Origin of the sequence: Microcystis panniformis FACHB-1757 (assembly GCF_001264245.1) — a bacterium.
GTDB lineage: Bacteria > Cyanobacteriota > Cyanobacteriia > Cyanobacteriales > Microcystaceae > Microcystis > Microcystis panniformis.
The window spans coordinates 173,015-288,357 of the sequence record NZ_CP011339.1; the positions used below are offsets into that span (position 1 = coordinate 173,015).

Annotated in this window: 97 protein-coding genes, 2 tRNA genes and 14 pseudogenes (1 of these 113 cut by a window edge); 73 read left to right on the plus strand and 40 right to left on the minus strand. The window is 42.1% G+C overall.

The window, feature by feature from the left end; genetic code table 11:
• Positions 1–311: the 3' end of a heat-inducible transcriptional repressor HrcA gene (gene hrcA / locus VL20_RS00885; RefSeq protein WP_008207188.1), read on the plus strand. 766 nt of this gene lie to the left of the window's left edge; the window shows 311 of its 1,077 coding nt (coding positions 767–1,077); its start codon lies off the left edge, out of view; the stop codon is at positions 309–311.
• Here hrcA and VL20_RS00890 read toward each other — a convergent pair.
• Complete coding sequence (locus tag VL20_RS00890; protein WP_002760270.1) at positions 298–591, minus strand: hypothetical protein; 294 nt, start codon at positions 589–591, stop codon at positions 298–300. The two genes, hrcA and VL20_RS00890, sit on opposite strands and share 14 nt — an antisense overlap.
• 295 nt (positions 592–886) lie before the next feature.
• Here VL20_RS00890 and VL20_RS00895 point away from each other — a divergent pair, with 295 nt between their 5' ends.
• Positions 887–1,282 carry a helix-turn-helix domain-containing protein gene (locus VL20_RS00895; RefSeq protein WP_052275326.1) on the plus strand — a complete coding sequence of 132 codons (396 nt, stop codon included), beginning with the start codon at positions 887–889 and terminating at the stop codon, positions 1,280–1,282.
• A 209-nt stretch (positions 1,283–1,491) separates the two neighbouring features.
• On the opposite strand, the gene VL20_RS00900 is transcribed toward VL20_RS00895, so the two are convergent.
• Together VL20_RS00900 and VL20_RS00905 are read right to left on the minus strand one after the other, a co-directional pair.
• A complete protein-coding gene (locus VL20_RS00900; RefSeq protein ID WP_052275327.1) occupies positions 1,492–4,482 on the minus strand; it encodes a type ISP restriction/modification enzyme in 2,991 nt (996 codons plus the stop codon).
• Positions 4,483–4,950: 468 nt separating this feature from the next.
• Positions 4,951–5,024 (minus strand) — tRNA-Pro (locus VL20_RS00905).
• A gap of 101 nt (positions 5,025–5,125) precedes the next feature.
• Here VL20_RS00905 and lipA point away from each other — a divergent pair.
• On the plus strand, positions 5,126–6,001 hold the full coding sequence (gene lipA / locus VL20_RS00910; RefSeq protein WP_052275328.1) for a lipoyl synthase: 876 nt from the start codon (positions 5,126–5,128) through the stop codon (positions 5,999–6,001).
• Here the strand turns inward: lipA and rdgB are convergent.
• Both rdgB and VL20_RS32070 read right to left on the minus strand, forming a co-directional pair.
• Positions 5,964–6,557 carry an RdgB/HAM1 family non-canonical purine NTP pyrophosphatase gene (gene rdgB, locus VL20_RS00915; protein WP_052275329.1) on the minus strand — a complete coding sequence of 198 codons (594 nt, stop codon included), beginning with the start codon at positions 6,555–6,557 and terminating at the stop codon, positions 5,964–5,966. The two genes, lipA and rdgB, sit on opposite strands and share 38 nt — an antisense overlap.
• A 277-nt stretch (positions 6,558–6,834) precedes the next feature.
• Positions 6,835–6,960 carry a hypothetical protein gene (locus tag VL20_RS32070; protein ID WP_260441302.1) on the minus strand — a complete coding sequence of 42 codons (126 nt, stop codon included), beginning with the start codon at positions 6,958–6,960 and terminating at the stop codon, positions 6,835–6,837.
• Between the two features lie 72 nt (positions 6,961–7,032).
• Between VL20_RS32070 and VL20_RS00925 the strand changes: the two genes are divergently transcribed.
• Positions 7,033–7,476 carry a molybdenum cofactor biosynthesis protein MoaE gene (locus VL20_RS00925; protein WP_052275331.1) on the plus strand — a complete coding sequence of 148 codons (444 nt, stop codon included), beginning with the start codon at positions 7,033–7,035 and terminating at the stop codon, positions 7,474–7,476.
• Positions 7,477–7,478: 2 nt separating this feature from the next.
• Here the strand turns inward: VL20_RS00925 and VL20_RS00930 are convergent, their stop codons facing one another.
• Together VL20_RS00930 and VL20_RS00935 are read right to left on the minus strand one after the other, a co-directional pair.
• The gene (locus tag VL20_RS00930) at positions 7,479–8,552 is read right to left on the minus strand and encodes an AOC03_06830 family ribosome hibernation factor (RefSeq protein WP_052275332.1); all 1,074 of its coding nucleotides are present in this window, start codon (positions 8,550–8,552) and stop codon (positions 7,479–7,481) included.
• A 259-nt stretch (positions 8,553–8,811) separates the two neighbouring features.
• On the minus strand, positions 8,812–10,374 hold the full coding sequence (locus VL20_RS00935; protein ID WP_052275333.1) for a B12-binding domain-containing radical SAM protein: 1,563 nt from the start codon (positions 10,372–10,374) through the stop codon (positions 8,812–8,814).
• A 276-nt stretch (positions 10,375–10,650) separates the two neighbouring features.
• Between VL20_RS00935 and VL20_RS00940 the strand changes: the two genes are divergently transcribed.
• From VL20_RS00940 to VL20_RS00950, 3 genes are all read left to right on the plus strand, one after another.
• Positions 10,651–10,794 carry a high light inducible protein gene (locus tag VL20_RS00940; RefSeq protein WP_002734821.1) on the plus strand — a complete coding sequence of 48 codons (144 nt, stop codon included), beginning with the start codon at positions 10,651–10,653 and terminating at the stop codon, positions 10,792–10,794.
• A 509-nt stretch (positions 10,795–11,303) separates the two neighbouring features.
• The gene (locus VL20_RS00945; RefSeq protein ID WP_185237574.1) at positions 11,304–12,599 is read left to right on the plus strand and encodes a Glu/Leu/Phe/Val family dehydrogenase; all 1,296 of its coding nucleotides are present in this window, start codon (positions 11,304–11,306) and stop codon (positions 12,597–12,599) included.
• 171 nt (positions 12,600–12,770) lie between these two features.
• Positions 12,771–15,503, plus strand: coding sequence for a cation-transporting P-type ATPase (locus VL20_RS00950; protein ID WP_052278342.1), 2,733 nt, complete (start codon positions 12,771–12,773; stop codon positions 15,501–15,503).
• 256 nt (positions 15,504–15,759) lie between these two features.
• Here VL20_RS00950 and pyrC read toward each other — a convergent pair whose 3' ends face one another.
• The 3 genes and pseudogenes from pyrC to VL20_RS33520 form a co-directional block, all read right to left on the minus strand.
• Positions 15,760–16,794 carry a dihydroorotase gene (gene pyrC / locus VL20_RS00955; protein WP_052275335.1) on the minus strand — a complete coding sequence of 345 codons (1,035 nt, stop codon included), beginning with the start codon at positions 16,792–16,794 and terminating at the stop codon, positions 15,760–15,762.
• Between the two features lie 543 nt (positions 16,795–17,337).
• Positions 17,338–18,519 (minus strand): annotated as a pseudogene (locus VL20_RS00960) (RNA-guided endonuclease InsQ/TnpB family protein).
• 269 nt (positions 18,520–18,788) lie between these two features.
• Positions 18,789–19,088, minus strand: a pseudogene (locus VL20_RS33520) (type I restriction-modification system subunit M N-terminal domain-containing protein); the annotation flags it as partial.
• Positions 19,089–19,559: 471 nt separating this feature from the next.
• Between VL20_RS33520 and ndk the strand changes: the two are divergent.
• Positions 19,560–20,009, plus strand: coding sequence for a nucleoside-diphosphate kinase (gene ndk, locus VL20_RS00975; protein ID WP_052275338.1), 450 nt, complete (start codon positions 19,560–19,562; stop codon positions 20,007–20,009).
• A gap of 112 nt (positions 20,010–20,121) precedes the next feature.
• Positions 20,122–21,495 carry a DICT sensory domain-containing protein gene (locus tag VL20_RS00980; protein ID WP_052275339.1) on the plus strand — a complete coding sequence of 458 codons (1,374 nt, stop codon included), beginning with the start codon at positions 20,122–20,124 and terminating at the stop codon, positions 21,493–21,495.
• Position 21,496: 1 nt separating this feature from the next.
• Here the strand turns inward: VL20_RS00980 and hpnH are convergent, their stop codons facing one another.
• Entirely contained in the window at positions 21,497–22,513 is a 1,017-nt protein-coding gene (hpnH, locus tag VL20_RS00985) for an adenosyl-hopene transferase HpnH (RefSeq protein ID WP_052275340.1), read from the minus strand.
• Positions 22,514–22,911: 398 nt separating this feature from the next.
• Here hpnH and VL20_RS00990 point away from each other — a divergent pair, with 398 nt between their 5' ends.
• Entirely contained in the window at positions 22,912–23,511 is a 600-nt protein-coding gene (locus VL20_RS00990) for a DUF1517 domain-containing protein (protein ID WP_052275341.1), read from the plus strand.
• The gene (locus VL20_RS00995; protein ID WP_081417863.1) at positions 23,468–24,400 is read left to right on the plus strand and encodes a hypothetical protein; all 933 of its coding nucleotides are present in this window, start codon (positions 23,468–23,470) and stop codon (positions 24,398–24,400) included. Before VL20_RS00990 ends, VL20_RS00995 begins: the two co-directional genes overlap by 44 nt.
• Before the next feature lie 66 nt (positions 24,401–24,466).
• Here the strand turns inward: VL20_RS00995 and VL20_RS01000 are convergent, their stop codons facing one another.
• Positions 24,467–24,982, minus strand: coding sequence for a phycobiliprotein lyase (locus VL20_RS01000; RefSeq protein WP_052275343.1), 516 nt, complete (start codon positions 24,980–24,982; stop codon positions 24,467–24,469).
• 61 nt (positions 24,983–25,043) lie between these two features.
• The gene (locus VL20_RS01005; protein ID WP_052275344.1) at positions 25,044–25,712 is read right to left on the minus strand and encodes a HEAT repeat domain-containing protein; all 669 of its coding nucleotides are present in this window, start codon (positions 25,710–25,712) and stop codon (positions 25,044–25,046) included.
• 357 nt (positions 25,713–26,069) lie between these two features.
• Between VL20_RS01005 and VL20_RS32075 the strand changes: the two genes are divergently transcribed.
• From VL20_RS32075 to VL20_RS26815, 4 genes and pseudogenes are all read left to right on the plus strand, one after another.
• Complete coding sequence (locus VL20_RS32075; RefSeq protein ID WP_284525960.1) at positions 26,070–26,438, plus strand: hypothetical protein; 369 nt, start codon at positions 26,070–26,072, stop codon at positions 26,436–26,438.
• Positions 26,439–26,500: 62 nt separating this feature from the next.
• Positions 26,501–27,688: a hypothetical protein gene (locus tag VL20_RS01010; RefSeq protein ID WP_284525961.1), complete on the plus strand. Its 1,188-nt coding sequence runs from the start codon at positions 26,501–26,503 to the stop codon at positions 27,686–27,688.
• 173 nt (positions 27,689–27,861) lie between these two features.
• A pseudogene (locus VL20_RS01015) lies at positions 27,862–28,224 on the plus strand (Rpn family recombination-promoting nuclease/putative transposase); the annotation flags it as partial.
• Positions 28,225–28,332 (plus strand): annotated as a pseudogene (locus VL20_RS26815) (DUF2887 domain-containing protein); the annotation flags it as partial.
• 32 nt (positions 28,333–28,364) lie between these two features.
• Here VL20_RS26815 and VL20_RS01020 read toward each other — a convergent pair.
• Positions 28,365–29,519 carry an ISL3 family transposase gene (locus tag VL20_RS01020; RefSeq protein ID WP_052275346.1) on the minus strand — a complete coding sequence of 385 codons (1,155 nt, stop codon included), beginning with the start codon at positions 29,517–29,519 and terminating at the stop codon, positions 28,365–28,367.
• Positions 29,520–29,536: 17 nt separating this feature from the next.
• Between VL20_RS01020 and VL20_RS01025 the strand changes: the two genes are divergently transcribed.
• The 5 genes from VL20_RS01025 (at position 29,537) to VL20_RS01045 (ending at position 32,437) form a co-directional block, all read left to right on the plus strand.
• A complete protein-coding gene (locus VL20_RS01025; protein WP_052275347.1) occupies positions 29,537–30,334 on the plus strand; it encodes an Rpn family recombination-promoting nuclease/putative transposase in 798 nt (265 codons plus the stop codon).
• Positions 30,322–30,417 carry a hypothetical protein gene (locus VL20_RS01030; RefSeq protein ID WP_052275348.1) on the plus strand — a complete coding sequence of 32 codons (96 nt, stop codon included), beginning with the start codon at positions 30,322–30,324 and terminating at the stop codon, positions 30,415–30,417. Before VL20_RS01025 ends, VL20_RS01030 begins: the two co-directional genes overlap by 13 nt.
• Complete coding sequence (locus VL20_RS01035; RefSeq protein ID WP_052275349.1) at positions 30,418–31,287, plus strand: Rpn family recombination-promoting nuclease/putative transposase; 870 nt, start codon at positions 30,418–30,420, stop codon at positions 31,285–31,287. It begins immediately after the preceding gene.
• 132 nt (positions 31,288–31,419) lie between these two features.
• Positions 31,420–31,650: a hypothetical protein gene (locus VL20_RS32080; RefSeq protein ID WP_052275350.1), complete on the plus strand. Its 231-nt coding sequence runs from the start codon at positions 31,420–31,422 to the stop codon at positions 31,648–31,650.
• Positions 31,643–32,437: an Rpn family recombination-promoting nuclease/putative transposase gene (locus VL20_RS01045; protein WP_052275351.1), complete on the plus strand. Its 795-nt coding sequence runs from the start codon at positions 31,643–31,645 to the stop codon at positions 32,435–32,437. The genes VL20_RS32080 and VL20_RS01045 overlap by 8 nt, the downstream gene beginning before the upstream one ends.
• A 65-nt stretch (positions 32,438–32,502) precedes the next feature.
• On the opposite strand, the gene VL20_RS01050 is transcribed toward VL20_RS01045, so the two are convergent.
• The 4 genes and pseudogenes from VL20_RS01050 to VL20_RS01065 all read right to left on the minus strand — a co-directional run bounded on the left by VL20_RS01050 (position 32,503) and on the right by VL20_RS01065 (position 35,152).
• Positions 32,503–32,691: a hypothetical protein gene (locus tag VL20_RS01050; RefSeq protein ID WP_002788545.1), complete on the minus strand. Its 189-nt coding sequence runs from the start codon at positions 32,689–32,691 to the stop codon at positions 32,503–32,505.
• Positions 32,672–33,850: an LL-diaminopimelate aminotransferase gene (locus VL20_RS01055; protein WP_052275352.1), complete on the minus strand. Its 1,179-nt coding sequence runs from the start codon at positions 33,848–33,850 to the stop codon at positions 32,672–32,674. Before VL20_RS01055 ends, VL20_RS01050 begins: the two co-directional genes overlap by 20 nt.
• A 16-nt stretch (positions 33,851–33,866) precedes the next feature.
• Positions 33,867–34,229, minus strand: a complete 363-nt coding sequence (locus VL20_RS01060) for a thioredoxin family protein (protein ID WP_081417910.1) — start codon at positions 34,227–34,229, stop codon at positions 33,867–33,869.
• 45 nt (positions 34,230–34,274) lie between these two features.
• Positions 34,275–35,152 (minus strand): annotated as a pseudogene (locus tag VL20_RS01065) (ABC transporter permease).
• A gap of 315 nt (positions 35,153–35,467) precedes the next feature.
• Between VL20_RS01065 and VL20_RS01070 the strand changes: the two are divergent.
• The 3 genes and pseudogenes from VL20_RS01070 to cobT all read left to right on the plus strand — a co-directional run bounded on the left by VL20_RS01070 (position 35,468) and on the right by cobT (position 37,173).
• Positions 35,468–35,701: a hypothetical protein gene (locus VL20_RS01070; protein WP_002788542.1), complete on the plus strand. Its 234-nt coding sequence runs from the start codon at positions 35,468–35,470 to the stop codon at positions 35,699–35,701.
• A pseudogene (locus tag VL20_RS32085) lies at positions 35,689–35,916 on the plus strand (type II toxin-antitoxin system VapC family toxin); the annotation flags it as partial. The gene VL20_RS01070 and the pseudogene VL20_RS32085, both read left to right, overlap by 13 nt.
• A 177-nt stretch (positions 35,917–36,093) precedes the next feature.
• A complete protein-coding gene (gene cobT, locus VL20_RS01080) occupies positions 36,094–37,173 on the plus strand; it encodes a nicotinate mononucleotide-dependent phosphoribosyltransferase CobT (protein ID WP_052275353.1) in 1,080 nt (359 codons plus the stop codon).
• Positions 37,174–37,629: 456 nt separating this feature from the next.
• Here the strand turns inward: cobT and VL20_RS01085 are convergent, their stop codons facing one another.
• Positions 37,630–38,601 carry a zinc-dependent alcohol dehydrogenase family protein gene (locus tag VL20_RS01085; RefSeq protein WP_052278344.1) on the minus strand — a complete coding sequence of 324 codons (972 nt, stop codon included), beginning with the start codon at positions 38,599–38,601 and terminating at the stop codon, positions 37,630–37,632.
• 91 nt (positions 38,602–38,692) lie between these two features.
• Here VL20_RS01085 and VL20_RS01090 point away from each other — a divergent pair, with 91 nt between their 5' ends.
• Positions 38,693–39,880 (plus strand): RNA-guided endonuclease InsQ/TnpB family protein, encoded by a 1,188-nt coding sequence (locus VL20_RS01090; protein WP_052275354.1) that lies wholly within the window; start codon positions 38,693–38,695, stop codon positions 39,878–39,880.
• A gap of 187 nt (positions 39,881–40,067) precedes the next feature.
• Here VL20_RS01090 and accB read toward each other — a convergent pair whose 3' ends face one another.
• From accB to VL20_RS01110, 3 genes are all read right to left on the minus strand, one after another.
• Entirely contained in the window at positions 40,068–40,562 is a 495-nt protein-coding gene (accB, locus tag VL20_RS01095) for an acetyl-CoA carboxylase biotin carboxyl carrier protein (RefSeq protein ID WP_052278345.1), read from the minus strand.
• Between the two features lie 165 nt (positions 40,563–40,727).
• Positions 40,728–41,285 carry an elongation factor P gene (gene efp / locus VL20_RS01100; protein WP_002788532.1) on the minus strand — a complete coding sequence of 186 codons (558 nt, stop codon included), beginning with the start codon at positions 41,283–41,285 and terminating at the stop codon, positions 40,728–40,730.
• Between the two features lie 908 nt (positions 41,286–42,193).
• Complete coding sequence (locus VL20_RS01110; protein WP_052275356.1) at positions 42,194–42,997, minus strand: creatininase family protein; 804 nt, start codon at positions 42,995–42,997, stop codon at positions 42,194–42,196.
• 197 nt (positions 42,998–43,194) lie between these two features.
• Between VL20_RS01110 and VL20_RS26830 the strand changes: the two are divergent.
• Positions 43,195–43,399, plus strand: a pseudogene (locus VL20_RS26830) (IS30 family transposase); the annotation flags it as partial.
• A 112-nt stretch (positions 43,400–43,511) separates the two neighbouring features.
• Here the strand turns inward: VL20_RS26830 and VL20_RS33525 are convergent.
• Together VL20_RS33525 and VL20_RS30930 are read right to left on the minus strand one after the other, a co-directional pair.
• Positions 43,512–46,004: pseudogene (locus VL20_RS33525) on the minus strand (O-linked N-acetylglucosamine transferase, SPINDLY family protein).
• 244 nt (positions 46,005–46,248) lie between these two features.
• Positions 46,249–46,425 carry a hypothetical protein gene (locus tag VL20_RS30930; protein WP_158499309.1) on the minus strand — a complete coding sequence of 59 codons (177 nt, stop codon included), beginning with the start codon at positions 46,423–46,425 and terminating at the stop codon, positions 46,249–46,251.
• A 31-nt stretch (positions 46,426–46,456) separates the two neighbouring features.
• Between VL20_RS30930 and VL20_RS01130 the strand changes: the two genes are divergently transcribed.
• From VL20_RS01130 to VL20_RS32105, 3 genes are all read left to right on the plus strand, one after another.
• Complete coding sequence (locus VL20_RS01130) at positions 46,457–47,644, plus strand: RNA-guided endonuclease InsQ/TnpB family protein (RefSeq protein WP_052275359.1); 1,188 nt, start codon at positions 46,457–46,459, stop codon at positions 47,642–47,644.
• 266 nt (positions 47,645–47,910) lie between these two features.
• The gene (locus VL20_RS01135) at positions 47,911–48,966 is read left to right on the plus strand and encodes a Fe(3+) ABC transporter substrate-binding protein (protein ID WP_052275360.1); all 1,056 of its coding nucleotides are present in this window, start codon (positions 47,911–47,913) and stop codon (positions 48,964–48,966) included.
• Positions 48,957–49,469, plus strand: coding sequence for a hypothetical protein (locus tag VL20_RS32105; RefSeq protein WP_284525964.1), 513 nt, complete (start codon positions 48,957–48,959; stop codon positions 49,467–49,469). The genes VL20_RS01135 and VL20_RS32105 overlap by 10 nt, the downstream gene beginning before the upstream one ends.
• A gap of 185 nt (positions 49,470–49,654) precedes the next feature.
• Here VL20_RS32105 and VL20_RS01150 read toward each other — a convergent pair whose 3' ends face one another.
• Entirely contained in the window at positions 49,655–50,269 is a 615-nt protein-coding gene (locus tag VL20_RS01150) for a DUF938 domain-containing protein (RefSeq protein WP_052275361.1), read from the minus strand.
• A gap of 1,237 nt (positions 50,270–51,506) precedes the next feature.
• Between VL20_RS01150 and topA the strand changes: the two are divergent.
• Positions 51,507–54,142, plus strand: a pseudogene (gene topA / locus VL20_RS01155) (type I DNA topoisomerase).
• A 372-nt stretch (positions 54,143–54,514) separates the two neighbouring features.
• Positions 54,515–55,186 (plus strand): annotated as a pseudogene (locus VL20_RS01160) (topoisomerase C-terminal repeat-containing protein); the annotation flags it as partial.
• Between the two features lie 257 nt (positions 55,187–55,443).
• On the opposite strand, the gene VL20_RS01165 reads toward VL20_RS01160, so the two are convergent.
• The gene (locus VL20_RS01165; RefSeq protein ID WP_052275363.1) at positions 55,444–56,229 is read right to left on the minus strand and encodes an SWIM zinc finger family protein; all 786 of its coding nucleotides are present in this window, start codon (positions 56,227–56,229) and stop codon (positions 55,444–55,446) included.
• 129 nt (positions 56,230–56,358) lie between these two features.
• On the opposite strand from VL20_RS01165, the pseudogene VL20_RS32110 reads away from it, so the two are divergent.
• The 13 genes and pseudogenes from VL20_RS32110 to VL20_RS01225 form a co-directional block, all read left to right on the plus strand.
• A pseudogene (locus VL20_RS32110) lies at positions 56,359–56,500 on the plus strand (IS30 family transposase); the annotation flags it as partial.
• Positions 56,501–56,869: 369 nt separating this feature from the next.
• On the plus strand, positions 56,870–61,129 hold the full coding sequence (locus VL20_RS01170) for an SDR family NAD(P)-dependent oxidoreductase (RefSeq protein WP_052275364.1): 4,260 nt from the start codon (positions 56,870–56,872) through the stop codon (positions 61,127–61,129).
• Positions 61,130–61,485: 356 nt separating this feature from the next.
• Positions 61,486–66,258, plus strand: a complete 4,773-nt coding sequence (locus tag VL20_RS01175; protein ID WP_052275365.1) for a non-ribosomal peptide synthetase — start codon at positions 61,486–61,488, stop codon at positions 66,256–66,258.
• A 39-nt stretch (positions 66,259–66,297) separates the two neighbouring features.
• Positions 66,298–67,341, plus strand: coding sequence for a type 2 isopentenyl-diphosphate Delta-isomerase (gene fni, locus VL20_RS01180; RefSeq protein ID WP_052275366.1), 1,044 nt, complete (start codon positions 66,298–66,300; stop codon positions 67,339–67,341).
• On the plus strand, positions 67,335–67,967 hold the full coding sequence (locus VL20_RS01185) for a LysR family transcriptional regulator (protein ID WP_012267922.1): 633 nt from the start codon (positions 67,335–67,337) through the stop codon (positions 67,965–67,967). The genes fni and VL20_RS01185 overlap by 7 nt, the downstream gene beginning before the upstream one ends.
• Before the next feature lie 96 nt (positions 67,968–68,063).
• Positions 68,064–68,690: a cupin domain-containing protein gene (locus VL20_RS01190; RefSeq protein WP_052278347.1), complete on the plus strand. Its 627-nt coding sequence runs from the start codon at positions 68,064–68,066 to the stop codon at positions 68,688–68,690.
• Positions 68,691–68,738: 48 nt separating this feature from the next.
• On the plus strand, positions 68,739–69,539 hold the full coding sequence (locus VL20_RS01195; RefSeq protein WP_052275367.1) for an SDR family oxidoreductase: 801 nt from the start codon (positions 68,739–68,741) through the stop codon (positions 69,537–69,539).
• Between the two features lie 64 nt (positions 69,540–69,603).
• A complete protein-coding gene (locus VL20_RS26845; RefSeq protein ID WP_180995414.1) occupies positions 69,604–69,951 on the plus strand; it encodes a capsular polysaccharide biosynthesis protein in 348 nt (115 codons plus the stop codon).
• A 99-nt stretch (positions 69,952–70,050) separates the two neighbouring features.
• Positions 70,051–73,329: a non-ribosomal peptide synthetase gene (locus VL20_RS01205; RefSeq protein WP_052275368.1), complete on the plus strand. Its 3,279-nt coding sequence runs from the start codon at positions 70,051–70,053 to the stop codon at positions 73,327–73,329.
• A 55-nt stretch (positions 73,330–73,384) separates the two neighbouring features.
• Positions 73,385–74,161 (plus strand): SDR family NAD(P)-dependent oxidoreductase, encoded by a 777-nt coding sequence (locus VL20_RS01210; protein WP_052275369.1) that lies wholly within the window; start codon positions 73,385–73,387, stop codon positions 74,159–74,161.
• A 271-nt stretch (positions 74,162–74,432) separates the two neighbouring features.
• Positions 74,433–78,905, plus strand: coding sequence for a non-ribosomal peptide synthetase (locus tag VL20_RS01215; RefSeq protein WP_052275370.1), 4,473 nt, complete (start codon positions 74,433–74,435; stop codon positions 78,903–78,905).
• Between the two features lie 64 nt (positions 78,906–78,969).
• Positions 78,970–79,578, plus strand: a complete 609-nt coding sequence (locus tag VL20_RS01220; RefSeq protein WP_052275371.1) for an acyltransferase — start codon at positions 78,970–78,972, stop codon at positions 79,576–79,578.
• 172 nt (positions 79,579–79,750) lie between these two features.
• Complete coding sequence (locus VL20_RS01225) at positions 79,751–81,745, plus strand: ABC transporter ATP-binding protein/permease (protein ID WP_052275372.1); 1,995 nt, start codon at positions 79,751–79,753, stop codon at positions 81,743–81,745.
• A 250-nt stretch (positions 81,746–81,995) separates the two neighbouring features.
• Here VL20_RS01225 and VL20_RS01230 read toward each other — a convergent pair whose 3' ends face one another.
• Positions 81,996–82,448, minus strand: a complete 453-nt coding sequence (locus tag VL20_RS01230; RefSeq protein ID WP_052275373.1) for a hypothetical protein — start codon at positions 82,446–82,448, stop codon at positions 81,996–81,998.
• A gap of 53 nt (positions 82,449–82,501) precedes the next feature.
• Here VL20_RS01230 and pyrE point away from each other — a divergent pair, with 53 nt between their 5' ends.
• The 5 genes from pyrE (at position 82,502) to nuoK (ending at position 86,729) form a co-directional block, all read left to right on the plus strand.
• Positions 82,502–83,191, plus strand: coding sequence for an orotate phosphoribosyltransferase (gene pyrE, locus VL20_RS01235; RefSeq protein WP_081417843.1), 690 nt, complete (start codon positions 82,502–82,504; stop codon positions 83,189–83,191).
• A gap of 731 nt (positions 83,192–83,922) precedes the next feature.
• A complete protein-coding gene (nuoH, locus tag VL20_RS01240) occupies positions 83,923–85,041 on the plus strand; it encodes an NADH-quinone oxidoreductase subunit NuoH (protein WP_002775034.1) in 1,119 nt (372 codons plus the stop codon).
• 42 nt (positions 85,042–85,083) lie between these two features.
• Positions 85,084–85,656 (plus strand): NAD(P)H-quinone oxidoreductase subunit I, encoded by a 573-nt coding sequence (gene ndhI / locus VL20_RS01245; RefSeq protein ID WP_002741201.1) that lies wholly within the window; start codon positions 85,084–85,086, stop codon positions 85,654–85,656.
• A gap of 145 nt (positions 85,657–85,801) precedes the next feature.
• The gene (locus tag VL20_RS01250) at positions 85,802–86,398 is read left to right on the plus strand and encodes an NADH-quinone oxidoreductase subunit J (protein WP_002762100.1); all 597 of its coding nucleotides are present in this window, start codon (positions 85,802–85,804) and stop codon (positions 86,396–86,398) included.
• Between the two features lie 25 nt (positions 86,399–86,423).
• Positions 86,424–86,729 carry an NADH-quinone oxidoreductase subunit NuoK gene (nuoK, locus tag VL20_RS01255; protein ID WP_197533180.1) on the plus strand — a complete coding sequence of 102 codons (306 nt, stop codon included), beginning with the start codon at positions 86,424–86,426 and terminating at the stop codon, positions 86,727–86,729.
• Between the two features lie 66 nt (positions 86,730–86,795).
• Here nuoK and lptC read toward each other — a convergent pair whose 3' ends face one another.
• A complete protein-coding gene (lptC, locus tag VL20_RS01260) occupies positions 86,796–87,944 on the minus strand; it encodes an LPS export ABC transporter periplasmic protein LptC (protein ID WP_052275375.1) in 1,149 nt (382 codons plus the stop codon).
• A gap of 215 nt (positions 87,945–88,159) precedes the next feature.
• Complete coding sequence (locus tag VL20_RS01265; RefSeq protein WP_052275376.1) at positions 88,160–89,350, minus strand: HhoA/HhoB/HtrA family serine endopeptidase; 1,191 nt, start codon at positions 89,348–89,350, stop codon at positions 88,160–88,162.
• A gap of 163 nt (positions 89,351–89,513) precedes the next feature.
• Here VL20_RS01265 and VL20_RS01270 point away from each other — a divergent pair, with 163 nt between their 5' ends.
• From VL20_RS01270 to VL20_RS01285, 4 genes and pseudogenes are all read left to right on the plus strand, one after another.
• The gene (locus VL20_RS01270) at positions 89,514–90,851 is read left to right on the plus strand and encodes a Mur ligase family protein (protein WP_052275377.1); all 1,338 of its coding nucleotides are present in this window, start codon (positions 89,514–89,516) and stop codon (positions 90,849–90,851) included.
• 188 nt (positions 90,852–91,039) lie between these two features.
• Complete coding sequence (locus VL20_RS01275) at positions 91,040–91,843, plus strand: type 1 glutamine amidotransferase (RefSeq protein WP_052275378.1); 804 nt, start codon at positions 91,040–91,042, stop codon at positions 91,841–91,843.
• 76 nt (positions 91,844–91,919) lie between these two features.
• Positions 91,920–92,840: a hypothetical protein gene (locus VL20_RS01280; protein ID WP_044034784.1), complete on the plus strand. Its 921-nt coding sequence runs from the start codon at positions 91,920–91,922 to the stop codon at positions 92,838–92,840.
• A gap of 511 nt (positions 92,841–93,351) precedes the next feature.
• Positions 93,352–94,566 (plus strand): annotated as a pseudogene (locus VL20_RS01285) (ISL3 family transposase).
• A 225-nt stretch (positions 94,567–94,791) separates the two neighbouring features.
• Here VL20_RS01285 and VL20_RS26855 read toward each other — a convergent pair.
• The 5 genes from VL20_RS26855 to VL20_RS01315 form a co-directional block, all read right to left on the minus strand.
• On the minus strand, positions 94,792–96,207 hold the full coding sequence (locus VL20_RS26855) for a tetratricopeptide repeat protein (protein WP_128575119.1): 1,416 nt from the start codon (positions 96,205–96,207) through the stop codon (positions 94,792–94,794).
• Positions 96,208–96,538: 331 nt separating this feature from the next.
• The gene (locus VL20_RS26860; protein WP_012267861.1) at positions 96,539–96,721 is read right to left on the minus strand and encodes a type II toxin-antitoxin system HicA family toxin; all 183 of its coding nucleotides are present in this window, start codon (positions 96,719–96,721) and stop codon (positions 96,539–96,541) included.
• On the minus strand, positions 96,718–96,909 hold the full coding sequence (locus VL20_RS01305) for a type II toxin-antitoxin system HicB family antitoxin (protein ID WP_002800870.1): 192 nt from the start codon (positions 96,907–96,909) through the stop codon (positions 96,718–96,720). Before VL20_RS01305 ends, VL20_RS26860 begins: the two co-directional genes overlap by 4 nt.
• Before the next feature lie 422 nt (positions 96,910–97,331).
• Positions 97,332–97,595 (minus strand): type II toxin-antitoxin system RelE family toxin, encoded by a 264-nt coding sequence (locus VL20_RS01310; RefSeq protein WP_079205639.1) that lies wholly within the window; start codon positions 97,593–97,595, stop codon positions 97,332–97,334.
• Positions 97,585–97,878 carry a hypothetical protein gene (locus VL20_RS01315; RefSeq protein ID WP_045358546.1) on the minus strand — a complete coding sequence of 98 codons (294 nt, stop codon included), beginning with the start codon at positions 97,876–97,878 and terminating at the stop codon, positions 97,585–97,587. The genes VL20_RS01310 and VL20_RS01315 overlap by 11 nt, the downstream gene beginning before the upstream one ends.
• Before the next feature lie 526 nt (positions 97,879–98,404).
• On the opposite strand from VL20_RS01315, the gene VL20_RS26865 reads away from it, so the two are divergent.
• Both VL20_RS26865 and VL20_RS01320 read left to right on the plus strand, forming a co-directional pair.
• Complete coding sequence (locus VL20_RS26865) at positions 98,405–98,533, plus strand: hypothetical protein (protein ID WP_079205638.1); 129 nt, start codon at positions 98,405–98,407, stop codon at positions 98,531–98,533.
• Between the two features lie 5 nt (positions 98,534–98,538).
• Positions 98,539–98,997, plus strand: coding sequence for a prepilin-type N-terminal cleavage/methylation domain-containing protein (locus VL20_RS01320; RefSeq protein ID WP_045358545.1), 459 nt, complete (start codon positions 98,539–98,541; stop codon positions 98,995–98,997).
• 377 nt (positions 98,998–99,374) lie between these two features.
• Here VL20_RS01320 and VL20_RS01325 read toward each other — a convergent pair whose 3' ends face one another.
• The 5 genes from VL20_RS01325 to petJ all read right to left on the minus strand — a co-directional run bounded on the left by VL20_RS01325 (position 99,375) and on the right by petJ (position 103,964).
• Positions 99,375–100,472, minus strand: coding sequence for a tetratricopeptide repeat protein (locus VL20_RS01325; RefSeq protein ID WP_128575120.1), 1,098 nt, complete (start codon positions 100,470–100,472; stop codon positions 99,375–99,377).
• Positions 100,473–100,917: 445 nt separating this feature from the next.
• On the minus strand, positions 100,918–101,061 hold the full coding sequence (locus tag VL20_RS26870; RefSeq protein ID WP_002800867.1) for a putative toxin-antitoxin system toxin component, PIN family: 144 nt from the start codon (positions 101,059–101,061) through the stop codon (positions 100,918–100,920).
• Entirely contained in the window at positions 101,058–101,327 is a 270-nt protein-coding gene (locus VL20_RS01330; protein WP_002796343.1) for a hypothetical protein, read from the minus strand. The genes VL20_RS26870 and VL20_RS01330 overlap by 4 nt, the downstream gene beginning before the upstream one ends.
• Positions 101,328–101,847: 520 nt before the next feature.
• Complete coding sequence (locus VL20_RS01335; protein WP_052275380.1) at positions 101,848–103,527, minus strand: DUF3352 domain-containing protein; 1,680 nt, start codon at positions 103,525–103,527, stop codon at positions 101,848–101,850.
• Between the two features lie 116 nt (positions 103,528–103,643).
• Complete coding sequence (gene petJ / locus VL20_RS01340) at positions 103,644–103,964, minus strand: cytochrome c6 PetJ (protein ID WP_052275381.1); 321 nt, start codon at positions 103,962–103,964, stop codon at positions 103,644–103,646.
• A gap of 192 nt (positions 103,965–104,156) precedes the next feature.
• Here petJ and petE point away from each other — a divergent pair, with 192 nt between their 5' ends.
• The 5 genes from petE (at position 104,157) to VL20_RS01365 (ending at position 108,152) form a co-directional block, all read left to right on the plus strand.
• On the plus strand, positions 104,157–104,534 hold the full coding sequence (gene petE / locus VL20_RS01345; protein WP_002762125.1) for a plastocyanin: 378 nt from the start codon (positions 104,157–104,159) through the stop codon (positions 104,532–104,534).
• A gap of 403 nt (positions 104,535–104,937) precedes the next feature.
• Entirely contained in the window at positions 104,938–106,665 is a 1,728-nt protein-coding gene (locus VL20_RS01350; RefSeq protein WP_052275382.1) for a succinate dehydrogenase/fumarate reductase flavoprotein subunit, read from the plus strand.
• Between the two features lie 83 nt (positions 106,666–106,748).
• Positions 106,749–106,822 (plus strand) — tRNA-Met (locus VL20_RS01355).
• A gap of 69 nt (positions 106,823–106,891) precedes the next feature.
• Complete coding sequence (locus VL20_RS01360) at positions 106,892–107,782, plus strand: hypothetical protein (protein ID WP_052275383.1); 891 nt, start codon at positions 106,892–106,894, stop codon at positions 107,780–107,782.
• Between the two features lie 16 nt (positions 107,783–107,798).
• The gene (locus tag VL20_RS01365; protein WP_052275384.1) at positions 107,799–108,152 is read left to right on the plus strand and encodes a hypothetical protein; all 354 of its coding nucleotides are present in this window, start codon (positions 107,799–107,801) and stop codon (positions 108,150–108,152) included.
• A gap of 67 nt (positions 108,153–108,219) precedes the next feature.
• On the opposite strand, the gene VL20_RS01370 is transcribed toward VL20_RS01365, so the two are convergent.
• On the minus strand, positions 108,220–108,459 hold the full coding sequence (locus tag VL20_RS01370; RefSeq protein ID WP_284525968.1) for a hypothetical protein: 240 nt from the start codon (positions 108,457–108,459) through the stop codon (positions 108,220–108,222).
• A gap of 313 nt (positions 108,460–108,772) precedes the next feature.
• Between VL20_RS01370 and VL20_RS01380 the strand changes: the two are divergent.
• From VL20_RS01380 to VL20_RS01445, 14 genes and pseudogenes are all read left to right on the plus strand, one after another.
• Positions 108,773–109,231, plus strand: a pseudogene (locus VL20_RS01380) (DUF3782 domain-containing protein); the annotation flags it as partial.
• Positions 109,232–109,321: 90 nt separating this feature from the next.
• On the plus strand, positions 109,322–110,365 hold the full coding sequence (locus tag VL20_RS01385; protein ID WP_052275234.1) for an IS630 family transposase: 1,044 nt from the start codon (positions 109,322–109,324) through the stop codon (positions 110,363–110,365).
• Positions 110,366–110,368: 3 nt separating this feature from the next.
• Positions 110,369–110,656: pseudogene (locus tag VL20_RS01390) on the plus strand (hypothetical protein); the annotation flags it as partial.
• A gap of 259 nt (positions 110,657–110,915) precedes the next feature.
• On the plus strand, positions 110,916–111,398 hold the full coding sequence (locus VL20_RS01395; RefSeq protein ID WP_284525969.1) for a hypothetical protein: 483 nt from the start codon (positions 110,916–110,918) through the stop codon (positions 111,396–111,398).
• 457 nt (positions 111,399–111,855) lie between these two features.
• A complete protein-coding gene (locus VL20_RS01400; protein WP_284525970.1) occupies positions 111,856–112,179 on the plus strand; it encodes a hypothetical protein in 324 nt (107 codons plus the stop codon).
• A 93-nt stretch (positions 112,180–112,272) separates the two neighbouring features.
• The gene (locus VL20_RS01405; RefSeq protein WP_052275386.1) at positions 112,273–112,491 is read left to right on the plus strand and encodes a DUF2283 domain-containing protein; all 219 of its coding nucleotides are present in this window, start codon (positions 112,273–112,275) and stop codon (positions 112,489–112,491) included.
• A 108-nt stretch (positions 112,492–112,599) separates the two neighbouring features.
• Positions 112,600–112,914 (plus strand): DUF433 domain-containing protein, encoded by a 315-nt coding sequence (locus VL20_RS01410; RefSeq protein ID WP_002767946.1) that lies wholly within the window; start codon positions 112,600–112,602, stop codon positions 112,912–112,914.
• Positions 112,904–113,239 carry a DUF5615 family PIN-like protein gene (locus tag VL20_RS01415; RefSeq protein ID WP_052275387.1) on the plus strand — a complete coding sequence of 112 codons (336 nt, stop codon included), beginning with the start codon at positions 112,904–112,906 and terminating at the stop codon, positions 113,237–113,239. Before VL20_RS01410 ends, VL20_RS01415 begins: the two co-directional genes overlap by 11 nt.
• Positions 113,240–113,340: 101 nt before the next feature.
• Complete coding sequence (locus VL20_RS01420; protein WP_002767944.1) at positions 113,341–113,550, plus strand: DUF4926 domain-containing protein; 210 nt, start codon at positions 113,341–113,343, stop codon at positions 113,548–113,550.
• Between the two features lie 120 nt (positions 113,551–113,670).
• Complete coding sequence (locus VL20_RS01425) at positions 113,671–113,904, plus strand: hypothetical protein (RefSeq protein WP_002767942.1); 234 nt, start codon at positions 113,671–113,673, stop codon at positions 113,902–113,904.
• A 6-nt stretch (positions 113,905–113,910) separates the two neighbouring features.
• Entirely contained in the window at positions 113,911–114,168 is a 258-nt protein-coding gene (locus tag VL20_RS01430; protein ID WP_052275388.1) for a type II toxin-antitoxin system RelE family toxin, read from the plus strand.
• The gene (locus tag VL20_RS01435; RefSeq protein WP_052275389.1) at positions 114,155–114,379 is read left to right on the plus strand and encodes a HEPN domain-containing protein; all 225 of its coding nucleotides are present in this window, start codon (positions 114,155–114,157) and stop codon (positions 114,377–114,379) included. The genes VL20_RS01430 and VL20_RS01435 overlap by 14 nt, the downstream gene beginning before the upstream one ends.
• Before the next feature lie 36 nt (positions 114,380–114,415).
• Positions 114,416–114,835, plus strand: coding sequence for a XisH family protein (locus VL20_RS01440; protein ID WP_052275390.1), 420 nt, complete (start codon positions 114,416–114,418; stop codon positions 114,833–114,835).
• Positions 114,823–115,161: a XisI protein gene (locus VL20_RS01445; RefSeq protein ID WP_002788474.1), complete on the plus strand. Its 339-nt coding sequence runs from the start codon at positions 114,823–114,825 to the stop codon at positions 115,159–115,161. The genes VL20_RS01440 and VL20_RS01445 overlap by 13 nt, the downstream gene beginning before the upstream one ends.
• Positions 115,162–115,343 lie beyond the last annotated feature (182 nt).

Genomic DNA, 115,343 nt, shown 5'->3' on the forward strand with positions numbered 1-115,343 from the left:
CCGAATTCGCCCAATGGCAACAAGTACAAATGTTACTGCATCTATTGGAAGCAGAACAGGATCGCCTTTTACCCCTGATTTTACAAAGACCAGAACCGGAAAAATCAGCTAAAAAAGTCAAAATCACTATTGGTTCCGAAAATCCTCTGGAATCCATGCGCCCTTGTACTCTTATCTCCGCTTTTTATAAACAGGGAGATACTCCCGTCGGTAGTGTTGGCATTATCGGACCGACGCGAATGTTATACGAAAATACTATTCCCCTGGTGGAATCCACCGCTAACTATCTCAGCGAGGCTATAAGTAAGTAGATATCCCCCGCAAAGGTTCGGGAATGGGACAATCGACAGTAAACTCTAAAATTGTCTCACCATCCCCCAAATAGCCAGAATTGGCAAAACAGAGCAACATCCGCACCAGCGCCACCCACACCTCCGCATCGAACTCCCAATCCTGTCCCCGACGCGCTCCACAGGCGATCGATTTTAGCGCCCAAAAATAACTATTTCTCACCACTGAGCCGCCTTTTTTGTAAACCGGTACATCCTCATGGTGAATATAAAGAATATCATCTTTAGCGATCGCTCTCATCGGTGGCTAGGAAGGTTGCAGGAATTTTCAGTTGACTGTCCTAGATAATAACATCTTTAGCGATCGCTTGCGTCGCGCCAGAAAACCCACTAAGCTAAGACGCATCTTAACCGCCTATCCTTAGATTAGCTGAATCTCCCCTTACCCCCCGATGTGGGTGGTAGGGTTGATTCATGAATCAACCCTACCTTGAATCAACCCTAGGGGTTGGGGGGGTAGAGTTGCCTCGTCTCAATTTTCTTTCTTTCTCACAAATATGAAGTATAATGTCATCGATAGCTAAACCGCAGTAAAAATGAAATCCTATCCAGTAGAGTTCCGTCAGAAAATCCTCGACTGTTACTATAACGAACCCATCTCTCAAAGACAATTAGCGAAAAGATTCTGCGTAACCCTGAGTTTCGTACAAAAGCTGTTGAAACAATATCGAGAAACGGGAGATGTTCGACCAAAGACTTATCGATGTGGACGTCATTTAAAACTCACTCCAGAACAAATGCTCGTCCTCGGTGAGTTAATTGAGGAAAATAATGACGCAACTCTAGCTGAACTATCGAAACTATTCCTAGAAAGAACTGGTATAGTGTTAAGTGTGGCGACAGTGGCAAGAATAGCCGAACGCTTGAGAATAACCCGCAAAAAAAACTCTACACCCACCCGCACAAGAGACAGAAAAACTACAACAACTTAGACAAGAATAGAAAGTAAGTGGGTGGGTGGAATTAAATATAAGATGAACGTAGGTTGGGTTGAAGCATGAAACCCAACGCCCGCTCATGTTACGCTACCGCTAACCCATCCTACAAATAATTGTGCCTCCCTACTTAGGGTTTGCGGCAAAAAGTTTTTCTTGGAGGCAGGGTGTAGAATGTAGAATAAGATTTCCCGGAAGCAATCTTTTTAATGTCTCATCGCTTCTATTATTTTCATGGTTTCGACGCTGACAGTGCAGACTCGTTGTAATAAGTCAATTACTGTTTCTTTATAATCGACGAAGCGATAATTATTAAATCTTTCGGCGATGGTTTGATCTTTGGGTTTCTTTTCCTTATATTGATCTAATATCCATTCTAAGGCCGAACGATTACCGAGTTTATATTCCCAAGCAATTTTGGGAATATCTTGTAGGAAAGTGATATCATCGAGGTTGATAGAATTTTTTTCTCGGTCGGCTTTTAGTTTAGTTTTTGGTTTGAGGTTATTATTAGTATCAATGCGAGTTAGTGGGTAGGGTGCGACGGTTTCATAGTTGATGTGTAATTCCATTAGTTTGCTTCCCCATTCTACCCATTGAGAGAAGTTATCATAAAAGGGAAGTCGGGGAAATTCTCGCTTGAGATTTAATTCGTATTTACTGCGATATTCCGGGTAGTGAAGGACTGCATAAGTGTAGTGGAAGATATCGAGTTTGGTGATGGTTTTATCGTTGTAATGTTTTTGGAATTGTTGCAATCCCCAATCGGTGATATTATCGATGCGGTTTCCTTCTTTCTCGTAGTAGTAGAGGGGGAGACATTGAGTTTTTTCAAGTGTATCTAAACCAATTAATAAATCACAGGAAAGACAATGAAAAGGCTTGCTTGAACTAATGCCAGAAAAAGCTATTATCTTATTAAAAGACTTTAGATCTAATGAAAACATCTCGTAATGGTTTTCTGTCAATCGATGATTAAATAATTTTTCTGTGTATTGAAATTGCTTAAAATAAGGTCTATATAGAGATAATTGAATTAAATTATCATCGAAATCAGACTTTATTCGAGATTTCCAGAAATTCTCTAAAGAAGAACTCCACTTTATTGAAAAGTCTTGTAATTGATTTTCAACAGAGTAATTGTATTTTTCAATGAAAAAACTAATCTTATTTATTAAACTCTCTTTGAGAGAATCATATACCCACTCATCTCGATTGGTTACTACACCCAATGAAAACAACTTAAACACAGCTTTCTCAGACTTGCCACTTTTGACATCCTTATCAATCAAGGGTAGCAGTTGATAAAAGTCATTATCTGATTGATTGAGCCAATTATGTTTTTTATCTGGGATGATATGCTCAAAATCAAGCTGATTAAGTTTTGTCGATGACAAAAACTCTAATTTTTGCGCTGCTGTATCCAATTCAGGACGGCGAGTATATAAAATTCGACAAGGAAGATTATTACTTTCTCGCTTCACCATTAAACTAATCGCCACCCCCGTCTGAATACCGAAAACATTATGAGTTGTCCCTGAAAGTTTAGGATTTTTCCTGACATTACCACCTAAATCAATGATATAAATTTCACTAAACTCATTCTCTACTACTTTTCTAAATCCATCATAAGCCAACGCATCGATAAAAGAAGAGTTAGTAATAAACGCTATTATACCATTTTTATTTAATCGATCCGAAGCCCAACGAATAAAACGAGTGTACATATCATAGACGACAATTTGATTCTGTGCCTTACCTTCTTTGACATAACTATATTTAATGCGCTTGTCAATCTCTTCATAACTTCGATTTGCATTACCTTGATTAAAATTATCCTGCTTGGCATTATAAGGAGGATTACCAATAATTACAGAAATATTGCGGTCATTTTGATTTTGAATGCGTTGGGTATTCTCCACCGACATGGCAAATAAATCCATCTGCTTGAGATGAAAAGCAGCATGGTCCAGGGTATCCACAAAACAGATATGCTCAAACTCCTCATACTCACCCATCTTCTGCTTGTAGGTGAACTCAATATTCAAATTCGCAATATAATAAGGCAGAATTGCCACCTCGTTACAGTGCATCTCATGCTTATACTTGTACCGTAACTTATCCTTCGGTAAATACTCAATCAACTCCGTTATAAAAGTTCCTGTCCCCGTCGCCGGATCTAAAATTTCTACTCCTGGATCCGCCAACAACTTACCAAAATGCTTGTGGACTAAATAATCGACACTTTCAATCATAAAACGGACAATTTCATTGGGTGTATAGACAATTCCCAACCGGTCCGCCGCTTTCGGATTGTATGCTTTATAAAAATTCTCATAAATCGCCTTGAGAAACTTCTGCTTCTCGTGGTGGTTATAAATATTCGCCGCCGTCCGCCGAATTACTGCATAATAACGTTCAATAGTCCCTAAAGTATTGCGCTTAGTATTACCAGTAAAGAAAGTTTCAATCACTCCCTGTAATTCCCTAGCGATATTATTTTCCCGGTGAAACTGGGACTCATTAAAAATATTGATAAAAATATCCTCTGTCAGAATATGCTGAATAATCATCTCTCGCACATCTTCCAGACTAATTTCTGGATTGATTGACTTGCGACAAATCTCTAAAAATTTGTCCCGCGCTGTCACAAAATTCCGATTCGTCTCCGACTGTCGCGCAATTAAACCCCGCAACGCTTCTAAAATTGTTGGTAAATCTTCCTTAAAACTATCAATTGCCTCTCGAAAATCCTCAACCTCCGGACGTACATAATTGATAAAAGCATTAATAATCCCATCCAAAGCCTCATCATCGCGCATGGAGACGCGCAGTCTTTCCTCTCCTCCTTGAATTAAAACCGCCGTCTGGGAATCTTCAAATAAAATATTGTCATTGGGGTAGCCTTTCGCCAACTTCTTCTCAATTTCTTCATCTAAATTATCGTATTGATCCTTACTTTCCCAATATCCCCAATCTAACCGTAAAGCATCCTTTACCGTCCCGTCAGGATAGACAACTTTTCCCGACTTAGTGCGATAATCCAACTCCGGAATTAACAAAAAATCCCGCGCCTTGCAATAGTCATTTAATAAATTCTGAAAAGCGACTCTAATCGAAGTTTCCTTGCGACTGCCGCCATATTGGACAATCTTCTCAACTTCCGCCTGATACTGGCTGATTAATAATCTAGACATGGGCTTAGAGGAGGTAAATAAGTAGTTATAATCAAAGAGAAGATAGATTTTGGACTCTGATCCCCTGCCCCCCTTATTAAGGGGGGTGCCGATAGGCGGGGGGATCTACCCTTATTAAGGGGGGTGCCGATAGGCGGGGGGATCTACCCTTATTAAGGGGGGTGCCGATAGGCGGGGGGATCTACCCTTATTAAGGGGGGTGCCGATAGGCGGGGGGATCTACCCTTATTAAGGGGGGTGCCGATAGGCGGGGGGATCTACCCTTATTAAGGGGGGTGCCGATAGGCGGGGGGATCTACCCTTATTAAGGGGGGTGCCGATAGGCGGGGGGATCTACCCTTGATAAGGGGGGGTGCCGATAGGCGGGGGGATCTACCCTTGATAAGGGGGGTGCCGATAGGCGGGGGGATCTACCCTTGATAAGGGGGGTGCCGATAGGCGGGGGGATCTACCCTTGATTGTCTTTAATCGGGATGACAGGATTCGAACCTGCGGCCCCTTCGTCCCGAACGAAGTGCGCTACCAAGCTGCGCTACATCCCGAAAATTTTCAGCTAAATCATCATAGCATATTCGGCCTTGAGTGGGTCGAGACTTGCTAGGATATTACAGATATAGGCAAAAATTATCGGAGTAGTTCAGGCGTGACGGTCAAACCAGAGTGGTTACGGGTAAAAGCACCGCAATGGCAGCGAGTCGGCAGTGTTAAGGAGGTTTTACGCGATTTAGGCTTAAATACCGTTTGTGAGGAGGCTTCCTGTCCCAATATCGGCGAATGTTTCCACGCAGGGACGGCTACCTTTTTAATTATGGGTCCTGCTTGCACTCGCGCCTGTCCTTACTGTGATATAGATTTTGAGAAAAAACCCCAACCTTTAGACTCCACGGAACCCCTGCGACTAGCGGCAGCCGTGCAACGTCTCGATCTTAATCATGTAGTGATCACTTCTGTCAATCGCGATGATTTGGCTGATGGGGGTGCTAGTCAATTTGTCCGTTGTATCGAGGAAATTCGCCGCATTTCCCCAAAAACCACCATCGAAGTGCTGATTCCCGATCTTTGTGGCAATTGGCAGGCTTTAGCTTTAATTCTTGCCGCTAAACCTGAAGTTTTAAACCACAATACCGAAACTGTCCCCCGTCTCTATCGTCGCGTGCGTCCCCAGGGTGATTACCAGCGTTCTCTAGAATTATTGCAGCGCGCTCGCGCCATTGTTCCCGCTACCTACACAAAATCGGGCATTATGGTGGGATTGGGGGAAACCGACGAGGAAGTGCGGCAAGTGATGGGCGATTTAAGGGCCGTCGATTGTGATATTCTCACCATCGGGCAGTATCTGCAACCATCGCCAAAACATCTCGGTGTGCAGGAATTTATTACCCCTGAACAGTTCCAAGCTTGGCGCGAATACGGTGAGTCCCTGGGATTTTTACAAATTGTTGCGAGTCCCTTGACAAGAAGCTCTTATCATGCTGAACAAGTCAGAGCCTTGATGAATTTGTACCCGCGAGAGTCTTGAGATGGGGCAGCAATTGCTGAAAAGCTCGTCCTCGGTGGCTAATTTTTCTTTTTAATTCGGGAGACATTTCCGCAAAGGTTAAAGCGTATTCGGGAACATAAAAAATCGGATCGTAACCAAAACCACCTTTACCCCTAGGACTGGTGAGAATTTCTCCCGTACAGATTCCTGTGGCGCTCAAGGCAATCTCACCATCGGGACGTGCGATCGCAATTACACAGACAAAACGGGCCGAACGATCTTGATTATCTCCTAATTCTCTGACGAGGCGATCGATTCTTTCTCGATCATTTTTACCATAGCGGGCCGAGTAAATCCCCGGGGCATTTCCTAACCCGGTTACTTCCAATCCCGAATCATCAGCGATCGACCATTCTCCCAATGTTAGGGCAATTTGAGCAGCTTTTAAATAGGCATTTTCGGCAAAAGTCGCCCCGGTTTCCTCTATCTCTAAATCATCGGGTTTTAACTGCAATTCTAGGTCGATATCGGTTAAGTATTCCCCTATCTCTGCTAATTTACCCGGGTTACTCGTGGCTAGAATTAATTTTTTCATCGAAAATAATCGGTTGGAAACCCCGGCCTAAAAGGACGGCTTGACGTTGAGAATATTTCACTATACACTAAAGCCACAGTGAAAACTTTTAACTCCCTGACTGCTTTGGATCGGACGGACATTTCCCCCTGATTATTGCCAGGATTAAAGTTAAGAATGGGTTCCTTAAAATTCCCATTGACTGAAAGACTCAAAGACAAACAGATCAAGGAATTACAAATACATCCAAAATACTCGGCTCGCTGGTTTGACAGCAATTGTCTTTTTGAAAAAATTTTCACCACCAGAGATGAAAGAGGTTTCCTTCCCCACACCCCACACCCCACACCCCACTCCCTACACCCCACTTCCCCACTTCCCAATTCATAATTCCCACTTCCCCACTCCCCACTCCCCAATTCATAATTCATAATTCATAATTCATAATTCCCATCTCCCCACCCCCCCCACACCCCACTTCCCCATCACCTCATCCATGACACCAGATAGTTTTCGCGTCAGTTTTGCTCCCTTATCTTTGCCGGAAGTATATCAATTAGCCGACGATGGGGCTAATGGTGCTGTTGTACTAATGAGTGGCACTGTACGGGAGCAAACCGACGGTAAACCGGTTATTTGTCTTGATTATCAGGCCTACGAACCCATGGCGATCGAGGTTTTCCGGCAAATTGCCGGGCAAATTCGGCAAACCTGGCCTGATACCAATCGAGTTGTCATTCACCATCGCACCGGTAAGCTACAAATCGGGGAAATTAGCGTCTTAGTAGCGGTGGGTTGTCCCCATCGAGGGGAAGCTTTCGCAGCCTGTCGTTATGCTATTGATACTCTCAAGCATAATGCCCCCATCTGGAAAAAAGAATACTGGTCTGATGGTTCTAGTCAATGGGTTAGTATTGGCGCTTGTGAAACGGAGTGTTAGGTCTAATAACGTAAAATCAAGGCGATTTTTTGGTAATCGTTCAAGGAGTCCTCCTCGACTAAAGCTACACGTCCTCCCTTGGCCAATACCGCTTCGATAATTTCATCCACTGCATCATCGATTACCTCCGTACCACCGACGTTTTCCACCAGCACTAATTCACCGTTTTCGCTTAAAACTGCGGGTACATGGTAATTTTTCTCCACTAATAACAATTTTCCTCGACCTTCCTGCGCTAAACGCCACACTTCTCCCAGGGTAGAGATAACTTTTTGAGCGCTGACTGCCGCATCCAAAGCTTGCAGAGCTTCAGTTTTTTGAGTCTGACGCACTGACTGCATAATCGGCAATACCTGTGGAATTAATTCTGACAGTGAGGTTTTGTCAAAATTGCCAGTTAAAGTGCCAACAATTGCTGATGTGTACTGTGAAACTTCTTGAAAGAAGGAAATTTGACGAACCACTCCACCCACAATCAAAGGGGAAGAATCATCAATGTATTCACCCAGAGCATTATCTACCTGTTGGAAAAATCGTCGGATTCTATCGTCTAGATAACTGGTATCGGCATCAAAGGGCAGTGGTGCGGTGGCCCCCGGTCCGGTCATTTCTAAGGGAAAATTCTGATCGCGAATTTCTTCGAGAGTTTCTCCTGTAGCTGAGATTAAACGAGTAGAACCCTGACTTAGTAGTAACAGCCAATAGGGTTGTTCTCGATGTAATCCATAAACTAAATCCCGTGTAGCAAAGGTTTTATCGATGATAACTCTTGCCTGGACAGAAAAAGGCAGGTTATAAAGCTTGGCAATATCCGGGCCAATGTAGAGAGCTAATCCATCTAGAGTATAAGGATAATCTATTTCAGCCACTAGATTATCGAGGCGATCGAACAAAGGTTCGATTTCACGTTTAGAGAATTCTTCCGATAATCGGCGCTTTGCTTCATCGACCAAATTTTTAACGAGAATAGGGTCTTGTTTGTTATCCGGTGAGGTGCGATGGGTGGGTAAGAGAATGGAAAGGGCGGGTATTTGAGTTAGGGATTGTAGTTTCTTAAGTTCTTGACGAGTAATCATTGACTTTCCCTTGATTTATAGGGTTAAGGGGCTAAAAATACTGGCTTTATCAAGATTTTACGATTTATTCAGTATTCAAGCTAACATTTTAGGGAAAAAATGTAATTATATCTAGAAAATTAAGAATTTATACTGAATTGCTTTGGTAGAGATTGAGGGAATTTTTAACCAGAAAATAGGAATATTATTGATTTATTGATCGTCCACCATCAGGACAGAAAATATTAAGGATGGGCTTATTTACCCATCCTCGGAATAATTAGGCCGCTATGGCGGTTTTTTCCGCTATTAATGCCTCTTGGCGTTGGAATTCGGCTAATTGTGCCGTAATTTCATCCCGGACAATCTGACGGTATTCCAGGAAATGCTCGTTGTGGGCGCAGACAGTGATATAGTGTTCGGCATTGGCGGGATTATGGCGCAAAATACCGAATAAATTCTGCCAGAATTTCCAGCGAGTGGAACGTTTAAAGCCCTGTCGCCAGATAATTACCCCTAGGGCATAGAGATCGGCCCGGCGAGGCAGTTTAAAGGCAGGTTTAGCTTTAGGTGCGCCTAATTTCAGGAAACAGCGATAGGTGCGATCGAGAAATACCTCCGGATCGTACAATGTCCAGAAGGCTTCAATATATTCTGTGGCAATATCTTCGATCGGCCGGGTGGGAACGAAATTCATCAGGGTACTTTGGTTAATGTCCTGTTTCCCCGTTAATCGTAGTCGTCCTTCTTTTTCCAAGCGAGTCCATAGAGCAGTATTGGGTAAAGCTTGTAACATTCCAAATAGAGCCGTGGGAATGGCTGCTTCTTCGACAAAATTAATGATGCGATCGGCCGCTCCTTTTTTCTCGCCATCAAAACCGATGATAAATCCCGCCATAGGGCGCAATCCAGCTTTAATAATCTTTTCTACCGTCTCGGTTAAAGAACTACGGGTATTTTGGAATTTTTTGGTTAATTGTAAACTTTCTTCGTCGGGGGTTTCAATACCTAAAAAGACCGCATCAAAATAACAATCGACCATCATAGCCATTAATTCGGGATCGGCGGCTAAATCCACCGACGCTTCCGTGTTAAACCGGAAAGGATACTGGTGTTCTTCTTGCCAAACCTTTAATTCTTTGAGGAGTAATTTAACGTTGCGCTTGTTACCGATAAAATTATCATCCACCATGAACACGCCCCGGCGCCAACCTAATTCGTAGAGATAATCTAATTCTTTTAATAATTGTGCTGGGGTTTTGGTGCGGGGTTTACGACCGTAGAGAACGATAATATCGCAAAATTCGCACTGGAAGGGACAGCCCCGCGAAAACTGCACCGACATGGAATCATAAGCTTCAAAATCGAGCAGATCGTAGCGGGGGATCGGGGTAATTGTCACATCGGGTTTTTCTGTGGTGCGGAAAACACCCTTGGTTTCTCCTTTTGCCAATGCTTCCACAAACATCGGGATGGTGATTTCTCCCTCATCGAGAATCAGAAAATCGGCCTCAGCAACTTCATGGGGGATAGAAGTGGGATAGGGACCCCCCACGGCCACCAGTTTACCCCGTTGCTTGGCTTCGTGAATTTGCTCGATTAAATCTTGACGTTGGACAATCATGCCGGAAAGAATCACTATTTCGGCCCAGTCCCATTCTGCTTCTGTCACCGCCCGAATATTGCGATCAACCAGTTTAAATTCCCATTCCTGCGGTAAAATCGCCGCCACCGTCACCATACCCAGGGGGGGAAGTAAGACTTTGCGATCAACTAATTCCAGAATTTTGTTATAAGACCAGAAAGTCGGCGGAAAAACGGGATAAATCAGTAAGGCGCGCATATTCACTCCTCGCTCGATGGCGATCGATTCTTGACCTTTCGCTTGATTGTAATCTTTTTCGGTCAGGGATGGGAAAACGGTTATTTAGTCCTAGAACTAAGATCAGGCTTGATTTTCGGCCGCCATTGCCCACCCTTGACCCTACCCCCATAAAAGTTTATGGTCAACATCAATAAAATTTATGTAAAGAAATGTTGCATAGTCTGAAAAGTTATGTTACATTAAATATCAAGCACTTGACTCAAACGCAATTTTCTTATAGGAAGGCAATTCACCATGGATAAGCAAGAAAACAAACTCGGCTTCACCGCTTTCGCTGAAAACTGGAATGGTCGTTTAGCCATGCTCGGTTTCGTTATTGGCGTAGCTACGGAATACTTAACCCACAAAGGCATCCTTGCTCAATTGGGCCTAATGTAATTTCAGCCTCGATTGCTGTGCATCTACAATCATCTTGCATAAATTATCAAAAAAGGGAGGAGCATCGCTCTTTCCCTTTTTTAGTTGCAGGTTGGGGATGGGGGAGTGGGGTGATAGGGAAGTGGGGTGATAGGGAAGTGGGGAGTGGGGAGTGGGGAGTGGGGAGGGAGCATCTCACCTTTGCAATGAGCATAAATACTTAGTAGAAAAATAGGCTTTTCGAGGGTAATTCTTGTTTTAATTCTCCATGTACGCGGTCTTTAAAAGCCTCTATTTCGTTCCAAGACACGATTAAGAGTGGCTTTTAGGCTAAGTATAATTACTCATCGCGTAAGTGAGATGCTCCCAGTGGGGAGTGGGGTAGATGATGTGCCAGAAAATCTCTCAAGTAACCTTGTTTGAGAACACTTGTCGGCAATTCCCGTCCATGGTTAATTAAGAAAAATAAACTGTAGCGAAATATACTGTTTTCCCGTGTTCTAATGGGGATAGATAGGGGGAAAAAAATCATGTCGAAATCACTCTTTACTGATGCCAGCAGTCGCCTAGAACGCGCCCTTAAGTATGTCTCCATTTCCGATGATGCGATCGAGCGGTTAAAATATCCCAAAGCTAGTCTCAGTATCTCCATACCCGTCCGTATGGACAACGGCACTTTAAGAATCTTCCAAGGCTACCGCGTCCGCTACGATGACACCCGCGGCCCCGGCAAAGGAGGGGTGCGCTATCATCCCAACGTCAGCATTGATGAGGTGCAGTCCCTGGCCTTTTGGATGACCTTTAAATGCGCCCTGCTGGATTTGCCCTTTGGTGGGGCTAAGGGCGGTATTACCCTCAATCCGAAAGAATTGTCAAAAGCTGAGTTAGAACGCCTTAGCCGGGGCTATATCGAGGGTATAGCCGACTTTATTGGTCCCGATGTCGATATTCTTGCCCCCGATGTCTATACCAACGAGATGATCATGGGTTGGATGATGGACCAGTACAGCATCATTCAGCGTAAAATTAGTCCGGCGGTGGTGACGGGGAAACCTTTAACCATGGGAGGCAGTCGCGGTCGCGATACGGCGACAGGAACGGGGGCTTTTCATGTTATTCATTCTCTTTTGCCGAAATTAGACAAAAAACCAGCTAATACTACCGTAGCCGTCCAGGGATTCGGTAACGCTGGGGCTGTAGTAGCGGCTCTCCTCGCCAAAGCCGGTTATCAAGTGGTGGCGGTAAGTGATTCCCAGGGCGGCATTTATCGGGAAAAAGGCCTAGATATTGCCAGTATTCGTCAGTATAAACAGGAACATCGCGGGATTACTGCTATTTACTGTCAGGATACCGTCTGTAATATCGTAGAACACGAGGCGATTAGTAATGAAGAATTATTAGCCCTAGATGTGGATGTTTTGATTCCAGCCGCCCTAGAAAACCAAATTACCGCCGAAAATGCCGATCGCGTGCGGGCAAAATATATCTTTGAAGTGGCCAATGGTCCCACTACCTCAGAAGCCGATCGCATTTTAGACTCAAAAGGGATTCTCGTTTTCCCCGATATTCTGGTTAACGCCGGTGGGGTAACGGTGAGTTATTTTGAATGGGTGCAAAATCGCAGCGGTCTTTATTGGCAATTAAACGAGATCAATGAGCGCTTAAAAGAAAGAATGGTGACAGAAGCCGAAAAAGTCTGGTCTTTCGCCCAGGAATTCGATATATCTCTGCGTACCGCCGCCTACGCCCACGCTATTGATCGTCTCGGAGAAGCCCTAGATGCCAAGGGAACCCGCGACTATTATCAAAATAAGACGAGAGCTTAAGGTCGGCAGCAGTCGGTCGTCGGTCGTCGGTCGTCAGTCGTCAGGAAATAAATAGGGTGATAGGGTTTTGGGGTAATAGGGTGATAAGACAGCTTCCCCACTTCCCCACTTCCCCACACCCTGTCCCCAGGAAAAACTTTTTGCCGCAAACCCTAAATATGGTCGAGCATGATGCCAGTTCAATTATCGTTGCCGTTGTATCATCAACTTTCTCAACCAGAGGTGATTGAATACTTGACCAGCGATGGGTCAACGGGCTTATCAGCAGAAGAAGTGGCCAGTCGCTACGAAAAATATGGCCCGAATGAACTGCGATTTAAGCCGGGGAAACCAGCTTGGTTGAGATTTTTGCAGCAATTTCATCAGCCGCTACTCTATATTCTCTTGCTTGCGGGTACTATTAAGGCATTTTTAGGGTCTTGGACGAATGCCTCGGTGATTTGGGGAGTTACCCTGATCAATGCCATTATTGGCTATGTGCAGGAAGCTAAGGCGGAAGGTGCGATCGCTTCCTTGGCCAAAGCCGTAACCACAGAAGCGACGGTGTTGCGAGAGGGACAAACCCTGCGGATTCCATCTCGGGATTTGGTGCCGGGAGATATCGTTTTATTGGTATCGGGGGATAAAGTACCAGCGGACTTGAGGCTGCTGAAAGTCCGCAATTTGCAGGTGGATGAGTCTGCCTTGACTGGGGAATCCTTGCCCGGGTCAAAAGCGATCGAACCCTTACCCGGGGATACGCCCCTAGCAGAAAGGACAAACATGGCCTACGCAGGGAGTTTCGTTACCTTTGGACAGGGCAAAGGGATTGTTGTCTCTACGGCCAATGCCACCGAAGTGGGGCAGATTTCCCAGTCGATGGAAAGCCGAGTCAGCCTTAGCACACCCCTGACCCGTAAATTTGCCCAATTTAGCCGCACCCTACTCTACACAATTTTGACCCTAGCAACCTTGACCTTTACCATCGGGTTAGGACGGGGGAAATCTTGGATCGATATGTTTGAAGCTGCCGTTGCCCTGGCAGTGAGTGCGATTCCAGAAGGGCTGCCGGCAGTGGTAACGATTACCTTGGCCATTGGAGTCAACCGCATGGCCCGTCGTCATGCGATTATTCGTAAACTGCCCGCAGTGGAAGCATTGGGGAGTGCGACCGTCATTTGTTCCGACAAAACCGGAACCCTAACGGAAAATCAAATGACTGTACAGTCCATTTATACCGAGGGGCAATATTACGCCGTTAGTGGTGGTGGCTATAGTCCCAAGGGCGAAATTAGTCTGATTACCGATGGCAACCCTGGCAGCCCATTTGCGGACGAATTGCCCCCGGCCCTAGGGGATTGTCTGGTAGCTGGTTTGCTTTGTAATGACTCCCAGCTAAAACAAACGGGAGAAGATTGGTCAGTGGTGGGGGATCCTACGGAAGGGGCGCTGATTGCGGCCGCTGCCAAAGCAGGTCTCAGTCAATTGGGGCTATTGTCTTTAACCCCACGATTGGATGCAATTCCCTTTGAATCTGAGTACCAATACATGGCAACCTTGCATGATGGCATACCTCGTCTGATCTATGTTAAGGGATCGGTTGAGTCGCTGATGCGTCGTTGTTCCCAGATGATCGATCGCTATGGTCAGATGACTGCGCTGAACGCCGAACAGATCGAGCAAGCGGTAGAAACGATGGCAGAGCAGGGTTTACGGGTGCTTGCCTTCGCCAAAAAAGCAGCGGCGACCCATCAGCATTCTATCGACCATGAGGATATCGAAACAGGCTTGGTGTTTCTAGGATTACAGGGCATGATTGACCCGCCTCGTCCAGAGGCGATCGCTGCCGTTCATGCCTGTCAAACTGCCGGAATTCGGGTCAAGATGATTACTGGTGATCATCTTGTCACGGCGCGGGCGATCGCGGAACGGATGGGCATTAAAACGGCAACACAAGTCTTAGCATTTGAGGGAAAACAATTAGCGCAAATGGATAATCATCAACTGGCCCGAGCGGTGGTCGATGGATCGGTATTTGCCAGGGTTGCCCCTACCCAAAAACTGCAACTGGTGGAAGTACTCCAGTCTCAAGGAGAAATCGTGGCGATGACGGGCGATGGTGTTAATGATGCGCCGGCTCTCAAGCAGGCGGATATCGGCATTGCCATGGGGAAAGGAGGAACGGAAGTCGCCAGGGAATCTGCTGATATGCTCCTCACTGATGATAACTTTGCCTCGATCAAGGCCGCTGTCGAAGAAGGACGCACCGTTTATCAAAATTTACGCAAGGCAATCTCCTTTCTCTTACCTGTCAATGGTGGCGAATCGATGACCATTCTGATCAGTACTTTACTGGCACGAGATTTACCCATCCTCTCCCTACAAGTACTCTGGTTGAACATGATCAACTCGGTCACGATGACTGTTCCCCTGGCCTTTGAAGCAAAATCCGACCGCATTATGCAGTCACCACCACGCAATCCCAATGAACCTTTGATCACCAAAAAACTATTGCGCCGAATTTTGGCTGTTTCATTGTTTAACTGGATTCTAATTTTTGGTATGTTTGAGTGGGCTAAATCGACCACAGGAGATATTGCCGTTGCCCGCACAATGGCAATTCAATCCCTTGTGGCAGCACGGGTTATCTATCTGCTCAGTATCAGCCAATTAGGGATGAGCCTAGTGGACTACCTGCGTCGTCAGTCAACGTCGATTACTAATGCACCGATCCTAATTTTGGGGATTGTGGCTGCTGTTGCCCTACAAATTTTGTTTAGTCAATGGGGGGTGATGAACAGTCTGTTTGCAACGGCGACCCTAACCGGTCATCAATGGCTAATCTGTTTGTTGCCGATGCCGCTCATGGTACTTTGGGCAATTTTTGCCAATGTTATCGATCCTCCTCATTGTCACGGGAAATAACTAGGGTTTGCGGCAAAAAGTTCTTCGTGGGGACAGGGTGTAGGGTGTAGGGTGTAGGGTTTTACCGATTTTCACCTGGTCAATTACCTAATTTTCAGGGAAAAAGTCCCGGAATTTTCCCCCCAATCACTCCAATGGTCGGCACTTTTTGAGGGAAAAAAAGTCTAAAAACCTTATCCAACAAGGTTGTTAGATTTATTCAGCCAGCCCTAACTAATCGTCAATTCTTGACCGCAACTACCAAGACTGGCGGTTTTTATTCCCCTAATTGCCAGGTTATCTCTTCACCCGCTCGTAACGGCACCAGTCCGGATTCGGGAAATGGCAATTCATCGGGAATGCGCCAAGGGGTTTTGTTTAATGTGATTTGTTCGGTATTTCGGGGGAGTTGATAAAAATCTGGACCGTGAAAGCTGGCAAACCCTTCCAGTTGCTCAATTGCATCGACACTCTCAAAAGCTTCTGCGTACAACTCTAGAGCGTGCAGGGCTGAATAACAACCCGCGCAGCCACAGGAACTTTCTTTGCTGTAGCGAGAATGGGGCGCACTATCGGTCCCTAGAAAAAACTTGGGGTTGCCCGATGTGGCCGCTTGCAAAAGCGCCAAACGATGATCCTCTCGTTTCAAAATCGGCAGGCAATAAAAATGGGGACGAATGCCACCGGTAAAGAGAATGTTTCGGCTAAATAATAAATGTTGGGGCGTAATTGTGGCGGCGACATTGTTGTTAGCAGATAGAACAAACTTGACCGCATCGGCAGTGGTAATGTGTTCAAAGACGACCCGCAGTTTCGGAAATCTTGTTATCAGTGGGATTAAGTGCTTCTCAATGAACACTTTTTCTCGATCGAACACATCAATATCACCATCGGTAACTTCTCCGTGCAGTAGTAGCGGCATATCCAGCTGCTCCATGGCCGCAAAAACGCAATCGCACCTACGAAGGTCCGTCACCCCCAAGTCGGAATTAGTTGTGGCACCGGCCGGGTAGTATTTCACCGCTTTGACAAACTGGGAGGCTTTCGCCGCCATGATTTCTTCGGGACTGGTATTATCGGTGAGATAGAGGGTCATCAATGGCTCGAACTGTTGACCCTCTGGAACTGCTGCCAGAATGCGATCGCGATAGGAGGCAGCATCAGCCACCGAGCGCACTGGGGGCTTTAAATTCGGCATGATAATGGCACGGGCAAACTGACGCACCGTATGGGGGAGAACCGCTTTCATTGCCGCACCATCGCGGAGATGAAGGTGCCAGTCGTCGGGTCGAGTGATTGTGAGTCTTCGCATTGTTCAATCATACTACGGTTAGGGTTCCCAACTCACCCAACACAATAAGCTGCCCGCGTATTTAAATTGCTTGTTGAGATGAGGCAAGAGGCAACAGGCAAGGGGCAACACCTCCCCTTGCCCCTTGGGTCGTTTCATTCTCTCTTATATCATTCTCTCAAATCCTTATCTGGCAACGTTTTTAGGCGATTTCTCGGAAATACATAGCTGAAAATTTTTAAAAACGTCGTGCTTTAGACATCTCCAAAAATTATAAGTAGTCATGCAAAATTAATTACCTGCCCGATCGAGCTAAAACCCTTACGGGGCAATGATCGTCATGTGTAAATAATTTTGCCTAGGTACTTAACCCAGTCACAGCTTGCTTTTAGCCTGTGTACTAATTAATAAGTAGTTCGACGGCTGAAGCGTATATCTATCGTTGCTAATTCAATTTCACTGAAAAAATATGAGGCAATTAAAATAATTTTTATTCGGGTAGATTCCTTAACTAGAAAAACTTTTGGTCTTGAGATAATATTAGTCCGAGGTCTTTTGCTTACCTCATAAGCGATTAAAGGTAGCAAAAAAAGAATTAGATTCGGAGAATGAATCAGCCCTAGTGGTTGGGGTGGTTGCTGTTTGCCCAACAGTACCGTTGAGATGATTTACAAAATATTTCAACCCTTTTTTAAGAATGTTGATTGCTGCATTATGATCCCTATCTAAGACTGTTTTACAGTTAGGGCATTGATGAGTTCTAGTGCTTAATGTTTTTTGCACTCTCGTCCCACAAGCTGAACAATATTGGCTAGTAAAATGGGTAGGAACAGCAACACAAACAATCCGATAAATCTTGGCAAAATAATTCAATCATTCAGTGAATTGATACCAAGAAGCATCAGAAATCGATTTGGCAAGCTTATGGTTTTTGACTAAGTTTCTTACCTTTAGAGCCTCATAAACTACCAGATCATTAGACTGGACTAATGCCAAAGCGTCTTTAATGGCTTTGTCTTTACGTTGTCTTAATACTTTAAGATGAAGCCTAGCTACTTTTATCCGTTGCTTGTGATAGTTTTTAGACTGTTTGTTTCCTTGAGGAAACTTTTTGTATAATCGTCGTTGTGCTTTTTTCAGTCGTTTTTCTGACTTTCTTAAATAACGTGGATTCTCTACATTATTGCCTTGAGCATCGGTATAAAATTCCTTTAACCCTAAGTCAATTCCTGTTATTTGTCCCGTTGGTTTACCGTCAGCACGTCTAACAACTCTTACCCGTTTAATCTGTTGCTCTGAATAATAAAATAATGTCTTTTGACTACACCATAAATCAAATTCTCCTGCTTGAAAACCATCAGTAAATCTGATTTTACGTCGATCATCAGATAGTTGGTAGCCTGTTAATTTATACTCAAAGGAACGGTTATGCTTTTTGAACCGAGGAAACCACTTTTCCCCTGGTATCTTAGCATGACAATTCTGATAAAACCTATTAATTGATTGCCAGGCTCTATCAGCAGCCGATTGACGAGCTTGTGAGTTTAATTTATTAACATAAGGTGTTTCTTTATTATTAGCTAGTACCGCACAAAGTTTTTGGAGATCATTGCGGGTTGTCCCTTGATTTGACCCCCAATAACGAACACAAGAATTACGCACAAACTGAGAAGTTATGATAGCTTTATCGAGCCGGTGATATTGCTCTGGTGTTCCGTTTTTTAGCTTTGCTTCTACGACTAGCATCTAACAATCCTCGACCCTTGGCTAAGTTAGGTATAACACAGTTTACCCACAGATGGTGGAATTAAACCGATGCTCCGCGGTTGATATTCTGGTCTGATTTCATCCCCCGCAAAGCTGAGTATCTTCTCGAAAAATGTAGCGGGGGCATTCATCCGACATTTTAGGTAAAGGTCGCCCTTGGTGTCCCGATCCCCCATCGGGATTTTTTCAATTTGCTCGATTACCGTCGCCAGCAGCGCCGGAGACGCGATGAGAAACACCGCATTCTTCATGTGTTTAGCGTAGGTGCTACCCTTGCAGAATTGCCCCAGATCTTTGATAAAGGGAAACGCTTCATCCCGGACAATCTGGAGCATTGTCTCCGCATCATCGATATTTTTGAAGTGCGACCAACGGATATGCTGTTGGCTGGCGGTAAAGGTGGTATTTTCGAGTTTTTCGCCTAATCGTTGGGCTTTACGCTCCTTAGCTAGTTCTAGGTCATCTAGGCGCTTGATGAAGAGTAAATAGGAAATCTGCTCGATTACCGAAAGCGGGTTACTAGACCTCTTGCATAAATCCGAAAACAAACGATAGAAACAATAATGGGAGGGACTTTCAGTTAATTATTTATTAGTAGTTGATAATCTTCAAAAATGTTGCTGTACAAGGATCGACTTAAGACTTTTGCAAGAGGTCTACTAATGCCGTTATTCCAGAAGGTTGTCCAAAGTTTATCTAGGGCTTGCTGAATAAATCTAAAAACCTTGTTGGATAAGGCTTTTAGACTTTTTTTCCTCAAAAAGTGCCGACCATTGGAGGGATCGGGGGTAAAATTCCTGGACTTTTTCCCTGAAAATTAGGTAACTGACTACCCCAAAATCGGTAAAACCCCACACCCCACACCCTGCCCCCACGAAAAACTTTTTGCCGCAAACCCTAGCTAAATCGGACAGCAAGCTAACTCAGCAATTGAAGCGAAAATGCTGCCATTCTCTAGGATGCCATTCCGGGTTAATATGGGTTTTGTGACAATTTATGGCTAAATTTTAAGAGGCAGTATGGAACGCACTTTCTTAATGATTAAACCCGACGGTGTGCAGCGCAATCTGGTGGGGGAAATTATTCAACGCTTTGAAACTAAAGGTTTTACGCTGGTTGGGTTGAAAATGATGCAGGTTTCTAGGGAATTAGCGGAAAAACACTACGCTGTTCATAAAGAACGACCCTTTTTCCCTTCTTTGGTCGATTTTATTACCTCCTCCCCCGTGGTGGCTATGGTTTGGCAAGGAGACGGAGTAATTGCCTCCGCTAGAAAAATTATTGGTGCCACTAATCCCCTCAATGCTGAACCGGGTACGATTCGCGGTGATTTTGGCATTAGTTTTGGACGCAATCTTATCCATGGGTCCGATGGTCCATGTACCGCCACAGATGAAGTTAGTCTCTGGTTTAGCGATGCAGAATTGGCTGATTGGACTCCCGCCATCACTTCCTGGGTGGTAGAGTAATTCCCTTTGAAGTAGTCAGGAGCCGGTCGTCAGGAGACAGGAGACAGGAGATGGCTTTTATTTATTCTCTCCTCTCCCCTTTCCCCACACTCAACCCCTAATCTTGCCACTTATGACCGTAGAATCCAGCTTACAACAGTTAAAAAGAGCTTCATCGGGACGATTACCCAGCAGTTACGGGGTCTATTTTAAGAATACCCTTGTGGCTCTCTGTCATGCTCTTGAAGATCATATCTTGCAAACTAGCAGCCCAGACAGTACAAATAAACCACTGGTTTTAGTCACCTTTCAACAGGGAAAATGGTATTTACAGGAAGCTGAGCGCTATTTAGATATTGCTCGCTCTTCTCGTCATATTGCGATCGCCGCCGTGGCCGATAGTGGTTTTTCTGAGCATAAAACTGGCAGTTTAGAGAATGTTTCCCTAGTAAACTTAGATAATAGCGATAGTTTGGTTAATGAGTGGAATTTAATCATTCTTTCCCCCGATTACGCCTCCATGGTACTCTGTCATGAGTTATCCCCAGAAGAATACCGGTCCGATAGTCAACCCCAAATAGACACGGAGCGAAAATTCTACGGTTTATGGACATTCGATCGCGATTTAGTTGAAAAAGCCGCTAGTATCTTAATTGAGCGTCTGCATCCCTATAATCCCAGTCTAGCGGCCGATTTAAGCAGACAACAGCAGGAAATTAGTCAAAATATTAATCCCATTCCCACGGATTTAACCGGAGTAGTCTCTCGCATTGTCACCTATCTGCAAACCAGTCAACAGCAGTTAGTCACCGTCAGCAGACAAGCGCGAGAATTAAGCGACTTAGAAGGACAAGCATCCCGTTTAAATAAAAATTTAGCCGCTAATAAACTGCAAGCTTTTCTAAGAATGGCTCAAAAAGTCGATGAAAGAGATATTGATAATCCCCTCGCTTCCCTACAGGTGGCTGCTTTAGCGGAAATGTTGGGACAATTGCTCGATTTACCCACCCTGAGATTACGACGCTTACGATTAGCTGGTTTATTATACCGCATCGGTCTAGCGGAGGCTCCGATCGAAGTTTTTAGACAGCGTGCCAGTCAGTTAGAGGGAGCAAATGCGTTATTTTGGCGGGATAGATCGGTATTAGGCGCACAATTACTCGCCACTATGCCCGAATTAGCTCCAATTCAACAGATTATTTACCATGAGTTTGAATACTGGGATGGTAGCGGCGTTCCCAACGGCCTAAAAGGGGAAGAAATCAGCCTAGAGTCGCGAATTTTGGGATTATCAGCCTATTTTCAGGAATTAACTCAACCGCGAGGCGATCGACTAGCTCTAGATTTAGGAGAGTCCCTAGAACGTTGTCAAAATTATAGCGGGATTCGTTTCGATCCCGCTTTGGTAGAAAAATTAACTTCGGTAATTCGTCTGTGCGAAATGGGATGGATGCAATTACCCGATCGCCCTAGTCAAGTCCCCGCCGTCTGGTTAGAATCAGTTTAGATTAGACTCCGATTAAACTCTGCATGGCACGTCCCATATTAGCCGGTTTAAAAGCTGCCATGGCCGCGGTCGGTTCATAGCCGCAATGTACCATACAATCGGCACATTGAGAATTGCCACTGGCCCGACCGTAGTTATCCCAATTGGTTTCTTCTAAAAGTTCCCGAAAGCTTTTGTAATGTCCTTCGTTGAGCAGATAACAGGGTTTTTGCCATCCTAAAAGACTATAACTAGGACTACCCCAAGGAGTGCATTCATAGTCCTGTTCACCGATGAGAAAATCGAGAAAGAGAGGATTATGGTTAAAATTCCACTTTTTCTGACCTGATTTCCAGGGTGAGAGAATTTCTCGGAATAAAGCTCTGGTTTGCTCCCGTTTTAAGAAACTATCTTGATCCGGGGCCCACTCATAACTATAACCGGGGGAAATCATCATACCATCGATGCCCAAAGTAGCGAGAAAATCGAAAAATTCCTGCATTTCTTGCGGTTCTGTGCCTTCAAAAACCGTGGTATTAGTAGCAACCCGAAAACCTCTCGCTTTCGCCGCTTTAATCCCTTGTACTGCCTTATCGAATACTCCCTCTCGATCCACACAGCGATCGTGATGTGCTTTTAAACCGTCCAGATGGACACTAAAGGTAAGATAGGGTGAAGGAGTAAATTTATCCAGGCTTTTTTCCAATAACAGAGCATTGGTACACAGATAGACGAATTTTTTTCTGTCCACTAACCCCTTGACAATTTCATCGATTTGTGGGTGTAAAAGCGGCTCGCCCCCGGGAATGGAAACCACGGGAACCCCACATTCTTCCACCGCTGCGAAACATTCTGCCGGGGTGAGATGATTACGGAGAATTTCTGGGGGATGTTGAATCTTACCGCAGCCAGTACAGGCTAAATTACAGCGAAATAGGGGTTCTAGCATTAAAACTAAGGGAAAACGCTTTTTTCCTGCTAGACGCTGTTTCAAGATATAGGAAGCAACCACTAAAGCTTGTTGTAGTTGGACAGCCATTTGCTCACACCAATAGGATTTTAAGTCATTATAGACTGTTAGCAGGGCATCAGGGCATAGGAGCCTAGAAAATGGCAAAATAAATAAAAGCTGAGGGCTTTTTTGGCTGTTTACTTGATTATCGGATAGATTAAACCCCTTGCCTGATTAAGTCCTATCAGTTATCAGTCTTTTTAGCTAAGTAGGTAAGATGAACGTAGGTTGGGTTGAAGCATGAAACCCAACGCCCGATCATGTTACGCTACCGCTAACCTATCCTACAAATAATTGTGCCTCCCTACTTATCAGCTTTTATTTATCCGATTAATTAGCCATTATCACCTTGATCTAGCTGATGGCTTCAAGACTACTGACTCCTAACCTTAACGACAATTTTTGATTTTTACCAGAGGTCTATTATGAGTTCTTTAGGCGATCGCTTCAAGAAATTTGCGGGAAAAACTCGCTATGTGGTCTGTCGCTTATTTTTGCATCTCTACGGACAAGAAGTCGCACCTCTGATCGGTATTCTTAATCGTGCCGGCCGGGAGGCGATCGATTCCGAAGGCGATTTAGAGGTCATGGGAGAGGGTTTAGTAGAAATTTGTCAAAATCTGCTGCAGATGAACCTCTATTGGTTTTCTGTGGCTAATGAGGGCGATATTTTTTGGAGTGAGGGGGAAGCGGGAGACTACGTTAACGAACTGTTTACCGATTCCGCGGCCAGATACCTAAGTGAATCGGTGTCTGGGGAAGTGGGGGAAAACGAACCCTTAACTTTACCCGTCACCGATAACTTAGTTGTTATGATCACAATAGCCTTCGAGGGTGAGAGTGGTGCTTTAGAAACTAGCCTAGCCGATCGAGAGGCCCTGGAAGATGGTTTAAAATCAATAATTAACCTTCACTACCAAGGTCGGCTGCGTGCGATTCAGGTACATTTTTCTCCTGCTCAATTGGGAGATGAATTGACCAATGAGCAACTATTACTCAATTTCCCCGAATTGCTGCCTTTATAGTCTTAATTTTGCCCTTATGCTGCGCCAAGTAACGACAATCTTTTTAATTCTTACCCTTTGTTGCACAACGGTGGCCTGTGGTTCCTCGTCAAATCAAACTCAGTCACCGTCAGCTAATAACAGTAGTGTAAGACGAGAATCCAATCAGGTTAGTAGCGGTCGCTACGAGGTGCAACAAGCTACCTACGATGACGGAGATGGCACTTATACCTTAATGCTGTTAAACACCCCTGCGGGGACTTCTCCCCTCTTTCGCAGCACTAACCTGCAAATGGCTAGATTAAGCGATGAAGCTATCGCTAAAGGGGAAAAAACCGCGGTAGAAATCAACGGTGATCAGGCTACCCTGTACATGACCGAAGATTTTAAAATTGAGTATGTCCATAATGTCACGGAAGTGCGGAACAATCCCCAAACCGGACAACAGGAAACCGTGGTGATTCGGCAAGAATCGAGTTTTTGGAGTCCTTTTTTCGGTGCTGTTGCTGGTCAAGCTTTGGGTAGTTTGCTCTTTCGTCCTCAATATTACGTTCCTCCCCTCTATACTCCGGGGGGTGTGATGACCGGTTTTGGTGGTTACGGTTCCACCTATAATCAGGCAGTAGATCAATACCGGACTAAACATAATAGTCCACCTCCGGCAGTCAAAAACCGGCAAACTCTCCGTTCTACTGGCAATTTACGTCGTTATCCCAGTAATACTTCCTCTAGTCCCAATCGCAGCACCACCACCACCACAAAACCCAGTGGTTCCGGTTATGGTTCCAGTACCCTGAAGAATTCGGGTAAATCTGATAATGTCAAACGTTCTCCTAGTTTCGGTTCCTCCGGTTCCCGTCGTACCCCTAGTCGCAGTGGTTTTGGCAGCAGCAGACGCGGCCGACGTTAGGAGGATTTGACTGGAGTGGTGGAAGATTAATCCTGTCTTCCCCACCTCAGACATTGGAGATGACAACTACTTAGGAGCAACCATTTTGCGAATTTCCGAATAGAAAACCGTCTGGCGATCGCCATTGGCCGCCTGGATAATACTGGTACGCAATCTCAGATTAGGACTAGCAAACCAGATTCTTTCCTCGATACGATGGTGATTATCCTCGATGGTTAAAGTTAAAGCTTGATCGCTTCTGAGATGATATTCTCCCAGCGCTGCCGATTTACCGTTCGATGTGATTAATTTTCCTTGCCAAGGATTCTCTGAGGGTAGCCAAACTAAATAGCTAGAACCGATTTTTTTCGGTTGTCCATAGTCCACGGAATTATCCCAAGTCGCTTTCCATCCCCCTAGACTGGCCGGGGACTGACAGTTATTTTCTAAACATAATTGCACCACATCGGCAGCATCGGCAGCCAGCAAATCGATGGTGATTTCTGCTTTATTATTGGCAACTTTTTGGGCAGCTAATTGATAACTGGTGCGCTGAGAAAACCATTTACCCGCACAGAGATTAATAAATTCTTGAATGTCCATGAATGGCTGTAGGCAAAGATTGATCGCTCTGGAAGAATAGATTATTTATTCTATCCTATACCTAGACCTTGGCCAATTTTTGCAAGGATAAACGGGCCGCTTCGCGCACTTGCGGATGTTCGTCTTTAACCAAAAATTTTAAGGCTGCGATCGTTTTTTCCGCCGGAAGATGGCCTAAAGCTTCCGCTAATCGCTGCCGGATTAACCAGTCATCAGAGTTAACAAAAGTTAAAAGCTTCTCGACGGTTTCCACTGCTTTGATTTCCCCAAGGGCAGCAATAGCGGCCTGTTGAATAACCGCTTCGTTACTATCGAGAGCCGATAATAACACCTGTTTAGCCCGAATATCGCCCAAATTGCCCAAAGCGACGGCGGCACTAAAGCGGACTAACCATTGCGTGTCTTCGTAAAAAGCCCGTTGTAGGGGTTCAAAAGCGCGAATATCTTCTAAATAACCTAAAGCCCCCGCAGCATCGGCGCGAATGCCATAATCGGCATCATTGGCTAACAAATCCACTAGGATAGGAAAGCATTCCTCGGTTTGTTTGACTCCCAAAGCAAAGACAGCCATCGATCGCACCGGTAGCATTTCATCATAAAGGACTTTTTTGATCAAGGGTACAGCTTCCTCCGGCGTCACTTCTCGCAGGGATGCCAAGGCCAACAGACGATCTTTAGAGTTGCTGCTTTCTAACTGGAGGGCAATGGCTTGTGTATCAGGCTTGCTCATTTTTGTCAACCACTTGTAATATTTCTTTAATTCTAACGCAATTCTTGGCAATTCAGAAACGAGAGTGGGGAAAGGATTTCTTGAGGATTTCTTAAGGATTGAGACGAGGGTTGACTTCCTCCAGGGAACTATAATTTAAGTATGGTAATACGATAAATGCTAGGCTTTCTGATAGATTCAGCGGGCGTTGGGTTTCATGCTTCAACCCAACCTACGTTCATCTGATAGATTCAGGAAAAAAATATAAGGACCCACTCCCCTTTAGGTCAGCGAGGTTGAGATTAAAAAAAACAGATAGCCTAGGGCTAATTAGCTTGTCTAGCCGCAACTGCCACACCTAGACAAGCAGGGGGTATTATGGTGAAACATCAAGTTTTTAATACTGGTTCTTTGACTCTAGACACGGAAAAAGAGCAGCTCTTTGTGTCCGTGACTCCAGACTATCAAAAAGGCCCCGGCATTCAACGAGATGGTATAACCTCCCCCAGAATGCAGGATCCTCATGCAGTGCAGGATATAATGTTTCCTCGACTTACTCGAACTGCTATTCCTAGCCTAGACTCTACGACCAATGCTTACGAGCAGAGAGCGGGTACTTGGACACTTTATCATCATCTCAAAGAATTCTGCGCTCAGCGAGGACAGGATTGGCTAATTATTGGCGCCCAAGGTTGCGGGGATCTAACGATGAATCCGTGGCATCTTGCCTATCTTGGCCCTAATTAAGCTAAACGGCTTTTACTTCGGATCACCGATATAGACTCCAAAAGGGTTATAGCTGTTGGATCATGCAGGTTAAGCGCCGTTTAGCTTACTACATAAACTCCTTGCAAAATCAATTATGTGGGATGTTTCTCCCCGGAGGCTATCAAGAACCGATCAATCAGCGCATCTATCGGTGTTTGGTCAAATGGTGTGATGCTATGGCTACACACCTCGGCCATCGTTATGAATTTTTGGATTTAAAATTTATGGCTGGAGGCGCAAATATAATACAGATTAACGATCCGAAGGTGGCCCGCAAATATGATGCTTTTTTAAGACCGCTACCTGGATACAATCCTGATTTACATAATATCGCCCCATTTTTAGAGTTTGCCCTAGCGGGAAAAACTATTATTCAACAAGGTGATGTGGTTCCCCTATTTACTGCTATCGATCGATTCCAAGATGTACGCCATATTTTTTGCCTGCCTTATCAAATTCCCTGTGCGGGGAATTTTAGGAGGCAGGGTATTGATAAAATTAACTTGGGGGAATATCAACTCTACGGCGATTTGAATGCCCGGCGTGCCGCTTTAAACGGACCGATTATCGTAGAAACTCAGTTAAATCCTCTCGGCGGTTTTCTGCAGATCAATCTGGGTGATCCTGCTGTCGCTGACGAATTGACGCGAAATAACTTTAAACAAGTTAATTTTTCTCCGCGTCGGGCAGGAGAATATTTTCCTTACCCCGGAGGAGATACGGTAGAAATTTACTTTCCCAAGAGCATCTATCCTTTCGGAATTTTGGGAATGTCCGGTCAAAAAATTATCTGTTTTGCTTCCTCGGGATTATCGGGAAGAATTGGCAATACCCTAGAAGGGATTACCTTAATTATGAGCGATGGATTCAGTGCGGAAGAAGCGATGGTTTTAGATGAAGGATTTGACGTTTTTCAAATGATCAATCCCATGAAAGATGATCATGCTTTCACTTGTACCAACGAGGAATTATTGGATAGAGTCTTAGCTTTTACCTACGATCAAATGCTTCTAGATACGGCTGCAAGCGTTAACAATCCGGTTAATGGTCCCGCACTAGGTGGAGACATGAGAGAATGGCCTCTTAATCGAGATTTATTGAATCAAGTGGAAATTGATTATGGCATCAGAGGATCTGGTCTAGATTATGCGGATATCTTTCCGGTGAGGTTACGTCGCTCGCAAATCAGAAGTATTTTGATTGTTGCTGTCCCAAAAAATCCTCAATAGGGAGATTCAACCCGGTGCGTCTCAATTTTTTAGAAATACCTAGGGTTTGAACAAGCCAATTGGCGATCGCACTCTCGGCACCGTTCCGCTTACCTTATTCGCTAAAAAGCATACAGGATAAAGGTAACAGCAATTTTAAAACCCTTCCCTTAAAAAATTAAGCAAACAAAGAGTTATTACCCTTTGCCGTCCTCAGCAATACTGATGACCCCGAACAGGTGTTAAGTCTGGTGTCCCGTTCTCTAGAAACTATTTCCCAAAAACAGGTGCAAAGCAATCTCGCTGCCGCTACCAGCATTCTCGCCGGGTTAGTATTAAATCGAGAGACGATTAAAAAAATCCTTCGGAGTGAGATTATGAGAGAATCCGTCATCTATCAAGATATTTTAGAGGAAGACAGAGAGGAAGGATCATTAACCGCTAAATTAAACTCTATTCCCCGTTTATCGGTCTTAGGATTAAGTCTAGAACAAATTGCCCAAGCTTTAGACTTAGATATTGAACAAGTACCACAAGTCATTGAGAGACAAAATTGAGTGAAAACGGACAGTATTTTCTATCGTCTCTTTCAGACTTTTCCTGAAAGTTTCTTTGATTTGCTCAATCTTCCCCCAGAAACCGTCAATCATTATCAATTTTCCTCCCGGCTCTTCTGGTTTTCGTGTGTTAATTTTTGTTATGAATTAAAGCAAGCAAACAGCTTAAGTCGAAGATGTTCAAAATTGGTAAATCCATAACTCATTCTTTTAATAAGCTTTATTTTGGTATTCATTCCCTCAATTAATCCGTTGGTTGTCTGATTTTCAAAGTAATTACAAATACCTGGCAAATGCTTCTGGATCATCCTGGCACTACTTTCATATAATATCCCGCCTATTCTTATCCATTTTTCCAATTTTCTCTCAGCACCTCTGAACGTTCTACTACTTTGATAAATTTGTCTAATTTCTTCTTTCATTTCCCAGGCTATTCCTAAGCATGGATGTTCTTTTAAGATAACTTCTAGTTGTTGTTTTTGCTCGTCCTTTAAGTCCTCTTTATTCTTCCATAATAAATGAGGTAATCCTTTTTCATGCACCCCCATTAACTTTCTCAATTTATTAAGCTCGTCATTGATGATAGCCATTACATGAAAACGGTCATAGATGATTTTAGCATTGGGAAATAATTCCTTGATCACTGCTGTAAATCCTGACCACATATCGACGCTCACTTCTTTCACTTTCTCCCGAACTGCGTCTGGCTGTGCTTTTAAGGCTTCCATTAATTCTTCTTGCTTATGTCCTTTAATCACATCTAGTAAAATTTTCTTGTCCATATCTACGACCGTTGTTATGAAATCTTTATGTCCTTTTAAGTTACTAAATTCATCTAAGCTTATTCGTTCTGGTGCTTCCCACTCTTCCTTTTCTAGTTCTTTAGCACAGTGATTAAATATTAACTCAACTTCTGACCATCCTAACCCTTCTTCTCGACTTATTTCTTCGATGCTACAATTTTTTACTCTCTCATAAATCATCGATTCATAGCGAATTGTATGATGCTGTCTTAATCTCATAAAACTCAGTCTTTCGCTGATATACTTTTGGCACTTTTGACAATGAAACTGACGGCGTGGTACTTCTAAATATACTGGATTACCTAATATTGACAAGTCTCTGACTAGATTATACTCTGTCTGATTGATTCTGTCTAAGGTTTGATGGCAATTCGGACATTCAATTGTTTCATTTAAAAGAGCAAGCTTTAGGAAAATTGTCTGAGCAATTTTTTGATAATTGACCACTGTTGCATTTGGTAAATCGAGGAGTTGATCAAAATTTATCCACATAACCCACCTCCTGTTCTGTGTTACTATTATACCATGCTCACACAGAACCTAGAAGAGCCTCCTCCCTAGAAGTTAAACAACTCGCTTTTCGTTTAGATGGGGTCTTTCTTCCCGATAACCTTAATGATCCGATTTACTTTGTTGAGGTACAATTTCAAAAAGATCAACGGTTTTACTCCCGCTTTTTTAGTGAAATATTTCTCTATTTTCATCAGAGTGAGAGTAATAACAATTGGCAAGGGGTAATCATTTATCCTCATCGGGAAATTGAAAATAGTCCCAAATCTCGTTATCAAGAATTCTTTGAGTCAGGCCGGGTTAACTGTTATTATCTGAATCAATTAGGTGAGGGGGATTCTCTGGGGGTAAAAGTGTTACAATTAATTGTGGAATCGGAACCAAACACCTTAGCGCAAGGAAAAGAACTGATTCAACAGGTTAGACGACAATTCCAGGAGTCTTTAAAAAGACAGGACATTCTAGAATTAATCGAGACAATTCTCATTTATAAATTGCCCAAATTAAACCGTAAGGAGATAGAAGCTATGTTTAGTTTAAGTGATCTAAGAGAAACTAAAGTCTATCAAGAAGCTTTAGAGGAAGGTAGAGAGGAAGGTAGAGAGGAAGGCAGAGAGGAAGGAGAATTATCCGCTAAAAAAAGCCTAATTTTGCGTCAGCTAAACTTAAAACTAGGTTCTATTACTTTAAAGTTAGAACAAAAAATTAAACAGTTAAATCCTAATCAACTGGATAATTTAGCTCTTGCTTTATTGGACTTTTCGGATTTGGAAGATTTGCACCAATGGTTAAATTAATAGGATTAAGTCTAGAACAAATTGCCCAAGCTTTAGACTTAGATATTGAACAAGTACCACAAGTCATTGAGAGACAAAATTGAGTGAAAACGGACAGTATTTTCTATCGTCTCTTTCAGACTTTTCCTGAAAGTTTCTTTGATTTGCTCAATCTTCCCCCGGAAACCGTCAATCATTATCAATTTTCCTCCCTAGAAGTTAAACAACTCGCTTTTCGTTTAGATGGGGTCTTTCTTCCCGATAACCTTAATGATCCGATTTACTTTGTTGAGGTACAATTTCAAAAAGATCAACGGTTTTACTCCCGCTTTTTTAGTGAAATATTTCTCTATTTTCATCAGAGTGAGAGTAATAACAATTGGCAAGGGGTAATCATTTATCCTCATCGGGAAATTGAAAATAGTCCCAAATCTCGTTATCAAGAATTCTTTGAGTCAGGCCGGGTTAACTGTTATTATCTGAATCAATTAGGTGAGGGGGATTCTCTGGGGGTAAAAGTGTTACAATTAATTGTGGAATCGGAACCAAACACCTTAGCGCAAGGAAAAGAACTGATTCAACAGGTTAGACGACAATTCCAGGAGTCTTTAAAAAGACAGGACATTCTAGAATTAATCGAGACAATTCTCATTTATAAATTGCCCAAATTAAACCGTAAGGAGATAGAAAAAATGTTTAGTTTAAGTGATTTAAGAGAAACTAAAGTCTATCAAGAAGCTTTAGAGGAAGGCAGAGAGGAAGGCAGAGAGGAAGGCAGAGAAGAAGGCAGAGAGGAAGGAGAATTATCCGCTAAAAAAAGCCTGATTTTGCTTCAGCTAAATTTAAAACTAGGTTCTATTCCTTTAAAGTTAGAACAAAAAATTAAACAGTTAAATCCTAATCAATTGGATAATTTAGCCCTTGCTTTATTGAATTTTTCGGATTTGGAAGATTTGCACCAATGGTTAAATTAAAGAAAAAAGCCTTAGATTAAACAATTTACGCAACAATTCACGGATAGCAGACAAAAGGGAGAACTTTGAGAATTAATCGAGACAATTCTCATTTATAAATTACCCAAATTAAACCGTAAGGAGATAGAAAAAATGTTTAGTTTAAGTGATCTAAGAGAAACTAAAGTCTATCAAGAAGCTTTAGAGGAAGGCAGAGAGGAAGGCGAGGAAAAGGGACGAAAAGAAGGCAAAGAAGAGAAATCTCGACAAATTGCCTTAAAAATGCTATCTGCTGGCTTTTCTATCCCAGAAATCGCCCGATTTACCGATTTATCCCCCGACGCGATCGAGCAATTACAAAGACAAAACGCTCACGATGTTTGATAATATTTGTAAATTTATTGCCGAAAACTTCTCCGATGATCTAGCCACTTGGTTATTGGGTTCTCCCCTCTCCTTAACCGTCCTCGACCCGACAGAATTACAATTAGACCCCATTCGTGCCGATTCTTTGATTTTTTTGCAGTCAGAGCAACTAATTCTCCATACCGAATTTCAAACCGACCCCGACTCCAAGATTCCTTTCCGAATGCTCGATTATCGCATTCGCATCTATCGTCGTCATCCCCAAAAACAAATGTGTCAAGTGGTAATTTATCTGCGACGCAGCGATTCTCCCCTAGTACAAGAAAATACCTTCCGTCTGGGGGAAACCTTTCATTCTTTTCAAGTCATCCGTCTTTGGGAAGAAAATACACCGCAATTTTTCCATCATCCCGGTTTATTACCCTTTGCCGTCCTCAGCAATACCGATGACCCCGAACAGGTTTTGAGTCAGGTGTCCCGTTCTCTAGAAACTATTTCCCAAAAACAGGTGCAAAGCAATCTCGCTGCCGCTACCAGTATTCTCGCCGGGTTAGTATTAAATCGAGAGACGATTAAAAAAATCCTTCGGAGTGACATTATGAGAGAATCCGTCATCTATCAAGATATTTTAGAGGAAGGCAGAGAGGAAGGCGAGGAAAAGGGACTACAAAAAGGTAAAGAAGAAAAAGCTCGACAAATTGCCCTAAAAATGCTATCTGCTGGTTTTTCTATCCCAGAAATCGCCCGATTTACCGATTTATCCCCCGACGCGATCGAGCAATTACAAAGACAGCAGCACAATTAAAGCTTTTAACCGCAAAGGGTGGGGAATTAGCAAAATTTTGGCTCATCTCCGCACCCCAAGCGCAGTTAACGACGTTTAGCGACGCAACGCACCACTAAACCACCACCTAGTATGCCTAGTCCGATAACACCAGAAGGTTTGGGAGTGGACACATTACCAATATCACCCGAAATATCAGAAGCAACAAGGCGAAAGTTATCGATTGCAGCATAACCACTGCTTAGAATATCGGTTTTATCCCAAAAAAGCCCCAATTTTCTCCACGGCAGCCTCTAGAATATCGGGATCGTGAACTAAGGCAAAACGCACATACCCCTCACCACCCTTACCAAAACCGGAACCGGGGGAAACAGCGACACCAGTTTGGGCCACCAATTGCCGACAAAAATCGACGGAATTACCCGGCCAACTGGGGGGAATTTTCGCCCAAACGTACATAGTAGCGGCCGGAGTGGCAACCGGCCAACCGATGCGATTTAGGGCATTAATAAACACATCCCGGCGTTTTTGGAAGATAGCGACGGTTTCTTTGACCGAATCTTGATTACCAGTTAAAGCGGCGATCGCACCGTTAAGAATGCCCAAATACTGATTAAAATCAACCATGGCTTTAATCTGTCGCAAAGCCATAATTAACTGCGGGTTGCCAATGGCGAAACCGATGCGAAAACCGCCCATATTATAGGACTTGGAAAAGGTAAAAAACTCGATCGAATTAGTTTTAGCTCGATCGGCCTGTAAAATTGACGGGGGAGGCGATGTTCCCGCAAAAAAGATGTCTAGATAGGGAAAATCGTGGATTAAAACTAAATTATGCTGACGGCAAAAATCAACCGCTTTTTGGAAAAATGCCAAAGGTGCGATCGCTGTAGTGGGATTATGGGGATAACTCAAGACCATCAGCTTCGATTGTGCCAGCACTAGCTCAGGAATGTCCTCTAAAACCGGCAGAAAGTCATTTTTTGCCAAAATTGGCATCCCGTAGATTTGACCGCCGGCAAGGGCAACACCGCCCAAATGGGAGGGATAACCTGGATCGAGGAGTAGGGCAAAATCTCCGGGATTGAGAAGGGCCAAAGGTAGATGGGCCGTGCCTTCCTGAGAACCAATTAGGGGTAAAACCTCCGTTTCTGGATCGATGGGAACACCAAAGCGATCACTATACCAGTTAGCGGCAGTTATTCGGAAGTCTCTGGTCCCATTATGGAGTAAATAGCCGTGCGTGTGAGGATCGTGGAGAGATCGCTCAATAGCATCGACAACATGGGGAGCAGCCCCAAGATCGGAGGAACCGAGCGAAAGATCGATAATGGTATTACCCGCTTCTCTACTGGCAGCTTTTGCCCGATCCATATCGGCAAAAACGTTGGATTGTAGTGCCTGTAAGCGGTTTGCTAGGGTTAAGTTATTCATAACCACGGATACCTAATTAGCTGACATAGGTATCGATAAAAGATTGTAATTGTTGTTTGCCGATCGCCCCTTCATGAGTGGCAATAATTTCGTTATCTTTAAAGATGCGTAAAGCAGGAACACCTTCCACCTTACATTTAGCCACCGAGTCGGGGTTAGGGTCTATTTCTAGTTTAACTACTTTTAGCCGTTCGCCGTAGGTGTTGGCTACCCAATCGATCGAGGGGGATACCAGACGGCACGGACCGCACCAACTCGCCCAAAAATAGACTAAAACGGGTTTTTCGACCCCAAAAACCTCTTGGTCAAACTTCTGATCGCTAATGACAGTTACGCTACTCACAGTATTTATTTCCTCACCATCGCTACTGATTATCATAGAGGTTCTGGGTACTTTTCGGCAATTATCCACTTCCAAAGTTCCTCAAACATTAGGATCAAAGACATCCCGTAAACCATCACCGATAAAATTAATACTTAACACCGTGATCACGATAGCTAGAGCGGGAAAAATTACCAAGTGGGGAGCAGTTGTCAAGTAATCTTTAGCTTTAAATAACATTTGTCCCCAAGTCGGCACATCGGGGGGGAAACCCAAACCCAAAAAACTCAGGGTTGACTCGGTAATAATCGCATTACCCACGGCTAAAGTGGCCGCCACGATAATCATTCCCAAAACGTTAGGTAATAAATGCACCCAGATTAAACGGAAAGGAGTGGCCCCCAAAGCTTTTGCAGCCGAGATAAATTCCATCTCCCGTAACTTTAAGAAATTTCCCCGCACCAATCGCGCCACCGACATCCAATTTAAACCCCCGATCACCAAAACCACGAGGATAAAAATACCCGTTTCCGGTCCGGCGATTTTCTTGATACTATCGCGAAATAGATAGACAATCAGCAAAAGTAGGGGTAATTGGGGCAAAGATAGAAATAAATCCGTTAATCGCATCAATAAGCCATCGATCGCCCCCCCGTAAAACCCGGAAATAGCCCCGATCGCCGTTCCCAAAATCATCGCCACCATCATAGCAGCAATCCCCACCGCTAGGGAAATTCGACCCCCACCAAAATCCTCGCCAATTGATCCTGTCCCAGATCATTAGTCCCGAAAAGATGTTTTAAACTAGGGGGAGCCGTAGCTTGACTAAAATCGATCGCATCTATAGGAACTCGATAGAAAATTGGACCGAATAGGACAGCAAAAATAATTATCATTAATGCGATCGCTCCTATTACTGCCAGGGGATCTCGGTAAAAACGTCGCCAATTATCGATAATTGTAGAAGACAGGAGAGACATAAGCTGTTAAGTAGATAGGTATTAAAAACTTTCAGATCCCCCCGCCTATCGGCACCCCCCTTATCAAGGGGGCAGGGGGGATCAAACCTAAAATCCATTTTAAATTTAATTATAACCAGCTACTTAAGTGTTTAAATTACTTTTTGAGACGAGGCACTCTTGCATTGGGGGAGATTCCGCTAATCTAAGAATAAACGGTTTAAATTAGTCTTTTTAGTCTGCTGTATTTTAGGTAAAATCTCAAGATAAGTCCCTTTATTGAAGGAACCGTTGTGTTATAATATAACTCAAGTTCAGAAAATAGAGAGTAAAACTATGACTGTTAAAGAACTTATTCAAACAGCAATTGATAATCTACCTGAAGAACAACTAGATGAACTTTATCAATTAATTAAAAATTTCACCGCCAGCAAAAACAACTTATTAGAAGAAAAGCCATCCTTATTCAAACGGCGTTTTCCAGTTGAGAATATGGTGGGTAAAGCTAAAATACTAGGTGATATGGTCAGTCCTATTGTAGATGAAGAAGATTGGGAATGTCTGAAGTAATTGTGCTTGATACTCATATTTGGTTGTGGTTAATAAATGGCAATTTTGACAGATTTCCCGATCATTGGCTAGTAGAAAAATTTGAGTTAGCAGAATCTCTCGGAGTTTCCCCCATTTCTTGCTATGAAATAGCCCTTGCTAACCAACGGGAAAGATTAGAATTAAGTTATCCCCTTCAAGAGTGGATTCAACAAGCTTTAACAGTAGCTAAAATATAGCGGTTCTCGCATCTGTGCGGCACACTTAAACCTTTGCTGATTAAGCTGTTCAGGCTCGGGAATGTACCTCTTGTGAATCAGAAACGCTATAACTTATTTCCTAAATATGTCGAAATCAAAGATCATCTCAGGGAGAGAGCGAAATAGTGATAAGTAATAGGACAAAATCAACAGATGATTAAAATTTACACGGAAATCGAACAGGGGCAAAATTGGTTAGAGCGCCATCAAAAATCTTCTCCGATATTTGCCCTAGTTTTGGGGTTTACCGAGACGGGATTAATCCCCGGAATCTCCACCGCCGGCGCTACCCCGGAAGATAGAAAATATACAGCGATCGCCGATGCCGAATTTATCGTTAAAGGAGTTTCACCCCATCCCCGTTATCCCTTACCCCCCCTAACGGTGGGAGCCTCCCCTGCCTATATTACCCGCGCCGTAGTGGAAAAATTAGCCATTCCCGTCCTCGTTTTTAACGCCGGTTTACCCTTGCCCCCGGCCGTCGATTATATCGAACTAGGGGGACAACCGGCCCGTTGTCTCTCCACTGGCTGCGCCCTAGATATCCCCATAGTAAAACACCTGTTCGCCCAAGGACTAACCTGGGGAGAAAAATTAGCCCGGGAGTCTAGTTATCTAATTATCGGCGAGTGTGTGGTCGGTGGCACCACCACCGCCCTCGCCATCCTCACCGGATTGGGTTATCGAGCCAACGGCAAAGTTAACAGCAGCCACCCCCAGTGCAATCATGCCCAGAAACGGGCAATAGTTGAGCAGGGATTAGCCCAAAAAGAAATTTTTGATCCTTTTGAGGTAATCGCCGCACTAGGCGATCCTCAGCAGATTTTCGTCGCTGGCATGGCAATCGCCGCCAGTGGGCAGGGTGGGGTACTCCTCGCTGGAGGAACCCAAATGTTAGCCGTTTCTGCTCTAATTCAAGCTCTAGTGGCTAAATATGCCTATCCAGTTAACTGGGAAAATATCATCGTCGGCACAACTCGCTGGGTAGCGGAAGATAAAACGGGGGATACGGTGGGATTAGCCCGCCTGATCGGAAAAATACCCCTATTAGCCACAAAATTAGATTTTTCCGCCTCTAAATACCCAGTTTTGCAAGCTTATGAACAAGGTTTCGTCAAGGAAGGAGTCGGAGCCGGAGGATCAGCGATCGCCGCTTATCTGTACCAGAATTGGACTAATCAAGATTTGGTCAAAGCGATCGAAAATTTAATCGGGTTTCAACTAAACTGTTGACTATCTGGGGTTTGCGGCAAAAAGCTTTTCCTGGGGGCAGGGGTAGGGCTGATTCATTCTCCGAATCTAATTCTTTTTTTGCTACCTTTAATCGCTTAAGTACCTAGGCAAAATTATTTACACATGACGATCATTACAACCAGTTCCCGAATCTTCTATGATTATGGGTCTAGTCTTTTTGGCGGTGGCTTGTTTGCGGTTAGCCGACGAAAAAATCAGAACTAAAACCCAACCTTAGTGTGTGCCAAGGTAAAACCTTGGCGTGAGAAAAGGCGGCGTTGTCAGATCAGAATAGGAAAGATGCCATGCAATCTTTCCTATCAAAGTAATTTCAGTTCCAAGCTGATTCGGAGCATCTTTCAATTTGACAACGCCTATTGTAGGGCTAATTCATGAATTAGCCCTACACCTATTACCTAGCTATATTCCACGCCTATTGTAGTGGCCAGCAGATTTCTAGTCGATAATTAGGGCAATTTTCCCCGTCACCGCACCAGTTTCTAGCAATTGATGGGCGCTGATAGCTGCCGCTAAAGGGAAGGTTTGGGAGAGATGAATAGTTAACTTTTTCTCGTCAATTAAACGCGCCCCTTGCTTGAGAATTTCTGTTTGATATTTTTGCGCTTCTGGCAGTCCCATCAAAGCCGGGGTTAACATTAATTCTAAACTAATCCGCAAATTGCGATCGCGTGCTTCCTTCCAGCTGCCCGTAGGTTCCAAAATCGTCACCATATCGCCATATACTCGCACCACTCGGCAAGTTTGCCCAAAAGTTGCCCCTCCCACCGTATCAAAAGCGACATCTACCCCTTTCCCTGCGGTTTCTTGAAGTATCGCCGCAACAAAATCGGTTTGTTTGTATAAAATCGGGTAATCTGCCCCTAATTGCCGCACTAAACGCTCTTTATCGCTATTTCCCACCGTTGTATAAACTTTAGCCCCCCTCAGTTTCGCCAATTGAATCGCAACATGACCAACACCCCCGGCCCCGCCATGGATAAGGACGCTTTGTCCCGACTGAAGACGGGCGCGATCGTAGAGTGCTTCCCAAGCGGTGATTAAAACCAAAGGTACAGCGGCCGCCTCGGCAAAAGAAAGAGATTTCGGCTTATGGGCCAGATAATCCGCCTCGATCAGGGCATATTCGGCATAATTTCCCGTGCCGGCCTTGCCCAGTCCGCCGTTACAAAAATACACTTCATCCCCGGGGCGAAAATCCTGCACCGCCGCCCCAACTGCCTCGACAATTCCCGCCCCGTCACAGCCCAAAATGGCCGGCATTTGCTCGGGGTAAAAAGTGCCGCGTTTACGAATTTTTGTATCAATAGGGTTGACACCAGCCGCTTTTAATGCTAATAAAACCTGATGCGGTTGACTAATTTTCGGGGTGGGGACTTCCTGAAGCTGCAGGACATCCACGGCAGTCATCGAAAATTTGGGTCTGAAACCCCGTCGTTCTACGACGGCTTTACTGTTAAATATGAGCATCGTTTACGAAATATATGCTAAAATGTGAGGTATGGAAAAAGCCTATTCGTTTCGATTTTACCCCACACCAACACAAGAGTCGCTATTGCGGCGCACTTTGGGCTGTGTAAGATTAGTTTACAACAAAGCTCTCCACGAACGAACACAAGCTTGGTATGAAAGACAAGAAAGAGTAGGCTACGCTCAAACTTCTTCAATGTTGACCGATTGGAAAAAACAAGAAGAATTAAACTTTCTCAATGAAGTTAGCTGTGTACCTTTACAACAAGGGTTAAGACACCTACAAACAGCTTTCACTAATTTCTTTGCTGGTCGTACTAAGTATCCTAACTTTAAGAAAAAACATCAAGGAGGAAGTGCCGAATTTACCAAATCTGCTTTTAAGTTCAAAGACAAACAAATCTATTTAGCTAAATGCACAGAACCTTTACCTATTCGATGGTCAAGACAAATACCAGAAGCTTGTGAACCAAGCACAGTAACAGTCAGATTACATCCCTCAGGACGCTGGCATATTTCAATTAGATTTGATGACCCAACGATTAAGCCATTACCAGTAACAGATAAAGCCATTGGAATTGACTTAGGAATTAGTAGCCTCGTGATTACTAGCAATGGCGATAAAGTATCTAATCCTAAGCATTTTAACAAGCATTATCAGAGGTTGCGAAGAGCATCTAAAAGCCTTTCTAGAAAACAGAAAGGGTCAAAAAATCGGGAAAAGGCAAAAATCAAAGTAGCAAGGATTCACGCTCAAATCACCGATAGTAGAAAAGACCATTTACATAAGCTAACCACTCAATTAGTTCGTGAAAACCAAACGATTGTGGTTGAGAATTTAGCCGTCAAAAATCTGGTCAAAAACCCGAAATTATCTCAGGCAATATCTGACGTTAGTTGGGGAGAAATCACCCGACAATTAGCCTATAAATGCCGTTGGTATGGGAGAAATTACATCGAAATAGATAGATGGTTTCCTAGCTCTAAAAGATGTAGTAATTGCGGGTATATTGCTGAAAAAATGCCGTTAAATATTCGAGAATGGGACTGTCCAGACTGTGGGACTCACCATGACCGAGATATTAACGCGAGTAAAAATATTTTGGCCGCAGGGCTTGCGGTGTCAGTCTGTAGAGCGACCATAAGACCAGAACAGAGTAAATCTGTTAAGGCAGGTGCGAAAAATCCTTCGGGAAAGAAGCAGAAACCCAAATCGTGAGGTTTGGGAATCGCCGTCCGTTTTACGGCGGCGAGGATGTCAAGAGGATAGCTTTCATTCTATCTAGGGTTTGTTGAAAAAGTTTTTCCTGGGGGCAGGGATCCCCCGCCTACCGGCACCCCCCTTATCAAGGGGGCAGGGGGGATCAAAGACAAAATCTATCTTCTATTTAATTAGAATCACTTACTTACTCCGGATTAACCCACATTAACGTCTGACCAAATTCTACCGGTTCACCGTTAGCGACGGCGATTTCGACGATTTGCCCGGCCACTTCCGCTTCGATTTCATTCATCAACTTCATCGCTTCGATGATACAGACCGTTTGTCCGACCCGGACTCGATCGTTTTTTTCCACGAAAGAGGGTTCATCGGGAGCGGGAGCGCGATAAAAAGTGCCGACCATGGGAGAGGTAATCGCCAGCCATTTTTTATCAACAGCGGCGGCCACGGGTTCGGGAGTGGGGGTTTCTGGGGCCGGGGTGGGGCCTGCCGCTACCACTGGAGGGGCGACCGGGGCCGTCACCACCGGCAAGGGAGCGGCGAGAGGACCAAGGGCAGTATTAACGGTTCCTTTGCGGATATTTAGCTCCAAATCTGCACTTTTCAGGCTAAATTCACTGATATCCGTGGCTGCCAATGTTTTGATCAGTTCTCGAATTTCGTTGTAATCAATAGTCACCGCTCTGAAATCCCCCCGCAAATAAAAAGCAACAAATCCAAATTCGCACCTACCAAACCGTCGATTTTTCGCATCTAGCGGCTAAGTTTTGGGAGACAGGCTCAGAAAACTGGCTTTAGTCCTAAACCCCTCCCTAAGGCCTCATTTCTGGGCTTCTGATCACAATTATTCCCGTCCCAGATAGGAACCATCCCTGGTGTCCACTTTAATCCTTTCACCGATGGAAATAAACAGGGGAACCATCACCTGCGCTCCCGTTTCTACGATCGCCGGTTTCGTGCCACCGGTGGCCGTATCTCCCTTGACTCCCGGATCTGTATCGGTGATTTCCAAGATTACCGAGGTGGGCAATTCTACCTCTAACACTTGCTCATTCCAAAAGAGAATATTGACTTCCATTCCTTCTTTCAGATACTTGGCTCGATCGCCCATTTGTGCTGGGGTTAGAGTTGCTTCCTCAAAAGTCTCCATGTCCATGAAGACAAACTGATCGCCTTCTTTGTAGGTGTGCTGCATGGTACGCTTTTCGATCGTGGCTGAGGGCAAGGTTTCCCCCGCCCGGAACGTCCGTTCTACCACGTTGCCGGTCTGGACATTTTTTAACTTGGTTCGCACAAAGGCCGATCCCTTACCCGGTTTGACGTGCAGGAATTCCACCACCCGCCAGACAGAGCCATCTATCTCGATGGTCGTACCGCTCCGAAAGTCGTTACTCGAAATCATGAAATGCTGTTTAGGCCAAGAAAGATCAACATTCCATTTTACATACTTCCTGTCCCCGAAAAAACTTTTTTCCCGCCCCTACAGGTAAGGAGGAGGTGGCATCTCCCAGAACGGGAGAAGGGAGTGGGATACTTGCCACGAATCAAGTCGGAGCAGGGAGAGCCGGAGCAGGGACTTTATCCCTATCCTGACCCCAATTTTTAGTACAAAGTTACTGCAATATTACAAGCAGTGAACAAATAAACAGCGATGATCACCGGCGAATTAAAATCCCAAATAGATAGGGTCTGCTGAAAAAGTTTTTCGTGGGGGCAGGGTGTGGGGTGTGGGGTGTGGGGTGTGGGGTTTTACCGATTTTGAGGTAGTCAGTTACCTAATTTTCAGGGAAAAAGTCCCGGAATTTTACCCCCGATCCCTCCAATGGTCGGCACTTTTTGAGGAAAAAAAGTCTAAAAGCCTTATCCAACAAGGTTTTTAGATTTATTCAGCAGCCCCTAATTATCCTAGACGTTGATTCTGTTTTCGATTCTTATCCCCCAGAAAAAATATGGTAAAAATGTCGTTTATTTTCTTTTTGTTACCGTTGACAAAATTTCTAAAACCTCAAGGATAAAACTGATAATTGAGATTAATAATTATGGAAAAATTACTCTTATCTTGTTAAAATTTACTCTATTTATGCTCAGGAAATATCGTGAGCAAATTCCCGAATCAAAGGGGAAGTGAGAGGAATTTTTATCCTTGGTACTAAAATTAACAATAGGCAGTTTAAATGCAGTACAGCTTATTAACAACTCTAATTAATCTTTTATTAATATATAGCGTTTCCTGTTCGCACTAGGTACATTATCGATGTTGAAAAGCTTAATTAGCAAAGGTTTAAGTGTGCCACACAGGTGTGAGAACCGCTATAACTTCGGTTGACGGAATTGATAAACATCAGCGATCGCCTGTACCCAACCATTAGCAACGGATTCTAATAATCGATCGCCTTTTTCTTTACTTGCATTAGTAGCATCTCCCATCACTCCACTTTTAGTTAATTCCTTAGTTAACCAAGCAAAGGGTAATTTTCCCTCCATAGTTAACAAACTATTTTCTGGCAAACCTTGAGGATATTCTCGGACGGCCCGCTCAATTTTTACCTGTTCTGGCAGTAATGATAACATAATGCTAGTTTCCACATCTCCTGCATGAATACCGTATTCTAATTCATATTCCGAGAATAATTCAGCCGCATTGTGGGGAACTCGCCAAGTGAAAAAAGGAAATACTAAAAAATCGGGATATTGTTGATGAATATCCCTAGCGGCAATTTCCATAACTTGCGGCTGCCCGCCGTGGGAGTTCATTAATACTAACTTGCGAAAACCCGAACGATAGAGACTTTCAGCTATCTCTTGAATGAGGGTTAATAAGGTTGCTGCCGAGAGGGTAATCGTGCCGGGAAAAGACCAATGTTCGTTAGATTTTCCGTAGTAGAGACAGGGTAAAGCGAAAGCGGCGATGTTTCTATCTAATTTCTCGAAAGCTTTGCCTAAAACCCCTAAACTAATGGCAGCATCGACGGCAATAGGTAGATGGGGTCCGTGTTGTTCGATCGCACCGATGGGTTGAATAATTACCACATTTTCCTTATCTGGCATTGAATCTATATCTGTCCAAGTAAGATAGGGAAAATAACGATGTGGGGGAATAAAACCGTGCATCATAATTTTATTGGGGGTGAGGGATTATGGTTAGAGGAAAAATTACTGTTTATATTGTAATTTTATCACTAATTCTTGGCAAGGTGGCCAATCGTCAACTATCGAGACTATGGAGAGCATCAAGAATACCTATAGGGCCAGACGAGGAAAAAGAAAGAGTCGAAGCGGAGCGAAAAGTAAGCTTGGCGCGATTCCGGAGCGTGGCAGCATTGGCCAAGAACAAAACCGCATCGGAAATCAACCCTTGTCACCGAAAAACTTTTCTAAGAGATTCCCCCTGACAAAAGAAAAACCCACCTTTGTGACAAGGCCAAAGAATTTTGTGGACATCAAGAGTTGAGTCAGAAACTAGGAGCAGATTTTTATTTTGCTAATCCTTATCATTTTTGGGAAAGAGGATTAAACCCAGGGTAAGAGTATCTTAAATCCTTGACAAAATGAACTTTATGTGGTTTTCTTCCCCATACCCCACACCCCAACAAACTTTTTGCCGCAAACCCTATGTAACCCTAAAGTTTTATTTACCTTCTCCTACTACAGATTGATAAAATCTTTCTAGACTTTCTACAGAGGTTCGATCGTTAAATACTGTATCGATATTCATTTTAGTATAATCTTTGATTGTTTGTCGCCATTGATTATCTAAACCTAAACGGATAGCAATTTCAATATAGTGATTTTTATCCGTAGCAATTGTCTCGGTTATGCCTAATTTTTTCAAGATAGCATAGGAATGTCTTCCCCGCATAAATTCCCCCGGACAGGTAACAACTGGAAGCTGACAGGCAATTGCTTCGAGGGTGGTATTTCCTCCCGACCAACTTAAGTTATCTAAATAGATGTCTGCTAATAAGTTAAGCTGAAAATAATCATTTTGTTCTAGCTGTGGCATCATTACCCCGTAATCTTGCCAATTGAGTCCATACCTATTAAAAGCTTGACTTAATCTCGACTGAAAGCAATGGGTTACAAATTCGCTACGATGGCAGATAAAAATAAATTGGCTGTTGGGAACTTGTTGGGCAATTCTCGGAAAAATATCATCATTTTCTGGCAGATATTTAAATAAACTCTGACAGTTTAAATAGATAATTTTATCCTCGGTTAATCCCATCTCTAAACGAGTTTTTCTCTGGGGAGGAAGGGAAGGTTTGGCATAGGCAATACCTAAATTGGGTAAGCGAATTAATTTTTCACTGTAGTGATTATCTCCCTGCGCGGGTTCCATTAATTCACTGGAGATAAAATAATCAATGGTTGGTAATCCTGAGGTGATTGGATGTCCCCAAGTTACACATTGTACTGGAGCTAAACGTAATCCTGCTAGTTGGGTAGTGCGAGCATCCATACCAATATCTAAATAAACGAGAATATGTAACTGATTATCTAAAATATGTTGAGCAATTTTTTCCCCATTTACTAGATTATCAAACTGATAAAAATAATCACTTTGCTGTTGATATTCTCTCGTAAAATTATCGAAGGTGTTATTAATATCTATTCCATAAGTACCTAGGCAAAATTATTTACACATGACGATCATTGCCCCGTAAGGGTTTTAGCTCGATCGGGCAGGTAATTAATTTTGCATGACTACTTAACAGTAAATTTCAAATTGTTCTCGATTTCGCCACTGCAACCATCCTTGAAAGAGTTTCGCTACCGTGTGATGACGCAAGTGAGCAGAAATATAGCCAAGGCGGATTTTTCCCGTCGGTATGGTTAGGTTTTTCACCCAATCAGGAAAGTTAGCTGAGGTAATTTTATAAACTAATTTCCCATATTTTTTTTGTAGTTCTAAATCATTTTTACCTTGATATTGGAGATAAAAATTAGTTCTTAAACCAATACTTTTCCAAGCCTCTTGTTGTTGATGAGTAGTGGTTAAATCAAGATTAGACAAGATATTATCTAACTGTTTCTCGTAGTTTGATCGATATTGCATAATATCTGCTTGAGTTTTGTAAACTATCGGCAGTAACCGCATTAATTCTAATTTCAAAGATAGGTGATCGGGAAGATACTCTAAAGCTGATTTAGTTGCTTGAATTGCCACCTCGATCGGATAATTATTTTGTAGTAACCAAATTAGGCGCAAATGTAAATCAATATTTTCTGGATGATAGTTAATGCCTTTTTTATACACTTCTAAAGCCTGTTTTTCTCCTTTGAGAATGAGATAGCAATGGGCGCAATTTAAATAAAAATTGCTCTCCTCTATTTTAATTGCTAATAATTTTTGATAATAGTTTAATGCTAATTGATAGAGTTTTCTTTGATAAAAATAATCACCTGAGTAAAGATCCGCTCTTTTTTGGTCAGCTTGCAGAATTTCCCAAAGGGAGAGATTTTGACTAATTTCTCCTCTATCTCCTGCAAGTTGTTGGGCCGTTTTATAAGCATTTTTTGCCTCTGTCCAAGCTTGTTTAACTAAATAGACATTGCCTAAATTGATATAGAAAGGATAAAAATCACCCTGTTTATTAATTCCCTGCTGATAGAATTTTTCGGCTGACTCTAGCTGCCCTAATCGATAAAATAAATTGCCCAGTTTATTATAAGCATCGACAAAATTAGCATTGAGATCAATCGCTTTTTGATAAGCTGATAAAGCTATATCTAAACGGGATTGTTTTTCTAGCACCATGGCCATAGTATAATGATATAAGGCTTGATTTTCCTCTAAGTTGATGGCTCATGCTAAACAGGTAAAAGATTCTGTTAGTCGGTTAATTATATAGTATAAATATCCTAAATCGTGCCAGATGTAAGCTAATTGTTCACGCCAAGATAAAATTCTTAAGTAAAAGTCCTCAGCTAAAGTATATTCTCGCCGATTAATTGCCTCTTGCACCTCTTGAAGACAGGAGTTTATCGCAGTCAGGGCATAATTTTCTATCTCTTCATCCCCTGCTATTTCCTCTAATTCTAGCCACTGGAGATAGATTAATTTAGCTTGGCCAAACTGCCAGCCATCGAGATTTCTAATTATCTCTTTTTTGAGGAGCATAATTAAATCTTGACTAGACTCTGATTGTAATAGCCAAAATAACCAAATTTCTTGCGCTGTTGCTTGCTGCTCTAGCAGCAGATAAGCTAATCCCAGATAGGGATAATAATCAGTCACTTCCGGATGAACCGCCAGGCTCTTCTGGTTTCTGTGTGGAAACTAGGTCTATACTGATAGAATATCCGCAAAATAGTCCTAAAAGTCTTTCCCAGTAAACATTTCACGATTCCATAAGCAAAAATTATCACACAAAGTCGAGAAGAGCCACCGCCAGCGCTTGTTGACAGAATAACAATAATTGATTATAGTCTCCCGATGCTAACATTAGCTCGATCGCTTGTTGGTGATTACTGTTGATCATCGAAAATTTGGGTCTGAAACCCCGTCGTTCTACGACGGCTTTACTGTTAAATATGAGCATCGTTTACGAAATATATGCTAAAATGTGAGGTATGGAAAAAGCCTATTCGTTTCGATTTTACCCCACACCAACACAAGAGTCGCTATTGCGGCGCACATTGGGCTGTGTAAGATTAGTTTACAACAAAGCTCTCCACGAACGAACACAAGCATGGTACGAAAAGCAAGAAAGAGTAGGCTACGCTCAAACTTCTTCAATGTTGACCGATTGGAAAAAGCAAGAAGAATTAGACTTTCTCAATGAGGTAAGCTGTGTACCTTTACAACAAGGGTTAAGACACCTACAAACAGCTTTCACTAATTTCTTTGCTGGTCGTACTAAGTATCCTAACTTTAAGAAAAAACATCAAGGAGGAAGTGCCGAATTTACCAAATCTGCTTTTAAGTTCAAAGACAAACAAATCTATTTAGCTAAATGCACAGAACCTTTACCTATTCGATGGTCAAGACAAATACCAGAAGCTTGTGAACCAAGCACAGTAACAGTCAGATTACATCCCTCAGGACGCTGGCATATTTCAATTAGATTTGATGACCCAACGATTAAGCCATTACCAGTAACAGATAAAGCCATTGGAATTGACTTAGGAATTAGTAGCCTCGTGATTACTAGCAATGGCGATAAAGTATCTAATCCTAAGCATTTTAACAAGCATTATCAGAGGTTGCGAAGAGCATCTAAAAGCCTTTCTAGAAAACAGAAAGGGTCAAAAAATCGGGAAAAAGCGAGAATCAAAGTAGCCAGAAATCACGCCCAAATTACTGATAACAGAAAAGACCATTTACATAAGCTAACCACTCAATTAGTTCGTGAAAACCAAACGATTGTGGTTGAGAATTTAGCCGTCAAAAATCTGGTCAAAAACCCGAAATTATCTCAGGCAATATCTGACGTTAGTTGGGGAGAAATCACCCGACAATTAGCCTATAAATGCCGTTGGTATGGGAGAAATTACATCGAAATAGATAGATGGTTTCCTAGCTCTAAAAGATGTAGTAATTGCGGGTATATTGCTGAAAAAATGCCGTTAAATATTCGAGAATGGGACTGTCCAGACTGTGGGACTCACCATGACCGAGATATTAACGCGAGTAAAAATATTTTGGCCGCAGGGCTTGCGGTGTCAGTCTGTAGAGCGACCATAAGACCAGAACAGAGTAAATCTGTTAAGGCAGGTGCGAAAAATCCTTCGGGAAAGAAGCAGAAACCCAAATCGTGAGGTTTGGGAATCGCCGTCCGTTTTACGGCGGCGAGGATGTCAATCCACAATACCCTCGATCGAGCTTAGGGTAACATTTTGGGCTTATTGAATTTAACTAGCGATAGATTCGAGGATTTATTAGCCCCATCAAAACAAAAAAACCTGATTTTCGCCCGATTTTTCCCCATTTACCGCCCTAGCCAGACAAGTAATTTCTCCCGCAGATAAGAATTATTCTCAATAGCTGTACAATAGGAAAAGACAACTTTGCCAAGAATCGAGCAATGAACGATAAAATAACTCGGAGAGTCTTTCTAGGCGCGGGAACAGCCACCTTAGCGTTAGCAGTGGGTCAATTAGGGAAAATAAACGAAGTTTCCGCCCAAACTAAACAATTAAACCTCTATTCCTCCCGTCACTACAACACCGACCGACGATTGTATGACAACTTCACCCGACAAACGGGAATAAAAATTAACCTCGTGGAAGGGGAAGCAGACCCATTAATCGAACGGATCAAAAGCGAAGGCCGCAATAGTCCTGCTGATATACTCCTGACGGTAGATGCCGGGAGATTATGGCGGGCCGACCAACAGGGAATTTTTGCCCCCGTCAATTCCCGCATTCTCACCCAAAGAATTCCCGCTAATTTGCGTCACCCCAAAGGTCACTGGTTCGGGTTTAGTAAACGCTTGCGGGTAATTATGTATAACAAAGACAGAGTTAACCCCAGAGAAATCGATTCCTATGCAGATTTAACCAATCCCAAATGGAAAGGAAAAGTCGTCACCCGGTCATCCAGTAACATCTATAGTCAATCTTTTACCGCTTGGTTAATCGACATCCAAGGGGAAGCGGCCGCAGAAAAATGGTGTCGAGGATTAGTGGCTAATTTTGCCCGTCCACCCCAAGGCAATGATAAGGCACAAATCGAAGCTGTAGCCGCAGGAATTGCCGATTTAGCCCTAGCTAACACCTATTACTTAGCGGGGTATGCCGAAGAAAAAGACCCGGCTAAACGGGCAATTTATGACCAAGTAGGCGTAATTTTCCCCGACCAAGCAGGCCGCGGCACTCACGTTAATATTAGCGGTGGTGGTTTAATTAAAACCGCCCCCAATCGAGAATCGGCCATTAAATTTTTAGAGTATCTTTCTAGCAATGAAGCACAGAACTTTTTTGCTAAGGGTAATCGCGAATATCCCGTCGTTCCAGGGGTTGCTTTAGACCCTTTCCTAGCAAAACTCGGACGCGGTAAAGAAGATACCGTTAGTGTGGCTAATTATGGTCCTAATTTAGCCAAAGCAGTACAGGTAATGAATCGCGCCGGTTGGAAATAAGTTATCAGTTATCAGTTATCAGTTATCAGTTATCAGTTATCAGTTATCAGTTATCAGTTATCAGTTATCAGTTATCAGTTATCAGTTATCAGTTATCAGTTATCAGTTATCAGTTATCAGTTATCAGTTATCAGTTATCAGTTATCAGTTATCAGTTATCAGTTATCAGTTATCAGTTATCAGTTATCAGTTATCAGTTATCAGTTATCAGTTATCAGTTATCAGTTATCAGTTATCAGTTATCAGTTATCAGTTATCAGTTATCAGTTATCAGTTATCAGTTATCAGTTATCAGTTATCAGTTATCAGTTATCAGTTATCAGTTATCAGTTATCAGTTATCAGTTATCAGTTATCAGTTATCAGTTATCAGTTATCAGTTATCAGTTATCAGTTATCAGTTATCAGTTATCAGTTATCAGTTATCAGTTATCAGTGGGAAGTGGGAAGTGGGAAGTGGGAAGTGGGAAGTGGGAAGTGGGAAGTGGGAAGTGGGACAGCTGATAGCTAAAAAGCCGATTTAAGACATGAATCTTCTGGTGTGGGGGTTTTAAAACCCAGACCCAAACTAACTTTTGGATACGATGCACAGTTGGCATTCATCTCTCGATTCAGCAACGCCACTGTTTACTGTTCACTGATTACTGTTCACTGATTACTGTTCACTGATTACTGATTACTGATAATTGCTATGTTAAGGCAAATAAAACCGAGAGATTATTAGCGGGCATAGGAATTACTTCTAACAATTGTAAACCTCGATCGCTCGCTTCCTGCACCACATCTTCTAAATTCCTAACTCCCCAAGTAGAGTTTTGAGAACGGAGAGAAAAATCAAAGCTTTCATTACTAGGAGAAGTATGTTTTCCCTGTCGTTTATAGGGTCCATAAAGATAGAGGATTCCCCCTGGTCTGAGAATGCGACTTGCTCCTGCCATTAAAGCTAAACAAGCGGACCAAGGGGCGATATGAATCATATTAATATTAACAATGGCATTAATAACGATATTTTCCGTCTCTACCGCCCAAACTGACTGATGAACATCGATAAATAGGGGGCGATCAAGATTAGAACTAGGATAATAATCACACCAACTGCGAATACTATCTAGAGCCAGAGGGTTACAATCCGAGGGAATCCAACGACAAGGAGCAAGACGAGGGGCAAAAAAAACAGCGTGTTCACCCGTGCCGCTAGATATTTCTAGAATATTCCCAGTCTTCGGTAAAAATTGGCTGAGAACTTCCAAAATCGGCTGACGATTGCGTTCTGTTGCCGGGGCATATTGACGTAAATCAGACATAATTACAGCGTTTTTCCTAAAGATGAAGCGTAACCTAATTTAGTATCGACGACCGGCTCCCATCTTGAATCAGTTATCAGTTATCAGCTTTTTTCTCCCCCCTCCTTTCTCCCATCTCCCCATTCCCCCACTTCCCTATTCCCCTATTCCCCATCTCCCCTCTCCCCAACTCCCACTCTGCAATAACTACTGGCAGCCAGAAATACGTTGGGTGCATATCATACTTTGTGCTTTTTGTCAAAAAAACTTTTTTTTTGCAATAAAACTACACACAAAAAAGATCATCGTTGTTGGTGAAATTGACTAATTTACCCGTCCTAATTAGGATAACCTTCTAGGTGTGGCAAGGGTTTCAACCATTGCTGCCTAAAAAAGCACAGAACATCCCATTATGAAATTCAGTAAAATCGCTGTTACCACTGTAACATCGTTGTTAAATAAAAATCTTTCTCAATTAATTTTTAAGAATTTATAAATATTGCGGAATGTTAATTTAAATATTCTCAAGTTTTTGGAGTCAATAAATAATTTTTGCTTATCTTTGGCGAATATGGGGTTAGGAGTCAGTCATCAGTTATCAGTCATCGGAAATTTTGGGTCTGAAACCCCGCCGTTCTAGGTTGGCTTTACGTTAGAATTAAAAGGCCAGTCTCGAAAACCAAGTGGACGGCGCAGCACCTTGAAAACTCGGCTTAGGGGGTTCCGACCAGAAAAGCTTGGCCGGGTAAAAAGTCGCGCGCAACAAGTACAAGAAGCTATAGGCGGTCAACGTACCGTGGGACACAGGGAATCGGGCTTCTGAAATGGGGCGAAAGTCTGTGGACTCTGTGTAAGACAGTACATGGTTTTTTAACTGTGGTATGCGACGGTGGTGGAAGCAGAAACTTAAATCGTGAGGTTTAGGAATCGCCGCACTTTTAGGGCGGCGAGGATGTCAACAGTGTCAGCTTTTTTCTCCCTTCTCCCTGCTCCCGTCTCCCCCCGCAACGCGCACGAATTGGTCTCCCCTCTCCCCATCTCCCCACTCCCTGCTCCCATCTCCCTGCTCCAGAAAAATATTAAGTTTTGTTAAGAAGTTAGTGACAAAAGACCAGCTTTAATCTCTATTATCGTAGTAAGTGGCTTTTGACCCGAATCAAGCCGGTCAAGATAAATAGTAACTTTTGCCCATCATCAAACAACGATTGTCAGTCTAACTAAAACAGTCGCTGTGGCCATGCCCTCGTGATCAATTCCTATGTCAACCCTGGTTATTGTCGAATCCCCCACCAAAGCTCGGACGATCAGCAATTATCTGCCTAGCGGCTATCGAGTCCAAGCCTCCATGGGCCACATCCGCGATCTGCCCGCCTCTGCCGAAGAAATTCCCCCCGCCCACAAAGACAAATCCTGGGCGAATTTGGGCGTGGATGTGGAGAACGATTTCGATCCCCTCTACGTCGTCCCCAAAACCAAAAGTAAAGTCGTCAAAGAATTAAAAGAAGCCCTCAAAGGAGCCAGCGAACTGATCCTCGCCACCGACGAAGATCGGGAAGGCGAAAGCATCAGTTGGCATCTCTTGCAGGTACTCAACCCGAAAATACCCACCAAAAGGATGGTATTTCACGAAATCACCAAAGAAGCAATCCAAGCCGCCCTCAAAAATTGTCGCTCCATCGACGAAAATTTAGTTCACGCCCAAGAAACCCGCCGCATACTCGATCGCCTCTACGGTTATACCCTCTCCCCCCTACTCTGGAAAAAAATCTCTAAAGGTTTATCCGCCGGCCGCGTGCAATCCGTCGCGGTACGTCTGCTCGTACAACGGGAACGAGAACGACGAGCCTTTAAAACCGCCAATTATTGGGACCTGAAAGCCACCCTCGAAAAAGATAAAAATCAATTCGAGTCGAAATTAGTCACCTTAAACGGTCAAAAAGTGGCAAATGGCAGCGATTTCGATGCCGACACCGGCAGACTGCTCCCCGGTCGCCAGGTGACACTTTTGGATCAAGCCACCGCCGCCGCCTTAAAAGAACGCATCGAAGACAAAATCTGGCGCGTTAGCCACACCGAAGAAAAACCCACCACTCGCAAACCTTCCCCCCCCTTCACCACCTCCACCCTACAGCAAGAGGCTAACCGGAAACTGGGCATATCCGCCCGCGACACCATGCGAATCGCCCAAAATCTCTACGAACAGGGCTACATCACCTATATGCGGACCGATTCCGTCCATCTTTCCGATCAGGCCATCACCGCCGCCCGCAGTTGTGTAGAACAAATGTACGGAAAAAATTACCTCAGTCCCCAACCCCGGCAGTACACCACCAAAAGCAAAGGCGCACAGGAAGCCCACGAAGCCATCCGGCCCGCCGGTAGTAGCTTTCGCCTACCCCGGGAAACCGGCCTGAGCGGACTAGAATTCGCCCTCTACGACCTAATCTGGAAACGTACCGTCGCATCACAGATGGCCGATGCCCGCATTACCCAGATCGCCGTCAATATTCAGGTAGAAAATGCCGGATTTCGCTCCTCCGGCAAAAGAATCGATTTCCCCGGCTTTTTCCGCGCCTATGTGGAAGGTTCCGACGATCCCGAGGCCGCCATCGACGACCAAGAAATAATCCTACCCCCCTCAGCGTCGGTGACACCCCCAATTGTCGCCAACTAGAAGCCATTAGCCACGATACCCAACCCCCCGCCCGTTATAGCGAAGCCTCCCTCGTAAAAACCCTCGAAAGTGAAGGAATCGGGCGACCCAGCACCTACGCCACCATTCTCGGCACCATTATCGATCGCGGTTATGCTCAAATGCGGAATAAAACCCTCATTCCCACCTTCACCGCCTTCGCCGTCGTCGGTTTATTAGAAAACCATTTCCCCGACCTGGTAGATCCCAAATTTACCTCGAAGATGGAGGAAACCCTCGACGATATCGCCACCGGTTCCGCTCAGTGGTTGCCCTATCTCGATCGCTTCTATCGCGGCGAAAAAGGGCTAGAAAGCCAAGTCAAAGAGCGCGAGAGTCAAATTAACTCTAGCACCGCTAAATCGGTGATTTTAGAAGATTTACAGGCAACTATCAAGATCGGCAAATACGGCCCCTATCTGGAAGTCCCCCGGGGGGATGAAATCCTCACCGCTTCCATCCCGGCCGATTTAACCCCCGCCGACCTCAACCCCGAACAGGTAGAAACCCTGCTGCGACAGAAAACCGAGGGTCCCGATAAAATCGGTCTTCATCCCGACACCGGAGAGCCGATTTATCTGCTCGTTGGTAGTTACGGTCCCTACGTCCAGTTAGGAGATATCAGCGAGGACAATCCCAAACCGAAACGCGCCTCCCTACCCAAAGGAGTCAAACCCGAGGACATCACCCTCGAACAAGCGGTGGGTTTATTAGCACTGCCGCGACTGCTGGGAACCCATCCCCTCACCGGAGGCAAAATTAAAGCCAGTTTAGGGCGTTTCGGTCCCTATGTGGTTCAGGAAGAGGGCAAAGAAAAAGAATATCGTTCCCTGAAAGCCAGCGATGATATCTTAACCATAACCCTCGATCGAGCTTTGGCCTTATTAGCCGAACCGAAAAAAACTCGCGGCGCTCGTGGTTCTACCAAACCACCCTTAAAAGAATTGGGTAAACATCCCGACGATGGGGAATTGGTGGGATTGTACGAAGGTCCCTACGGAGTTTATATCAAGCACGGTAAAACTAACGCCAAGATTCCCGAAGGAGAAACCGCCGAAACCCTCACCCTAGAACAAGCTTTGGAGGCCCTAGCCGCCAAGACAACCACTGCCAAGAAAACCACTACCAAGAAAACTACTTCTACCACCACCAAAAAAACTACTTCCCCGGGCAGTAAAACTGGCAAAAGTAAGACGGTTTAGCGGTTACTGGTGGGGCGATTTTCTCCCTGGTCAATTCCTCCCCCTGATGCGGCGACAAATCCGGTTGGCTTTTTTGTCCTTGGCACCACTTTGACCGGGCTGATCCTAAGTAGGTAGGCGTTAAAAATTATCAGACACCCCCCTTATCAAGGGGGGCAGGGGGATCGGCACCCCCCTTATCAAGGGGGGGGCAGGGAGGATCGAACCTAAAATCCATTTTTAATTTAATTATAACCAGCTACTTATACCTCAAATTCCCCTACTGTAAAGCGATCGCCATCGCTTCTTGGGGAATTTGCCGGTAAATTGGTTTTAAAAATTGTTCTATGGCATCCGATTCGGGGGCAGCGAGGGGAAAATTGCCTAAAATAGGGTCCCGATAAAATCGGTCTTCATCCCGACACCGGAGAGCCGATTTATCTGCTCGTTGGTAGTTACGGTCCCTACGTCCAGTTAGGAGATATCAGCGAGGACAATCCCAAACCGAAACGCGCCTCCCTACCCAAAGGAGTCAAACCCGAGGACATCACCCTCGAACAAGCGGTGGGTTTATTAGCACTGCCGCGACTACTGGGAACCCATCCCCTCACCGGAGGCAAAATTAAAGCCAGTTTAGGGCGTTTCGGTCCCTATGTGGTTCAGGAAGAGGGCAAAGAAAAAGAATATCGTTCCCTGAAAGCCAGCGATGATGTCTTAACCATAACTCTCGATCGAGCTTTGGCCTTATTAGCCGAACCGAAAAAAACTCGCGGCGCTCGTGGTTCTACCAAACCACCCTTAAAAGAATTGGGTAAACATCCCGACGATGGGGAATTGGTGGGATTGTACGAAGGTCCCTACGGAGTTTATATCAAGCACGGTAAAACTAACGCCAAGATTCCCGAAGGAGAAACCGCCGAAACCCTCACCCTAGAACAAGCTTTGGAGGCCCTAGCCGCCAAGACAACCACTGCCAAGAAAACCACTACCAAGAAAACTACTTCTACCACCACCAAAAAAACTACTTCCCCGGGCAGTAAAACTGGCAAAAGTAAGACGGTTTAGCGGTTACTGGTGGGGCGATTTTCTCCCTGGTCAATTCCTCCCCCTGATGCGGCGACAAATCCGGTTGGCTTTTTTGTCCTTGGCACCACTTTGACCGGGCTGATCCTAAGTAGGTAGGCGTTAAAAATTATCAGACACCCCCCTTATCAAGGGGGGCAGGGGGGATCGGCACCCCCCTTATCAAGGGGGGCAGGGGGATCAAACCTAAAATCCATTTTTAATTTAATTATAACCAGCTACTTATACCTCAAATTCCCCTACTGTAAAGCGATCGCCATCGCTTCTTGGGGAATTTGCCGGTAAATTGGTTTTAAAAATTGTTCTATGGCATCCGATTCGGGGGCAGCGAGGGGAAAATTGCCTAAAATGTCGAGAATGGTTTGATTTTCATTCCCCGGCGTAATCACAACTAGGGAGGGTTCTAGCTCCTCATCGTACTGCCAAAAGCGATCGATAGTGCTGTCGGGGGCAGTTTTTTCGACTACTGTGGGGGGTTCACTGACTGCTAAAGGTTGATTATCAGAGGAATAGGAGCGTTTTTCCCGTAAAGCTTCCAGAATTTGGCTTTTGCTTCGGCCGCGCAGTTGCAAAAGCAGGAAGGGATCGACAATAAAACGATCACCCAATTGATAGTACACTGCTCCTATATGTTTGCAGGGGTTGGCTTGATCGGGACAGGTACAACGAGAGCGAATATCAGCTAGGGAAAAGGGAAATAAATTCACCCCACTATCGATAAAAACACGCTCAATATGATCGGGCATTTGTCCGGTGAGCAATTGAGCGGAATAAATGGCTTTTTTGGAGAGAAGCTTAATAATATAATCCCATTCTTCATCACTAAAAGCCGCTAGGGATAAATCCACTATATAAGGCTCTGGTTCACTGCCTTGCACTCTAGCAATAACTTGCGAGTCTTCAAAGTCAATACTTAACACATTGCCTTCTCTAGCGTACAGTCTAGCTCGTTCCAAGCGTTTTTTAAAGCGATAGGAATCGAGTAGTTCTAGCCATTTTTGTACCCACCAAGCTTGTTCTGTCATTTTTTATTTCGCCAATTCAAAAATGAAACACATCAACCTTAAGAGTTGACAGAGAAAGGCTCATCAGGTATATTCTGATCTTTAACAACAACAAATCAGACCCAAAAACGAAGCCCTCAACATCTTAACATAGAACAAAGAAACTTGCTCTACCAACTTGGTCAAGAGGTAAATTTATCTCAACGGCAAATAGCCGTCTTGCTGGGATGTCATCAAAGCAAGACCGGAGCCAGAATTAAGAAGGAATCAAAGTTCCCTCGGATGCTATCTACAAAGCTACAGCACAAGCTGATACCAAATCGGTTTTTAATAGTGTGATTAACTCCCAATCGAACTTTAAAAATCCACTCCCCACTTCCCACTCTCCTATACTTTTTAAACAGGATTTAGTATGAGAGTGAGACTCGCCGAAACAACTGAAAACAACCCTTTTAAAAAGTAACTGAGTCGGTGGTAGAAGGGAACGAATTGAAAAATCCTTAAGCCAGAGGAAATAGAAAGAGCCGTAAACTTAATTAACCATCCTCCTCGAAAATGTCTTGACTATCGTACCCCGAATGAGCTATTATGTGATAGCTCAGACAGTGATGAAATTCAGAATTGAATTGGCAAGATGTACACAAAAACGAGGATTTTAGGTATGAGGACAGAACAGAAAAATCCACAATTAAATTGTCATAAATTAGCAGAAGTATTTTTATCAAATCCCTTAATTGAAGATTGCTATTTTATGGTACGAGAGGATGAATTAGTCGCCTATATCGTTTCCTCTGGAGCTTGGAATTCTGAACAATTGTCCTCCGATTTACAGTCTCAGTTACCGGACAATCTTCTACCTAATATCTATGTGCAAATTTCCAGTTTACCCTTAACCGATAGCGGTGATATCGATGAAACTGCATTAAAGAATATTGAAATTATCGATAATCATCAAGTTCAGGAAACAGAAGAAAAACTGCGATCTTTGTCAGATATCGATCAAGTTGCTGTCGTCATGACTTCTAAAAAAAACAAAATTTTACCCCTACATCTATCGGAATTATTGCCCTTAAAAATAGAGAAAAAAAATGATCATCAAAAATCTGAAACCCCGATTCATCTAGGGATTCACACTTCTAACACTCAATCTGGAATCAGTCACGGACAGCTTTTAGAAGAATCTGAACTTCAGCCGAAAACCTTGGCAGAAATCCTCCGAAAAGCTGCTGAAAATTATTCAAATAAAGGGATTATTTATATTCAATCTAATGGATCAGAAGTTTTTCAATCCTATCAACAATTATGGGAAGACGCTCAACAAATACAAGCTGGATTACAAAAGCAGGGTTTACAAGCTAAAGATAAAGTAATTCTTCAGCTATCGGAAAACTATGATATCATTTCCGCATTTTGGGGGTGTCTTTTAGGGGGATTTATTCCTGTTATTATTTCAGTGCCACCCAGCTATAAAGATTTTAATAATGAAATTCATAAAATATCTCAAGTTTGGCAGTTGTTAGATGAGCCTATTATTATCACAAATCAATCCCGTCAGCAAGAGATAAAATATTTAGAACAATGGTTGCCTAATCAAACCTTAAGCTTGAGTTTTATTGAAGAATTAAAAACTCATTCTCCCCATCAGCCTCCTATTGGTGAACCGGGTGATATCGCGTTCTTTAATCTCACATCAGGCAGTACAGGAATACCGAAATGTATCTCATTAACCCATAAAAATGTCATCTCTCGTGCGCGAGGAACAAACATCATTTGTGAACATCAAAACGACGATATTATTCTTAATTGGCTTCCTTTTGATCATATTGGAAGTATTTCCGACTGGAATATTCGCTGTGTCGAGTTAGGATGCCAAATGGTTTATGTTCAAACTGAATATATATTAGGTCGTCCTTTGAATTGGTTAGATTTAATTGATCAATATCGAATTACCCACAGTTGGGCTCCTAATTTTGCTTATAATTTGATTAATGAAGCTTTAAAAAAAGAACCAGATCAAAATTGGAATTTAGATTGTGTCAAATTCTTTTTGGCAGCGGGTGAAGCTGTTTCTGGTCAAGCAGTTGGAGAATTTATTAACACCCTTCATCTTCAATATAATCTGAAAAAAACGGCGATGCGTCCTGCTTTTGGGATGGCAGAAATGGGGTCAGGAATTACCTATTATCAGCCGACGGATCAACAGCCATTACTCTTTCATACGGTTGATAAATCCTCCTTGAATTCTTCCCTAAAACGAGTCCATCCTGAACATCCCAATGGTGCAACCTTTACGGATTTAGGATTACCCATTCCGGGGATATCGATTAGAATTGTTAATGCTGATAATTCCCTATTACCAGAAGAAACCATTGGTCATTTACAAGTTAAAGGAGATGCAGTTTCACCGGGGTATTATAAAAACCCAGAAGCGAATCAAGACGCTTTCTTAAAAGATGGCTGGTTTAAGACAGGAGATTTAGCATTTATTAGTAACGGTCATTTAGTTATTACTGGAAGAAGTAAAGAAACCATTATTATTAATGGAGTCAATTATTATAGCCATGAAATTGAAACTGTAGTGGAAACTATTGAAGAAGTAGAAGTGTCCTACACCGCCGCTTGTGCTGTTTATGATTCTAGGAATAGTACCGATCAATTAGCTTTATTTTTTAGTGCAGAAACCTTTGACCACCAGCATCTAGCGGAACTTCTGAAAAAGATTAGACGAAAAGTAATTAACAGTTTTGGCGTTAATCCTGAATATTTAATACCCTTAAATAAAATGGAGATTCCTAAAACTTCCATTGGTAAAATTCAGCGATCGCAATTAACAAAACGGTTTGCAAACGGAGAATTCAATTCTATTTTAAAAGAAATAGATATTTTGTTAGAAAATGCTCAAACCCTTCCTGATTGGTTTTACCAGAAAGTTTGGAAACCTCGATCTCCAGTTAACTTAAAACCAGAACTTTCCAAGTGTTGTACTTTAATTTTTCTGGATTGCTTGGGTTTAGGAGCATCTTTAGCAGAAAAAATCGAAAGTCAAAACTTACCCTGTATCACGGTTTTAGCAGCGCAAGAATTTTCTCAAATCAGTCAAAATTGCTATACCCTCAGACCCGGGACAGCTAATCATTATCAACAGTTAATGTCATCTTTATCCGAGCGAAAAATTATCCTTAGCAATATTATTCATCTGGGGACTTATCAAGACTATCAGGGAGAAATTTCAACAATTGAACAGTTAGAAAAAGCACAAGAGCGAGGAGTTTATGATTTATTATTCCTAGTTCAAGCTTTAGCTAAAATTCATGATTTTAAATCAAAAATTCAATTGCTATTTGTTTCTAGTTATAGTCAACTTGTCATAGACACCGATGAAATTGCCTATGAAAAATCTCCAGTTTTAGGACTGATAAAAACTTTAGCTCAAGAACTTCCTTGGTTAAATACTCGTCATGTTGATTTACCTCTGGATCAAACCGAAATTAATCTCAGTTATCTGCAGCAAGAACTATCGGTTTTATCCAAGGAAAGAGAAATTGCCTATCGCAACGGGAAACGTTTAATTGCAGGTTTGGAAAAAGTCAATTTACTTCAACACCCCCAACAGGAATTACCCTTTAAATCAGGGGGAATTTATCTGATTACCGGAGGACTAGGAGGGATTGGCAGACAAATTGCTCAGTATTTGCTCAAAAATTATCAAGCTCGTTTACTGTTAATTGGAAAAACACCTTTACCAGAAAAACACCTTTGGAGTGAGTACCTTAAAGTCGAAGATCAATTATCCTTAAAAATCAAAAATCTCCAAGCTTTAGAAAATCTTGGAGGAGAAGTAATTTACCAAGCGGTAGATGTGGCTAATTTGCCTCAAGTTAAACAGACGGTAGAACAGGTGAAAAAACAATGGCAAGGAGAACTTAATGGGGTGATTCATCTGGCTGGAATTTACAAAGATTGTTTACTTCTGGACGAAACTCAAGAGGGTTTATCGACAATTCTTCACCCTAAAGTAATAGGAACTTGGGTTTTACATCAACTTCTCAAAGAATCTCAAGGAGTTTTTATTAGTTTTTCTTCCTTGGCTAGTTTTTTTGGAGGAGCGGCTTTGGGTTCCTATGCGGCGGCTAATAGTTTCCTTGAATCTTTGAACAGCTATCAAAAATCTAAGAATTTGTTCCCTAGTTATTGTTATAGTTGGACAACTTGGCAAGAAACCGGGATGAGCCAAGGTTATCAGATGCAATACATAACCCGAACTCAAGGGTATTATGATATGACGGTGCGGCAAGGTTTAGACTCATTTCTAACGAGTTTATATCACAACCAAAGACAATTAATGATCGGTTTAGATGGGAGTAATAGCAAGATTAATCGTTTCACATCTGGATCTGAAGGATGCCAAAAGTTAACGGCTTATTACACCCGTAAATCTACAGTTCAATCGGTCAATCTACCTAATCATGTTAGTCTAAAAGATCGATTTGGAACGTCCTATCAATGTCCCCTGGTTCTGCGACAATCCCTCCCTATTAAGGATAATGGAGACATTGATAAGCGGCAATTACTCAAGGAACTCCAAGGCAAAGAAAATAACGAATTGATAGCACCCAGAACGGAAGCTGAACGTCAAGTTGCTAACATTTGGCAAAAGGTTTTAAATCTATCTCAAATTGGAATTCATGACAATTTCTTTGAACTAGGAGGACATTCTTTACTGGCGAGTCAAGTTATTTCTCGTTTACGCGATGTTTTCTCGGTACAATTGTCGTTGCACAGTTTGTTAGAATATCCAACCGTTGCCAGTTTAACTCAAACGATTGAGGTGCTTAATGTAGCCAAAAATAGTCACAGTGTATCCAAAAGTGGTAAAGTTATGGCAGCAGCCTCAGAAAATTATGAAGAAGGAGAATTATGAAAATAGCTTAACTAAAATTTAAACTTTTCAGAGCCATTTTCGGAAAAAATGTAAAAAATTGTATCCATCACTAAAATTTATCATCCAGAATATGCTATGAATAGCCAAACAGTCTTTTTATGGAGTATGTAAGCGGTTGCTCCCAGGGCAACTGATTTTAACAATAACCACCGACTCTCCACCATTGATAATTTTTGTTTGGTCTATATTGTTTAGTCTTTGAGGGTACTTAAATTTATGAAAAACGTTGATTATATCTCTAACAGTAGCTCTAGCTTGAGCTAGTGAACCCTGCCAAACATCACCCCCCCATTCCAAAAATACCAGAACATCAATTAGGGAAAAGGATACTATTAATGAAAGTCGCAGAATTTTTATCTTACTTAAATAGTTTAGACATCAAGCTTTGGCTTGAGGAAGAAAAGTTAAAATATCAAGCTCCCCAGGGAGCGATGACACCAGAAATTAAGCAAGAAATCGGCACAAGAAAACCAGAAATTCTCACTTTTTTAAGAAGCGCAACAACACCGTCTAAACCCCTTGAATCGGTTATTGATCCCGTTGCCCGAACTGAAGAGTTACCTCTATCTTTTGCTCAACAGAGAATGTGGTTTCTCCATCAGATGGATCGGCAAAATCCAGCTTATAATGAAGCCCTAACCATCCGTTTAACGGGACGCTTAAACATTGATATTTTAGAGCAAACGATTAATGCTATTATTCAACGCCATGAGAGCTTACGGACAAGCTTTCCAATGGTTGAAGGAAAACCTATTCAAAAAATTGCTCCATCTCTGAAGATTAAATTATTAGTTGTTAATTTAAAAGATATCCCCCAAGAGCAAATTGACAAACAGATTATTAAAGAACTACAAAAACCCTTTGATTTAACTCAATCTCCCCTATTACGATGTACTCTGTTTGATCTGGGATATGAAAATTATATTTTAGTCAACGTCTTCCATCATATTATTATCGATGGTTGGTCAAAAAGCATTTTATTTAAAGAATTATCTAAATTTTATCAAGCACTTTTATCCAATTCAACCGTAGATTTACCCGAATTACCTATACAATATGCGGATTTTGCGGTATGGCAAAGACAATGGTTACAAGGTGAAATCTTAGAAAATCAGTTAAATTATTGGAAAAAACAATTAACGGGCGCTCCTCCTTTATTAGAACTTCCAACCGATAAACCCCGTCCAGCTACTGCCAATTTTCGAGGTCATAGTATCTCGTTTCAAATTAACTCAGAACTCACCGAAAAACTGAAACTTTTGAGCCAAAAGTCGGGGGTGACTTTATTTATGACCTTACTGGCTGCTTTAAACACTTTACTCTTCCGTTATAGTGGCCAAGATGATATTTTAATCGGGACACCCACCGCCAACCGAAACCGACAAGAAATTGAACCTTTGATTGGTTTTTTTGTCAATACTTTAGTGCTGCGGAATTCCCTAGAAGGAAATCCGACTTTTTCAGGATTATTACAGCAAGCTCGCAATGTTGTTTTAGAAGCTTATGCCAATCAAGATGTACCCTTTGAGCAAGTGGTTGATGGGTTAGAAATCGAACGAAGTTTAAGTTATAATCCCTTATTTCAGGTAATGTTTGCGCTGCAAAATGCCCCCCTCAATGCTTTAGAATTACCCAATTTAAAAGCTCAATATCTAGCCGTTGAAAACCAGAGAATTAAATTTGATCTCAGCTTAGTTTTAGAGGAAATCGAAACCGAAAAAGGAGCTTATTTAGAAGGTTTTTGGGAATATGATAGCGACCTATTTACCCCAGAAAGAATTACCCGCATGGTAGGTCATTTCCAAACTTTATTAAAGGGAATTGTAGCCAATCCTCAGCAAACCGTCGGGGAATTACCGTTACTGACTGAATCGGAAGAACAACAATTATTAGTAGAATGGAATCAAACTCAAACGTCTTATCCTGATCATTACTGTATTCATCAGTTATTTGAAGAACAGGTTGTTAAAACACCTGATGCTATAGCGGTCATCGATGGAGAAAAATCTTTGACCTATGAACAGTTAAATCAAAAAGCCAATCAACTCGCTTATTATTTGCAAAACTTAGGCGTTAAAACCGAGGACTTAGTAGGAATCTGTATCGAGCGTTCTGTTTTGATGATCATCGGACTTTTAGGCATTCTTAAAGCGGGTGCAGCTTATATTCCTTTAGATCCGAACTATCCATCAGAACGTCTAGCTTATATGTTAGAAGATTCTGCCGTATCGGTGTTATTAACTCAGGAAAACTTAGTTGACACTTTACCCAACTATTTAGGAACAATATTTTGTTTAGATCAGGATGGGAAAATTCTTGATCATCATCCGCAAGATAATCTCCTCCATCCGATGACATCTGAGAATTTAGCTTATGTCATTTATACTTCTGGTTCCACTGGAAAACCCAAGGGAGTTTTAATTCAACATCAAAGTTTATTAAACCTAGTTTCTTGGCATCAAAACGCCTTTGATATTACAACAATTGATCGAGTCACTCAATTAGCTGGAATTGCCTTTGATGCTTCAGTTTGGGAAATTTGGCCTTATTTAACAGCGGGGGCGTGTCTGGCGATTGTTCCCCCAGATTTGCTAACATCACCGAAACAACTGCAAGAGTGGTTAATTGCCAAAAAAATCACCGTTTCTTTCTTACCCACTCCTCTTGCAGAAACCCTAATTCCCCTAGATTGGTCTCCCAATTGTCCATTAAGATTAATGTTAACTGGAGGAGATAAACTCAATGATTTTCCCCCTACCTCCATTCCCTTTACATTAGTCAACAACTATGGTCCGACTGAAAATACTGTTGTTACAACATCTGTTAAAATAACCCCAGATTTATTAACCGAAAAAGCACCGCCTATTGGTCGTCCCATTAGCAATACTCAGGTCTATATTTTAGATCAATATCAACAACCTGTACCGATTGGAATTCCAGGAGAATTATACATTGGTGGTTCAGGATTAGCTAAAGGATATCTCAACCGTCCAGAGTTAACCGATTCTAAATTTATTGCCAATCCTTTTAGTCAAAAACTCAGTGATCGCCTTTACAAAACCGGTGATTTAGTTCGTTATGGAAACGACGGACAAATTGAATTTGTGGGTCGCATTGATCATCAAGTTAAGATTAGAGGTTTTAGAATTGAATTAGGGGAAATTGAAACCGTTCTCAATCAACATCCCCAAGTTAAAGAAGCGATTATTATTGCCAGAGAAGATCAACCCGGCGTTAAACGTTTATGTGCTTATGTGATTGCCTCTCAAAACTTAACTGTTTCTCAATTGCGTCTATTTTTGCAAGAAAAGTTACCTCAATATATGGTTCCTGCTTTCTTCGTTTTGTTAGACGCTTTTACCCTAACCGCTAATGGTAAAATTGATCGTTGCGCTCTCCCACAACCTACACTAGAATTAGAGGATGAAGCTGCCCTCAATCTCAGTCCAGGTACAGAAAAAGAACGCATTCTCGCTGCAATTTGGCAAAGGGTTTTAGGACTTAAAAATATTAGTATTAACGATAACTTTTTTGAGTTGGGAGGAGATTCTATCTTAGCCATTCAAATTATTGCTCAAGCTAATCAAGCGGGATTACAAATTACTCCTAAACAATTATTTAGTCATCAAACTATCGCTCAATTAGCCACCGTAGCGGAGCGAGTTTCGGTTAATCAAACCACACAGGATTTAGTCATCGGTCACGTCCCCTTAACTCCGATTCAAAAATGGTTTTTTGAACAAAACTGGCCCGAACGTCATCACTTTAATCAATCTATCTTGTTAGAGGTTCCCAATAATCTACAACCAGATTTATTAAAAAAAACTATTTCTAAATTACTCTATCACCATGATGCTTTGCGGTTACGGTTTGTTCATAAAGGGGAACAATGGCAACAAAATCACAGCGATGATTGCAATAATTTTGCTTTTGAAAAGGTGGATTTATCCCATCTATCTTGCGATGAACAATTAACCAAGATGGCAGAAATTTCCGAGGTTCAACAACGGGTACTCAACTTAGAGGAAGGTCCCTTAATGGCGGTGGTTTTCTTCGCCTTGGGTGAGAGTGGAAAAATGTTAATTGTAATTCATCATTTAGCAGTAGATGGAATTTCTTGGCGGATTATCCTCGAAGATTTCGTCACTATTTACCAGCAATTAGAAAACCACAAGCCCCTGCAACTTCCTCCTAAAACCAGTTCTTTTAAAACTTGGGCTGAGGAACTGCAAAACTATGCTAAAACCCCAGAGTTTTACGCTCAATTCAAGTATTGGCTAAACCGTGAGTTTCCCTCAATTTGTCCTCTTCCTTTAGACCGTCAAGGTGAAGCTCAGTCCAACATTGTTGCCCATGCAAAAACGGTCTCTTTCACCTTAACCGAAGAACAAACCCGCTTACTCTTACAGGAGGTTCCGCAAGCTTATAACACCCAAATTAATGATATTCTATTGACCGCTTTAGTCCAAGCTTTCGGTCATTGGACAGGAAATTATGGACTTTTGCTTGACATGGAGGGTCATGGAAGAGAGAATGTAATTGAATCCGTAAATTTATCTAGAACTGTGGGTTGGTTTACCAGTATTTTTCCCGTCTTTTTGACCTTAGAAAATCTTGACCATCCGGGTGAATGTCTCAAGTCCATTAAAGAGCAATTACGACAAATTCCGAATCGAGGGTTTGATTATGGAATTGGATATTATCTGAATTCAGATTTAACGATTCAATCCCCGTTAAAAAATTACCCTAAAGCTCAAGTCAGCTTTAATTATTTAGGTCAATTTACCAGCCATCAAATCGGCGAGATAGGCTGGAAATTATCTCAAGAATCCACTGGTTCCATTCATAGTCCTTTGGGACAACGTTCCCATTTAATTGCGATTCATGGAATTGTGGTTGATGGGCAACTTGATATGGAATGGCAATATAGTGAAAATTTTCATCATCAAACAACGATCAAAAATTTAGCCGCTGCCTATCGAGATTCTTTAGAAAGCCTGATTAACCATTGTTTATCGGTAGAAGGAGGCTATACTCCATCGGATTTTCCCGATGCGGATCTTAATCAGGCAGAATTAGATGAACTGCTTTCAGAACTTGATTTTTAACCTCAACTTAATGTTTAACCCTCCTGCTTGATAACAACTATGCCATCACCTAATCTTCCCAGTGAAATTGAAAATCGTAAAAGTGAACATCTGCGAGTTTGTATCGAAAAAGATGTAGAATTTCAACAACTTACAAGCGGTTTAGAAAAATATCGTTTTACCCATTGTTGTCTTCCTGAACTTGACCGTAGCGATATTGAACTGGGGACAACCTTTTTAGGGAAATCTTTAAAAGCTCCAATTCTCATCTCTTCCATGACCGGAGGAACAGAATTAGCCCATTTAGTCAATACTCGATTGGCAACGGTCGCTCAACGCTATGGTTTAGCGATGGGGGTGGGTTCTCAACGCATTGCACTCGAACAACCGGAATTAGCGCCGACCTTTGCAGTCCGTTCTCTGGCGCCGGATATTCTCCTGTTAGCGAATTTAGGGGCTGTACAGTTAAATTACGGCTGCGGTTTAGAAGACTGTTTAAAATTGGTGGAATTATTAGAAGCTGATGCCTTAATTCTGCATCTCAATCCTTTACAAGAATGGGTGCAATCGGGAGGCGATTCTAATTTTAAAGGGTTACTCGCTAAAATTCAGCAAATTTGCGCTCAATTACCCGTTCCTGTCATCGCCAAAGAAGTCGGAAATGGCATCTCTGCGGTGATGGCCAAACAATTAATTGAAGCCGGAGTCGCCGCGATTGATGTGGCGGGAGCCGGAGGCACGTCCTGGGCCAAAGTCGAAAGCCAAAGAGCCAAAGACAACAGACAAAGGCATCTCGGACAAGTTTTTGCCGATTGGGGTTTACCTACGGCTGAATGTATTACCGCCATTCGGTCGATGAATTCAACCATTCCTTTAATTGCTTCTGGGGGCTTAAAAAATGGCTTAGATATTGCCAAATCTATCGCTCTAGGAGCCGATTTAGGAGGGTTGGCTCGTCCGTTTCTCGTAGCAGCGATTGAATCAGAAGCCGCCGTTGATGAGTTGGTAAAATTTTTAATTGCTGAACTTGAAATTGTTTTATTTTGTACCGGAAATCCTAATTTATCCACCCTTAAAAATTCAGGAGCCTTAAAACCATGTTAAAGTTTTCAATGGAATTGTGTTATCCCCAGCTTGATGTCAAAACCTTAAGCGTTGGCACTTTGGGTCCAAAAGAAACCAGTAGTGAACAAACCTTAAATTATCTAATTTCTCAATGGAAATTACAACAGATTTCGGTTAATAGTCATTTATTTGATAGCTTTACAGATTTAAAGGAATCTTTACTCGAAAATCAGATAGATTTGGCGTTAGTCCCCCATGCCTATGAAAAAATTAATGATTTCTATATGGAACCGAGGTTTAAACTAGGTTTTATCTTCACCTATCCCACACCCGTTTACGGATTAGCCAAGCGAAAAAATGAAGAAATCGTTTTAGAAAATTGTACCCTGGTTACTCATCCCGCTCCTCTTCCTTTACTTCCTTATTTATTACCTGGCGACCTGAATCAAAATAAGATTAAAATCAAATTTGTCAATTCTACCAGTGTGGCCGCTATTCAAGTTAAACAAGGGTTGGCAGATTTAGCCATTACCAATGAAAATGCCCTCCGAGAATATGATTTAGAATTTATTTCACAATATGGTAAAATTGAGATGAGTTGGTCTTTATTTCACAAAAAGGAAAACACCATGATTCAAAGTATTTATTTACCTGTGCATACCTAAAAAAGCTCCCTATCCGATGAAAATAGTTGCCTTCATCACAGAAAAATAATTGAGAGTTTAAATTTCAATTTCATTTTGAACTTGTCCCCTAAAATCATGTCTAAATTTTTCCCAATTCCCAAGCCTATTAAACTCAATCCTCATGTAGAATTAGAGGTTTTTCAATGCCAAGATACCATTTTTCAATTATACGTTATAGCTCCTAATGCTAAACTTGAATCCCACCAACATCCTGAAAGTCAAATTGGCATGGTATTCTCAGCAGAACTAGAACTGTATATTAAAGATTTGATTAAACCCTTAAGACCTTTGCAAGATGTTTATATAGCTGATGGCAATATTCCTCATGGTGCTTTTAATCCTTTATCAGAACCGATGATTGGATTTGATCTTAAACGGATTACCTCTGCTTTACCGTCAGAAGATGTTTTATTAACACTATCCAACAACCAAGATAAAATCACTCATTTACCTTGTCAATCTGTTAAGGGTTCTTGGTTTGAAATTGTCATGATGAAAATCCCTTCTGGTTATTCCATTCCCCCACATCAAGGTGAGCAAGAAGAAATCGGATTTATTTTGAATGGAAAATTAGAAATCTCCATAGAAAATGAAGGACAGTTTTTAGAATATGGTCAAATTTATTATGCTCCTTCAAAAGTTTTAAAAAAGGGATATAATTCATCGAAACAAGATATTAATTTGATTAAAATTTTAATTTAGTTCGTTTTATGATTTTAAGTTTAACCTCAAAATGCTAGGACAAAGTTTATGGATTTAGGATTAAAAGATAAAGTGGCTTTGATTACGGGAAGTAGTGCAGGAATTGGGTTTACCATTGCTGAAAAATTAGCAGAAGAAGGCTGTCACTTAATTATTTGTGGTCGCAATTCCCAACGCTTAGAACAAGCTTATCAATCTCTGGCTCAAGCTTATCCTGTCCAAGAAATTCTGCGTTTAGTGGCTGATGTCCATCAAGCTCAAGATTCTGAACAATTAATACAGGACTCTTTAAATCAATATGGCAAAATTGACATTTTAGTCAATAATTCTGAAGGAGCTAACTTTGCTGATAATTTAATTGAAAACCTTTCCGATGAAGATTGGTTAAACGTTTTTCAAGGAAAATTAATGGGTTATATTCGCTTAACCAATTTAGTGTTACCGATTATGAAAAAACAACATTGGGGAAGAATTGTTAATATCATTGGGACATCGGGAAAAGAGCCATCTCCTCGTTTAGTTAAATCGGGTGTTGTCAATGCAGCTTTAATGAATTTTACCAAATCAGTAGCTAGACAAACCGCCCCCTATAATGTTTTAATTAATAGTGTTAACCCCGGCGTTATTGACACCCCTAGACATCGAGAATATTTAGAAATTTATGCCAAAAAGGAGGGAACGACCCCAGATTTAATCCGAGAAGGAATTCTCAGAACAATTCCCATGAATCGAATTGGTACGACTGAAGAATTTGCTAATCTCGTTGTATTTTTAGCTTCAGAATGTGCGAGTTATATAACGGGAATTACTATTCCCCTCGATGGGGGTTTATCCTCATCAGCATTTTAAATTTATATCCATCAAGTAAAAATCAACAACCACAAGGGTCATGAATAGCCAATGTAAATCTCAAATGTTAGACAAATTTGTTCCCTATTATCCGACTAAAGATACTCGTAACTTTCCCATTTTTTCCAGTATTATTAATAAATTTAATATTTGCAGGCTGCAACGCAAATTTAAACAGGAGCTTCAACAACCTTCGGTGATCCTAGTTGATCAAATGGGTAAAGTTGGTTCTGCTAATCCTTATCTTGCTATTAAAAAAACTTTTCCAGAAAAAGCGGTGTATCATGTTCATAATTTAAATCCAGAAATTGTTGCCAAAATTTGGGATAAAATTAATCCTACTAGCGAGGGGGTGGAAGGAACCACAGAGACACAGAGGACACAAAGATCGATCAATCATATTGTAAGTTAAACTTATCACACAGAACCTAGAAGAGCCTTAAAGGTAATTCGTTCTAAGCTTGATTGAAGAAACTCACGCACATTTTTATTTAATCTATTGGGAAAAACAATGGTCACAACTCAACAATCTAGGGTTAGTAAAAAAGATATTGAATCCATTTATCCCCTTTCTCCCATGCAGCAGGGGATGCTATTTCATTCTTTATATAATCCAGAATCAAAGACGTATTTATCACAAATTCAAATCACCTTGCAAGGCAATTTAGATATTAGTGCGTTCCAACAAGCTTGGCAAAGAGTAGTAGATAGACATAGTATTTTACGGACTTGTTTTGCTTGGAAAAAAACCAAACAGCCTTTACAAATAGTTAGAAAAAATGTCACTTTGCCTTGGTTTAATCAAGATTGGCGATCGCATTCTCCCGCCGAACAAGAAACTAAATTTCAGGAATTGTTAACCTCTGATAAAGAGCAATATTTTGAATTAGATAAAATCCCCTTACTTCGATGTCATTTAATTCAAGTCGAAGATCAAAAATATGAATTTATTAATACTGGGCATCATATTTTATTAGATGGTTGGTCAACAGCAATTCTGTTGAAAGAAGTTTTCGAGTTTTACGCTGGACTCATCAACCATCAACCCGTCAATTTACCGACACCTCGCCCTTACCAAGACTATATTAATTGGGTACAACAGCAAGATCAAACTCAGTCCGAACGCTTTTGGCGACAAAATCTTCAAGGTTTTACCTCTCCGACCCCATTAGTAGTTGATAAACCGTTAAATCCTCTTGTTACTCAAAGTAAAAATTATCTTGATCAAAAATCAAAACTTTCTCCAGAAATTACCAGTCGTCTGAAATTACTCGCCCAAGAACATCGCCTTACTCTTTCTACCCTAATTCAAGGAGCTTGGGCTTTATTATTACATCATTATAGTAGTGAATCTGATATTGTATTTGGGGCAACAGTTTCGGGACGACCGCCCAATTTTACAGGGATTGAATCGATGGTGGGGATGTTTTTAAATACCTTACCCGTTCGCATCCAAATTGAGCCTCAACTTGAATTATTAACTTGGTTTCAACAATTACAACAAGAGCATTTAGAACGAGAGCAATATAGTTATAGTTCTCTAATTGATATTCAAAAATGGAGTGAAATTCCTGCTCCTCATTCAGTTTTTGAAAGTTTTGTTGTCTTTGAAAATTTACCCTTTAGCGACAATGATAGTGAGAATTTAGGCGGTTTACAAGTCGGTGAAATGCAAGATTATGGCAATGCTGATTACCCCTTAACGGTGATTGTCACCCCTGGAGAAGCCTTAAGTATTAAAATTATTTATCCTCAAGAACGATTTGAAAATGACACCATTGAAAGGATGTTAGGTCATTTTAAAACCTTATTAGAAGGAATCACCATTAATCCCCATAGTCGGATTCAAGACTTAACTTTATTAACGGAAGGTGAACGTCAATTATTATTAATTGAATTGAATCAAACTGCACCCCAAAAGCCTCTAAAACACTGCGTTCATCAATTATTTGAGCAACAAACTCTCAAAACTCCTTCAGCCATTGCCGTTGTTTTTCAAGAGCAACAATTAACCTACCAAGAACTGAATAAATCTGCTAATCAACTGGCTCATTATTTACAAAAAATTGGGGTTAGTTCTCAATCTTTAGTGGGGATTTGTTTAGAAAGGTCTGTTAATATGGTGATTGCCGTTTTAGCAGTGTTAAAAGTAGGCGGCGTTTGTGTTCCCCTAGACCCAACCTATCCTCAAGAAAGACTTTCTTACATCCTGCAAGATACCCAACTTAAAACCCTCTTAACCGAAAAAAATTGTCAATTACTCTTAAACAGTGAAACCATTTCTCAACGGATTTTATTGGATGAACAAGGTTCAGAAATTGCCTTAGAACCCAAGAATAATCCCGGCAACCCCGTTAGTTTAAAGGATTTGGCTTATATTATTTATAGTTCAGGATCTACGGGTGTACCTAAAGGGATTATGATCCTGCATCAATCCTTAACGAGTATTATTGAGCATCATCAAGTAAAAATGTCATCCGCAAGGAATTTCTTACAATTTGCTCCCTTTAATTTCGATGTCAGCTATCACGAAATCTTTGCCGCTTTGTGTTTAGGGGGAAGCTTATTTATTGTTCCAGAAGATTCTCGCTTAGACCTTGCTAAATTAAGTCAATTGTTGGCAAATAAACCCATTCATAAAGCGATTTTGCCCGTTACTTTATTACAGCAATTAATTGAAACCTATAGTGAGGAAACCTACTTATTTGCTAACTTGCGTGAAATTATTTCAGCTGGAGAGCAATTACAAATTACCCCAGCGATGATTTCTGTATTCAAAAAACTCGAACATTGTACCCTTTACAATTATTATGGCCCCACAGAAGCGGATATCGTTACCAGTTATACCTTTGACCCCAATCCTGAGCTTTGGCCGAAGTATATTCCCATTGGTAAACCCGCGATTAATGTGCAAGTTTATATTTTAAATTCCCATCTTCAACCCGTACCTATCGGAGTGACTGGGGAGCTATATGTTGCGGGTGGCGGTTTAGCGCGGGGTTATTTCAACAATCCCCAATTAACCCAAGAAAAATTTATTCCTAATCCCTTTAGCGATAATTCATTGTTGTATAAAACTGGAGATTTAGCTCGTTATTTACCCAATGGAGACATTGAATATTTAGGAAGAATTGATGATGTGGTGAAAGTTAGAGGTTATAGAATTGAATTAGGGGAAGTAGAAACTATTTTAAATCAACATCCTCAAATTGCCCAAGCCCTTGCTACAGTTCAGGGAGAAACCGCCAGAGAAAAATATTTAGCCGCTTATTTTATTCCCCGTCCAGGTGAAACCATAAACCAAGTTGAATTACGTCATTTCCTTGAAAACTGGCTACCCGATTATATGATTCCCTCTGCTTTTGTTGTGATGGAATCTTTTCAACTCAGTCCTAACGGTAAAGTTAATCGAAAAGTCTTACCAATACCCGATAAAAACCCCTTATCGTTAACTCAAAATTATGTCGCTCCTCGAACTGCAATTGAAGAAGTTTTAGCAGGAATTTGGGCAGAAATTTTAGAAGTCGAACGAGTTGGGATTGAAGACGATTTCTTTCTGTTAGGTGGGCATTCTTTAAAAGCAATTCAACTGATTAGTAAAATCCGTCAAACCTTAGAAATTGAAGTTTCTGTGCGTCAACTTTTTAATCACTCAACTATCAGCCAATTAACTCAAGTCATGATTGAATTAGTGGGGAATGAAGGGTTACTAAATGAAATTGCCGTAACAGTTCAAGAAATTTCCCAACTTTCACCAGAAGAAGTTCAAGCTTTATTATCTCAAAGCTGAACCTAAATGACTTAATATTTCTATAATGGACATTGATTTAAACTGAAGGAAAAAAATGACAAATCATCTCTTTGATTTAACAGGTAAAGTTGCAATTATCACGGGTGCTGCCCGAGGAATTGGTCGGGTATTAGCGCAAGGGTTAGCACAAGCTGGAGCTAAGGTGGTAATTGGTGATATTAATCAAGTTGGTGCTGAACAAACGGTTCAACTGATTCAAGAAGCAGGAGGTGAGGCCATCGCAATTAAGACCGATGTTCGTCAACGTCAAGCTTGTCAGAATTTAATTAACCAGGCGGTTGCTCATTATGGTCAACTCGATATTATGGTCTGTAATGCAGGGGTTGAAATTCTCAAAAACACTGATGAATTAGAGGAATTTGAATGGGATCAGGTTATTAATGTTGACTTAAAAGGTTATTTTAATTGCGCTCAACTCGCAACCAAACAAATGATCAAACAAGGAACAAAGGGATCAATTATTATGAATTCTTCTATCTGTGCTTTCGTTGCTGTTCCCAAATCTTCAGGAGCATATAGCGCCGCAAAAGGTGGGGTCAATCAATTAGTAAAATCCCTAGCGGTCGAATTAGCTAGTCACAAAATTCGAGTCAATGCTTTTGCACCGGGGTATATGAATAATATGATGGAAGGAACAGAAGGTTTACGTTCAACTTCCAATGAAATGGACGAATTATATACTAGAATTCCCATGAAACGAACCGGAGATTTAGAAGAGTTAATTGGCCCTGTCGTGTTTTTAGCGTCTGAAGCTTCCTCTTATGTCACTGGAGCAATTTTAATGGTAGATGGAGGTTATACCGCTATTTAGCATCAATAATTAAACAATTTTGGTTCTTCGTTACTTGGTATGGTTCGATAGGGGGGCATAAATCGACTAAATCCTTATCTGGCAAGAGACTTAATTGATTAGTTCGCTCTAGAAAAAAAACAATTAACAAAAATCGCTAAATGCCTTTCTATATAAGGGTTCCATCCCTTATAACTCCCGTTCATTGCATAACACAAACCGAAGAGCCACAATTTTTAGGTTGATTTGTATCCATCAAACCAACCTTCACTAAATTAATCCTATTTAACCCATGTCAAAAATGAACCATAACTCTCAAGACAAACAGAAATTACTCAAGCTGTTACTACAAAAAAAAGGAATCGGTGTAAAAACAAATACGATACCTACTAGGAATCCATCTCAACTTGTACCGCTTTCTTTTTCTCAAGAACGACTTTGGTTTTTGTACCAATTAGAAGCTCAAGGCTATACCTATAATATGCCGTTTCGCTTTCAAATTGACGGCAATTTGGATATTGATATCTTTAGAAAAGCTTTAGAAACTATTAGGCAACGTCATGAAGTGTTGCAGACCTGTTTTCAAGAAGTTGACGAAATTCCCCGACAAATTATTAAACCGAAAATTCAGTTAAATTTGCCTTTAGTGGATTTACAGTCTTTATCTTCTGCGGAACAAACCCAAGAATTAGAGCGATTAACCGAACAAGAAATTTATACTCCCTTTGACTTAACCCAAGCTCCTTTAATGCGGACTTTTTTGGTTAAATTAAAAGCTGACTCTTATCTTTTATTTTTGAGTTTACACCATTCTATTTTTGATGGCTGGTCAATGAAAGTTTTACTACAAGAACTTTCTCATTTATATGAAGCTTTTTTACAAAAACAATCTAATCCTTTACCCGATTTACCTATTCAATATGGTGATTTTGCCGTTTGGCAAAGACAACAGTTACAAGGAGATAAACTCACCCAGGAAGTTAATTATTGGCAACAACAATTAACCGGAATTCCACCCTTATTAGAAATTCCCACTGATCATCCTCGTCCTCCCATACAAACGTTTAAAGGCAATAATTGTACATTTAAACTAAGTCCAGAATTAAGCCAACACCTGAAAAATATTAGCCAAACGTCAACCGCTACTTTGAATATGACGCTTTTAACGGCGTTTAATGTTTTATTATATCGCTATAGCCGTCAAGAAGATATTGTGATTGGGATTCCCAGTGGCAATCGACATTTTCCTGAAATTGAACCCTTAATTGGTTGCTTTGTTAATACCTTACCCATTCGCACTCAGTTTAAAGAAAATCTCTCATTTCAAGCTTTATTAAATCAAGTTAAACAAGTGGTTTTAGAAGCTTATGAATATCAAGATTTACCCTTAGAAAAGGTGGTAGAAGCGGTAAATCCTGAACGAAATATAAGTTATAGTCCTTTATTCCAAGTGATGTTTTCTTGGGAAGATATGCTGCACATTAATCATTTTTCGATGGCGGATTTAAAATTAACTCCCGTTCCGATGAATGCTTTAATTGCTCAATTTGATTTAACCTTAGCCATGCAAGAAACGACTGAGGGTTTAGTTGGATCGTTTGATTATAATTGCGCGTTGTTTAATCAAGACACAATTGAGCGCATGATTACCCACTTTAAAACTTTATTAGAAGGAATTGCCGTTAATCCTGAACAATCGATTGAATTATTACCTATTTTACCTTTATCAGAACAAAAGTTATTAGCTCAATGGAATCAGACTAATATTGCTGAAAATCCCAAGGTTTGTATTCATGAATTATTTGAACATCAAGTTTTAAAAACTCCAACTGCGATCGCAATAGAATGGGGCAAGGAAAAAGTTACCTATCAAGACTTAAATGATCGTGCCAATCAATTAGCTCATTATCTCCAATCTAAGGGGGTTAAAGTTGAATCATTAGTGGGTATTTGTTTAGAACAATCTGTATCTATTATTATCAGTTTTTTGGCAATTATTAAAACGGGTGCTGCTTATCTTGTTCTAGCTCCCAATTATCCCCAAGAGCGTTTAAACTATATCTTAAATGATGCTCAAGTCTCGGTATTAATCACTCAAAATACCTTGATTAATTTATTCCGTAATCATCAAGCAAAAGTAGTTTGTCTGGATACTGAAGAAAACTCAATTGCTAGTCAAAGTCAAAACAATTTATTTAACCCTATTCAGCCAAATAATTTAGCTTATATTATTTATACCTCTGGTTCAACAGGCACTCCTAAAGGGGTTATGATTGAACATCAAAGTTTAGTTAATCATAGCTTAGGAATCATTAAAGCCTATGATTTAACAAGTCGTGATCGAATTTTACAATTTGCTTCTTTTACCTTTGATGTAGCTGCTGAAGAAATTTATCCAACCTTTTTAACGGGTGCAACTTTAGTCATGCGTCCTGCATTAATGTTCACTTCTTTAGCTGATTTTACTCAATTTATTCAGCACAATCGTTTAACGATAATTAATCTTCCGGCTACTTATTGGCATGAATGGGTATTAGATTTATCTCAAACTTTAATAACTTTACCAGAAACCCTACGCTTAGTGATTACAGGAAGTGAAGAAGTATTAGCAGAGCGATTAATATTATGGCAAAAAATCCTATCAAATAGTCAACGAGAAGATATCACTTGGTTGAATGCCTATGGACCGACAGAAGCTACGATAACCACCACGGTTTTTAATCCCAATTTGAGTCATAAAATTGCTCAAATTCATTCTGTTGCCATTGGTAAACCGATTACAAATACACAGGTTTATATTTGTGATCGCTATTGTCAACAAGTCCCGATTGGAATACCAGGAGAACTGTTAATTGGAGGTTTAGGTTTGGCCAAAGGTTATCTCAATCGCAATGATTTAACCCGTGAAAAGTTTATTACTCATGCTTTTAATTCATCAGAATATCAACGTTTCTATAAAACTGGAGATTTAGCTCGTTATTTACCCGATGGAAATATAGAGTTTTTAGGACGCATTGATAATCAAGTCAAAATTCGAGGGTTTCGTATTGAAATTGGCGAAATTGAAGCCGTATTAACTGAATACCCAGATGTCCGAGTGACGGCGGTAATTGTTCGAGAAGATCAAAAAAATAATAAACAATTAGTGGCTTATATTGTGCCAAAATCCCCATCCATTGATCCTGCAAAATTGCGGAGTTTTCTCAAACATAAATTACCAGATTATATGATTCCAGCTTTCTTTGTACAGCTTCAAGAATTGCCCTTAATGAGTAGTGGAAAAATTGATCGTAACGCTTTACCCGCACCTACCGCAAGTCAGGATCAAAAAAGGATGATTGCACCCCGAACAGCTACAGAAAAAATTGTTGCTGAGATTTGGCAAGATGTTTTAGGGTTAAAGCAAATTAGTATTTTCGATAATTTCTTTGACTTAGGTGGCCATTCTTTAAAAGCTACCCAAGTGATTTCTCGACTGCGAGAACAATTAGCTATTAATATTCCTTTAAATTATCTTTTTTCAGAACCGACGGTAGCAGGATTATCCTCTAATTTAGACTTGAATTTATCTGATGAAATTGAGAGCGATCAAATCCCAGATTGGCAAGTCGAAATTACCTTAGATCCCTCCATTCAACCGCCGAATCTTGTGGCTCCCTTTCCCCAAAAACCTGCTGATATTTTGCTAACAGGAGCTACGGGTTTTCTCGGAATTCATTTATTAGCTGAATTATTAGACAAAACAGAAGCTAATATTCATTGTTTAATTCGAGACAAAAGTTTAGAACAAGCTCAAGCGAAAATTTACCAGAAATTAAAAACCTTTCAATTATGGGATGAACAGAAAAGCTCTCGTATTATTCCTGTCATTGGTGATTTATCCCAAAAGCGTTTAGGAATGTGTGAACCAGATTTTCTGGACTTAGGGAATCAAATTGATGTGATTTATCATAATGGAGCTTGGGTTAATGCCATTTATCCCTATTCAATACTGAAACCCACTAATGTTTTAGGAACAGCAGAAATCTTGAGATTAGCGTGCTTAATTAAAACTAAACCTGTTCATTTTGTCTCGACGATTTCTATTTTTTCCCCCAGTTATGCCCAAGGAAACTTAATTCAAGAATCTGATCCCCTAGGTATAAATCATGGACTCAATGCCGGTTATACTCAAAGTAAATGGGTCGCTGAAAAATTAATCATGGAAGCTGGAAAACGGGGACTTCCGATGACAATTTTCAGAGCATCTCGAATTATTGGACATAGTAAAACTGGAATTTGTAATAGAGAAGATTTGTTTTGTCGTATGATTAAAGGCTGTATTCAATTAGGAATGATTCCTGATTTTGGCGATAGTACAGAAGACCTCACTCCTGTGGATTATGTGAGTGGTGCAATTATACATTTAGCCAGTCAAGAAAGCTCTTTAGGGAAAGCATTTCATTTGTTGAATTCTCACCCAACCTTAAATCGTGACTTATTTGATTGTGTTCGGGAAATGGGTTATCCGTTGCAGTTGGTTTCTTTTGAAAAATGGCGATCACATTTAACAGAACAATGTAAAATTAATACAGATAATGCTTTATCTCCGGTGTTAGATAATTTTTCAGATGAAAATTTATCCGCAGGTTATCCCCCCCAGTTTGATGCTCAAAATACGGTAATGGGGTTAAAGGGTACGGCCTTTAATTTTCCCCCGATTGATCACAAATTGTTAAAAAAATATTTTGAATATTTTACTAAAAGTGGGTTTTTAACACAATAAATGTCGATTTTATCACACCTCTAAATTCAAAAATCCAGATCATGAATTCCACGAGTTCAATCTTATGTTTAACTTAAAACATAAATTATATTTATTAATTTCAAAATTTTTAGAAGAACAAGAACGGATCGAAAAACATAAAAAACTTTCCGACAATGCTACATTTCACAGTTCCGTCAAATTTATCGGAAAGTGTATAAACTATAGGGAGGATAAAACTCTAATTCAAATTGGAGAGAATACAGTAATTATCGGAGAATTAGCTATATTTCCTTATGGTGGAAAAATAGAAATAGGGAGAAATTGTTATATTGGTGAAGGAACTCGAATTAGATCAGCTACTTCTATCAAAATTGGAAACGAAGTTATAATTTCCGATGATGTCAGTATTTATGATACCGATGCTCATTCATTAAATTATGTTTTAAGACAGAAAGAATTTATGGAAGTACTCATTTTGAATAATCTGATTAAGGATGCTGAGGATGTTGATATACAATCTGCACCCGTGGTGATAGAAGATCATGTTTGGATTGGATTTAATGTTGCGATTCTTAAAAGGGTTAGGATTGGGAAAGGAGCAATTATTGGAGCAGGTTCTGTGGTGACACAAGATGTAGAACCTTTTACCATCGTTGCAGGTAATCCTGCCAAAATTATCAAACGATTATGAATCTGATTCAATTCGGTTAATATTCATTCCTGATCTGTAGAAAATCCAGAAAATAGTAATAATATAATTTCTGATAACAATGCAGATTTTTATGGTATGCTGAATTAATGTCTAACTCAAGAGATAGACATTCAAAGTTATAATGTCACCATTTTAGCCCAAGGAGAATCCTATGAATGTTGCAGAAAAAACCTCAGATAGTATAAATCTCAAAGAAGATACCCGAACTTTCAATCAATCTCTTCAAGAATTTTTAAGATTTATTCAAGTTTATTGGTATCCGAAAGAACACCAGGATAGAGCTTTTTCGCAGATTATTCGTTCCTGGGGAATGCTCGTTTTATTGTTTTTATTATTAGTGGGATTAGTAGGTCTTAATGCGTTTAATAGTTTTGTTTTTAGAGACTTAATTACCTTCACAGAAGCTAGGGATGTAGAAAAATTAACTCATCTTGTCATTATTTATGGGATTACCCTAGGCAGCATGACGTTTTTCGGAGGATTGTCCAAGTTTCTTAAACAACTAATTGCGCTGGATTGGTATCAATGGATCAATAGTAGTATCTTGCAAAAATATTTTAAAAATCGTGCTTATTATCAAATTAATTTTAAAGGGGATATTGAAAATCCAGATCAACGTTTATCCCAAGAAATTCAACCCATTGCCAGAACAACGATGGACTTTTTAACAACCTGCGTCGAAAAACTCATGGAGATGATGGTTTTTATTGTCATCCTTTGGTCAATTTCTAGAACCATTTCTATAGTGCTTTTGGTTTATACGATTATTGGAAATATTCTTGCTACCTATATTACTCAACAATTAAATAAAGTCAGTAAACAACAATTAGAAACCGAAGGAACCTATAAATACGCCATTACTCATGTTCGGACTCACGCCGAATCAATTGCATTTTTTAGAGGGGAAGAAAAAGAGTTAAATATTATTCAAAGGAAGTTCAATCAGGTGATTAAAATTATAATTGAAAAAATTAATTGGGAAAGAAACCAAGAATTTTTTAACCGCGGCTATGAATCCATTGTTCAAATCTTCCCCTTCTTAATTGTCTCCCCATTATATATTAGTGGTAGAATTGAGTTTGGACAAGTTAACCAAGCCAGCTATTGTTGCTATTTCTTTTCCACAGCCTTATCCGTGTTAGTCGATGAATTTGGACGCTCCGGTGAGTTTATTAATTATATTGAACGTTTAGAAGATTTTTCCCAAGCTTTAGAGGGTGTAAGCGAACAAACCAACCCAGTTAATACCATTCAAGTCATTGAAGATAACAATCTAACTTTTGAGGATGTCACCTTACAAACTCCCGATGCCGCTAAAGTGATTGTCGAACATTTATCCCTATCCGTTGAACCAGGGAAAGGTTTATTAATTGTTGGGCCAAGTGGTCGAGGAAAAAGTTCTCTTTTACGCGCTATTTCTGGGTTATGGAATACAGGGACAGGTAATTTGATGCGACCTCCCCTAGAAGATTTATTATTTTTACCCCAACGTCCTTACATCATTTTAGGAAACTTGCGCGAACAGCTAATTTATCCTCAAACGACAACGGAGATGAGTGAATCCCAATTAAAAGAAATCTTACAAGAAGTTAACCTACAAGATGTTCTTAATCGCATCAAAAATTTTGATGAAGAAGTGGATTGGGAAAATATTTTATCTTTAGGAGAACAACAACGTCTAGCTTTTGCGCGACTATTCGTTAATCAGCCAGATTTTGTGATTTTAGATGAAGCCACCAGTGCTTTAGATTTAAAAAATGAAGATCATTTATATAAACAGTTACAACAAACTGGCAAGACCTTTATTAGTGTCGGACATCGAGAAAGTTTGTTTAACTATCATCAAAGGGTTTTGGAACTTTCCGAGGATTCTACTTGGCGTTTAATGAGCATGGCAGACTATCATCCATCAGCAGCGATTGCAACTCATACCAACAATGAGCAAACCGTTGATGAAACGATAGAAATTGTCTCTGAAATAAACAATCAAGACAATTTTACCCATCAAGAAATGCAAAAACTGACCAACTATAGCTTAAGTACCATCAAAAATAAAGCCAGTCGAGGTCAAACGATTGTTGCCAATGATGGCATGAGCTATCGTTATGACAAAACCCTTGATATTGCCAAATGGGTGAGAGTTTAGCTTCTCAGGGAGCTTCGATTGAACCTAAAAAGGTATCTTGCCGCAGTTCGGAAACCTTCAAAGAAGATTCTCGACCGATTACATTGTGAAGTAGGTAGGCGTTAAAAGTTGTCAGACACCCCCCTTATCAAGGGGGGCAGGGGGGATCGGCACCCCCCTTATCAAGGGGGGCAGGGGGGATCGAACCTAAAATCCATTTTTAATTTAATTATAACCAGCTACTTAGCCAATTCAAGTCTGAATTGGTAGATTAAAATCCGCCTGGACTTAAATAACTGGGATTTTCCTGTAGGGAAGTATCGAAGGGATTGGGTAAATCTTGGGTGCGAATTAAAGGCCCAGACTGTTGCTGTTGCATGACATCATAGTATAAAGTTTCGGTTAATTTGGCATCCCGGGTAATCAGATTATCGAAATAGGAACCTTGGGGAAAAGTACGCCAACCAAAAAGAGAGTTGAACTGTCCTAAAATGTTGGTATAGTCGTAGAAACGACCCGTATTGTTATTAACAGCGCGGTTAAACAAACCAGGGATATTATTAAATCCCACCGCCGTATCGGGAGAGGGGACAAGTTGCAATTGTTGGGTTTTTACCGGTGCAGGATTGGTGGCGGGTGAATTTTGGGCGATCGCATTAGACGAACTTAACCAGACTAAACCGGTTAAACAAAACAGGGGAGGAAGTAAAAACTTAGCGCGCATGGGTAAAAATCTCCTCACAGGGATAGGGTTAATTAAAAAATCGCGTCAATGGGATGAGAAAGAAATCAATACTAGCGATCGAGTCAATATATAATGACTTTTGGCTTAATTGTAACCGAAATTTTGGAGTCAGTCAGGCTCCCAATCCTGAAAATATGGCTAATTCCTCGGTAGCGAATCTCGATACTGCTTCCCTGCGTCAATTTCTCCTCGATGCTCTTGTCCGTCTTGCCTATGGAGAGGGGGATTTCACCCTGTCTTCAGGACAAAAAAGCAGCTACTATATCAACGGCAAACAAGTTACCCTCACTGCTGAGGGAGCTTTAGCCGTGGGGCGTTTATTGCTGTCGCTACTGCCTCCAGATACCCAAGCGGTGGCAGGATTAACCCTAGGGGCGGATCCGATTGTCAGCGCCGTTATTGTGGTATCTGCCTACGAAAATCGTCCGATTCCAGCTTTAATTGTCCGCAAAGAGGCAAAAGGTCACGGAACCATGGCTTATATCGAGGGGCCGACTTTAAACCCGGGTGCCGCGGTGGTTGTTCTCGAAGACGTGGTGACAACGGGCAAAAGTGCCATGGTAGCGGTAGAAAGATTACGCGATGCCGGTTATCAAGTAGATTTAATCATTGCTTTGGTGGATAGAGAACAAGGAGGGGCGGAATTTTACCAATCTCAGGGAATACAGTTTCAAGCTTTGTTTTCGATTCGGGACCTACAGGCGGCTTATCACAATAAATAGCGGCGATTGGCGAGAAACGCTCGATAACTGGGTTTTAACAGTCGGATTGGCTGTGGGGATAAACCACAAAGGCACAAAGAACACAAAGAGGAAGACAGATTCAAGCGGGCTGCTTTCGTTGCCTAAACGATAAGTTAAGTAGGTAGGCGTTAAAAATTATCAGAAACCCCCCTTATCAAGGGGGGATTAAGGGGGGATCGGCACCCCCCTTATCAAGGGGGATCCCCCCGCCTATCGGCACCCCCCTTATCAAGGGGGATCCCCCGCCTATCGGCACCCCCCTTATCAAGGGGGATCCCCCCGCCTATCGGCACCCCCCTTATCAAGGGGGATCCCCCCGCCTATCGGCACCCCCCTTATCAAGGGATCCCCCGCCTATCGGCACCCCCTTATCAAGGGGGCAGGGGGGATCGAACCTAAAATCCATTTTTAATTTAATTATAACCAGCTACTTAACTAGATTTTTTTCCTGTGAATAATTGATAACTAGCTGAGGTTGTCGGCGCTAAGAAACAGATGAGAACATTGATAGATTCAGGGTCTAACTATTGACTAATACCTATTCTCGCACGGGGAATCAAGATTCCTTGACTCTCTTGGCTGCTAATGAGTTGAAGCCTTTGTCACTTTACTGATAACCCTCAGACCGACTAACTGTATACTAGGCTATAAGATTTGCTTAAAAATCTTCAGACCATGCCGAACTATTGACAGTACAGCGATCGCCAAATATGAATCAAGGCATAGATTTACAAGAAAGTTTCATTAAATCCCTAACAGACTTGGGATTAAGTGGAGGACTGGCTAAAGCGATTTGGATGCCTTTACCCATGTTCCTGATGATTATAGCCGCCACGGTGGGGGTTTTAGTGTGCGTCTGGTTAGAAAGAAAAATTTCCGCCGCCGTCCAACAGCGTATCGGGCCCGAATACGCAGGACCCTTGGGCGTTTTACAACCAGTCGCCGACGGTCTGAAATTAGTCTTTAAAGAAGATGTCGTCCCCGCTAAGGCCGACCCTTGGTTATTCCTCTTCGGGCCAATTTTGGTGGTGATGCCGGTGTTTGTCTCCTATCTCATCGTCCCCTTCGGCCAAAATCTGCTGATTACTGACCTAAACGTAGGTATCTTTTTATGGATTTCCTTGTCCAGTATTGCCCCCATTGGTTTATTAATGGCGGGTTATGCCTCGAATAATAAGTATTCCTTGCTGGGAGGCCTGCGGGCCGCGGCGCAATCGATTAGTTATGAAATTCCCTTGGCTTTATCGGTATTAGCGATTGTGATGATGTCTAATAGTCTCAGTACCATTGATATTGTCGAACAACAATCCGGTTATGGCATTTTAGGCTGGAATATCTGGCGCCAACCGGTGGGTTTTCTGATTTTCTGGATTGCCGCTTTAGCTGAGTGTGAACGTCTGCCTTTCGATTTACCAGAAGCGGAGGAGGAATTAGTCGCCGGTTATCAAACCGAATACGCGGGGATGAAATTCGCCCTCTTTTATGTGGGTTCCTACGTTAACCTCGTGCTGTCGGCCCTAGTTTTCGCAGTCCTCTATCTTGGTGGTTGGGAATTTCCTATCCCCGTCAATGCTTTGGCCGGCTGGTTGGGAGTGAGTGAAACCAATCCTTGGTTACAAATTATCACCGCTTCCCTAGGGATTACGATGACAGTATTAAAAGCCTATTTTCTCATCTTCATCGCTATTCTCTTGCGTTGGACTGTACCCCGGGTTCGCATTGACCAATTACTCGATTTAGGCTGGAAATTCCTCTTACCGGTATCTTTAGTTAACCTACTACTTACCGCCGCCCTAAAACTAGCTTTTCCCTTTGCTTTTGGCGGTTAATTCCCGTTTTTGCCCTGTTAACCTACTACCCCTCTGACCATCATGTTTAACATCCTCAAACAAGTCAGCGATTACGCCAAAGGTAGCATTCAAGCGGCGAAATACATCGGCGAAGGTTTATCCGTTACCTTCGACCATATGCGTCGTCGTCCGATTACCGTTCAGTATCCCTACGAAAAGTTAATTCCCTCGGAACGTTATCGGGGTAGAATTCACTTTGAGTTCGATAAATGTATCGCTTGTGAAGTTTGTGTGCGAGTTTGTCCGATTAATTTACCAGTAGTGGATTGGACTTTTAACAAGGAAATTAAAAAGAAAGAACTCAAACACTACAGTATCGATTTTGGGGTCTGTATTTTCTGCGGTAATTGTGTAGAATACTGTCCGACTAATTGCCTATCGATGACCGAAGAATACGAACTAGCGACCTATGATCGTCATGAATTAAACTATGATAACGTCGCCCTAGGCCGTTTACCCTACAAAGTCACCCAAGACCCGATGGTAACACCTCTGAGGGAATTAGGTTATCTACCTAAAGGTGTCATCGAACCCCACGATTTACCCGTCGGTAGTCAACGCGCCGGTAAACGTCCAGAAGAAATTACCGATTAATTAGCAGTTAGCTATCAGCCGTCACGGTTTTTAGGTAGGAGAATTGCCAGATTCTGTCTTTTGCCTCTTGCCTGTTGCCTCTTGCCTTCAGAAGCTGATAACTAATAATTAATAACTCTCAAACATAAAAGGAGATGAAACTACTGTGAATTTAGCCGAGGGCGTTCAAATAGTATCTTTTGGCATTTTAGCAGCCCTAGTAATCGGGACAGCTTTAGGCGTGGTACTATTATCTAATATCGTTTATTCCGCCTTTTTATTGGGCGGTGTTTTTATCAGCATTTCGGGTTTATATCTCTTACTAAATGCTGACTTTGTAGCGGCGGCACAAATTCTAATTTATGTGGGCGCAATTAACGTTTTAATTCTCTTTGCCATTATGCTTGTTAACAAGCAAGAGGACTTTTCTGATATTCCTAAACGTTGGATTCGTCGGGCATCTACTGCTTTAGTTTGTGTGGGTTTATTTGTTCTGTTATCGACCATGGTTTTAATCACGCCTTGGTCAATTTCTAGCACTTCTCCCGCAGTAGTGACTAATACTTTAGTAGAAATCGGTAAGCATTTCTTTAGTGATTTCTTACTACCCTTTGAATTAGCTTCCGTGCTATTATTAATGGCCATGGTCGGAGCAATTATTTTAGCTCGTCGTGACCTTATCCCCACCCTAAAAGCTGAAGAACCTACGGCCACAGCTTTAACATTACCCGAACGACCTAGAGAATTAACCGCCCCTAAATAAGACCCAAAAAAGAGGTATCATGCAGATTCAGTTAGAGTATTATTTGTTATTAGCGGCGGCCTTATTTTGTATCGGAATTTATGGTTTAGTCACCAGTCGCAATGCCGTCCGGGTTTTAATGTCGATCGAATTGATGCTCAATTCTGTTAACATTAACTTAATGGGTTTTTCCAACTATCTTGACCCCGCTAATATCCGAGGCCAAATTTTTACTATTTTCGTGATTACCGTAGCGGCAGCCGAAGCAGCCGTGGGTTTAGCGATTATCCTGACTATCTATCGTAACCGCGACACGATCGATATGGAACAGTTTAATCTGCTCAAATGGTAAGCTTTTAAATATTTACCCCCCCCTCTCCCTTTTTTGGGGAGAGTTTTTTTTGGCTAATTTTCCCTGTTAACGGGGATAAATCTCGGTGACAACTCGATCGGGGGAACTACTGGTAACAACAATGTTATTATCTTCTAAAGTTCCGATCGCTTTATCGCCGGTGAGATTAAATTTTGGTTCCTGTTGTTCATAGATAATATTCCCCTCGGCCTCGACAATTTTTTCCGACATTTTCCAAGTTAAGATCTGACTATACAATTGCGCCCCAGTTTTCTGATTAATCCCCTTAACTCCATCCTTGAGATAAGCGATGCGATTGCCTAATTCCACCACCACACGATTACCAGTAATAGTGATTTGATCTTGATATTGAAAAATTTCCGTGGGGCGATCGGAAGTTAGGGTACGATTTTGATAGTTCCAAATTGCCTGAGAACCAGAAATCTGTAAAGGTGGTTCTAAAGAGCGATATTCGAGGTTTTCTTGCAGGATAACCTGATTATTTTTTCTTTCCCAACGACCGCCGATAGCAGTCAGGCGATCGATAATAGTTTTACTAATATAGCGATCAAAAGCGACTTTTTGATCGGTACTAATGACTTGTTGAGGAATTTCCCAGTACAGGCGCTCGGTTTGCAGGACGACACGGGATTCCTTGGCGGTAGCCACCACTTGACCTTGTAATTCTAGTTTTTCTTGGCGCGTGTCGTAGCGTCCTTGGCGGGCCTTAGCTTCTAGTTGTAGATGACTACCTTTGATCCCTTTGGGGGAGATTAAAACACCTTCCTTGGGTAGCCAACGCAATTCCGGCGCGTTAATAATGGCCTTATTGCGGGGATCCACAGCCACAATATTATCTTTGAGGAGAATTTCCTGGCCTTCCTTATAGACTTCACCGCGGTCAGCACTAACCTGTAAAACTACTTTCCCATCTTGATAGATATTACCCTTGATATTTTCCAGACGGGCGATTTTTTGGTCTTGGGTGTAGGTAGCTTTTTTGACCTGAATTTTCCAGAGGGGTTGTCCGGAGGGGTTAGCCTGTTCTAAGGTGGCATTATTGAGAATTAAGCGGCCAGTTTCCTCAATTTTAGGCGATTCTGTCGGCGAAATTTTCGGCGGATCGGGAGGTTGACAGGCTGTTAATCCCAGCAAACCGATTAGAAGGGCAGCCCCGCGCCCAATTGATGATTTTAATTGTAACCGCTGCCTCAATTTCGATCGCTCCGCTGCTAAGTAGGTAGGCGTTAAAAATTATCAGATGCCCCCCTTATCAAGGGGGATCCCCCCGCCTATCGGCACCCCCCTTATCAAGGGGGGCAGGGGGGATCGAACCTAAAATCCATTTTTAATTTAATTATAACCAGCGACTTATTTTCTCTCCTCCCAGTGTAGGGTAAGGGGTCGCCCCTTGACCGGTTGAAAGTAGTTTACTCGCTAGTTTTGCTAGGAAAAACCCCCGGTTGTACGGTGAGAGTTTGTTGTTTACCCCTGCGGTTAATCTCGATTTCCAGATTACCACCGATCGCACTGGTTTCCACACCTTGCTGCACATCCGAAGCGGTTTTAACGGGGTTTCCTGCCACAGTTTCGATGATATCACCCGCTTGCATTCCAGCTTTTTGAGCGGGGGAATTTTCCACCACTCGCAGGACGATTACCCCTTCATTTTGGTCAATATTAAAGTTTAATTCTTTAGTTTCGTTCAATTGCTGCCGTAATTCTGGGGTTAGCGTCACCATCTGGATACCGATGTAGGGATGTTCCGCTTTACCCTTACTAGATAGCTGTCCCGCCACTTTTTGGGCGGTTTCGATGGGAATAGCAAACCCTAAACCCTGAGCATCGGCCCGAATTGCCGTATTAATACCGATAACTTCCCCCTTGGCGTTTAGCAACGGGCCGCCGGAATTGCCGGGGTTAATAGCGGCATCGGTTTGAATAAAACGAACCCGTTTATCTGGAACCCCCACTTCGCTGCTAGTGCGTCCTAGGGCGCTAATAATGCCCACCGTCACCGTATTATCTAAGCCTAGGGGATTGCCAATTGCGATCGCCCACTCCCCGGGGATTAAAGTTTCGGCCTTGCCAAAAGTCACCGTCGGTAAATTTTCCGCCTCAATTTTCACCAGGGCCACATCGGTCATATTGTCAACCCCCAGGACTTTACCCTGATAGGTTTGACCGTTTTTCAAAGTCACTTTTACTTGGGTTGTCCCTTCCACCACATGGGCATTAGTTAAAAGTAGTCCATCTGTACTAATGATAAACCCAGAACCGGTTCCTCGTTCCAAATGCTCCTTGGGAATCGGCACTTCATTGCCAAAAAAGCGCCGAAAAAAGGGCTGTTTAAATTCTTCGGGAATTTGGTCGGCCACTTCCCGGGCCGAGTCAATCCGCACCACCGCCGGCCCGACTTTCTGCACGGCCTGGGCGATAAAATTAACATTACCGTCGGTTTGGGGAATAACAGGGAGAGAGAGGGAAGCGGGGAGGATTGCCGGCGGTTTATTTACCTCTAGGGGCTCTTTTCTGCTTAAATACTGATTTCCTAGCACACCCACAGTACCGCCTAGGGCGATTAATCCCAGTGAAATCCCCAATCTTGTCAATAAACCCATAAGCTCTAGCCCTAAAATGTCGTGTGCGGTAGAATCGGCCCCAAACTTACCTATATTATAGGCTGTCTTTTTTGTCGGTAGGGAAGAATCAATGGGAACTTAACCCGTTTACCGGTATTCTTTTAGCGGTAAAATCACGAAACAGCTATGAGAATCTCAGTTCATGCAATTGTTTGATCGCATCCGTTTAGGGATAGCCGTAGCGGTGGCTAAAACCGTTACTGCTGTGGTTAAAGGACTCCGTTTAGGGGCTGCCAGCGTCTTGCCGGGGGAAATTGCCCGTCGTCTCCATCCCCGTTTGTTACCCCTACTTTGTGGGCAAGTCCGAGGGGGGGTAATCTTGGTGGTTGGCACGAATGGAAAAACTACCACTTCCCTACTCCTAAGAACTATTCTAGAGCGTCAAGGGGCAAAAGTCACCCATAATACCACCGGGGCGAATTTAATTAATGGTTTAATCACTGCTTTATTAGCCGATGCCAATTTATTCGGCACTTTAAAGGCTGATTATGCCATTTTAGAAGTGGATGAAAATATTCTCCCTTTGGTTTTAAAAGATTGTCGTCCTCGCGCTATTTTAGCTCTAAATTTGTTTCGCGATCAACTCGATCGCTATGGGGAAGTAGATACGATTAGTCGCCGTTGGCAAGGGGCCATATCTCCCCTACCCACCAATACTTTAGTGATTCTCAATGCTGATGATCCAACTCTTTCCCATTTGGGTCAACAACTGCCCCAAAGAGTTGTATATTTTGGCTTAAGTGAGCCGGAATTGTATCTAGAAGAAATTCCCCACGCTGTCGATTCTATTTACTGTCCTAAATGTGGTGCTTCTTTGGATTATCGCGGGGTTTATCTCTCCCATTTAGGGGATTTTAGTTGTCCTAGTTGTGGCTTTAAAAAGAGTAATCCTGCTTTTCATAGTCACGATTGGCCGCAGATTTTAATCGGTGTTTATAATAAATATAATACTTTAGCAGCGGGTTTAGTAGCCCAGGAATTGGGGATTAAAGATCGAGAAATTTTTGAGACAGTTCAGGGTTTTAAAGCGGCTTTTGGTCGAGCGGAAGAATTAGAAATTGAGGGTAAAAAAGTTAGAATTTTACTGTCCAAAAATCCCGTGGGTATGAATGAAACAATTCGCACGGTGGCTGATATTTTACAGAAAGAAAAGTCTTCTACTACTCTCTTAGTTCTCAATGATCGCATCCCCGATGGTACGGATGTTTCTTGGATTTGGGATGTGGATACGGAAAAATTAACCCGTTTGGGAACAACTTTAGTGGTAACAGGCGATCGACTTTATGATATGGCTTTACGCTTACAATATAGTCAGGATAGTCTCGCTTATCCAGTTAATTTAATTGTTGAATCTGATCTAAAAAAAGCGATCCAAATTGCCCTTAATAACACCAAAAATGAGGAAACTTTACATATTTTACCCACCTATTCTGCTATGTTAGAAGTACGAGAGATTCTCACGGGACGAAAGATTTTGTAGAAATTAGAAAAGAGTGAAGATTGGTGTTAGGTGTTGGTGTGGTCACTGCGTACGCGTTGCGGGGGTTTTAGGGTGTTAGGGTTTTAGGGTTTTAGTTGAAATTCCCCACTTCCCCACTTCCCCACTTCCCCATTCCCCCATTTCCCCATTTCCCCATTTCCCCATTCCCCCATTTCCCCTAAGAAATTATGCAAGAACTAGAACTAAAAATCGGCTGGTTATATCCGACCTTAATGAGTACCTACGGCGATCGAGGTAATGTTATTACTATTCAAAGAAGATGTCAATGGCGTGATATTGCTGTGACAATTATTCCCCTAGATGCTCAAACAGAAGCCGAGACATTTTATCAAGTAGATATAATTGTTGGGGGTGGGGCGCAGGATCGGCAACAGGAGATCGTTATGCGGGATTTACAGGGTAAAAAAGCAGCGGCGATGAAAGAACAATTATCGGCAGGAATACCGGGAGTTTTTACCTGTGGTTCCCCACAATTATTAGGGCATTATTACGAACCAGCTTTCGGTCAAAGAATCGAAGGATTGGGATTATTAGACCTAGTAAGTAAACATCCAGGACCCAATGCGAAACGCTGTATCGGTAACGTGGTTTTTGAAATTACGGCCTCTCCCTTAGCGGAGGAAATTAAAGCTATGACTGGGGAAAAACCGCTAGTAATTGGCTTTGAAAATCACGGGGGTCGTACCTATTTACAGACCGTTTCTCCTTTAGGAAAGGTGATTACCGGTTACGGAAATAACGGAGAGGACGGTTATGAAGGGGCATTTTACCACAATGCGATCGCCACCTATGCCCACGGTCCCTTACTACCCAAAAATCCCTTTTTAGCCGATTGGTTAATCGAAAAAGCTTTAGAACAAAAGTATCAACAAGCCATTTTTTTAACAAAACTTGATGATTCTCTGGCCTTGAAGGCACGATTTGCCATGTTTGAACGACTAGAACTAACCGGCGTGACCAATAAAGCCTAAACTGGTCATATACACTTATGGCAGGAGATAGTCAAACTAGCCATTAAGAATTTTAATTGTGGCAGCTCATGAAATTATGACTGGAAAAATTATCGATCGTCAAACGGCGGGGTTTCTCGTCCTCATCATCCCCCTAGCGGTGCTAATCATCCTTGTTTTTACCGCTTGGCCATTGATCCTACTTGTCTTCTTCTTAACTCTTGCAGTCAAGGTGTGGCAAGACTATCGCTGGTCAAAATTATCGACGGTGATTAACCCCTATTTCAATCAACTTTTACAGGACAATCAAGGTTGTCTCACCCCGATTGACCTATCGGCAAAAGCCAATCTCACGGCCAAATTAGCTAGACAATTTTTAGACAAAAAAGCTGAGGAATTTGGGGCGCAAAAAAAAGCTGTAGGCGATAAGGGTATGGCCTATTACTTTATCACCGCCAGTACCTTGGGTAGTATTTTTGATGAGAGTGACCCCTCTTTAGAAGAAATAGGGGAAAAACAAATTCCTGCGATTACTGCATCGAGATTCCCTCTGACCAATTTAGAGCAATCCCAGGAGGCTAAATCCCCCCTGATTGTCGCCGAAAAGAGGGAAAATTCCGTCCCGGAGGTTCCTGTTATTTCCTCCTCCCAACCTCTGACTAATTTAGGTAAATTATTTGAGGAAAAAGAGGAAGAAAATACCGCAGCGATCGCTGTTCAAGAAACGGTAATTCAAGAACCGGAGGAGATAATTAATCCTAGTTTGAACAGTCCTGATAGTTCTTTATCCCAATCAGAATCAGAAGTTAAGGAAGAATCTCTAACCTCTGATTCTGAAACTATCTCATCAATGAGTTTGGCGGATTTGGCTAAACGTTTAGGAGTTACCCCGGCCGTTTTGGGTAGAAACAAGAAAAATAAATCCGAAACAGAATTTGCCGATTGGAGTCGCATCAGAGATCCCGATGGTATTGCTTGGAAATTTGACGCAAAAAACTCCCTATTTGTGGCCAACTGATCGGTAATTTGTTTGGTTTTTTAGACAGGCTCAATGCCTGTCTTTTTTGGCTCTACGTCCTACCCTCGATCCCATAGATGGTTGCTTCAGATTGCTTGAGGATGTTGGAAATCATCACCGACCACAAATCTTGCGGTTGTATCAGTAAGAAACTGTTTGTAAACAAGTATTTAAATCGCCAAAGTCCTTACTTGACAAAGATCCTGAGTTTTTAGTTCATTTGCTCTATAAATCGCCAAAACCTTGACTTGGCGAGCTTTTTACATTAATTTACAAACGGTTTCTAATTTCAGGCATTATACCTGCTTGCCAGGAGCCATTAAAAATGTTGGCTCTTCGGGAATTGTTATGCAAATAATTAACTTAAAATAAAATTCGATGAGAGCGCCTACCCTCAAAAGTAGCTGAAATCCATACAGGGAAGGACTTAAGGCATCAACAGGTTAATACCAAAAGATAGACAATCGAGTTAAGATTTGATATAATAGCCAAAAACGAGATTATTTTACTTATGATACTTGACAAATTTTTGAACCTACAAGGAACCTGTATTCAAGGCTATCGACACCTAGAAAATATCGGTATAGTTTGACCAGTCGAATCGAAAAATCAAAAAGCAACCTGTCCTCGTTGTGGGTTAGAGAGCGATAAACTCCACCAAAATCATCGACATTTAGTCAAAGATTTACCAATCTCAGGACAACCAGTATACCTACAGGTTAATCGTCGTCAATTTAAGTGCGGTAATTGTCAGAGACCCTTTAGCGAAGAGTTAGATTTTGTCGCCAAGAAACGAACCTATACGAAAAGACTAGCCGAGAATATACTCGAACAATTAAAAGAAGGAGATATTTTAAATGTTAGCCGAAGAAATAACGTAACAGAAGAAGATATTCAAAGAATGGTAGAGGACATCGCCGAAGAAATTACAGAGCCAGATTTATCGAAATTAAAAAGGCTAGGAATTGATGAAATCGCTCTAGTCAAAGGACAAAAAAATTACTGTGCGGTTTTAGTAAATTTAGATACGGGAAAACTAATAGCTATTCTAGAGAAGCGAACACAAGAAGAGTTGAGGGAAACGCTTACTGGCTGGGGAAAAGAGGTGTTAGAGCAAATTGAAGAAGTCAGCATATATCTTTGGTTGCCCTATAAAAATTTGGTGAAAGAATTGATGCCATCGGCCGAGGTAGTCGCCGATAGATTCCATGTAATGAAACAAATTAATCAAGAGTTAGACGAACAGAGAAGAGCGGAAAAAAGAGCCGTAGAAGCGCAGAAAAATAAAAAACAGAAAGCGGAAAAAGAAGCAAAGCTAGAAGTTTTAAAGCGAAGTAAATATAGCCTGTTAAAAAATGAAGAAGATTTAACGGAACCCCAAAAAATTAAACTAGAAGCTATCAAAAAAAAATTCCCAAATTTGAAAAAGATGCAGGAATTAAAGGAAGAATTAAGAACGATTTATGGAACCTCAAATAATCCGACAGAGGGACTGCTATCCATCTCGGAATGGTTGGCAAAATCCTCCATTGTTTTTACCAAGAGTTGTCAAACAATCCGAAACTGGTTTGGAGAAATAATTAGTTATTTTGAGCGAAGGACAACGAATGGGGTGGTCGAGGGAATCAACAATAAACTTAAACTAATAAAACGAAGAGGCTATGGCTTTAGAAACTTTCGGAATTTTTGGGTTAGAAGTATGTTATCTTGGCATCTTGTCTGTTGATTTAGCATAAAGAGTAACGAAGAGCCAAAAAACTAAATACTGATAACAATTACCGTCGGTTGAATTGACCCAAGCAAACCCCACAAAAAGCCATGAGAAGCGATCGCTCATTCAGACGGATTTAGGTGTTGGCTGTTGGGTTTCCCTTTCCCCTAAAATTGAGAGGTTTTCTTTAACCCATTGATTCGCTCAACCCAACCGACGGACTCAACCCAAGAAAAAGGACTAGACCGCGCCTAATTTCCGTAGGGCTTCCATAACCGCTTCATATAACGCCGCGTTTCTTTGCTGGCGGGACAGTTCGGCGGCTTGTCGGAAATCTCTGATCGCTTTTTCCCTTTCTAGTCGAAAGTAGTAAAGAACCCCGCGATTGTTGTAAGCCACGGCTAATCGGGGGTTAATGTTGAGCGCCTGATTGTAATCGGACAGGGCGAGGTCGGATTTCCCCTGTCCGTAGTAAAGAAACCCGCGATTGTTGTAAGCCAGGGCTAATCGGGGATTAATGTTGAGCGCCTGATTGTAATCGGACAGGGCGAGGTCGGATTTCCCCTGATCGTTGTAAAGAGTCCCGCGACCGTTGTAAGCTTCGGCCAATCGGGGATTAATGTTGAGCGCCTGATTGAAATCGGACAGGGCGAGGTCGGCTTTTCCCTGTTCGTAGTAAAGAACCCCGCGATTGTTGTAAGCCAGGGCTAATCGGGGATTAATGTTGAGCGCCTGATTGAAATCGGACAGGGCGCGGTCGGGTTTCCCCTGTTCGTAGTAAAGACCCCCGCGATTGTAGTAAGCCGGGGCGTGTCGGGGATTAATGTTGAGCGCTTGATTGAAATCGGACAGGGCGAGGTCCGGTTTCCCCTGATCGTAGTAAAGACCCCCGCGATTGTTGTAAGCTTCGGCCAATCGGGGATTAATGTTGAGCGCTTGATTGTAATCGGACAGGGCGAGGTCGGGTTTCCCCTGTTCGTCGTAAAGAAGCCCGCGATTGTTGTAAGCCAGGGCGAATCGGGGATTAATGTTGAGCGCCTGATTGTAATCGGACAGGGCGAGGTCGGGTTTCCCCTGTTCGTAGTAAAGAAGCCCGCGACCGTTGTAAGCTTCGGCCAATCGGGGATTAATGTTGAGCGCCTGATTGAAATCGGACAGGGCGAGGTCGGGTTTCTCCTGTCCGGCGTAAAGAAGCCCGCGATTGCTGTAAGCCAGAGCTAATCGGGGATTAATGTTGAGCGCCTGATTGAAATCGGACAGGGCGAGGTCGGGTTTCCCCTGTACGCCGTAAAGAAACCCGCGATTGTTGTAAGCTTCGGCCAATCGGGGATTAATGTTGAGCGCCTGATTGTAATCGGACAGGGCGAGGTCGGGTTTCTCCTGTTGTTCGTAAAGAAACCCGCGATTGAGGTAAGCCTCGGCGTATCGGGGATCAATGTTGATCGCTTTGGTAAATTCAGCGAGGGCGAGATCGTATTTTTCTTGTTGGATGTAGCCAACTCCCCGGTTATAGTGGCCGATCGCGTCTTGATTGTTCCCTTGAGCGATCCGGGTTTCGGCTGGTTGTCGGCTCTCTAGCGCCATGACGGGGCGAACAGTCGCGAGGGTGGAAAGACTGATTAGGCTAAGGGTGGTAAGAAGGGCAAAGGATTTCATGGCTAGTTCCTCACTGGGGATGATTTTAAATTCTACTTAGGGTTGGCTGAATATCGGTGTAAATCCTGCTAAAAAAGGTTTTTGGGCTAAAAAAGCCTAAAAATATTATCCAACAAGGTTTTTAGATTTATTCAGCAACCCCTACTTAATTCATAGGCTGCTTTTTTGGGAATATACAGAATAGGCTTTTTTTGTCTAAAAAGCACTAGGCTACTACTATCTAAAGTAATTAGAAAGTAGTAAGAGCGATCGCTTTTTTTAAATCCTACAGTAATCATTTTTCCATAGCTCCTTTGCTTCCTTGTAGCCTTGTTTGATTGGCACTGTGAATTTATCTGTCACCAGTAAGACTTTTGATAATCTTTTTAGCCAATCGCTCATTAATTTCTCGATGTCTGGGAATTGGTTCTGTTTTTCCAGTATCTGGATTATGGTAAATATCATGTTTCCCTCCACGTCTAATCAAGTAGCAGCCAGCTTGCTCCAATTGTGCAATTAAATCATGTCTTTTCATGCGAATTCAAACTCTGCAACTCTCTTGATTCCGGGGATTTCTTCCGTAGTAAATGTTCTGTAGAGATCGATCAGGTTTTCGATTAATTCTTCTAAGTCAACACCTTGGGTCCAATGATCGGGAAATTCATTCAAATAGCCCAAGAACATCCCATCTGATTCTTTCCAATATGTATATGGAATCCTCATGGTGAAATCCTCATTCTGCGTTGCTAACGATATTAAGTTGACCCCTATTATAACGGAATTGCTCTCAAGCCACGATCAGCTTTATTATCAGGGTTGGCAGCGAGATTGCCGCCTGACACTTCGTTAATGCAGTCGACAAAATTTGCGATCGCCTATTCAGACGGATTTAGGTGTTGGCTGTTGGGTTTCGTTTTCCCTTAGAATTGATACCATTTTTCATAAGTAATGGCAGAGATGGTTAATCGCCCTCACCCCTAACCCCCCACCCCCCAACCTCCCACCCCCCCGATGTCGGGGGGCAAGGGGGGGGGTAAGATACCTGCCAAGAATAAAGAAAAATGGTATGAGAGGTTTTCTTTAACCCATTGATTCGCTCAACCCAAGAAAAAGGACTAGACCTCTGTTGTATTCATCGCGTTTTATTAGCGGTAAGCTTGACTGCGATGTTCAATGAGTAAGACAATAACTTGAGATTGACTATCATCAACGATATAAATAACCCGATAGTCTCCGACTCGGAAGCGATACTTCCCAGCAAATTCTCCCTTTAATGCTTTAATTTGAGGGTGATTTTTGGGCGTTTCTTGAAGAATATTTAAACACTTAGCAATCTTCTTTCTCAAGACTGAATCAGCTTCAGAATAAACTTTATTAGCTTTAGCTGTTAAACAGACTTTATAAATCATCTGAGTTTTTCCAATCAATGAGATGACCTGATTGTAAATCCATCTCAGCTTCTTTTAATTTTTCTATGATATTGGAAATTTCTCTAATTTCTTGGGTTGCTTGCTCACTCTCTTTATCTGATAAACAAGCAGCAAATTCTAGAATATTCTTTAAATTTTCTAATGATAAGGTTTGGAGATATTGTTGAATTTTTTGCTTCATTAAATCAATCTGTGCTAATGTTTCAGAATCTAAAAAATCTTCTGAGGTCGAGAGATTTACTTGAACGTCAGTAATAGTCATAGTCTGATAAATTGCTCCTTTTAAGTTGATTATATATATCTTAGCGAATTTTTCAAGCTAGGGCTTGCTACCTTGGAATCTAATCTGGGAATTGATGACCCTCAGCGATTCGCGTCTGGAGAGGTAATGTTTCTCCCTCTACATTTATACTACCCCAGGAGAGTCCTTCCACAGAATCAATACCACTGGCTACTTGATAACTGAAATGTTGGGTTTCGCTCTTACCTAAAATCGAGAGGGTTCTTCTGGTTTCTGTGTGGAAACGAGGTCTATACTGATAGTTTCTTCGGCAAAATAGTCCTAAAAGTCTTTCTTGGTAAACATTTCACGATTCCATAAGCAAAAATCATCACACAATCTCGAGAAGAGCCTCGAGAGGTTTTCTTTAACCTATTGATTCGCTCAACCCAACCTACGGACTCAACCTGGGTATCTCGTTTTGGCATTTTCTCATCTCCCGGCTGCGAGGAGATGGGCAAATTCCACCCTTACCTGACCTAATTAAGGAGAGGTAGGAACGATTGTCATGGAATATGATCGCAATTCTTCTGAAGCTGAATTTTCTAATAATGATGGAACAGCTTACGCAGTGGAAACCATTCCTGCCTGTAGCTTTGTGCCCTCGTGGCCGATTGTCCTTTTCAACTCGAGGTAAACCTCATGAATACTGTACAGGCTCGCTTGTTGATGTTTAATGCTAGCAAGAAGAACTCCAGCAAGGGTTTTACCCTGATTGAACTGCTAGTTGTTCTCGTAAACGTAATTGTCGTTTTGGCACCGATCATGCTTGGCGCAATCGCACTGTTTGGCGGTGGTTACAAGGAAGACAACAACGTGCGCGGTAAAATCCAACTTCAGGAGGATATTCAGCGCGACTCCGAAGGTCGAATTAACACTCGTTACCGTCTGTTTGTCTCTGATCCTAAAACCCTGCAACCCGTTGAGCAGTACTTGATTGCTGACGACTATTTGCGCGGTATCTGGAATTCCGGTACCGTTGTCAGCCAAGCTAAACTGCACGATGGCTCTTTCTGCGAAGTAGATGGTGTCGGTCGTCGGGTTCCCTTTATGTCCTGGTACCCATACGTCGAGAATATCAGCTGCCAGCCTCGACCCTAAAACAGGAGAAGTCTCTCTCTGGGGTTGTTTCAAGCCGGATCACCCCCGCAAGACCAAGAAAAAGGCTTCGGCTCGCCCCAGGAGAGTAAGTTGATCAAATACGAACACCCGCCCAAGGTTCCCACGGAGCTATTCTGTCTCAAAGTCTCTCTGTTTATCTGGGAAAAAGTGTCAGGGCTTTTTTTGCAGCGGTAGGTTGGGTTGACGTAAGGAAACCCAACTATAGACCCAAGCAAACCCCACAAAAAGCCATGAGAAGCGATCGCCGATTCCGACGGATTTAGGTGTTGGCTGTTGGGTTTCGTTTTCCCTTAGAATTGAGAGGTTTTCTTTAACCCATTGATTCGCTCAACCCAAGAAAAAGGACTAGACCGCGCCTAATAGCCGTAGGATTTCCATAACCGCTTCATATAACGCCGCGTTTCCTTGCTGGCGGGACAGTTCGGCGGCTTGTCGGAAATCTCTGATCGCTTTTTCCCTTTCTTGTCGAGAGTAATAAAGAACCCCCGATTGGCGTAAGCCTGGGCTTCTCGGGGATTAATGTTGATCGCCTGATTGTAATCGGACAGGGCGAGGTCGGATTTCCCCTGTTCGTAGTAAAGAAACCCGCGATTGTTGTAAGCCAGGGCGTATCGGGGATTAATGTTGAGCGCCTGATTGAAATCGGACAGGGCGAGGTCGGGTTTCCCCTGTTCGTAGTAAAGAGACCCGCGATTGTAGTAAGCCAGGGCGTATCGGGGATTAATGTTGAGCGCCTGATTGTAATCGGACAGGGCGCGGTCGGGTTTTCCCTGTTCACCGTAAAGAAGCCCCCGATTGCTGTAAGCTTCGGCTTCTCGGGGATTAATGTTGATCGCCTGATTGTAATCGGACAGGGCGCGGTCGGGTTTCCCCTGATCGTAGTAAAGAAGCCCGCGACCGTTGTAAGCTTCGGCCAATCGGGGATTAATGTTGAGCGCTTTGTTGAATTCAGCGAGGGCGAGGTCTGGTTTCCCCTGTCCGGCGTAAAGAAGCCCGCGATTGCTGTAAGCCAGAGCTAATCGGGGATTAATGTTGATCGCCTGATTGTAATCGGACAGGGCGAGGTCGGGTTTCCCCTGTTCGGCGTAAAGAAACCCGCGATTGTTGTAAGCTTCGGCTAATCGGGGATTAATGTTGAGCGCCTGATTGTAATCGGACAGGGCGAGGTCGGGTTTCTCCTGTTGTTCGTAAAGAAACCCGCGATTGAGGTAAGCCTCGGCGTATCGGGGATTAATGTTGAGCGCTTTGGTGAATTCAGCGAGGGCGAGATCGTATTTTTCTTGTTGGATGTAGCCAACTCCCCGGTTATAGTGGCCGATCGCGTCTTGATTGTTCCCTTGAGCGATCCGGGTTTCGGCTGGTTGTCGGCTCTCTAGCGCCATGACGGGGCGAACAGTCGCGAGGGTGGAAAGGCTGATTAGGCTGACGGTGGTAAGAAGGGCAAAGGATTTCATGGCTAGTTCCTCAGTGGGGATGGTTTGAAATTCTACTTAGGGTTGGCTGAATATCGGTGTAAATCCTGCTAAAAAAGGTTTTTGGGCTAAAAAAGCCTAAAAATATTATCCAACAAGGTTTTTAGATTGATTCAGCAACCCCTACTTAATTCATAGGCTGCTTTTTTGGGAATATGCAGAATAGGCTTTTTTTGTCTAAAAAGCCCTAGGCTACTACTATCTAAAGTAATTATAGCGGTTCTCGCATCTGTGCGGCACACTTAAACCTTTGCTGATTAAGCTGTTCAGGATCGGGAATGTACCTCTTGTGAATCAGAAACGCTATAGATAGTAGTAAGAGCGATCACTTTTTTTTAAATCCTACAGTAATCATAGCAATTATTGTCGGTCAAACTTATCTTTTCTCTTGGTGTAAATCGTCAATTAATTACCTTACTCCTCTTCTCTACTCATTAAAGTAGCGACTAAGAAATTCTTGGGGAGTAATGATTGTAATTTTTTGATTTTTAGCTAATTTAAGGATTTTACCCGGAACTCCTCCCCACAACAATCCTGAAATCCAAACATTGACATCTAGAACAACTTTCATGAGTTGGCGCGTCTAATTTGGCGAGCTTCTTTAATCATCTGGCTAATCTCAGCCAGAGTCGGTTGATTGGGGTCTGGTTCCATTGCTTCTAGTCGCTCAAAGAATTGCTCTAGATTGACTTTATCTTGATGAACTTTTTTGAGAATGATGGAGTCTTCCGTCAGGGAAATCATGTATTTATCTCCTGGGTTGAGGCGGGTTTGAACTTCAGGAGGAAGTTCGAGGTTTCCTTCTCGATTGATTTGTATGAGTAGCTCTTTGGTCATCGGCTTCAAAATAAACTTTATTAGCTTTAGCTGTTAAACAGACTTTATAAATAATCTGATCAAGTTAATTATATATATCTTAGCGAATTTTTCAAGCTAGGGCTTGCTACCTTGGAATCTAATCTGGGAATTGATGACCCTCAGCGATTCGCGTCTGGAGAGGTAATGTTTCTCCCTCTACATTTATACTACCCCAAGAGAGTCCTTCCACAGAATCAATACCACTGGCTACTTGATAACGGCTCCAGAACGGTTATTAGCGACGCTTGAGGGAAACCCAACCACACCAATGTCGTCAAGAATGTTGGGTTTCGCTCAAACCATTGAATCGAGCAGTTTTCTCCTAATTATTAAATCGCTCAACCAAACCTACAAGCTTCTATCTGATAACTGATAACTGATAACTGATAACTGATAACTGATAACTGATAACTGATAACTGATAACTGATAACTGATAACTGATAACTGATAACTGATAACTGATAACTGATAACTGATAACTGATAACTGATAACTGATTAAGACTTCACTCCCAAGTTAAAGAAAATCGTTCCCCGACGCACAGAATTTTCACTACCTTGGCTGCTAATAGTAAGAGAACGCAGATTATTAAATAAAGGCTTAATCGATAATTCTAACACCCGCACGATCGGGAATTTTGCCTCGATTACCGGTTGCAATTGTCGCCAATCGACGTAAAAATAACCATCATTTTCTGCGGGTAAAGCAGTAATTGCCTGTCGAAACTTACCACTACTTAAAATGGGGTTTTTCTGTGCAGATAAAGCTAAACCCATCGCTTCCACAGAACTAGCGATAATTTCATAATTATCGACCCTAGTATGCACTCCCGTCACGAGCGTCTCTAGTTGCGCTTTTCCTCCCGGGACCGCCGTGGTTAACTTTGTCCAAGCTGTCACCGTTCGATCGAGTAAAGGCAGATTAACCACATTATAGCCGCGACTGCGGGCCAACTCATCCAAATGCTCGATCGCACTGTCCACCTCTACCCCCATCACCCGTTCCCCTACAAAAACACTATCGGGTTCCATCCCCTTTGAACTAGGCACGAGAGCGAGGCTATATTCGCCTCTAACCCAGCTAAAAACGTCTTCAGGCAAATTTAAACCTAAAGGCGACTGGAAGCGGTTTAAGACCTGTGTTATTAATTCCTGTAGGGGACTATCTGCTTCTAACCCCTCCTCTACCTGAGTCCAAAAACGATTTAAATCCCGACTAGCGGCGACTAAAAGGCTATTTTCGCCGATAAAAGATAATGCTCCCACGGGACTAGATAAAATTGGTGCTTGGTCATCCTGTCCTAAGACTCCAATTAAGGCGGTTTGAGCGACTATTCCCCCGGATTTGAGGGTAAAAGCCGTGGCTAATCGTTGTTTTGCTTCGGGACTCTCCGGGACGGGTTGATTAGCGATCCAAGCCGATAAAGGAGGTAAATTGCCGTAAACGATAGCTATACGCGGTTCGGTGATATTTTTGAGAGCTTCTCGGTAATCAGGGCTATTTTTTAGGTTTAAATCGGGTACTTGCACGTTATTAAGGGCCTCGCGCAAAACCTTGATATTATTGGCAAAAAGCACCGTATCACCCACCACGGCACTAGCGAGAAAACGATTATTATCTCCCGCAGTCAAGGGACGTTGATAAATCAGGTTAACTCCCTTGTAGGGTTCAAAAACCAGGTCAAATTTGCCCGAAACCGCCTGTTTTGAGTAGGAAGCTTGCAGAAATTCCTTAGCGCGTTCACCATCTTTACTTTGAATTGCCAAAAGATAACCCGGTTGGATACCATTATCGGTATCACGATCGAAATCTAGGGAAGTAACAGCGAGAGTAATTTCCTCCCCTAACCAGGGTTTGATTTCCTTTTGATAATTTAACCCCGTTTTACCGAGCAGACTTTTTTCTAAATCCTTAATTTCTTGGTGGGAACGTCGTCGATTAGCCGGTGTAGCGATTAATTGACCAAAAGACTCTAAACGTTCGGGATTGACCAGCAAGGATACCATAACCGGGGCCTGTTTCGGCACAAAAATCGCCGCCATCGGTTCCCGCAGCACCCCACCTTTGAGCAAAGACAGAGGACTATCGGCGAGAATCCAAGCAAAACTGGCTGTAGCGACTCCTAGGAGAATGATTACCGTCGCACCTAAAATATAGAAAAACGATCGCAATTTCACAACCTTGTCCCGAGATGAACCATTAGCTATTTTAAGCCAGCAATTGACCCAAGAATTTCGATCGCTACAATTCTTACCAGACTGACAACCGATAACTGGCCACCGATAACTAATTTTTACCAGCCTTTTTCCGCTTGAGCGAGGACATAATTAGCTACAGCTTCGATATCTTCAGCGCTGAGACGACCACCGAAAGCGGGCATCGCCCCCATACCTTTGGTAACTTGGGTAACGATAGCTTCAAAGGAATCTTTGCCGTATTTAACTAAATCTTCTTTTTTCAGGGTTTTAGCGGCATTAACCACGTTTTTACCGCCCATGTGGCAGGAAGCACAGTTAGCACTGAAAATCGAAGCCCCATCAGCTAAAGCGGGACGAGCCATACCGAATGTAACCACAGCCAAGAGCAAGCACAGGGAAATTAATAGTCTTTTCACGATTGGTTCTCCTCTATTTCTTAAGAAATTCCCCAACCATCGTCAGAAAAAACCGGTTTTCTTGTCAAAAGACAAGCTGTCAAACTTGGTGTAGAATAAATCAATGGGACAGTTAAAAGCAAACTTTTACTTTTTTGTCAAAAGACAGGCTGTCAAACTTGTCATCTTCCCTCGTGTAAAGGATTAACAAGCATGAAAAAATTAGGTTTATTGGTCGCTACCCTGGTGCTAGTCGTCTCTAGCTTCTTCTTCAACACTGCCGCCGCTGCTGCGGAAACCTTCACGGTGAAGATGGGCGGTGATGCAGGTACACTACAATTTGATCCCCCCGCCCTCACTATTAAAGCAGGAGATACGGTGAAATGGGTCAATAACAAACTTTCTCCCCATAACATAGTTTTCGATAGCACCAAGGTTCCCGAAGCCCAGGCTGCTAAATTATCCCATAAAGGTCTGGCTTTTTCCGCCGGGGAGTCCTTTGAAAGCACTTTCAGCGAACCGGGTACTTACACCTACTACTGCGAACCCCATCGCGGTGCCGGTATGGTCGGAACGATTACCGTTCAGTAATTATCCGATTTTAACCAAAAATAACTCGCGGTTAACTGCCGCGGGTTGTTTTTTGGGAATTATGAATGATGAATTATGAATTATGAATTGGGAAGAATCAATAAAAATAGTCTCCTGACGACCGGCTACTGTCTCCTAAGTAGCTGGTTATAATTAAATTAAGAATGGATTTTAGGTTCGATCCCCCCTGCCCCCCTTGATAAGGGGGGTGCCGATCCCCCCTTAGTCCCCCCTTAATAAGGGGGGCATCTGATAACTTTTAACGCCTACCTACTTATCTCCTATCTCCTGCCTCCTGTCTCCTGTCTCCTGTCTTCTGAAATATAAAGTCTCGGTTACAAAAACTGACTTGCGAGCAATTCTCCCCCCACCATAGAAACAGAAGCCCGTAGAAAAATCAGCCATGAAAGAACACGATGTCGTTATAGTGGGCGGTGGGTTAGCAGGATGCCGCGCCGCCTTAGAAATCAAACGCCTCAACCCGACTATCGATGTTGCTGTCGTTGCCAAAACCCACCCAATTCGTTCCCACTCCGTCGCCGCCCAGGGAGGTATCGCCGCCGCCCTGCAAAACGTTGACCCCAATGATAATCCCAAGGCCCACGCCTACGATACTGTCAAAGGGTCTGATTTTCTGGCTGACCAGGATGCGGTGGATATCCTCACCCAAGAAGCCCCCGAAGTTATCATCGAATTGGAACATCTAGGCGTGTTATTCTCCCGTCTCGAAGATGGACGCATTGCCCAAAGAGCCTTTGGCGGTCACAGCCATAACCGGGCCTGTTACGCCGCCGATAAAACCGGTCACGCCATGCTGCACGAATTAGTCAGCAATTTACGCCGTAATCAGGTAAAAATCTACGATGAATGGTACGTTTTGCGCCTTATCCTCGAAGAAGGTACGGCCAAAGGCGTGGTTATGTACCAAATCGCCACCGGACAGTTAGAAATCCTCCGGGCAAAAGCAATTATGTTCGGGACGGGAGGCTATGGTCGCGTTTATAACACCACCTCCAACGATTTCGCCTGTACGGGAGACGGTTTAGCATTATCGGCAAAAGCGGGTATTCCCCTAGAAGACATGGAATTTGTCCAATTTCACCCCACTGGACTCTATCCCGTCGGTGTTTTAATCTCGGAAGCAGTCCGGGGTGAAGGGGCTTATTTAATCAATAGCGAAGGTCGTCGTTTTATGGAAGACTACGCCCCCTCGCGCATGGAATTGGCACCCCGGGACATCACTTCCCGGGCCATTACCCTAGAAATTCGCGCCGGCCGGGGGGTAAATCTGGACGGTAGCGCCGGGGGTCCCTTTGTCTATCTGGATTTACGCCATTTAGGTCGGGAAAAAATTATGAGTCGCATTCCCTTCTGTTGGGAGGAGGCCCACCGTCTCGTCGGTGTCGATGCGGTAGAGGAACCGATGCCTGTACGTCCTACGGTTCACTATTGTATGGGCGGCATTCCCGTTAATACCGATGGTCGCGTTCGCTTAAGTGCCGATACGCTAACCGAGGGCTTTTTCTCCGCCGGGGAATGTTCCTGTGTCTCTGTTCACGGGGCCAATCGTTTGGGCAGTAATTCCCTGTTAGAATGTGTGGTCTATGGCAGAAGAACTGGCAAATCGATCGCTAAATACGTCGAAAAACGCGCTTTTCCCGTCTTTAATCCCGATATTTACCTTCAGGATGCTAAAGAGGAAATCACCGCTCTATTGACCAAAAAAGGCACGATTCGCATCGGTCAACTACGTCAGCAATTCCAAGACTGTATGACCCAACATTGCGGCGTTTTTCGCACCGAAGCGACCATGCGCGAGGGAATTAAACAAATCGGCGAATTAAAGCGCCAATACGAGCAGATTTACCTGGATGATAGGGGGGATTGCTGGAATACGGAACTAATCGAGGCCTGGGAATTACAAAGTCTCATGGTGGTGGGGGAAATTATCCTCACCTCTGCCCTCAATCGTCAAGAAAGCCGAGGGGCCCACTCCCGCGAGGATTTTCCCCAACGGGATGACCAAAATTTCCTTCAGCATACCCTCGCCTATTATTCCCCCTCCGGCATCGATATCGACTATATGCCCGTAGTGATTCAGGATTTCACCCCCGTGGAACGTAAGTATTAACCTCTGGTCGGACGGTAAATGTAAAGTAATTTTACAAACTCCTTGGCATTTACCGAGATTTAGTTCTATACTAAATAAAGCAACGCGGGATAGAGCAGTCTGGTAGCTCGTCGGGCTCATAACCCGAAGGTCAGTGGTTCAAATCCGCTTCCCGCCATTAACCTGAGTTAGTTCTGATTGACAGGTTTTCGATTTCTAGGAAATTTGGATATACGGGAGTTGAAAAATGAGTAATACAGGTGAGAACCGAAATCCCGATTCTGAACAAAAATCGATGCCGTCGGTTCCCGCACCTCCGGAAGAAGCGGTGGTTCCTAATTTTTTTGATAAATTTTTCATTGCAGTTACAGCTTTTGGTTTTGGACTGGGTACGGCTATAGCTTTGTTGCCCAATGTCATACCTTTGCCAATCATACCATCTATTTTTTTTGGCACTGGAATAGGTGCATTGGTTTACCGATTTATGGGAGGGTTTAAAGATAATGATTCGTTACAAACCCAGGCAATAAAAATTTCAGGGAGTCTTGCTTCTCTACTAAGCTCTATAGTAGTTATTAATCTTTTGCTAGAAGGGCAGTTAGAGCAATATATAGCCGAACATATAGAGTTAAAGAAAGGAGACCAAAATATCTATTATATAGAGATAGAAAATAAAGGTATTAAAATAGGTAAACTAAATCAAGAAGACTTTAATAGTAATGGCTATTATGATATTAATAATGTTTCGATTGTTAGTGCTATTTCAAGACTAGCATCAACCTCAAAAGAAGGCTACAATCATCCAGTTTTAGAAAGAATCAGAATCGAATGTGCCAGAAATCAGGGAATATGTCAACCGAATAAAAATCAATTTACTTTGATAATTCATAGCATTAAACCGGAAACTGAACTTCCAGGAGGATCAGCTATTGGATGTTTAAATAGTGATGCATTTTGGATCGGTAATGAAGATTTATATATCTACCAAACCTCCGATAAAGTTGACAAAATCAGGATTGAAAAATTTGGTCAATGTTTAGACGAGGAAGGTCAAGACAAAAAAGTTATAATTAGTCAAAAAGATGCCGATCATCTAAACTTAAAGCCCGGGGTAAAAATCAAAGCTCGTTTTCAATAAAGTTAATAGGTAAGCCATGAAAAAAACAATTTTAATTCTCTGGTTTCTTCTTGGGATTCCTGCAATCGCTAGGGCAGAGCAATGGGGAGTAGTATTCGGTGGTGATCGAGATATTAACGAAGCTCAGTATGAAATAAACCGTGCGAAGAAAAATCGCCCTCCCTATTCAAGTGCGGTTCTTTTCTATCGATCTGGATGGTATAGAAGTGTGATTCTTTTCCAAGGAAAAAAGGAAGCACAAGCTGCCTTAACTAATATCCATAATCAACTTCGTCAAGGCTCTTATGTCGTTAATGTAGATGATTGGTGTCCTAATTGGCAATCTAATCGAGTAACTTCTAACAAAATTAGTTTCTATAGGTGTTTATAGCCTTCATGTCCATTTAGCGCAGAGGGCTAATGGCGTTTTTGCTCCATTTTTACTACTCACCGTTCGCTTAATTTTTTAAGATATGAGGTAAAAGCCCAATTCCGTGGGATTGTGCGTCACTTTTTCCCATAGCGTCAGGATTTGCTTGGATAGGATAGATAATCTTTCCGTTAGTTTGGATAACGGGGGTTGCTTGGGTAATATCCTGTAAACCCTGCAACCAGCGATCGCCGCAAGGGTTATCGAAGACAAAAAAACCGTTTTTTTTGAGGTAGTCCTGTAGAATAGCAGTTGAGAATGTAAGCATTGAAAACATAAAATTTTCCCCGCTTTAATAGGTTGATACTTGCTATGAAAAAATCTGGGGTATGTGCCAAGGCAAGAGGTCTAATTAAAAAAAATTGCATAATAAAAAGCTTATTGGCTAAGGCTTTCAGCTTTGGGGGAGGCTTTGGGGGAGTGGGGTACCCCAAACTTTTCGAGGAAAAAAATTGCGATTTTTGGTCGGGATGGTGTCGGATTTATCCTGTCAGCAAGTGATGGGTAAAAGAACGATATACTCTCAACCAGCCGAGTTGCTAGAATAGGATCGGCTTTGCTCAAATAGACAAGAACACGCCATGTCAGAAGCTATTACGATCGCCGATATTTACAAACTGTTTGAAAGAACCGAGGCTCAATTTGCCGAGTTCCAAAAAGAAGCCGAGCGCCGCAATGTTGAAGCCGAGCGCCGTAGTGCTGAAGCGGACCGCCGTAGTGCTGAAGCTGAACAACGAAATGCCGAAGCGGACCGCCGCAATGCTGAAGCCGATCGCCGTAGTGCTGAAGCCGATCGCCGCCGGGCCGAAGCCGATCGCACGATGGAAGAATTGAAAAAACAGGTACGAGCCACCACCGAAGCCGTCAATAACTTAACCACCCGTTGGGGGCGTTTTGTCGAAGAAATGGTAGAGCCGGCGGTTGTGCAGTTATTTCAAGAGCGGGGGATTGATGTCACCCAAACCATGAGTCGCTTAAAAAGTAAACGTCCCGGGGCAGCGATGGAAATTGATATTCTGGCGGTGAATGGCAGTGAGTTATACTTTGCACGGCTACAACTTGCATTTTTTACTCAAGGACAATAATATAGTTTAAGAGTCATAATTAGAAGCAAAGCACTCATTAAAAACATGATTAACCTAGAATTCACGGAAGAAGAAAAGAACTCACTGTATTATGAAAGATTTCATCATCCCCATCCCCGGGTTCAACTGAAGATGGAAGTTCTCTGGTTAAAAAGCCAAAAGATACCGCACCAAAAAATTTGTCAGTTAGCAGGGATCTCGCCAAATACCTTATTAACCTATCTTCGCGATTATCAAGAAGGCGGAATAGAAAAATTAAAAGAAATCAACTTCTATCGCCCTAAAAGTGAATTAGAGTTTCAAAAAGAAACCCTCAAAAAATACTTCGAGAAAAATCCACCAGCCACAATAAATGAAGCTGTATATAGGATAGAAGAATTGACGGGAATAAAACGAAGTCCTACCCAAGTGAGAAAATTTTTAAAATCAATGGGAATGAAATGTTTAAAAGTAGGTTCTCTTCCTTCTAAAGCTGACCCAGATGAACAAGAGGACTACAAAGAAAAAAAGCTAGAACCCAGACTAAATGAGGCAAAAGAAGGAAAAAGGGCTGTTTTTTTTGTTGATGCCGCTCACTTCGTCATGGGAGCATTTCTCGGTTTTGTTTGGTGTTTTGAGAGACTTTTTGTTAAGTCACCGAGCGGGCGTAAACGCTTCAATGTTTTAGGAGCATTAAATGCAATAACTCATGAAGTTATTCTGGTAACATATGAAACTTATATTACGGCAACTCAAGTCTGTGAACTCCGGTCAAAAATAGCTGCTTTAGGACTAATGATTCCCATCACTCTAGTCTTAGATAATGCCCGCTATCAAAAATGTAAAATTGTTGAAGAATTGGCTCTTTCTTTGTCAATAGAGCTGCTCTATCTGCCGTCTTATTCACCTAATCTAAATTTAATTGAAAGGCTGTGGAAATTGGTCAAAAAGAAATGTTTATATGGTAAATATTATGAGAACTTTTCTGACTTTTCTTCAGCTATTTATGAATGTCTGAATGATGCCCATCTGAAACATAAAAAAGAACTGGATTCCTTGCTGACTCTACGATTTCAGAAGTTTAATAAATCTCAGATTATGAACGTCTAAAGTATAGTGGCGGTGGAGTGTAAATCTCGACTCTCGAAGGATGATGTAGATGACTTTCTCGATCGATTACAGCGATTTAAGTTAGCCTTTCCCCAATTTCGAGACTTTCAGGTTTATGGCGCAGTAGCGGGGATTGAAATCGATCAGGGCATAGATAGTTATGCTTATCGGCGCGGTTTATTTGTGATTAAGCAATCAGGAGAAACGGTTAAAATCATCAACGATGTTCAGTTTCGGCCCCTAGGTTTTCAGGTTCTTCGTTACTTGGTATGGTTCGATAGGGGGGCATAAATCGACTAAATCCTTATCTGGCAAGAGACTTAATTGATTAGTTCGCTCTAGAAAAAAACAATTAACAAAAATCGCTAAATGCCTTTCTATATAAGGGTTCCATCCCTTATAACTCCCGTCCATTGCATAACACAAACCGAAGAGCCGGTTTTCATTAGAAAACAGGTTTCTTAAAGAAACCCGTTTTCTGGGGGTGTTTTTCATCATCCCAAAAAATAGACTAAAATAAGCTATCCCTAACCTCTACCGATCTAATCCCATGCCTAAGAAGAGTTATGGCGAAACTGTTGAAAAAAGGGTCAAACGCTTGTTTGAAGTCTTATTAGATCATGCGGCTCACTGTCAATGTGAGGATAATGATTGGGGAGTCAAGCTGGCTCTAGGGGAAGAGGGGAAACTTTTGCGGGTTGAGACGAATTTAGCGGCTTTAGTACGCTTGGCAGAGCAGAAAGGGGAAAAATTGACCAAAGATCAAGTTAGGGACGCGATTAGCCACTATTTGGCCGATTATCTAGGCATTCTTCGGGATGAGCGTTTCAAACAGCAGGGGTCGGAGGAATGGCGGTTCTCCCTAACTCTGTGGGCGAAATGCGGCGATAAGACAACAAATTTGACTAAATTTTCGGAAGAGTGGCATAAAAGGCGCTCTGAACCCTCTAAAAAAGCGATCGCTAAACCTGAGAAAACCGCCGCGCCTCCTGTTACTGTTACTGCTTTAATGGATAAGCTAAACGGCGCTTAACCTGCATGATCCAACAGCTATAACCCTTTTGGAGTCTATATCGGTGATCCGAAGTAAAAGCCGTTTAGCTTACTAAGCCTCAAACCGAAGCAAATCTGCAACTTCTCACATTTGATTTAACTGGAAAAGTCGAACAGCTTACAAGGTCAGAACAGTACTATGCAATTCTCACGGACATTGTCACAAAAAAAGACATCCTGAACGACTTATATGTTTCAATTGGAGAGGGAGACTGGCTCTTCTCGACTTTGTGTGATAATTTTTGCTTATGGAATCGTGAAATGTTGACTGAGAAGGACTTTTACGACTATTTTGCCGAAGAAACTATCAGTATAGGCTTCGTTTCCACACATAAACCAGAAGAGCCGGAGACTTTGTTTACGCATGGATTACAAGAATATTTCATGAGGCTAATTTAGATAAAAAGCCTAAAATTAGTAGGCTCATACTGAAAAGATTGAGTGATGAACTTATTGATATATATATCTCAACCAATCGATTATCGATAAACTTTAAAAATAAGATTAATCGAAACCTTGAATTTATACTTGAGGATGAACAACTGAGGCAAAATAATGTAGAAATAGAAATTAAATATTGGCATACTTTTCCAAAGTTTCATGGTTATTTATATGGTGACGATATGTTGCTCGGTGAATGGGCAAATGATGCTAAAGGTTATATTCATGTAAAATCTCCTTTGTATTATACAAACAGGCAGTTTTTCCCTAAACAATATGATTTTATCAAAAATATTTTTGAAGAAAACTCAACATTTTGATATTGAATAAATAGACAACAAAGCGTTGAGGGTTGTCTTACTCGAAGATGGTATCACAGTTCACAATGCTTTTTTTGATAGGAATTTTAAGCCATGAAAATCACCTACTTTCAAGATACGGATACTCTATATTTAGAGTTCAATAACAATCCTATTGTCGAGACTCAAGAAATCAATGAAAATACCTTAGTCGATCTTGATAAGCATGGTAACATTTGTGCAATCACCTTGGAACAGGCCAGAAGCTTAACGGATCTGAATGCTTTTTCCCTAGAAACTATTGTCGCGCCTGAATTAGCTTCAAGTTTATAAGAGTTGTCATAATAAAATTATTCTATAAACCTTGACGTGATATAATATATATGACATTCGGGCGCAGATTCCTTGTGACCCTATAATCGGACAAATTCGTTATCATCAATGACAACAACTTTAATCAATCATATTGAAATTACCCCGGAAACCTGTGGCGGTAAACCGCGCATCGCAGGTCATCGCATCAAAGTCCAAGATGTCGTTATTTGGCACGAACGCCTGGGAATGTCACCCGATGAAATTGTTTATCATTATCCCAGCATTACTTTAGCTGATGTTTACGCGGCCCTTTCTTACTATCACGATCACCTTGAAGAAATTAGACAACAAATCACAGATGATGATACCTTTGCCAAGGAAATGCAAGCTAAAACACCTTCTCTAGTCCAAGAAAAACTAAGAAAAATGAATGGGCAATAAAATTAAATTTCACCTAGATGAAAATGTAAGCTATAGTATTGCTCTTGGATTGCGCCATCGAGGCCTTGATGTTACTACCACTCCAGAAGAAAATTTATTGGGGGTATCTGATGAAGTACAATTGCAATTTGCCTTAGCCAATGGTCGCGTAATTTTTACTCAAGATACTGATTTTTTAAGAATCAATCAATCATCTATAACTCATGCAGGAATTGCTTACTGTCCCCAACAAAGTAAATCTATTGGTCAAATAATTCGAGGACTACTCTTAATCTGGGAAATTCTTGAACCGGAAGAAATGTATAATCACATAGAGTTTATATAGAACCGCATGAAAAAGTGAATTAGTATTTGGCAGATCGATAAAAATAATCAAAAAGCTAATTTTGTCACTCTTTACTACGATAAAATTAAGGAGTATGAATAATGCAAACCGTCCAACTTTTTCAACAAGTCAAATTATGTAGAGATGTCCCCGACACTATTTTAAAAAAAGGTGATCAGGGAACAATTATTGAATATTTACCTCCTAATGAACAACAATTAGAAGCAGGTTATCTCCTAGAAATGTTTGACAATAAAGAAACCATTGACGTGATAGCGGTTCCCGTTTGTTGGATAACTTCTATTAACTAACGATTAGCAAAAATTCAGGCTACATTAGAAGAAGATTAGAAACCCTTGATCACCTATACCAACCATGAAAATTAAAGCAATTCTCAAAATTTCACTTTTTATCCAAATAGGAGAAATTTCATGAGTACCACCATCAATCTTCAAATCACTTTTGAATCTCTAACCGAAGCGATTAAATCCCTTGACTTAACGCAAAAACAACAATTATTAGAAATACTAGAACAACAAATTTTTCAAGCAGAAGAAACTTCCTATCAAGACGACGAGGAAACCTTAGCAGAACTTCAACAAGTTCGGGATGAATATCAATCAGGCGACTATGTGACCCTTGAACAATACTTGAGCAAGGATTAAATCACAATGGATTATAGTATTAAAATCTCTAAATCTGTACAAAAACAGATTGATGACTTACCTAATCCCATCAAAAGTCGTATTCTTGAAAAAATCAAAGATTTATCAATAGAACCGCGTCCCTCTGGTGTAGTTAAATTAAAAAATTCTGATTATGAATACCGTTTGCGTGTTGGTGACTATCGAGTTCGCTATGAAATTGATGACCCAAAACAGGCAATACTCATCTTGCAATGTAAACATCGAAGAGATGTCTATCGCTAATAATTTAGAAACATTGCGCTACTTCAAATCCGAATTGATGTTTCTCGCCGAAATCGCCCAAAAAACTAATCGCCCTGAACTTGCCCTCAGCCATTGCCAACAAGCGCTTGAATTATGCCAAGAACTGGGGATTCCCTTGGTTAAAGATTGTGAGGAATTGTTAGGGCAAATTCAGGGAAACTTAGGAGATTCAGACAATAACTTAAAGTAACCCTGAGAAAATTTCAGTTTTTATCTATAAAAAACAATGCCTGCCAAAGATATTTTCCATGACTGTGTAAAACACGCCCTAATCAAAGACGGCTGGACAATTACCCATGACCCCCTACGGATTCGTTTAACAAGAGGTAAAAACCTATTTGTTGATTTGGGAGCAGAAAGACTATTAGCCGCAGAAAAAGGAACAGAAAAAATAGCCATTGAAGTTAAGAGCTTTACTCGTCCTTCTGATATGAAAGACCTTGAAGAAGCAGTTGGTCAATTTGTCGTTTATACCCATCTCCTAAAGCGTTATTATCCCGAACATAAACTATTTTTGGCTGTTAGCGAAAACACCTGCAAAACAGTATTTGAAGAAGAAGCAGGTCAAACCTTAATTGAAGATGGTATTATTCAGTTATTTAGTTTCGATCCCAACCAGGAGGTAATTGTACGATGGATTCCTTAATTGCCCAATATCGGCAAATTATTGAAAAAACATTCCAAGATTATGCCGACTTCCTCGACACTGATCGCCAAATCCAAATCGAATTAGTCCTAGATCAAACCCGCGATCGCTATTTATTGGTTGAAACAGGTTGGCAAAATGGTTATCGAATCTACGGAACCCTATTACATATTGATATTATTGATCAAAAAATTTGGATTCAACACGACGGAACTGAGGATGGTATTGCCGATGAATTAGTAGCCGCAGGAATCCCTCAAAACCAGATTATTTTAGCCTTTAAATCCCCTGAAATTAGACCCTATACAGGCTTTGCTGTCGCTTAACGTTCAAATATGATGGACAATTCTCAAGACCGCGATTGCGCTCTCAACTACTGCCAACAAGCCCTTAAATTCCCCCAGGAGCCAGGCATTCCCCTAATAAAAGACGGAGAGGAACTCCTCGTAAAAATGGTTCTTCGGTTTGTCTTATGCAACAGACAGGATTATAAGAGATGAAACCCTTA

Excerpts from the sequence above, each read along its gene's own strand:
- VL20_RS00890 (WP_002760270.1), bottom strand. The coding sequence starts at position 591 with ATGAGAGCGATCGCTAAAGATGATATTCTTTATATTCACCATGAGGAT.
- VL20_RS00895 (WP_052275326.1), top strand. The coding sequence starts at position 887 with ATGAAATCCTATCCAGTAGAGTTCCGTCAGAAAATCCTCGACTGTTAC.
- VL20_RS00900 (WP_052275327.1), bottom strand. The coding sequence starts at position 4,482 with ATGTCTAGATTATTAATCAGCCAGTATCAGGCGGAAGTTGAGAAGATT.
- rdgB (WP_052275329.1), bottom strand. The coding sequence starts at position 6,557 with ATGAAAAAATTAATTCTAGCCACGAGTAACCCGGGTAAATTAGCAGAG.
- VL20_RS32070 (WP_260441302.1), bottom strand. The coding sequence starts at position 6,960 with ATGAATTGGGGAGTGGGGAGTGGGGAAGTGGGAATTATGAATTGGGAA.
- VL20_RS00925 (WP_052275331.1), top strand. The coding sequence starts at position 7,033 with ATGACACCAGATAGTTTTCGCGTCAGTTTTGCTCCCTTATCTTTGCCG.
- VL20_RS00930 (WP_052275332.1), bottom strand. The coding sequence starts at position 8,552 with ATGATTACTCGTCAAGAACTTAAGAAACTACAATCCCTAACTCAAATA.
- VL20_RS00935 (WP_052275333.1), bottom strand. The coding sequence starts at position 10,374 with ATGCGCGCCTTACTGATTTATCCCGTTTTTCCGCCGACTTTCTGGTCT.
- VL20_RS00940 (WP_002734821.1), top strand. The coding sequence starts at position 10,651 with ATGGATAAGCAAGAAAACAAACTCGGCTTCACCGCTTTCGCTGAAAAC.
- VL20_RS00945 (WP_185237574.1), top strand. The coding sequence starts at position 11,304 with ATGTCGAAATCACTCTTTACTGATGCCAGCAGTCGCCTAGAACGCGCC.
- VL20_RS00950 (WP_052278342.1), top strand. The coding sequence starts at position 12,771 with ATGCCAGTTCAATTATCGTTGCCGTTGTATCATCAACTTTCTCAACCA.
- pyrC (WP_052275335.1), bottom strand. The coding sequence starts at position 16,794 with ATGCGAAGACTCACAATCACTCGACCCGACGACTGGCACCTTCATCTC.
- ndk (WP_052275338.1), top strand. The coding sequence starts at position 19,560 with ATGGAACGCACTTTCTTAATGATTAAACCCGACGGTGTGCAGCGCAAT.
- VL20_RS00980 (WP_052275339.1), top strand. The coding sequence starts at position 20,122 with ATGACCGTAGAATCCAGCTTACAACAGTTAAAAAGAGCTTCATCGGGA.
- hpnH (WP_052275340.1), bottom strand. The coding sequence starts at position 22,513 with ATGGCTGTCCAACTACAACAAGCTTTAGTGGTTGCTTCCTATATCTTG.
- VL20_RS00990 (WP_052275341.1), top strand. The coding sequence starts at position 22,912 with ATGAGTTCTTTAGGCGATCGCTTCAAGAAATTTGCGGGAAAAACTCGC.
- VL20_RS00995 (WP_081417863.1), top strand. The coding sequence starts at position 23,468 with ATGAGCAACTATTACTCAATTTCCCCGAATTGCTGCCTTTATAGTCTT.
- VL20_RS01000 (WP_052275343.1), bottom strand. The coding sequence starts at position 24,982 with ATGGACATTCAAGAATTTATTAATCTCTGTGCGGGTAAATGGTTTTCT.
- VL20_RS01005 (WP_052275344.1), bottom strand. The coding sequence starts at position 25,712 with ATGAGCAAGCCTGATACACAAGCCATTGCCCTCCAGTTAGAAAGCAGC.
- VL20_RS32075 (WP_284525960.1), top strand. The coding sequence starts at position 26,070 with ATGGTGAAACATCAAGTTTTTAATACTGGTTCTTTGACTCTAGACACG.
- VL20_RS01010 (WP_284525961.1), top strand. The coding sequence starts at position 26,501 with ATGCAGGTTAAGCGCCGTTTAGCTTACTACATAAACTCCTTGCAAAAT.
- VL20_RS01020 (WP_052275346.1), bottom strand. The coding sequence starts at position 29,519 with ATGTGGATAAATTTTGATCAACTCCTCGATTTACCAAATGCAACAGTG.
- VL20_RS01030 (WP_052275348.1), top strand. The coding sequence starts at position 30,322 with ATGGTTAAATTAATAGGATTAAGTCTAGAACAAATTGCCCAAGCTTTA.
- VL20_RS32080 (WP_052275350.1), top strand. The coding sequence starts at position 31,420 with ATGTTTAGTTTAAGTGATCTAAGAGAAACTAAAGTCTATCAAGAAGCT.
- VL20_RS01045 (WP_052275351.1), top strand. The coding sequence starts at position 31,643 with ATGTTTGATAATATTTGTAAATTTATTGCCGAAAACTTCTCCGATGAT.
- VL20_RS01055 (WP_052275352.1), bottom strand. The coding sequence starts at position 33,850 with ATGAATAACTTAACCCTAGCAAACCGCTTACAGGCACTACAATCCAAC.
- VL20_RS01060 (WP_081417910.1), bottom strand. The coding sequence starts at position 34,229 with ATGATAATCAGTAGCGATGGTGAGGAAATAAATACTGTGAGTAGCGTA.
- VL20_RS01070 (WP_002788542.1), top strand. The coding sequence starts at position 35,468 with ATGACTGTTAAAGAACTTATTCAAACAGCAATTGATAATCTACCTGAA.
- cobT (WP_052275353.1), top strand. The coding sequence starts at position 36,094 with ATGATTAAAATTTACACGGAAATCGAACAGGGGCAAAATTGGTTAGAG.
- VL20_RS01085 (WP_052278344.1), bottom strand. The coding sequence starts at position 38,601 with ATGACTGCCGTGGATGTCCTGCAGCTTCAGGAAGTCCCCACCCCGAAA.
- VL20_RS01090 (WP_052275354.1), top strand. The coding sequence starts at position 38,693 with ATGGAAAAAGCCTATTCGTTTCGATTTTACCCCACACCAACACAAGAG.
- efp (WP_002788532.1), bottom strand. The coding sequence starts at position 41,285 with ATGATTTCGAGTAACGACTTTCGGAGCGGTACGACCATCGAGATAGAT.
- VL20_RS01110 (WP_052275356.1), bottom strand. The coding sequence starts at position 42,997 with ATGATGCACGGTTTTATTCCCCCACATCGTTATTTTCCCTATCTTACT.
- VL20_RS30930 (WP_158499309.1), bottom strand. The coding sequence starts at position 46,425 with ATGCTCATATTTAACAGTAAAGCCGTCGTAGAACGACGGGGTTTCAGA.
- VL20_RS01130 (WP_052275359.1), top strand. The coding sequence starts at position 46,457 with ATGGAAAAAGCCTATTCGTTTCGATTTTACCCCACACCAACACAAGAG.
- VL20_RS01135 (WP_052275360.1), top strand. The coding sequence starts at position 47,911 with ATGAACGATAAAATAACTCGGAGAGTCTTTCTAGGCGCGGGAACAGCC.
- VL20_RS01150 (WP_052275361.1), bottom strand. The coding sequence starts at position 50,269 with ATGTCTGATTTACGTCAATATGCCCCGGCAACAGAACGCAATCGTCAG.
- VL20_RS01165 (WP_052275363.1), bottom strand. The coding sequence starts at position 56,229 with ATGACAGAACAAGCTTGGTGGGTACAAAAATGGCTAGAACTACTCGAT.
- VL20_RS01170 (WP_052275364.1), top strand. The coding sequence starts at position 56,870 with ATGAGGACAGAACAGAAAAATCCACAATTAAATTGTCATAAATTAGCA.
- VL20_RS01175 (WP_052275365.1), top strand. The coding sequence starts at position 61,486 with ATGAAAGTCGCAGAATTTTTATCTTACTTAAATAGTTTAGACATCAAG.
- fni (WP_052275366.1), top strand. The coding sequence starts at position 66,298 with ATGCCATCACCTAATCTTCCCAGTGAAATTGAAAATCGTAAAAGTGAA.
- VL20_RS01185 (WP_012267922.1), top strand. The coding sequence starts at position 67,335 with ATGTTAAAGTTTTCAATGGAATTGTGTTATCCCCAGCTTGATGTCAAA.
- VL20_RS01190 (WP_052278347.1), top strand. The coding sequence starts at position 68,064 with ATGTCTAAATTTTTCCCAATTCCCAAGCCTATTAAACTCAATCCTCAT.
- VL20_RS01195 (WP_052275367.1), top strand. The coding sequence starts at position 68,739 with ATGGATTTAGGATTAAAAGATAAAGTGGCTTTGATTACGGGAAGTAGT.
- VL20_RS26845 (WP_180995414.1), top strand. The coding sequence starts at position 69,604 with ATGTTAGACAAATTTGTTCCCTATTATCCGACTAAAGATACTCGTAAC.
- VL20_RS01205 (WP_052275368.1), top strand. The coding sequence starts at position 70,051 with ATGGTCACAACTCAACAATCTAGGGTTAGTAAAAAAGATATTGAATCC.
- VL20_RS01210 (WP_052275369.1), top strand. The coding sequence starts at position 73,385 with ATGACAAATCATCTCTTTGATTTAACAGGTAAAGTTGCAATTATCACG.
- VL20_RS01215 (WP_052275370.1), top strand. The coding sequence starts at position 74,433 with ATGTCAAAAATGAACCATAACTCTCAAGACAAACAGAAATTACTCAAG.
- VL20_RS01220 (WP_052275371.1), top strand. The coding sequence starts at position 78,970 with ATGTTTAACTTAAAACATAAATTATATTTATTAATTTCAAAATTTTTA.
- VL20_RS01225 (WP_052275372.1), top strand. The coding sequence starts at position 79,751 with ATGAATGTTGCAGAAAAAACCTCAGATAGTATAAATCTCAAAGAAGAT.
- VL20_RS01230 (WP_052275373.1), bottom strand. The coding sequence starts at position 82,448 with ATGCGCGCTAAGTTTTTACTTCCTCCCCTGTTTTGTTTAACCGGTTTA.
- pyrE (WP_081417843.1), top strand. The coding sequence starts at position 82,502 with ATGAGAAAGAAATCAATACTAGCGATCGAGTCAATATATAATGACTTT.
- nuoH (WP_002775034.1), top strand. The coding sequence starts at position 83,923 with ATGAATCAAGGCATAGATTTACAAGAAAGTTTCATTAAATCCCTAACA.
- ndhI (WP_002741201.1), top strand. The coding sequence starts at position 85,084 with ATGTTTAACATCCTCAAACAAGTCAGCGATTACGCCAAAGGTAGCATT.
- VL20_RS01265 (WP_052275376.1), bottom strand. The coding sequence starts at position 89,350 with ATGGGTTTATTGACAAGATTGGGGATTTCACTGGGATTAATCGCCCTA.
- VL20_RS01270 (WP_052275377.1), top strand. The coding sequence starts at position 89,514 with ATGCAATTGTTTGATCGCATCCGTTTAGGGATAGCCGTAGCGGTGGCT.
- VL20_RS01275 (WP_052275378.1), top strand. The coding sequence starts at position 91,040 with ATGCAAGAACTAGAACTAAAAATCGGCTGGTTATATCCGACCTTAATG.
- VL20_RS01280 (WP_044034784.1), top strand. The coding sequence starts at position 91,920 with ATGACTGGAAAAATTATCGATCGTCAAACGGCGGGGTTTCTCGTCCTC.
- VL20_RS26855 (WP_128575119.1), bottom strand. The coding sequence starts at position 96,207 with ATGAAATCCTTTGCCCTTCTTACCACCCTTAGCCTAATCAGTCTTTCC.
- VL20_RS26860 (WP_012267861.1), bottom strand. The coding sequence starts at position 96,721 with ATGAAAAGACATGATTTAATTGCACAATTGGAGCAAGCTGGCTGCTAC.
- VL20_RS01305 (WP_002800870.1), bottom strand. The coding sequence starts at position 96,909 with ATGAGGATTCCATATACATATTGGAAAGAATCAGATGGGATGTTCTTG.
- VL20_RS01310 (WP_079205639.1), bottom strand. The coding sequence starts at position 97,595 with ATGATTTATAAAGTCTGTTTAACAGCTAAAGCTAATAAAGTTTATTCT.
- VL20_RS01315 (WP_045358546.1), bottom strand. The coding sequence starts at position 97,878 with ATGACTATTACTGACGTTCAAGTAAATCTCTCGACCTCAGAAGATTTT.
- VL20_RS26865 (WP_079205638.1), top strand. The coding sequence starts at position 98,405 with ATGGAATATGATCGCAATTCTTCTGAAGCTGAATTTTCTAATAATGAT.
- VL20_RS01320 (WP_045358545.1), top strand. The coding sequence starts at position 98,539 with ATGAATACTGTACAGGCTCGCTTGTTGATGTTTAATGCTAGCAAGAAG.
- VL20_RS01325 (WP_128575120.1), bottom strand. The coding sequence starts at position 100,472 with ATGAAATCCTTTGCCCTTCTTACCACCGTCAGCCTAATCAGCCTTTCC.
- VL20_RS26870 (WP_002800867.1), bottom strand. The coding sequence starts at position 101,061 with ATGAAAGTTGTTCTAGATGTCAATGTTTGGATTTCAGGATTGTTGTGG.
- VL20_RS01330 (WP_002796343.1), bottom strand. The coding sequence starts at position 101,327 with ATGACCAAAGAGCTACTCATACAAATCAATCGAGAAGGAAACCTCGAA.
- petE (WP_002762125.1), top strand. The coding sequence starts at position 104,157 with ATGAAAAAATTAGGTTTATTGGTCGCTACCCTGGTGCTAGTCGTCTCT.
- VL20_RS01350 (WP_052275382.1), top strand. The coding sequence starts at position 104,938 with ATGAAAGAACACGATGTCGTTATAGTGGGCGGTGGGTTAGCAGGATGC.
- VL20_RS01360 (WP_052275383.1), top strand. The coding sequence starts at position 106,892 with ATGAGTAATACAGGTGAGAACCGAAATCCCGATTCTGAACAAAAATCG.
- VL20_RS01365 (WP_052275384.1), top strand. The coding sequence starts at position 107,799 with ATGAAAAAAACAATTTTAATTCTCTGGTTTCTTCTTGGGATTCCTGCA.
- VL20_RS01370 (WP_284525968.1), bottom strand. The coding sequence starts at position 108,459 with ATGCTTACATTCTCAACTGCTATTCTACAGGACTACCTCAAAAAAAAC.
- VL20_RS01385 (WP_052275234.1), top strand. The coding sequence starts at position 109,322 with ATGATTAACCTAGAATTCACGGAAGAAGAAAAGAACTCACTGTATTAT.
- VL20_RS01395 (WP_284525969.1), top strand. The coding sequence starts at position 110,916 with ATGCCTAAGAAGAGTTATGGCGAAACTGTTGAAAAAAGGGTCAAACGC.
- VL20_RS01405 (WP_052275386.1), top strand. The coding sequence starts at position 112,273 with ATGAAAATCACCTACTTTCAAGATACGGATACTCTATATTTAGAGTTC.
- VL20_RS01410 (WP_002767946.1), top strand. The coding sequence starts at position 112,600 with ATGACAACAACTTTAATCAATCATATTGAAATTACCCCGGAAACCTGT.
- VL20_RS01415 (WP_052275387.1), top strand. The coding sequence starts at position 112,904 with ATGGGCAATAAAATTAAATTTCACCTAGATGAAAATGTAAGCTATAGT.
- VL20_RS01420 (WP_002767944.1), top strand. The coding sequence starts at position 113,341 with ATGCAAACCGTCCAACTTTTTCAACAAGTCAAATTATGTAGAGATGTC.
- VL20_RS01425 (WP_002767942.1), top strand. The coding sequence starts at position 113,671 with ATGAGTACCACCATCAATCTTCAAATCACTTTTGAATCTCTAACCGAA.
- VL20_RS01430 (WP_052275388.1), top strand. The coding sequence starts at position 113,911 with ATGGATTATAGTATTAAAATCTCTAAATCTGTACAAAAACAGATTGAT.
- VL20_RS01435 (WP_052275389.1), top strand. The coding sequence starts at position 114,155 with ATGTCTATCGCTAATAATTTAGAAACATTGCGCTACTTCAAATCCGAA.
- VL20_RS01440 (WP_052275390.1), top strand. The coding sequence starts at position 114,416 with ATGCCTGCCAAAGATATTTTCCATGACTGTGTAAAACACGCCCTAATC.
- VL20_RS01445 (WP_002788474.1), top strand. The coding sequence starts at position 114,823 with ATGGATTCCTTAATTGCCCAATATCGGCAAATTATTGAAAAAACATTC.